This window comes from Staphylococcus sp. GW821-FHT11H10, assembly GCF_058807855.1.
In genome coordinates, this window is the sequence record NZ_JBXARC010000003.1 from 1 (window position 1) to 115,343 (window position 115,343).

109 protein-coding genes, 2 pseudogenes and 1 riboswitch (1 of these 112 running past the window's edge) are annotated in these 115,343 nt (G+C 34.2%); of the genes and pseudogenes, 47 read left to right on the top strand and 64 right to left on the bottom strand.

All coding sequences use genetic code 11. The features are described 5' to 3' along the window. On the bottom strand, nt 1-625 hold a 625-nt coding region (locus tag AC1RRU_RS02535), incomplete at its 3' end, for a hypothetical protein (protein WP_493196433.1). Nucleotides 626-639: 14 nt separating this feature from the next. Here AC1RRU_RS02535 and AC1RRU_RS02540 point away from each other — a divergent pair. After that, nucleotides 640-846 (top strand): hypothetical protein, encoded by a 207-nt coding sequence (locus AC1RRU_RS02540; RefSeq protein ID WP_080363996.1) that lies wholly within the window; start codon nt 640-642, stop codon nt 844-846. Nucleotides 847-1,667: 821 nt separating this feature from the next. Here AC1RRU_RS02540 and AC1RRU_RS02545 read toward each other — a convergent pair. Next, a complete protein-coding gene (locus AC1RRU_RS02545; protein ID WP_493196434.1) occupies nt 1,668-2,165 on the bottom strand; it encodes a KxYKxGKxW signal peptide domain-containing protein in 498 nt (165 codons plus the stop codon). Nucleotides 2,166-2,819: 654 nt separating this feature from the next. Beyond that, nucleotides 2,820-3,302: a GNAT family N-acetyltransferase gene (locus tag AC1RRU_RS02550; RefSeq protein WP_011274653.1), complete on the bottom strand. Its 483-nt coding sequence runs from the start codon at nt 3,300-3,302 to the stop codon at nt 2,820-2,822. Between the two features lie 208 nt (nt 3,303-3,510). Here AC1RRU_RS02550 and AC1RRU_RS02555 point away from each other — a divergent pair, with 208 nt between their 5' ends. Further along, complete coding sequence (locus tag AC1RRU_RS02555) at nt 3,511-4,554, top strand: hypothetical protein (protein WP_370591088.1); 1,044 nt, start codon at nt 3,511-3,513, stop codon at nt 4,552-4,554. A gap of 129 nt (nt 4,555-4,683) precedes the next feature. Here AC1RRU_RS02555 and AC1RRU_RS02560 read toward each other — a convergent pair whose 3' ends face one another. From AC1RRU_RS02560 to AC1RRU_RS02580, 5 genes are all read right to left on the bottom strand, one after another. Further along, nucleotides 4,684-5,061, bottom strand: a complete 378-nt coding sequence (locus tag AC1RRU_RS02560; RefSeq protein WP_011274651.1) for a hypothetical protein — start codon at nt 5,059-5,061, stop codon at nt 4,684-4,686. Nucleotides 5,062-5,517: 456 nt separating this feature from the next. Further along, complete coding sequence (gene phnE, locus AC1RRU_RS02565; protein WP_016930613.1) at nt 5,518-6,345, bottom strand: phosphonate ABC transporter, permease protein PhnE; 828 nt, start codon at nt 6,343-6,345, stop codon at nt 5,518-5,520. Continuing rightward, complete coding sequence (phnE, locus tag AC1RRU_RS02570) at nt 6,342-7,142, bottom strand: phosphonate ABC transporter, permease protein PhnE (protein WP_011274649.1); 801 nt, start codon at nt 7,140-7,142, stop codon at nt 6,342-6,344. The genes phnE (AC1RRU_RS02565) and phnE (AC1RRU_RS02570) overlap by 4 nt, the downstream gene beginning before the upstream one ends. A gap of 1 nt (nt 7,143) precedes the next feature. Continuing rightward, nucleotides 7,144-7,917: a phosphonate ABC transporter ATP-binding protein gene (phnC, locus tag AC1RRU_RS02575; RefSeq protein WP_011274648.1), complete on the bottom strand. Its 774-nt coding sequence runs from the start codon at nt 7,915-7,917 to the stop codon at nt 7,144-7,146. A 276-nt stretch (nt 7,918-8,193) separates the two neighbouring features. Beyond that, entirely contained in the window at nt 8,194-9,153 is a 960-nt protein-coding gene (locus AC1RRU_RS02580) for a phosphate/phosphite/phosphonate ABC transporter substrate-binding protein (protein WP_011274647.1), read from the bottom strand. Between the two features lie 309 nt (nt 9,154-9,462). On the opposite strand from AC1RRU_RS02580, the gene AC1RRU_RS02585 reads away from it, so the two are divergent. Together AC1RRU_RS02585 and AC1RRU_RS02590 are read left to right on the top strand one after the other, a co-directional pair. Then, a complete protein-coding gene (locus AC1RRU_RS02585; protein ID WP_053023257.1) occupies nt 9,463-11,004 on the top strand; it encodes a bifunctional metallophosphatase/5'-nucleotidase in 1,542 nt (513 codons plus the stop codon). A 73-nt stretch (nt 11,005-11,077) separates the two neighbouring features. Then, nucleotides 11,078-11,641 (top strand): hypothetical protein, encoded by a 564-nt coding sequence (locus AC1RRU_RS02590; protein ID WP_011274645.1) that lies wholly within the window; start codon nt 11,078-11,080, stop codon nt 11,639-11,641. A 70-nt stretch (nt 11,642-11,711) separates the two neighbouring features. Here the strand turns inward: AC1RRU_RS02590 and AC1RRU_RS02595 are convergent, their stop codons facing one another. Together AC1RRU_RS02595 and AC1RRU_RS02600 are read right to left on the bottom strand one after the other, a co-directional pair. Further along, nucleotides 11,712-12,881: an MFS transporter gene (locus tag AC1RRU_RS02595; RefSeq protein WP_011274644.1), complete on the bottom strand. Its 1,170-nt coding sequence runs from the start codon at nt 12,879-12,881 to the stop codon at nt 11,712-11,714. A 361-nt stretch (nt 12,882-13,242) separates the two neighbouring features. Continuing rightward, nucleotides 13,243-14,163: a DMT family transporter gene (locus AC1RRU_RS02600; RefSeq protein ID WP_037558224.1), complete on the bottom strand. Its 921-nt coding sequence runs from the start codon at nt 14,161-14,163 to the stop codon at nt 13,243-13,245. A gap of 155 nt (nt 14,164-14,318) precedes the next feature. Here AC1RRU_RS02600 and AC1RRU_RS02605 point away from each other — a divergent pair, with 155 nt between their 5' ends. The 7 genes from AC1RRU_RS02605 to AC1RRU_RS02635 all read left to right on the top strand — a co-directional run bounded on the left by AC1RRU_RS02605 (nt 14,319) and on the right by AC1RRU_RS02635 (nt 20,688). Beyond that, nucleotides 14,319-14,801, top strand: a complete 483-nt coding sequence (locus tag AC1RRU_RS02605) for an RrF2 family transcriptional regulator (RefSeq protein WP_011274641.1) — start codon at nt 14,319-14,321, stop codon at nt 14,799-14,801. A 144-nt stretch (nt 14,802-14,945) separates the two neighbouring features. Continuing rightward, on the top strand, nt 14,946-15,149 hold the full coding sequence (locus AC1RRU_RS02610; RefSeq protein WP_011274640.1) for a helix-turn-helix transcriptional regulator: 204 nt from the start codon (nt 14,946-14,948) through the stop codon (nt 15,147-15,149). Then, on the top strand, nt 15,146-15,862 hold the full coding sequence (locus AC1RRU_RS02615) for a DUF3169 family protein (RefSeq protein WP_011274639.1): 717 nt from the start codon (nt 15,146-15,148) through the stop codon (nt 15,860-15,862). The genes AC1RRU_RS02610 and AC1RRU_RS02615 overlap by 4 nt, the downstream gene beginning before the upstream one ends. A 90-nt stretch (nt 15,863-15,952) precedes the next feature. Then, entirely contained in the window at nt 15,953-16,798 is an 846-nt protein-coding gene (locus AC1RRU_RS02620; RefSeq protein ID WP_011274638.1) for an ABC transporter ATP-binding protein, read from the top strand. Then, the gene (locus AC1RRU_RS02625; protein ID WP_011274637.1) at nt 16,798-17,433 is read left to right on the top strand and encodes an ABC-2 transporter permease; all 636 of its coding nucleotides are present in this window, start codon (nt 16,798-16,800) and stop codon (nt 17,431-17,433) included. The genes AC1RRU_RS02620 and AC1RRU_RS02625 overlap by 1 nt, the downstream gene beginning before the upstream one ends. Nucleotides 17,434-17,599: 166 nt before the next feature. After that, on the top strand, nt 17,600-18,385 hold the full coding sequence (locus tag AC1RRU_RS02630) for an arylamine N-acetyltransferase family protein (protein WP_011274636.1): 786 nt from the start codon (nt 17,600-17,602) through the stop codon (nt 18,383-18,385). A 44-nt stretch (nt 18,386-18,429) separates the two neighbouring features. Next, nucleotides 18,430-20,688, top strand: a complete 2,259-nt coding sequence (locus AC1RRU_RS02635; RefSeq protein WP_011274635.1) for an ATP-binding cassette domain-containing protein — start codon at nt 18,430-18,432, stop codon at nt 20,686-20,688. Nucleotides 20,689-20,749: 61 nt separating this feature from the next. On the opposite strand, the gene AC1RRU_RS02640 is transcribed toward AC1RRU_RS02635, so the two are convergent. Continuing rightward, a complete protein-coding gene (locus AC1RRU_RS02640; protein ID WP_046464869.1) occupies nt 20,750-22,525 on the bottom strand; it encodes an oleate hydratase in 1,776 nt (591 codons plus the stop codon). Nucleotides 22,526-22,721: 196 nt separating this feature from the next. Here AC1RRU_RS02640 and AC1RRU_RS02645 point away from each other — a divergent pair, with 196 nt between their 5' ends. Continuing rightward, nucleotides 22,722-23,309, top strand: coding sequence for a TetR/AcrR family transcriptional regulator (locus AC1RRU_RS02645; protein ID WP_011274633.1), 588 nt, complete (start codon nt 22,722-22,724; stop codon nt 23,307-23,309). A gap of 86 nt (nt 23,310-23,395) precedes the next feature. Here the strand turns inward: AC1RRU_RS02645 and pbp4 are convergent, their stop codons facing one another. The 4 genes from pbp4 to AC1RRU_RS02665 all read right to left on the bottom strand — a co-directional run bounded on the left by pbp4 (nt 23,396) and on the right by AC1RRU_RS02665 (nt 29,187). Further along, entirely contained in the window at nt 23,396-24,547 is a 1,152-nt protein-coding gene (gene pbp4 / locus AC1RRU_RS02650) for a penicillin-binding protein PBP4 (protein ID WP_046464868.1), read from the bottom strand. 213 nt (nt 24,548-24,760) lie between these two features. Then, on the bottom strand, nt 24,761-25,900 hold the full coding sequence (locus AC1RRU_RS02655; protein WP_046464867.1) for a polysaccharide deacetylase family protein: 1,140 nt from the start codon (nt 25,898-25,900) through the stop codon (nt 24,761-24,763). A gap of 404 nt (nt 25,901-26,304) precedes the next feature. After that, nucleotides 26,305-27,951, bottom strand: coding sequence for a phospho-sugar mutase (locus AC1RRU_RS02660; protein ID WP_046464866.1), 1,647 nt, complete (start codon nt 27,949-27,951; stop codon nt 26,305-26,307). Between the two features lie 258 nt (nt 27,952-28,209). After that, entirely contained in the window at nt 28,210-29,187 is a 978-nt protein-coding gene (locus AC1RRU_RS02665) for an SMP-30/gluconolactonase/LRE family protein (protein WP_033079784.1), read from the bottom strand. Nucleotides 29,188-29,463: 276 nt separating this feature from the next. On the opposite strand from AC1RRU_RS02665, the gene trhO reads away from it, so the two are divergent. The 3 genes from trhO to AC1RRU_RS02680 all read left to right on the top strand — a co-directional run bounded on the left by trhO (nt 29,464) and on the right by AC1RRU_RS02680 (nt 32,766). Further along, nucleotides 29,464-30,426 carry an oxygen-dependent tRNA uridine(34) hydroxylase TrhO gene (gene trhO / locus AC1RRU_RS02670; RefSeq protein ID WP_011274628.1) on the top strand — a complete coding sequence of 321 codons (963 nt, stop codon included), beginning with the start codon at nt 29,464-29,466 and terminating at the stop codon, nt 30,424-30,426. A 110-nt stretch (nt 30,427-30,536) separates the two neighbouring features. Next, the gene (locus AC1RRU_RS02675) at nt 30,537-31,739 is read left to right on the top strand and encodes an MFS transporter (protein WP_033079785.1); all 1,203 of its coding nucleotides are present in this window, start codon (nt 30,537-30,539) and stop codon (nt 31,737-31,739) included. Between the two features lie 52 nt (nt 31,740-31,791). Continuing rightward, nucleotides 31,792-32,766 carry a choloylglycine hydrolase family protein gene (locus AC1RRU_RS02680; protein ID WP_037537551.1) on the top strand — a complete coding sequence of 325 codons (975 nt, stop codon included), beginning with the start codon at nt 31,792-31,794 and terminating at the stop codon, nt 32,764-32,766. Nucleotides 32,767-32,817: 51 nt separating this feature from the next. Here AC1RRU_RS02680 and AC1RRU_RS02685 read toward each other — a convergent pair whose 3' ends face one another. Further along, complete coding sequence (locus AC1RRU_RS02685) at nt 32,818-34,194, bottom strand: MFS transporter (protein WP_037537549.1); 1,377 nt, start codon at nt 34,192-34,194, stop codon at nt 32,818-32,820. A gap of 351 nt (nt 34,195-34,545) precedes the next feature. Here AC1RRU_RS02685 and AC1RRU_RS02690 point away from each other — a divergent pair, with 351 nt between their 5' ends. The 8 genes and pseudogenes from AC1RRU_RS02690 (at nt 34,546) to AC1RRU_RS02725 (ending at nt 41,607) form a co-directional block, all read left to right on the top strand. Then, nucleotides 34,546-35,250 carry a DUF969 domain-containing protein gene (locus AC1RRU_RS02690; protein ID WP_011274624.1) on the top strand — a complete coding sequence of 235 codons (705 nt, stop codon included), beginning with the start codon at nt 34,546-34,548 and terminating at the stop codon, nt 35,248-35,250. Then, a complete protein-coding gene (locus tag AC1RRU_RS02695) occupies nt 35,243-36,169 on the top strand; it encodes a DUF979 domain-containing protein (RefSeq protein WP_011274623.1) in 927 nt (308 codons plus the stop codon). The genes AC1RRU_RS02690 and AC1RRU_RS02695 overlap by 8 nt, the downstream gene beginning before the upstream one ends. A gap of 24 nt (nt 36,170-36,193) precedes the next feature. Continuing rightward, a complete protein-coding gene (gene pcp / locus AC1RRU_RS02700) occupies nt 36,194-36,832 on the top strand; it encodes a pyroglutamyl-peptidase I (protein WP_011274622.1) in 639 nt (212 codons plus the stop codon). 193 nt (nt 36,833-37,025) lie between these two features. After that, nucleotides 37,026-38,539, top strand: a pseudogene (locus tag AC1RRU_RS02705) (ABC transporter substrate-binding protein). Then, on the top strand, nt 38,532-39,491 hold the full coding sequence (locus AC1RRU_RS02710) for an ABC transporter permease (RefSeq protein ID WP_033079789.1): 960 nt from the start codon (nt 38,532-38,534) through the stop codon (nt 39,489-39,491). Before AC1RRU_RS02705 ends, AC1RRU_RS02710 begins: the two are co-directional and overlap by 8 nt. Next, complete coding sequence (locus AC1RRU_RS02715; RefSeq protein ID WP_046464861.1) at nt 39,481-40,248, top strand: ABC transporter permease; 768 nt, start codon at nt 39,481-39,483, stop codon at nt 40,246-40,248. Before AC1RRU_RS02710 ends, AC1RRU_RS02715 begins: the two co-directional genes overlap by 11 nt. Beyond that, complete coding sequence (locus AC1RRU_RS02720) at nt 40,215-40,988, top strand: ATP-binding cassette domain-containing protein (protein ID WP_046464860.1); 774 nt, start codon at nt 40,215-40,217, stop codon at nt 40,986-40,988. The genes AC1RRU_RS02715 and AC1RRU_RS02720 overlap by 34 nt, the downstream gene beginning before the upstream one ends. Further along, complete coding sequence (locus AC1RRU_RS02725; protein WP_046464859.1) at nt 40,975-41,607, top strand: ATP-binding cassette domain-containing protein; 633 nt, start codon at nt 40,975-40,977, stop codon at nt 41,605-41,607. The genes AC1RRU_RS02720 and AC1RRU_RS02725 overlap by 14 nt, the downstream gene beginning before the upstream one ends. Before the next feature lie 72 nt (nt 41,608-41,679). Here AC1RRU_RS02725 and AC1RRU_RS02730 read toward each other — a convergent pair whose 3' ends face one another. Continuing rightward, nucleotides 41,680-42,342 carry a CPBP family intramembrane glutamic endopeptidase gene (locus AC1RRU_RS02730; protein ID WP_011274616.1) on the bottom strand — a complete coding sequence of 221 codons (663 nt, stop codon included), beginning with the start codon at nt 42,340-42,342 and terminating at the stop codon, nt 41,680-41,682. A gap of 155 nt (nt 42,343-42,497) precedes the next feature. On the opposite strand from AC1RRU_RS02730, the gene AC1RRU_RS02735 reads away from it, so the two are divergent. Continuing rightward, nucleotides 42,498-43,316, top strand: a complete 819-nt coding sequence (locus AC1RRU_RS02735; protein WP_080366776.1) for a CPBP family intramembrane glutamic endopeptidase — start codon at nt 42,498-42,500, stop codon at nt 43,314-43,316. A 130-nt stretch (nt 43,317-43,446) separates the two neighbouring features. Here the strand turns inward: AC1RRU_RS02735 and AC1RRU_RS02740 are convergent, their stop codons facing one another. From AC1RRU_RS02740 to AC1RRU_RS02755, 4 genes are all read right to left on the bottom strand, one after another. Further along, complete coding sequence (locus tag AC1RRU_RS02740) at nt 43,447-44,055, bottom strand: NDxxF motif lipoprotein (protein WP_011274614.1); 609 nt, start codon at nt 44,053-44,055, stop codon at nt 43,447-43,449. A 164-nt stretch (nt 44,056-44,219) separates the two neighbouring features. Further along, nucleotides 44,220-45,038, bottom strand: a complete 819-nt coding sequence (locus tag AC1RRU_RS02745) for a CPBP family intramembrane glutamic endopeptidase (protein ID WP_011274613.1) — start codon at nt 45,036-45,038, stop codon at nt 44,220-44,222. A gap of 104 nt (nt 45,039-45,142) precedes the next feature. Continuing rightward, the gene (locus AC1RRU_RS02750) at nt 45,143-46,675 is read right to left on the bottom strand and encodes a sodium:solute symporter family protein (protein ID WP_070663154.1); all 1,533 of its coding nucleotides are present in this window, start codon (nt 46,673-46,675) and stop codon (nt 45,143-45,145) included. Between the two features lie 51 nt (nt 46,676-46,726). Next, nucleotides 46,727-47,608, bottom strand: coding sequence for an N-acetylneuraminate lyase (locus tag AC1RRU_RS02755; RefSeq protein WP_053021973.1), 882 nt, complete (start codon nt 47,606-47,608; stop codon nt 46,727-46,729). 242 nt (nt 47,609-47,850) lie between these two features. Between AC1RRU_RS02755 and AC1RRU_RS02760 the strand changes: the two genes are divergently transcribed. Continuing rightward, nucleotides 47,851-48,714 (top strand): ROK family protein, encoded by an 864-nt coding sequence (locus AC1RRU_RS02760; protein ID WP_037550754.1) that lies wholly within the window; start codon nt 47,851-47,853, stop codon nt 48,712-48,714. Nucleotides 48,715-48,775: 61 nt separating this feature from the next. Here AC1RRU_RS02760 and AC1RRU_RS02765 read toward each other — a convergent pair whose 3' ends face one another. Next, the gene (locus AC1RRU_RS02765; RefSeq protein ID WP_016930583.1) at nt 48,776-49,582 is read right to left on the bottom strand and encodes a MurR/RpiR family transcriptional regulator; all 807 of its coding nucleotides are present in this window, start codon (nt 49,580-49,582) and stop codon (nt 48,776-48,778) included. A 172-nt stretch (nt 49,583-49,754) separates the two neighbouring features. On the opposite strand from AC1RRU_RS02765, the gene AC1RRU_RS02770 reads away from it, so the two are divergent. Both AC1RRU_RS02770 and nagB read left to right on the top strand, forming a co-directional pair. Then, nucleotides 49,755-50,426 carry an N-acetylmannosamine-6-phosphate 2-epimerase gene (locus tag AC1RRU_RS02770; RefSeq protein WP_016930582.1) on the top strand — a complete coding sequence of 224 codons (672 nt, stop codon included), beginning with the start codon at nt 49,755-49,757 and terminating at the stop codon, nt 50,424-50,426. A gap of 24 nt (nt 50,427-50,450) precedes the next feature. After that, nucleotides 50,451-51,179 carry a glucosamine-6-phosphate deaminase gene (gene nagB / locus AC1RRU_RS02775; protein ID WP_011274607.1) on the top strand — a complete coding sequence of 243 codons (729 nt, stop codon included), beginning with the start codon at nt 50,451-50,453 and terminating at the stop codon, nt 51,177-51,179. A 68-nt stretch (nt 51,180-51,247) separates the two neighbouring features. Here nagB and AC1RRU_RS02780 read toward each other — a convergent pair whose 3' ends face one another. Both AC1RRU_RS02780 and nagA read right to left on the bottom strand, forming a co-directional pair. After that, nucleotides 51,248-51,496, bottom strand: coding sequence for a hypothetical protein (locus tag AC1RRU_RS02780; protein WP_011274606.1), 249 nt, complete (start codon nt 51,494-51,496; stop codon nt 51,248-51,250). 129 nt (nt 51,497-51,625) lie between these two features. After that, the gene (gene nagA / locus AC1RRU_RS02785) at nt 51,626-52,783 is read right to left on the bottom strand and encodes an N-acetylglucosamine-6-phosphate deacetylase (protein WP_011274605.1); all 1,158 of its coding nucleotides are present in this window, start codon (nt 52,781-52,783) and stop codon (nt 51,626-51,628) included. Between the two features lie 218 nt (nt 52,784-53,001). Between nagA and AC1RRU_RS02790 the strand changes: the two genes are divergently transcribed. Continuing rightward, nucleotides 53,002-54,624, top strand: a complete 1,623-nt coding sequence (locus AC1RRU_RS02790) for a BCCT family transporter (RefSeq protein WP_493196436.1) — start codon at nt 53,002-53,004, stop codon at nt 54,622-54,624. Nucleotides 54,625-54,898: 274 nt separating this feature from the next. Beyond that, the gene (locus tag AC1RRU_RS02795; protein ID WP_011274603.1) at nt 54,899-55,684 is read left to right on the top strand and encodes a putative hydro-lyase; all 786 of its coding nucleotides are present in this window, start codon (nt 54,899-54,901) and stop codon (nt 55,682-55,684) included. A gap of 66 nt (nt 55,685-55,750) precedes the next feature. On the opposite strand, the gene AC1RRU_RS02800 is transcribed toward AC1RRU_RS02795, so the two are convergent. Beyond that, nucleotides 55,751-56,950: a DUF819 family protein gene (locus AC1RRU_RS02800; protein WP_011274602.1), complete on the bottom strand. Its 1,200-nt coding sequence runs from the start codon at nt 56,948-56,950 to the stop codon at nt 55,751-55,753. A gap of 191 nt (nt 56,951-57,141) precedes the next feature. On the opposite strand from AC1RRU_RS02800, the gene AC1RRU_RS02805 reads away from it, so the two are divergent. The 3 genes from AC1RRU_RS02805 (at nt 57,142) to AC1RRU_RS02815 (ending at nt 59,469) form a co-directional block, all read left to right on the top strand. Then, on the top strand, nt 57,142-58,560 hold the full coding sequence (locus tag AC1RRU_RS02805) for an anion permease (RefSeq protein ID WP_011274601.1): 1,419 nt from the start codon (nt 57,142-57,144) through the stop codon (nt 58,558-58,560). A 194-nt stretch (nt 58,561-58,754) separates the two neighbouring features. After that, a complete protein-coding gene (locus AC1RRU_RS02810) occupies nt 58,755-58,922 on the top strand; it encodes a hypothetical protein (RefSeq protein ID WP_011274600.1) in 168 nt (55 codons plus the stop codon). Then, entirely contained in the window at nt 58,894-59,469 is a 576-nt protein-coding gene (locus AC1RRU_RS02815) for a hypothetical protein (protein WP_016930581.1), read from the top strand. Before AC1RRU_RS02810 ends, AC1RRU_RS02815 begins: the two co-directional genes overlap by 29 nt. A 103-nt stretch (nt 59,470-59,572) precedes the next feature. Here AC1RRU_RS02815 and bioB read toward each other — a convergent pair whose 3' ends face one another. Further along, nucleotides 59,573-60,538, bottom strand: coding sequence for a biotin synthase BioB (gene bioB / locus AC1RRU_RS02820; protein WP_046464853.1), 966 nt, complete (start codon nt 60,536-60,538; stop codon nt 59,573-59,575). Nucleotides 60,539-60,775: 237 nt separating this feature from the next. After that, entirely contained in the window at nt 60,776-61,969 is a 1,194-nt protein-coding gene (locus AC1RRU_RS02825) for an NADH-dependent flavin oxidoreductase (protein ID WP_011274597.1), read from the bottom strand. A gap of 240 nt (nt 61,970-62,209) precedes the next feature. Between AC1RRU_RS02825 and AC1RRU_RS02830 the strand changes: the two genes are divergently transcribed. The 8 genes from AC1RRU_RS02830 (at nt 62,210) to AC1RRU_RS02865 (ending at nt 67,275) form a co-directional block, all read left to right on the top strand. Continuing rightward, entirely contained in the window at nt 62,210-63,211 is a 1,002-nt protein-coding gene (locus tag AC1RRU_RS02830; RefSeq protein ID WP_011274596.1) for an LLM class flavin-dependent oxidoreductase, read from the top strand. A 21-nt stretch (nt 63,212-63,232) separates the two neighbouring features. After that, nucleotides 63,233-63,574, top strand: coding sequence for a glycine cleavage system H family protein (locus AC1RRU_RS02835; protein ID WP_011274595.1), 342 nt, complete (start codon nt 63,233-63,235; stop codon nt 63,572-63,574). After that, nucleotides 63,575-64,372 (top strand): protein-ADP-ribose hydrolase, encoded by a 798-nt coding sequence (locus AC1RRU_RS02840; RefSeq protein ID WP_011274594.1) that lies wholly within the window; start codon nt 63,575-63,577, stop codon nt 64,370-64,372. It begins immediately after the preceding gene. Next, a complete protein-coding gene (locus tag AC1RRU_RS02845) occupies nt 64,356-65,270 on the top strand; it encodes an SIR2 family NAD-dependent protein deacylase (RefSeq protein WP_011274593.1) in 915 nt (304 codons plus the stop codon). Before AC1RRU_RS02840 ends, AC1RRU_RS02845 begins: the two co-directional genes overlap by 17 nt. Before the next feature lie 11 nt (nt 65,271-65,281). Next, nucleotides 65,282-66,304, top strand: coding sequence for a lipoate--protein ligase (gene lplA / locus AC1RRU_RS02850; RefSeq protein WP_037537516.1), 1,023 nt, complete (start codon nt 65,282-65,284; stop codon nt 66,302-66,304). Between the two features lie 191 nt (nt 66,305-66,495). Next, entirely contained in the window at nt 66,496-66,837 is a 342-nt protein-coding gene (locus AC1RRU_RS02855) for a hypothetical protein (RefSeq protein WP_011274591.1), read from the top strand. 11 nt (nt 66,838-66,848) lie between these two features. Then, a complete protein-coding gene (locus AC1RRU_RS02860) occupies nt 66,849-67,037 on the top strand; it encodes a helix-turn-helix transcriptional regulator (RefSeq protein WP_016930575.1) in 189 nt (62 codons plus the stop codon). A gap of 22 nt (nt 67,038-67,059) precedes the next feature. After that, complete coding sequence (locus AC1RRU_RS02865) at nt 67,060-67,275, top strand: hypothetical protein (protein ID WP_011274589.1); 216 nt, start codon at nt 67,060-67,062, stop codon at nt 67,273-67,275. 270 nt (nt 67,276-67,545) lie between these two features. On the opposite strand, the gene arcC is transcribed toward AC1RRU_RS02865, so the two are convergent. The 3 genes from arcC to AC1RRU_RS02880 all read right to left on the bottom strand — a co-directional run bounded on the left by arcC (nt 67,546) and on the right by AC1RRU_RS02880 (nt 70,799). After that, nucleotides 67,546-68,475 (bottom strand): carbamate kinase, encoded by a 930-nt coding sequence (gene arcC, locus AC1RRU_RS02870; protein WP_016930574.1) that lies wholly within the window; start codon nt 68,473-68,475, stop codon nt 67,546-67,548. A gap of 18 nt (nt 68,476-68,493) precedes the next feature. After that, the gene (gene argF, locus AC1RRU_RS02875) at nt 68,494-69,492 is read right to left on the bottom strand and encodes an ornithine carbamoyltransferase (protein WP_011274587.1); all 999 of its coding nucleotides are present in this window, start codon (nt 69,490-69,492) and stop codon (nt 68,494-68,496) included. A gap of 305 nt (nt 69,493-69,797) precedes the next feature. After that, on the bottom strand, nt 69,798-70,799 hold the full coding sequence (locus AC1RRU_RS02880) for a PTS sugar transporter subunit IIC (protein WP_370739595.1): 1,002 nt from the start codon (nt 70,797-70,799) through the stop codon (nt 69,798-69,800). Here AC1RRU_RS02880 and AC1RRU_RS02885 point away from each other — a divergent pair. Beyond that, nucleotides 70,738-70,875, top strand: a complete 138-nt coding sequence (locus AC1RRU_RS02885; protein ID WP_370444498.1) for a hypothetical protein — start codon at nt 70,738-70,740, stop codon at nt 70,873-70,875. The two genes, AC1RRU_RS02880 and AC1RRU_RS02885, sit on opposite strands and share 62 nt — an antisense overlap. 648 nt (nt 70,876-71,523) lie before the next feature. On the opposite strand, the gene AC1RRU_RS02890 is transcribed toward AC1RRU_RS02885, so the two are convergent. From AC1RRU_RS02890 to AC1RRU_RS02925, 8 genes are all read right to left on the bottom strand, one after another. Next, the gene (locus AC1RRU_RS02890) at nt 71,524-71,928 is read right to left on the bottom strand and encodes an NINE protein (RefSeq protein WP_083320445.1); all 405 of its coding nucleotides are present in this window, start codon (nt 71,926-71,928) and stop codon (nt 71,524-71,526) included. Between the two features lie 152 nt (nt 71,929-72,080). Continuing rightward, nucleotides 72,081-72,383 (bottom strand): CPBP family glutamic-type intramembrane protease, encoded by a 303-nt coding sequence (locus AC1RRU_RS02895; RefSeq protein WP_136745082.1) that lies wholly within the window; start codon nt 72,381-72,383, stop codon nt 72,081-72,083. After that, nucleotides 72,373-72,936 (bottom strand): hypothetical protein, encoded by a 564-nt coding sequence (locus AC1RRU_RS02900; protein WP_011274583.1) that lies wholly within the window; start codon nt 72,934-72,936, stop codon nt 72,373-72,375. Before AC1RRU_RS02900 ends, AC1RRU_RS02895 begins: the two co-directional genes overlap by 11 nt. A 416-nt stretch (nt 72,937-73,352) precedes the next feature. After that, on the bottom strand, nt 73,353-73,550 hold the full coding sequence (locus AC1RRU_RS02905) for a hypothetical protein (RefSeq protein ID WP_011274581.1): 198 nt from the start codon (nt 73,548-73,550) through the stop codon (nt 73,353-73,355). 354 nt (nt 73,551-73,904) lie between these two features. Further along, entirely contained in the window at nt 73,905-74,459 is a 555-nt protein-coding gene (locus AC1RRU_RS02910) for an NAD(P)H-dependent oxidoreductase (RefSeq protein ID WP_011274579.1), read from the bottom strand. Next, nucleotides 74,452-74,862 (bottom strand): MerR family transcriptional regulator, encoded by a 411-nt coding sequence (locus tag AC1RRU_RS02915; RefSeq protein WP_011274578.1) that lies wholly within the window; start codon nt 74,860-74,862, stop codon nt 74,452-74,454. The genes AC1RRU_RS02910 and AC1RRU_RS02915 overlap by 8 nt, the downstream gene beginning before the upstream one ends. A gap of 76 nt (nt 74,863-74,938) precedes the next feature. After that, on the bottom strand, nt 74,939-75,775 hold the full coding sequence (locus AC1RRU_RS02920; RefSeq protein ID WP_070816652.1) for a CPBP family intramembrane glutamic endopeptidase: 837 nt from the start codon (nt 75,773-75,775) through the stop codon (nt 74,939-74,941). A gap of 37 nt (nt 75,776-75,812) precedes the next feature. Beyond that, nucleotides 75,813-76,151 (bottom strand): helix-turn-helix domain-containing protein, encoded by a 339-nt coding sequence (locus tag AC1RRU_RS02925; protein ID WP_011274576.1) that lies wholly within the window; start codon nt 76,149-76,151, stop codon nt 75,813-75,815. Nucleotides 76,152-76,330: 179 nt separating this feature from the next. Further along, nucleotides 76,331-76,434: riboswitch (TPP riboswitch) on the top strand. A gap of 58 nt (nt 76,435-76,492) precedes the next feature. Between AC1RRU_RS02925 and AC1RRU_RS02930 the strand changes: the two genes are divergently transcribed. Beyond that, nucleotides 76,493-77,404 (top strand): ABC transporter substrate-binding protein, encoded by a 912-nt coding sequence (locus AC1RRU_RS02930; protein ID WP_046464852.1) that lies wholly within the window; start codon nt 76,493-76,495, stop codon nt 77,402-77,404. A gap of 51 nt (nt 77,405-77,455) precedes the next feature. On the opposite strand, the gene AC1RRU_RS02935 is transcribed toward AC1RRU_RS02930, so the two are convergent. The 8 genes from AC1RRU_RS02935 to AC1RRU_RS02970 all read right to left on the bottom strand — a co-directional run bounded on the left by AC1RRU_RS02935 (nt 77,456) and on the right by AC1RRU_RS02970 (nt 90,846). After that, nucleotides 77,456-80,659, bottom strand: coding sequence for a choice-of-anchor I family protein (locus AC1RRU_RS02935; RefSeq protein ID WP_053021975.1), 3,204 nt, complete (start codon nt 80,657-80,659; stop codon nt 77,456-77,458). A 101-nt stretch (nt 80,660-80,760) separates the two neighbouring features. Further along, nucleotides 80,761-82,401 (bottom strand): hypothetical protein, encoded by a 1,641-nt coding sequence (locus AC1RRU_RS02940; RefSeq protein ID WP_037558246.1) that lies wholly within the window; start codon nt 82,399-82,401, stop codon nt 80,761-80,763. Beyond that, nucleotides 82,394-83,872 carry a zinc ribbon domain-containing protein gene (locus AC1RRU_RS02945; RefSeq protein WP_227486354.1) on the bottom strand — a complete coding sequence of 493 codons (1,479 nt, stop codon included), beginning with the start codon at nt 83,870-83,872 and terminating at the stop codon, nt 82,394-82,396. The genes AC1RRU_RS02940 and AC1RRU_RS02945 overlap by 8 nt, the downstream gene beginning before the upstream one ends. A 60-nt stretch (nt 83,873-83,932) precedes the next feature. Continuing rightward, the gene (locus tag AC1RRU_RS02950) at nt 83,933-84,121 is read right to left on the bottom strand and encodes a hypothetical protein (RefSeq protein ID WP_037537500.1); all 189 of its coding nucleotides are present in this window, start codon (nt 84,119-84,121) and stop codon (nt 83,933-83,935) included. Nucleotides 84,122-84,458: 337 nt separating this feature from the next. Then, complete coding sequence (locus AC1RRU_RS02955) at nt 84,459-84,797, bottom strand: nucleotide pyrophosphohydrolase (protein WP_011274571.1); 339 nt, start codon at nt 84,795-84,797, stop codon at nt 84,459-84,461. After that, complete coding sequence (locus AC1RRU_RS02960) at nt 84,790-86,520, bottom strand: DUF2075 domain-containing protein (RefSeq protein WP_037537497.1); 1,731 nt, start codon at nt 86,518-86,520, stop codon at nt 84,790-84,792. The genes AC1RRU_RS02955 and AC1RRU_RS02960 overlap by 8 nt, the downstream gene beginning before the upstream one ends. A gap of 228 nt (nt 86,521-86,748) precedes the next feature. Next, nucleotides 86,749-87,354 carry a stage II sporulation protein M gene (locus AC1RRU_RS02965; protein ID WP_016930564.1) on the bottom strand — a complete coding sequence of 202 codons (606 nt, stop codon included), beginning with the start codon at nt 87,352-87,354 and terminating at the stop codon, nt 86,749-86,751. A 285-nt stretch (nt 87,355-87,639) separates the two neighbouring features. Then, nucleotides 87,640-90,846 carry a CDP-glycerol glycerophosphotransferase family protein gene (locus AC1RRU_RS02970; protein WP_053016467.1) on the bottom strand — a complete coding sequence of 1,069 codons (3,207 nt, stop codon included), beginning with the start codon at nt 90,844-90,846 and terminating at the stop codon, nt 87,640-87,642. Nucleotides 90,847-91,091: 245 nt separating this feature from the next. Between AC1RRU_RS02970 and AC1RRU_RS02975 the strand changes: the two genes are divergently transcribed. Beyond that, complete coding sequence (locus tag AC1RRU_RS02975) at nt 91,092-91,280, top strand: hypothetical protein (protein WP_016930562.1); 189 nt, start codon at nt 91,092-91,094, stop codon at nt 91,278-91,280. 287 nt (nt 91,281-91,567) lie between these two features. Here the strand turns inward: AC1RRU_RS02975 and rarD are convergent, their stop codons facing one another. Further along, nucleotides 91,568-92,473 carry an EamA family transporter RarD gene (gene rarD, locus AC1RRU_RS02980; protein ID WP_016930561.1) on the bottom strand — a complete coding sequence of 302 codons (906 nt, stop codon included), beginning with the start codon at nt 92,471-92,473 and terminating at the stop codon, nt 91,568-91,570. Nucleotides 92,474-92,720: 247 nt separating this feature from the next. Next, the gene (locus AC1RRU_RS02985; RefSeq protein WP_037537490.1) at nt 92,721-92,936 is read right to left on the bottom strand and encodes a zinc ribbon domain-containing protein; all 216 of its coding nucleotides are present in this window, start codon (nt 92,934-92,936) and stop codon (nt 92,721-92,723) included. Nucleotides 92,937-93,270: 334 nt separating this feature from the next. Between AC1RRU_RS02985 and mtlA the strand changes: the two are divergent. Beyond that, nucleotides 93,271-94,305, top strand: a pseudogene (gene mtlA, locus AC1RRU_RS02990) (mannitol-specific PTS transporter subunit IIC); the annotation flags it as partial. Nucleotides 94,306-94,914: 609 nt separating this feature from the next. On the opposite strand, the gene AC1RRU_RS02995 reads toward mtlA, so the two are convergent. From AC1RRU_RS02995 to AC1RRU_RS03040, 10 genes are all read right to left on the bottom strand, one after another. Then, nucleotides 94,915-95,688 carry a membrane protein gene (locus AC1RRU_RS02995; RefSeq protein WP_037537486.1) on the bottom strand — a complete coding sequence of 258 codons (774 nt, stop codon included), beginning with the start codon at nt 95,686-95,688 and terminating at the stop codon, nt 94,915-94,917. Then, nucleotides 95,678-96,016, bottom strand: a complete 339-nt coding sequence (locus AC1RRU_RS03000) for a PadR family transcriptional regulator (RefSeq protein WP_016930553.1) — start codon at nt 96,014-96,016, stop codon at nt 95,678-95,680. Before AC1RRU_RS03000 ends, AC1RRU_RS02995 begins: the two co-directional genes overlap by 11 nt. A gap of 301 nt (nt 96,017-96,317) precedes the next feature. Then, nucleotides 96,318-97,679 carry a dihydrolipoyl dehydrogenase gene (lpdA, locus tag AC1RRU_RS03005; RefSeq protein WP_053020130.1) on the bottom strand — a complete coding sequence of 454 codons (1,362 nt, stop codon included), beginning with the start codon at nt 97,677-97,679 and terminating at the stop codon, nt 96,318-96,320. Between the two features lie 280 nt (nt 97,680-97,959). Further along, nucleotides 97,960-99,258 carry a dihydrolipoamide acetyltransferase family protein gene (locus AC1RRU_RS03010; RefSeq protein WP_011274555.1) on the bottom strand — a complete coding sequence of 433 codons (1,299 nt, stop codon included), beginning with the start codon at nt 99,256-99,258 and terminating at the stop codon, nt 97,960-97,962. An 18-nt stretch (nt 99,259-99,276) separates the two neighbouring features. Further along, nucleotides 99,277-100,317: an alpha-ketoacid dehydrogenase subunit beta gene (locus AC1RRU_RS03015; protein WP_011274554.1), complete on the bottom strand. Its 1,041-nt coding sequence runs from the start codon at nt 100,315-100,317 to the stop codon at nt 99,277-99,279. A gap of 15 nt (nt 100,318-100,332) precedes the next feature. Next, on the bottom strand, nt 100,333-101,280 hold the full coding sequence (locus AC1RRU_RS03020; protein ID WP_011274553.1) for a thiamine pyrophosphate-dependent dehydrogenase E1 component subunit alpha: 948 nt from the start codon (nt 101,278-101,280) through the stop codon (nt 100,333-100,335). A gap of 38 nt (nt 101,281-101,318) precedes the next feature. Continuing rightward, nucleotides 101,319-102,671, bottom strand: a complete 1,353-nt coding sequence (gene lpdA, locus AC1RRU_RS03025) for a dihydrolipoyl dehydrogenase (protein ID WP_053016184.1) — start codon at nt 102,669-102,671, stop codon at nt 101,319-101,321. 274 nt (nt 102,672-102,945) lie between these two features. Then, nucleotides 102,946-103,353 carry a carboxymuconolactone decarboxylase family protein gene (locus AC1RRU_RS03030; protein ID WP_011274551.1) on the bottom strand — a complete coding sequence of 136 codons (408 nt, stop codon included), beginning with the start codon at nt 103,351-103,353 and terminating at the stop codon, nt 102,946-102,948. Between the two features lie 14 nt (nt 103,354-103,367). Then, a complete protein-coding gene (locus AC1RRU_RS03035; RefSeq protein WP_049426612.1) occupies nt 103,368-104,564 on the bottom strand; it encodes a 3M3SH-releasing C-S lyase in 1,197 nt (398 codons plus the stop codon). Nucleotides 104,565-104,717: 153 nt separating this feature from the next. Further along, entirely contained in the window at nt 104,718-105,230 is a 513-nt protein-coding gene (locus AC1RRU_RS03040) for a DUF308 domain-containing protein (RefSeq protein ID WP_049394793.1), read from the bottom strand. A 186-nt stretch (nt 105,231-105,416) separates the two neighbouring features. Here AC1RRU_RS03040 and AC1RRU_RS03045 point away from each other — a divergent pair, with 186 nt between their 5' ends. Further along, complete coding sequence (locus tag AC1RRU_RS03045) at nt 105,417-106,103, top strand: type 1 glutamine amidotransferase domain-containing protein (protein WP_493196437.1); 687 nt, start codon at nt 105,417-105,419, stop codon at nt 106,101-106,103. Nucleotides 106,104-106,208: 105 nt separating this feature from the next. Here the strand turns inward: AC1RRU_RS03045 and AC1RRU_RS03050 are convergent, their stop codons facing one another. The 4 genes from AC1RRU_RS03050 to AC1RRU_RS03065 form a co-directional block, all read right to left on the bottom strand. Beyond that, the gene (locus AC1RRU_RS03050) at nt 106,209-107,552 is read right to left on the bottom strand and encodes a dihydrolipoyl dehydrogenase family protein (RefSeq protein WP_049426611.1); all 1,344 of its coding nucleotides are present in this window, start codon (nt 107,550-107,552) and stop codon (nt 106,209-106,211) included. A gap of 16 nt (nt 107,553-107,568) precedes the next feature. After that, the gene (locus tag AC1RRU_RS03055) at nt 107,569-108,009 is read right to left on the bottom strand and encodes a MarR family winged helix-turn-helix transcriptional regulator (RefSeq protein WP_011274545.1); all 441 of its coding nucleotides are present in this window, start codon (nt 108,007-108,009) and stop codon (nt 107,569-107,571) included. A 179-nt stretch (nt 108,010-108,188) separates the two neighbouring features. Next, a complete protein-coding gene (locus AC1RRU_RS03060; RefSeq protein WP_070855341.1) occupies nt 108,189-109,262 on the bottom strand; it encodes an NAD(P)-dependent alcohol dehydrogenase in 1,074 nt (357 codons plus the stop codon). Nucleotides 109,263-109,431: 169 nt separating this feature from the next. After that, the gene (locus AC1RRU_RS03065; protein WP_011274543.1) at nt 109,432-110,814 is read right to left on the bottom strand and encodes an NAD-dependent succinate-semialdehyde dehydrogenase; all 1,383 of its coding nucleotides are present in this window, start codon (nt 110,812-110,814) and stop codon (nt 109,432-109,434) included. A 161-nt stretch (nt 110,815-110,975) separates the two neighbouring features. Between AC1RRU_RS03065 and AC1RRU_RS03070 the strand changes: the two genes are divergently transcribed. After that, entirely contained in the window at nt 110,976-112,634 is a 1,659-nt protein-coding gene (locus AC1RRU_RS03070) for an FAD-binding dehydrogenase (protein WP_493196438.1), read from the top strand. Nucleotides 112,635-112,784: 150 nt separating this feature from the next. Beyond that, entirely contained in the window at nt 112,785-113,180 is a 396-nt protein-coding gene (locus AC1RRU_RS03075) for a hypothetical protein (protein ID WP_049426106.1), read from the top strand. A gap of 52 nt (nt 113,181-113,232) precedes the next feature. Here AC1RRU_RS03075 and AC1RRU_RS03080 read toward each other — a convergent pair whose 3' ends face one another. Then, nucleotides 113,233-114,936 carry an ABC-ATPase domain-containing protein gene (locus AC1RRU_RS03080; RefSeq protein ID WP_053021978.1) on the bottom strand — a complete coding sequence of 568 codons (1,704 nt, stop codon included), beginning with the start codon at nt 114,934-114,936 and terminating at the stop codon, nt 113,233-113,235. A gap of 229 nt (nt 114,937-115,165) precedes the next feature. After that, on the bottom strand, nt 115,166-115,343 hold the final stretch of the coding sequence (locus AC1RRU_RS03085; protein WP_016930546.1) for a glucose 1-dehydrogenase. It continues 605 nt past the right edge of the window; the window shows 178 of its 783 coding nt (coding positions 606-783); the start codon falls outside the window, past its right edge; the stop codon is at nt 115,166-115,168.

Genomic DNA, 115,343 nt, shown 5'->3' on the forward strand with positions numbered 1-115,343 from the left:
CTGTTCGCTGTGCTTGTTGACGTACTTGTTGATGTGCTTTGACTGTTCGCTGTGCTTGTTGACGTACTTGTTGATGCGCTTTGGCTGTTCGCTGTGCTTGTTGACGTACTTGTTGATGCGCTTTGACTGTTTGCTGTGCTTGTTGACGTACTTGTTGATGTGCTTTGGCTGTTCGCAGTACTCGTTGACGTACTTGTTGATGTGCTTTGGCTGTTCGCTGTGCTTGTTGACGTACTTGTTGATGCGCTTTGACTGTTCGCTGTGCTTGTTGACGTACTTGTTGATGTGCTTTGACTGTTCGCTGTGCTTGTTGACTTACTTGTTGATGCGCTTTGGCTGTTCGCTGTGCTTGTTGACGTACTTGTTGATGCGCTTTGACTGTTTGCTGTGCTTGTTGACGTACTTGTTGATGTGCTTTGACTGTTCGCTGTGCTTGTTGACGTACTTGTTGATGCGCTTTGGCTGTTCGCTGTGCTTGTTGACGTACTTGTTGATGCGCTTTGACTGTTTGCTGTGCTTGTTGACGTACTTGTTGATGCGCTTTGACTGTTCGCTGTGCTTGTTGACGTACTCGTTGATGCGCTTTGACTGTTCGCTGTGCTTGTTGACTTACTTGTTGATGCACTTTGACTGTTCGCTGTGCTTGTTGACGCGCTTTGTGAGTTAGCTGTACTTGTTGGATCAGTTACAGTAACTTTTTTACCATTAAAGAAGTTTGTCCCACCTGTCACAGATGTAGAGTATGGGTTAAATGTAAAAGAAGTGTCTCCACTAGAATTGATAGGAACTGTCCAAGTTGTGGTTAAACCATATCCTTGTTTAGCTTGGGCTCCATTCATTTGGTAGCCGTTTGCCCAAGTATATCCACTACCCTGTTTGTTTATATTAGTTGTGTTTGCTCTTGGATTACTAACTTGAGCACCTGTTGAATCGGTAATATAACTTGTCGCTGTTGAAGGTGTTCCATATGCACTACCTAGTGTAAACATCGTTTGATTAGTTGTTCCTGTGTTGTATATTGCGTAACTATTAGACAATGCTGTAGGTCTTTCAACCGTCGTAGTAGCAGGATTATCATAAGTAACTGTATACGTAAAAGTCATAGACGTTCCATTATTTACAGTTGTTAATTTATAATAAATTGGAATATTATAATTTGTATCAGTCCCTGCACCTGTATAAGTATTTGTAGTTGAAGTTGCTGCTGCTGCTGCGAATGTTGTTGTTGCCAATCTACTAAATGTTCTAAGTTTTAGTGGTGCTGTACTTGTAGATGTACTTGTTGAATCGCTCACTAATAATGTAGAACCTAAATCTGTATTTATCTGACTTTCTGAAGTACTCGTTAACTGTGACGTCGTTGAATTAGTAGAAACTGTTGAACCACTATTACTGTCTGATGTAGAATTTGATGCCGTTATACTATTTGATTCTGTTGAATTTTTTCTTATTTGATTATCTTTTGTACTTGTTGACGTAATACTATTATCATTGGTTGAAGTACTACCTTTTTGACTATCAGTAGATGTCGTGTTGGCTTGACTATTAGTATCTTTCTCTGAAGTGGTGCTATTATTACTTGTTGAATTATCAGTAGTTGATGAACTTGAAGCTTTAGTATCAGAATTTGACATCGAGCTATCTTGCTTTTCAGAATTTGATGTAGATTAATCTGACGTTGAATCTGTACTTGTTTGACTATCTGTTGTAGATGATGAAGTACTTTTTTCTGTTGAATTTGTACTAGATGTAGCATCTTGGGAGGTACTTGTTTGACTTGAAATATACTCAGTTGTTGAGGTTTCAGACTTTGTAACTGTGGTTGAGTTTTGATTTGCAACTGTTTCACTATTAGATGCAATTTCTGAAGTCATTGGTGTTTCAGAAGCTGCGTATGCGTGATGATCATTCAACATTGCAAATGTAAAGGCGCCTCCTGCTAAACCTGTCGCCTTCATCGCTTGGTTTTTAAAATTTTTATCTTTATTAGTATCTAAATTATTAATTTGTTCAACATCTTTATTTAAAAAGGGTAGACCTAACACTTTAAGTAATTGAACTTCTCTAATCCCAGCTTTAACCCATTGTTTACCAGATTTATAAAGTTTGACCCTAGCTTTTTCTTGACCAAAGAACCGTTTAAAATTTCTCTCTTTTCTCGACATAATACTCTCCTTTATTCTCACACTTACTTCCCAATTGACTAATTGACCACAATTAATTTGAATTTACACCATTATAGTCCCTTTTACATGTAAATTGCAACAGAATTAGAACATCTATATATATAGTTTTTCTAGATTTGATTGTACAAAGCTTAAAAATATACATAGTGCTATTCAATATAGCTTTTGATGTTTCTCTTTCAATATGTATTTAAAGGCTTATCTTATAAGGTAATATGACAAATTAATCAATCATAATTAATATAACGAGAGTATTGTTTACGTTTTAAATTCAGTACATTGCATGTAAATACATTCCATTAAACTATATAACAATTTTGTAACTGTCCCAATTTTATCCATCGTATTAAAAAAAGAATAAATTGAATAATTATTGTTGAATATAGAATATTTAAGTTATAAATGAACTAATTTCTTCCTATTAAAATATAGTTTTCTTATACTTTTTAAAATTGAAAAATAAAAATTAATCAAAAAACATTAGAAAGAAAGTCTTATTTAATTTCTGAAGTGAATATCCAAAGGGGGAAATATCTATTTAAAATGGGAGAATAAAAAATGTTAGAACACTCAAGTAATAAATTAAACATAAAATAGATACAAGGTTGAAACGTATTCGTCTCAACCTTATCCTTACACTTCTTTAACCATGTTATACCACTTTATACCAGCATGTTGTGAGGTTGACTCTCCCTCATTGTTGTAGCCATAACGTTCATACAATGACACTAAAGCCTCTCGACATGTGAGTGTCACACCGCATCTTAATTGGCGCTTCGCCAGTTTCTCAAATTGCTCTAACAGTTTGCCCGCAATCCCTTGTCCTTGATAATCTTTGTTAACGACTAGACCTAATACACTAAGATAACCACCACTGTTAGGGTTGGATTGAATCTCTTCAAATAAGTCGTCGGTTATATATCGTTGATTAATTACAGGTCCATTAATATATCCGATTATGCGTCCTTCCTTTTCAGCGATAATAAATGTATCAGGTATTTTATTGATTCTCTGTTTCAAAGTTTTTGGCATTGCCGCTTCATCTGGCGTAAAACCCTCATTTTCAAGTTTAATAAGTGAGAACAAGTCTTCTTCTGTAACTTTGCGTAATTGCATTAAAACACCCTCTCTTATTTTCAAAAAGTTGATTATATAATAGCATACGCTTGCCTTAAATAAATATATGACAAAACTGTCATTCAGTTGATAGAAGATATTAAGGTTTAAATTAAATTATTATGTTAAGTTAAAAATATACATATTTATGATATTTTTAATTATTAAATAATCATCTTTATGTATGAAGAATGCTTTTTACTAAGGAGTGAATAAATTGATTAAAAGACGTTTTAAATATGCTTTTGGAACAACATTGATAACATCATCACTATTACTTATGTCACACGGCCATGCTTTTGCAGCAACAAGTAACATTGACCAAGAGTTCAACCATGATAACAATGGTCAACCAATTACATCCCAAGATAGTAACAACAATGTAGATTCAGGTTTCAACCATGATGTTGATGACAATAACGATACTGATCCTGGTTTCAACCATGATGTAATTAACAATAATGACCCTACTAAACACCAAGCTGAAGATAACGACATGGGTTTCAATGGCTATGCCGAACAAAACGGTCTAGTTAAACAAACATCTAAGTCTAACTCTCAACAAGACTCTGCTAAACACCAAGCTGAAGATAATGACATGGGATTCAATGGCTATGCCGAGCAAAACGGTCTAGTTAAACAAACATCTAAGTCTAATTCTCAACAAGATTCTACTAAACACCAAGCTGAAGATAATGACATGGGATTCAATGGCTATGTCGAACAAAACGGTCTAGTTAAACAAACATCTAAGTCTAATTCTCAACAAGATTCTACTAAACACCAAGCTGAAGATAATGACATGGGATTCAATGGCTATGTCGAACAAAACGGTCTAGTTAAACAAACATCTAAGTCTAACTCTCAACAATACCCTACTAAACACCAAGCTGAAGATAATGACATGGGATTCAATGGCTATGCTGAGCAAAATGGTCTAGTTAAACAAACATCTAAGTCTAATTCTCAACAAGACCCTGCTAAACACCAAGCTGAAGATAATGACATGGGATTCAATGGCTATGCTGAAAAGCATCATTTAGTTAAACAACAAGATCAATCACCAAAATCACAAATGAATTCGACACTTAGTAAACAAGCAACTCGTTCTCAAGAAACGAGTCAAACTTCATTACATCACGAATTACCTATGACAGGTGAACGCGCCTCAACGACAACGTTTGTTTACAGTTTTATAGCTTTCATATTAGGCGTAGGTGTCATTAGCCTCAGACGTAAATTTTCGAAATAAGCAATAACTATATTTTTCTAATTATCTGTTACTTTTATTACTAGAGCATTTCTTTTATGCATATGAAAATGAAGAGGCTATCATTAAAGGTGTATTAACCTATAAGCGATAGCCTCTTTTTTATAACTTCTAAACTAATAATAATTTAATGCCTCTAATAATATTTTTAATGAACAAATAAACGCCTACTACCACCAATACAACTGCAATTGTCCATGAGCCAAATACAATCCAGCTTTCTGTATTAGTTGATGCATTGCCCATAACACTAGCAGATAGCATCAATGCTAATGGCGCTAATGTAAAGCAAACCCAAGTAAGTATATGGTTAAATAATGCTTTACGAGCATGAATTGATACAGGTTTGTCAGCGATAATCCACATTACAATAGGTAATAGTACCGGTGCAAAAAACACACTTAAATAACTTATAGATGATGCAATATTTTCATTTCTACTACCATAGAATTCATCGTTTCTATATTTATTACTATTTACATTTTCCATATTTACTCACCTCACTTATATATAAACATATAAAATAGGATATTTTTAGAGAGAAAGCCCAAAATTACAACTCTGTAAGTTTCGGATAGTTTATAACTTTGTAGAAATGTGAGACATAACTATGGCAAATAAATTAGTAAATGAATGGTTAAAATTTATATCTTAATGCAATAACATTTCAATGCAGTTAGAACACAATGTTGTAATTCATCGACAAGGTTATAATGCTGACAAACGTGATGCCTATGCTGCGATGTCAAAAAGGTTCGTCATCCCTACAATGAAGTCAAAATCATTTTTAAAAACACATTACATAGGGTTTTTAAAACATAAAAAATAAACCATGGTAATGGGACGCCACTCATATCAATTGCTTTGACCCATCTCCATGGTATATTTAAACATTGAAAAACCGAGCCGGTTAAACATACTTTAAAATTTATTCGACTCTCTCATCTATACAATTCGCTTACGTATTGCGCCTGAAATTAAGTCAACAATTGCGACCATAATAACTAATCCGATTAATATGATACCTACTCTGTCCCAAGATCGTGTTTGAAGTGCGAAAATTAATGGTGTACCAATTCCTCCTGCACCGATAAGTCCTAAAATCGAGGCAGAACGTAAATTCAATTCAAAACGATATAACACAAGCGATAAAAATGATGGTAATATCTGTGGTATAACTGCAAAGATCAAAGTTTTCGTCTTGTTAGCACCACTTGCTTTCAATGCTTCGACTGACGTGAAATCTAACCTTTCAATATCTTCAACGAATAATTTTCCTAGCATCCCTACTGAATGTATACCTAAAGCTAGTACACCTGAAAATGACCCCGGACCAACCGCTTTAATGAAAATTAGAGCCATAACAATCTCTGGAAATACACGTATCACACTTAATATAAATTTAGTGATACCGGTTACTGGACGAATTTTGATTAAATTCTGTGCACCTAGAAAGGCAAATGGAATACAGATAATAGCTGCAATAAACGTACCAATCACCGCAATCGCAAACGTTTCAAGTAATCCACGTAATAAATCTTCACCAGCAGGAATATATACATAACCCCAATCTGGATGAAAAAGTCCGTGAAAAATAGATTTTAAAATTTCAATGGATTTGGATTTTAATTCTAATGCGGGCATTCCTACAAAACCCCATGCAATAATAGCCAAAACAACAATTGCAATAATCCAATTTTTAATTATTTTTTGCTTATGCTTTTTTGATTTAATAGGAAACTTTTGTTCTAAATTATCTTTATTTTGTGTCATGCGAGTTGTTCCCTCACTTTCGAGCTTACATAGTCAATTATGACAACAATAACTAATGTAAATAGAATAATCATCGCAGTTTTAGGATATTGGAATAAGCCTAAAGTAGAATCATAGAACAATCCAATACCGCCAGCGCCTACAAGACCAAGTACCGCTGAAGCACGAATGTTAATTTCAAAAGCGAACAACACATATGAGAAGAAAGTTGATAATATTTGTGGCACAACTCCGAAGACAATCCATTTCGTTTTATTTGCCCCAACTGCCGTCATGGCTTCCATTGGGCCTGGATCTATGGTTTCAAGTGCTTCATAGAGTAACTTTGCAATAACACAAATAGTTAAGATAAATAGTGCTAATACACCTGGAATTTGACCAATACCGAAGACAGCTACAAATATAGCTGCTAGTAATAAATCTGGTATCGTACGCACAATATTTAAAATAAAACGAGCCGGAATTGAAATCCATTTCGTTTTAACAATATTACTTGCACAGATTAAAGCAATTGGGATAGATACAATCGCACCTAGAAATGTCCCAACAATAGCCATGCGAATGGTATCTAACATAGGTTTCAATATTGTATGTATATATGCCCAGTCTGGTGGTACCATTTGTCCAAAGAATGAACCAATCTGAGGTAAACCTACCATTAAATCGGCAAAACTAAAGCCAGTATATAAGAAACTCCATATTATTAAAGCTAATACTAGAAAAATAGTAAAACTCGTTTTAAGCGAAAACTTCTTATTCAAATATTCATCATATTTACTCGTTGTAGGTGTCGTCATATTATTCAACCCCTAGCTTCTCATCATCTTTAAGTTTACGACCGTAAATATCATTAAACACTTCTTCGGTTGCCTCACTTGCAGGGCCATCGAATACAAGTTCACCAGCACGAAGCCCTATAATACGCGTACCGTATTCAAGTGCTAGATCTACAAAGTGCAAGTTAATAAGAATTGTAATACCTAATTCTTCATTTATCTTCTTTAAATCATCCATCACTTGTTTTGTTGTTAGAGGATCCAAAGACGCTACAGGTTCATCAGCTAAAATAATTGCTGGTTCTTGTGCTAATGCACGAGCGATTGAAATACGTTGTTGTTGACCACCAGACAATTCATCAGAACGTTGGTCGTATTTATCCAGAATATTCACTCGCTCTAAAGCATCCATGGCCTTTACTTTATCTTCTTTTGGAAAAAGACCTAACACCATCTTCCAAGTTGGATGATAGCCTACTCGTCCACTTAACACATTGCGTAATACAGATGATCGTTTTACAAGATTAAAATGTTGGAAGATCATCCCAATATTACGGCGCATCATTAGTAGATCATTACCTTTAGCTTTCGTAATCGATTTACCTTCAATAAGAATATCACCAGATGTTATATCATGAAGTCGATTAACTGATCTTAATAGCGTTGATTTCCCTGCACCTGACAAGCCTACGATAACTGCGAAATCTCCCTTTTCAATATTCAAATTGATGTCTTTTAGTCCTACATGCCCATTTGGATAAACTTTATTGACATCTTTAAATTCAATTTGACTCATTTAAATAGCACCCTTTATTTTTGCAAAGAAAGACGTGAGACAGAATTGTTAACGAATTCGTTTTCTTACCCCCGCAAGGAACACAAGAACTGAGAAAGCTAGATTTAAGAGCTATCTCAGTTCAGTCAGCTACTGCGAATTTGTTGAGTAGCCTCAAAAATATTATTTTCGACCTTGCTCCTCTTTGCTTTTATTAATCTACAATGTTCATTAGTCTAAGTTTAGATATATTGTGATAATATTAAAACTTCAATTTCGTTTAATGATGTTCTAATATTATTTCATATCTTGAACTTGTTTTTCATATTTTCTTACAATATCAAAGTCTGAATCTTTGGCATCTGTGTATCCTTCATGAGAGTATACTTCACTGATGATTTTATGACCTTCTTTTGTTTTTGCAATATCTTTAAATGCTTTTTTAAGTTTATCTTGGAATGCTTTATCCATATCTGGACGAACTGAAATTGTGTCATTTGGAATAGGTTCTGTTAATTTAATAATCTTAGTATCTTTAAATACATTTGGTTGGTCCTTTTTAACGATTGTACGTGCGTCTTGGAATACTGCTGCCGCATCAACATCACCGTTAAGTAATGAAATGACTGCTTGGTCGTGTCCTTTAACATTAACAATCTTCATATCTTTCGTTGCATCAATTCCCGCTTCTTCTTTAAGTGTTGAGATAGGGAATGTGTATCCTGCTGTAGACGTTACATCTTGTAATGCAATCTTTTTCCCTTTTAAGTCTTTTAAGCTATTGATGCCAGAATCTTTTTTAACTAATATTTCTGATTTATAGTCATCTACTAATTTTTTTGAATTAGAACCATCTTCATTAACGCCATAACGTTGTGCTTTTAACAATAAGTCTGCTGCTTTTTGATCATGTGCTAATGTATAAGCTGTTGGTGGTAAGAAACCTACATCCACTTTTTTAGATTTCATCGCTTCAACGATTGTATTATAGTTTGTTGATACAGAAACTTTTACTGGGATGTCTAATTTTTTAGATAATAATTTTTCAAGTGGCTTCGCTTTTGCTTCAAGTGTGTCAGCATTTTGAGATGGCACGAATTGCACTGTTAATTCTTTAGGTTTGTAACCATCTTTACCAGAATCAGAACCGCTGTCAGAACTTTTGTTGTTGCTATCTAACGAGCTATTATTTCCACATGCTGCCGCAAAAATAATAACTGTTAAAGCTAGCACTAAAAGATACTTCATTTGCTTCATAACTGTATTGCCCCCGTTCGATATGTATAAAATCGTGTAATTTGTCAATTTATATGACAATATAAGATTATCACAATATTAATTCAAATAATATTTAATTAATGTGAAATTTATATAAAATCTATTTATATCATTAAGATATTGTAAATAATTCCTAAAAATTCTTTTTAAATCTATTCTGTGTAGCTTTTATACTATAATTTTGCTATATAAAGATATAATTATTTTGAAAACGAATAATGATTGATTAACATGCATACCTTATAATTATAAATATTAATCACTGTCATTAATGAAAGGATGGTACTTATGACTCAACTTAGCTTTTATATCGTTAGTGATGTTCACGGCTACATATTCCCAACTGATTTTTCAAAGACGAATCAACAGTTACCTATGGGTTTATTATATGCTAATCTACTTATCGAACAATCAAGCAAAAACGACGATATTTATTTCAAAATCGACAACGGCGATTTCCTACAAGGGGCACCTTTATGCAACTATTTAGTATCAGAGTTACGCTCTAGCAAACCGTTAACAACGATATATAACCGCTTAAATTTTGATTTGGGAACGATTGGTAATCATGAATTTAACTATGGCTTACCATACCTTATAGACACACTACAAAACCTTAACCATCCAGTGCTTTGTGCTAATATTTTAGATTCGAAACAACAACCTTTTACAGGTGAAGGCGTACATTATTTTGAAAAAGAAGGACTAACAATAGGCGTCATCGGTTTGACTACACAAAATATCCCTAACTGGGAACAACCACATCATATCGAAGGCTTAATTTTCAAGAGTGCGATTGAAACACTTACCCAACTATTACCTAATGTCCGTGAAAAAGCTGACATCGTCGTCGTTTCATATCACGGCGGATTCGAACGTGATATAGATACAGAGGAACCAACTGAAGATTTAACTGGTGAGAATGAGGCTTCCGAAATTCTACATCGTTTCCATGAAAGCATCGATGTATTGATTACAGGTCACCAACATCGAGATATCGCGACAGTTAAATATGAAACTGCCGTTATTCAACCTGGTACACGTGCAACACAAATAGGTAAAGTAACGCTAACGATTGGCGACAATAATCAGATTATTGATACGCAAAGCGAATTGTTACCTGTAGTGGGAGACTCAGAATACAGTCTATTACCGGAAGATTCTAAGCTATTAACACATCTAGAAGACTGGCTAGATACTGAAATCACGACCTTACCTGAACCGATGTTAGTAGAAGATCAATTTGAGGCACGAATGAAACCTCATCCACTTATTAATTTAATAAATGTTATGTTATTGGAGAAAAGTGGTGCTGATATTGCAAGTACGGCACTCTTCGACTCAGCAGCAGGATTTAATAAACGTATTACTATGCGTGATATTATTAATAATTATCCTTTTCCCAATACATTCCAAGTTTTAAAACTTACTGGTGCAGGCATTAAAGACGCTTTAGAAAAATCAGCAAGCTACTTCACGCTTAACGATAAAAATGAAATAACAATCAACGATGAATTTTTATATCCGAAACCACAGCATTTTAACTATGACATGTATGGCGGTATCACTTATACCATTCATGTAAGAGAACCTATTGGTCAACGCGTAACTGATATTAAGGTTGGCAATGAACCACTTATCAGTGATAAAACTTATACCATTTGTGTCAACAACTATCGTGCTGTAGGCGGTGGTAATTATGACATGTTCGCTGAAGCACCTGTAGTTAAAGATATACAAGAAGAAGGTGCACAACTTTTAATTGATTTCATTACCAATAACGATATATCTAACATACCTCAAGTTCTTAACTTCAAAGTCGAACTATAATTTTCCTCTTACATCATTTAAATAGTGTACAATATAAATGTAAATATTCTCACTAGAAAAGGAGTTCATTATTATGAGTGAATTTTTAGCTGCCATTGTCGGAGGTATCTTTGCGCTAATTGGGACATTTTGGGGGATTAAATATCAAATCACTAAAGAGAAAGAAGAAAAACGTGAAGATTATAAAAATGATATTTTGAGTATGATAGATTTAACTGCTTATAAAGCATCTAAAATAAGTAAAATTCATTTAAGTGAAACCAATGCTCTAATAAACAAGCCGCAAACGTTAGAAAAATGCGATGATGTGGAGGGACTTTTTGTAAAATTAGACGATCAAATTCAAGAATTATTGGGTACTATGAGTCACCATGAAGAAGAATCTAATAAACCTATTCGTGATTTACTAAATTGCTATGAATCACTGGAGAATTATATCTCAAAATTTTCTATAGCTGCAAGAATCTATAATGATAAATACGAAACAAACTCTGACGATAAGCGCGTTATCATCGTGAGAACCAAAGAGAAATTAGATCGTAACATAGATACGTTTATAAATGATTTACGTCAATTTTCTAAACATCACTTCAATCACGATATGTACGAACCAACTTTAAAATTCGAATCTGAATAACTATAATAGAACACCTCTAATATCAGTACGATGACACACTGACACTAGAGGTGTTTCTTCAACTCAACTTTCATTTTTCAAATTGGAAATGTTTCTTTTCATAAAAATAATTAACTGCATTAATTAAAATACCTAGAATAATAATCCCCCCTGATACAAAGGTAATCATTAAATAAGGTAAACCGATTGATAATAAAATTGAACCAATAATGGCACCTAAGAAATTTGCCACATTAAAAATAGACGCCGCTAATGTACTCGCAAGTAATGGTGCTTCTTTGGCACTTAATATAATCTTACTATTTAATAATGGTGTCGTACCAAATGTTCCAAATCCAAATAAGAAACATATAATAATTGCTAAAATCGCATTATGCACAAAAGTGACAAATAGTACGATAGTTAAAAATAATAATAAAAACGTATAGAATAGATATTTAGTTAGTTTAGGTTCTGGCACATTTCCTGTAATTAAGTTACCTAACACACCACCTAAACCAAACATAAATAGACAAATAGTTAACCCTACTATTTTAAAAGGTGCGAAGTCATGTATCATTGGCTCCATAAACGTGTATGTTGTGAATACGCCAGAATAACCAAAGACGATAATAGACATCACGATTAAAATGTGTGGGTTTTTAAATACTTTTAATTCATTTTTTACATTAGATTCTGTACTTAGAGATACATCTGGTACAAACTTCAACATACCTAGCATTGTAATAATCGCTAAACCAATCATAACGCCAAATACAGCTCTCCAATTCGCAAAGCCACCTAAGAATGATCCGAATGGCACACCAATCATAACCGCAATTGTTAATCCTGCTTGGACTAATGCGATGGCTTGCGGTTGTTTACCACGAGGTGCAACGGCTGCAGCCACACTCATACACACGCCAAAGAATGGTGCGTGCATTGAAGCTGACAACAATCTTGATAACAGCAATACTTGAAAATTGGGTGCCAACATCCCTACCACATTACTACCTATAAATATGGCAACCAAAATGGGTAATAAGCGTTTGGCACGTACATTCATTGTAAATATACGCATGAATGGTCCAATTAATGCAACACTCACAGCATACACACTAATTAATAAACCTGCACTTGAAATAGACACTTTCATATCACTTGCGATTTGAGTTAATAATCCTGTAACAACATATTCTGCCATACCGACTGTAAATGTACCTAACATGAATATGAAAAACATCATTCTGTTACCTTTCATCATTGCTACCTCCTTTTTTGTTGCTCTCAAAAATAATACGAGTGCTATATTACAAAAAATTAGATACCATGTGAAGAGATTTGTTCAGATTTTTTATTTTCTTAAGTCAGTGTTCGCAAGTTTTCATATATTTTCATTGTATTAAAATTAAGACAATTTCAAGTATGAAGTATTTCGAAAACCATTCCATATATGCAACATTTTCAATCAAAATGTCACTATGTTAATCTAACTAGCATAGGAGTGATACGATGTCTGAATCTAAAAAAGATAAATCCAAACAACCACTTTGGGAACTCATAATTAATATTATCCTAGAACTATTTAGTGCGATCATTCGATTTTCCAAACATTTAATACCTTAATTACTTAAGTGATGTGGTGAATAATTAATTGCAATCAATGCGACCACAACACATAATCCGCCTATCATAATGTGCAATGTGAAAGGTTCACCTAACCCTATAATTGAAAAAATGGTTGAAAGTAAGGGCACTAAAAATAGAAAACTGCTCGAAATCGTAGCACCTCGTAAATTTAAACTGCTAAACCATAATCCAAATGATCCAATAGACGCAGGAAACACAAGCCACCAAAACCATACCCATCCCCAACCATTCAATTGTCCAATGTGATAGCGCTCTCCTAACAATTGGCTAATCAAGAACATGATGATGCCACCAAATAATAGCTGCCATCCCGTTAATACCCAGGCGCCTTTATCAAACTTAAATTGCTTAGTCACGACAGTATTACATGACCAACATAGTGAACCAAGTAATGCGACACACGCGCCCCACCCTAGCAATGAACGGTCTAACCCTAGACATATCGTAACCCCAATCACACCAATCACGAGTGCAACCACTTTAATCATTGTTAAACGCTCTTTCAGTATAAAATGCGCAAGAACAGCTAACCATAATGGATTGGTAAACAGTAAAACGGCAGACATTGAAGAGGATACACCCAATGACATTGCTATATATAATAATCCCATTGTTCCAGCCGTTTGTAATAAACCGATTGTAGCGACAAATATAAAGCCTTTATAACTATTATGATCAATTGATGGTAATACATATTTAACGCCCCTTTTCAAAAATAAAACCAATAAGATAATGAATCCCGCGATGGTAAAACGCCATCCGCCTAGTAACATAGGTGGTACGTGTTCAATTGAGATGAGGTACTTCCCAGTTGGAAAAGAAGAGCCCATACATATGGTCGTCAAAATGATACATATATAGAAATATAAGTACGAACGTTGATGTAAATTCATAGATGTCATCTCCAGGTCATATATTAAAGATAATTAAGATATTCTTTATCTTTAATTAGTATTATAATGCACCCTTTCTATTTTTCAATCCTAATATATAAAAATTTTATATTATATTTTATAATAAAAGAAACGTTTATCATTGGAGGACTGTTATGAAATTATCTATAGGATGGGAACAAGCCGTCTATGTTCTCTTAATGCTGAATCTACTATCAGAACATAGCGTGATGACCTCTACTGCTTTAAGTGATCGTTTAAATGTTTCAGATTCTTATTTAAAGAAGATTATTAAAGCTCTTGTTAAAGAAGGTCTCGTTAATTCTTCTACGGGCAAAAATGGTGGCTTTTCTTTAAATAAGCCTTTAAATCAAATCACATTTTATGATGTTTTTCTAGCAATTGAAGGTCGAGACGCGATCTTTTCTAGTCAGCAATTATTGAAACCCTTCTTAGGTGAAAATGAAGGTCAAAAAGCAGAAATGTGTGTAGTTAGTCATGCATTAAATACAATTCAACATACACTTATCTCCACTTTATCTTCGATTACATTGGATGAAGTAAATCAAAACATCGTCACAAAATATCGTCTAAACGATTTAAACCAATGGGTTTTAACAAATAGCAAAACACTGTAATACAAGCCTTCAGGATGTCTTACTCCAGACAACCCGAAGGCTACTTTTTATATCTATTTTGACAAAAATACAAGTCTTTTTGACTAATATACTTGTCAAATTGACAAAGATAATGTAACGTAAAAACCAAGGAGTTGATGAATATTGCGAAATCGTCTTAAAGAATTACGTGCTCGCGATGGCTTCAATCAAACACAACTCGCTAAACAAGCCGGTATATCTCGGCAAACAGTTTCTTTGATTGAACGTAATGATTTTATGCCGTCCATTTTAACAGCGGTTAAAATTGCGCGTATATTCAATGAACCAGTTGAAAATGTCTTTATATTTGAGGAGGGAGATTTATGAAAGTAAAACGCTATCTTATATTACTAGTACTTGGTGGCATTATTGGTGGTTTTGTGGGTTCTTCAATGGGAAGTATTAGTAATTTTCTATCAAATGTTAATTTTGCACATACCCATTTTGGGTTAATCATTTGTATCATTGCATCGCTAATTATCATTGGTCTTACATTTTATTTGTGGAAAGTTCAAAAAGATGCGCTTAAATTTAAAAATCAAAGTCTCAATTCTATTGAAGATGATGATGCTGATTTATTCGAAATGAAATCCAACTTAAACTTCAATAAATCTAGTATTATCATCTATATTCAATTAATCATAAGTTTTGTTGCGCTTTTATTAATCGTCTTTGGCCATGGTTCAAATAGTGATGTATTGTACGCTATCATCCCTTATATGTTGACCATCATACCTTCAATAATGCTAGGCTTTTTCAATCGTCGTTTCGATTCACGTTATCCTAAAATAGGAGAAAAAAATTATACTGAAAAAACCTTAGCACTTTTGGATGAAGGTGAACGTCATATCGCTATAGTAAGTATGTATAAAAACTACGGAGTAAACTTAGTACTATTAATGATCGCAATTATATTTTTAAGTATCTTCTCTATTGATACTGGCTCAAATCAAACACTAGGGATACTATTCTTAATAATTATTTTCGCCTATAACAGTTTAGGTTATATGTTAAAAGTACGTAAATTTTACAAATCCTAGTTATTTATTAATTAATCTATATTATGATAAAAGCAACTAATCTTTAATTGAATTAAATCTAATACTAATCAACAGAAAGAGTGGTTTATTATGGAACATCTATTGCAAGTGCAAGATCTCAACAAGTCGTACAAGAAATCCAATTTCCATTTGAAAGATATTTCTTTAACACTTCAACCTGGCGAAATTATTGGTTTAATTGGTAAGAATGGTTCAGGTAAATCAACATTGATTAATACATTAGTTGGTAACCGTTTTAAAGATTCTGGAGAGATTTCATTTTTTGATCAAGTTATCTCTGATAAGGATCATGCATACAAAGAGCATATTGGCGTTGTATTCGATGACTTACGTGTGCCTGATAAACTCGAAATTAAAGATATGGATAAAGTTTTTGCGGATATTTTCAAAACGTGGAACAGTGATCGTTTCTTTGAAGTCATTCAGCGTTTCGAATTACCAACTAACGTTCAAATTAAAACATTCTCAAGAGGAATGCGTATGAAAGCAGCCTTAGCCATGGCTCTAGCGCATGATACAAAATTACTCATACTGGACGAAGCAACTGCTGGTATGGACGTATCAGGACGTGAAGAAGTCATTGAAATGTTGGAAGACTATATTTCAGAGGGTAATGGCATACTCATTTCATCTCATATTTCCGAAGATATAGAACATTTAGCTACAAAATTAATCTTTATGCGTGATGGTGAAATTGTACTTCAAGAAAGCAAGGAAGAATTGTTAAATCAATACGGTATTGTCGAAGTTGATGAGCATGATGATTTAGATATTCCACAAGACATCATCATTGCATCAAGAGTGAGACAAGGTCAACGCCAAACCTTAGTCAAGGATTGGTCTAGTGTGACAAACGCTAACCCACTTAACACTATTGATGACGCAACAAAATTAATTATGAGAGGTGATAAATAATGAAAGGTCTAATTTTAAGTAGTTTCTATGCATCTAAAAAATCACTTATCACATATTTAATTGTAGCTATTGTAGCAAGTTTCTTATTCGCTTTTATAAATCCAGCAATGGCATGTTTCTTACCAATGATTTTCTTATTGTCACCAGTGACGGATAACTTAAAGCGAGAAAAAGATTCTAAATGGATGTATTATATTTCAACATTGCCAACACATCGAAGTGCTTACATTAAAAGTTATTTCGCATTTTATGGCATACTCATCTTTATCGGATTAATTATTGGATTAATTGCAGTATTAGCGATACATCAGAATTTAATGTTAACACTTATTTCAGGTTTAGTAGGTATTGGTGCGGCAGGCACATATGCTATCATGTTCCCGTTAACATTTAAATTTGGTCCTGAAAATTCAAATGTCATCATGATTTCAACATCGGTTATCGTTCTTATTTTATTCTTTATTACTTACTTTGGTGTTATTATGTCTGCCATTGTACGTTCAGGTTCATTCTCTGATTTAGGAACAAATCCTACAGATATCTTTTTTATTAGTTTATATGCAATACTTGGTTTGATTTGTTTAGTGGCTTCTTATTTCATTTCAATAGCCATTTTCAACAAACAAGAACTGTAATTTTTTGAATAATAACATAGTTTAATATATTAATACTGGTTCTAAACACGAGGCATCAACTGCTATCAAGTGTTTGGAACCTTTTTCGTCTCTATTCTTACATGCGTCATTCCATCATTATAGGGTATGGATTACTAAAAGCTTTTAACAAAGGAGTCCTCATCTAATGGATATTCAAACTATCGAACACTATTTAAATATTGATTCATCAAAATATCATGAACCTTCACTTGAAGCACTCAATTATTATATTAAACGCTATATGTTGGCCGTTCCTTTTGAAAATATCAATGTCCAAAATGGCATGCCTGTTTCTGTAGAAATTAATGATTTGTATGATAAATTGATCAATCAGCATCGTGGTGGATTCTGTTACGAAATGAATCATTTCTTTGGGACTTACCTTGAAGAAAAAGGTTTCACCGTATATCGTATGTCTGCAACTGTTGAACAACCTAATGGCAATCGTAGTCCAGAAGGTTCACACATGTCACTTGTAGTTCCAATTAATGACGTATATTATGTCGCAGATGTAGGCTTTGGTGACTTACCTTTACAAGCCTTGCCTATTACAAATATAGATCCTACTCACCCCGTTACAGATATTACCGGTGAATTCCGAGCAATTTCAGAGCATGAAGGAACTTATAGCATTCAGAAACTCGAAGATGATAGTTGGATCACACGTTACGAGGCTCGTTTCCAACCTAAGCAAATAGAAGATTTTGAAGATATGATTCAATATAATTCACAACATCCAGATTCTATTTTTGTACAACAACTTATCGTTACTCAACCACAATCATTTGGACGTGCAACGATGTCCTCACACCATCTAACGCTAAGTAAACAAGATGGCAAAGATAAATATGATGTAACTTCAGATAACTACCGAAATATTTTAAAAGAATACTTTAATCTTGATGTTAAAATCAAACCATTAGAAGCATAATTTAATATGACCAGCAAGTTAATCTAGATTTAAGAGGTGTAATTATGACTAATATAGACATTATTGGTGCCAAACAAAATAACTTAAAAAATATAAATGTATCAATTCCGAAGCACCAATTAACAGTTTTTACAGGGCGTTCAGGTTCGGGTAAGTCTTCCCTCGTGTTCAATACTGTAGCTGCAGAATCTGAAAGATTGTTAAATGAAACATATTCAAGTTATGTGCAACATCAACTAACACAATATGAGAAACCAGACGTCGATCAAATTAAACATCTTCCTGTCGCAATGATTATTAATCAGAAACGACTTGGAGGTAACTCTCGTTCAACTGTAGGTACAATTTCTGATATTTACGCGTCTGTCCGACTGCTATGGTCACGTATCGGCAAACCATTTGTCGGTTATTCAGATATCTTTTCTTTCAATAACCCTAAAGGTATGTGCGAAACATGTTCAGGACTAGGTTATGTTGAGGATATTGATTTAAATGAATTACTTGATTATGATAAATCACTTAATGAGGATGCGATTAAATTCCCTTCATTTAGACCTGATAGTTGGCGAGGTAAACGTTATTTATATACAGGTTTATTTGATAATGATAAGAAATTAAAGGATTATACGAAAGAAGAAATGGATACGCTTTTATACACCGAACCAACTAAATTAAAGAATCCACCATCAAATTGGCCTAGAACTGCCAAATTTGAAGGATTAATTCATCGATTCCGCCGTTCATTTTTACTCAATGATAATTTTGAAAAGAAACGTTTTAAAGAAGATATTGACCGAGTGGTATCGAAACATGATTGTCCTGATTGTCATGGTCAACGTCTTAATGACACTGTATTAAGCTGTGAAATCAATGGCTTAAATATTGCAGAATTCACAAACCTACAAATTGATGAGGCGTTAGCCTTTTTAAAAAAAATAAAATCAGGCAAAGCACGTGTGATTATAGAGCCACTTAAGAAACAACTAGAAGCATTAAGTTATATTGGGTTGAATTATTTAACACTAGCGCGAGAAACAACTTCGCTATCTGGTGGTGAGTCACAACGTATTAAGCTCATTCGTCACCTTAATAGTCCTTTAAGCGACTTAATCTATATTATTGATGAACCAAGTGTCGGACTACATCCAGAGGATATTCAGCGTATCAACGATATCATTCAATCCTTAAAAGATAAGGGCAACACAGTCCTCGTTGTAGAACATGATCCAGATGTTATAAAGACCGCTGATCATATTATTGATTTAGGACCTTTAGCAGGCAAAAATGGTGGTGAAATTACATTTACTGGCTCTTATAATGAATTACTCAGTTCGGACACAAGTACTGGTCAAGCGTTGAACCGACAGCATCAACTTAAAAAAACGCCACGTAAATCGAAAGACATGCTTCAAATTGCTAATATTAGTCGCAATAACTTACAAAATGTCTCAACTAAACTACCTAAGCATGCAATGACTGTTGTTACAGGTGTTGCAGGTTCAGGTAAAAGTTCACTCATCACTGCAGGATTTGAACGTGAACAAGAGGCTATCTTTATTGACCAGAAACCTGTCCATGCATCAAATCGTTCTAATCTACTTACTTATCTAGATATCTTTGATGATGTACGTAGTTTCTTTAGTCAACATACTGGTCTTAAGAAGAGTATGTTCAGCTATAATTCAGAAGGTGCCTGTCCGGAATGTCATGGTAAAGGTGTTTTAAAAACGGAACTTGCATTTATGCCAGACTTTTCACAAGTATGTGAATTATGTGGTGGTACAAGATATCGTCCAGAAGTGTTAGAAGCTAAAGTAGAAGGTTATTCTATTGCGGATATTTTAGCATTAACCGTGGATGAAGCCATTGAAAAATTTAGCGACAGTCCAGGTATTATACGACCGCTTCAAGCATTAGCGGATACAGGATTAAACTATATGACTCTCGGACAATCATTAGATACCCTTTCAGGTGGTGAAATTCAACGTGTGAAACTAAGCCGTTACCTGACACAAGATGTGACCGATAAGATCTTTATCTTTGATGAGCCAACAACTGGGCTACATGAAGATGATTTGCCAATTCTAATCGATTGCTTTAACCATCTTATTGAAGAAGGCAATACGGTTATCTTGATTGAACATAATTTAACGATGATGACTCAGGCGGATTGGTTAATTGATATTGGGCCTTATGCTGGAGATAAAGGTGGCCAATTACTTTACGCGGGTGAACCTGAAGGCATCTTTGACATCGACAATTCCATAACCGCTAAACATTTAAAACGATATATTGGCCAATAAATAAACTAAACAAATATCCCCACATGCTAATTCGTCATGTGGGGGTGAATTTTATCTACACTTATAGTAACTTGTGTTGGTGCAACAATTCTTCGATATAGGTACCTTTTATTTTCTTCAAGAAAGCGTTAAGAGCGAGTTTCTGTATTTTGTTATGTTCTGAGAGTTCTGATAGATTTTTACCATCATTAAGTTCATATAAGGCATCCATCAATATACGAAGGTCGAATTCTGTTGCAACCACTTCAGGGACACCTCTATCTATGTCCAATAATTGGTATACTGCTTCCATAGCAGTCCTTACCGAATATTCAGTGGTAAATACAGTATCTCTTTCTGTTTCTGCAAAATTACCAATAAAGGCTATGTTGCGAGCATTTTCAGGCACGACAAGTGGTCTGTCTCCAATGGATCTAGGCATAAAATAAGAACAGATATATGGCATATAGACTGGTATCGTATTACATTGCGTTTTAGCGAGGTCTTCAATTTGATTGATAGGAACGCCCATATGATATAACCATTCTTGGCAAATTTCATTTCCACTGCATTCAGTGATAGGTTTATGGATGTAATCCCCGTTTATGTTTGAGTATAATGCATAGATCCAAACGCTCACCTCGTCTTCGGGTTGGCTTTTAAATTGTTGTTGACGATTAACAGTAAAACTCATTTGCCATTTAGAATCATTAACAGTAACAATACCACCTGTCACTGTCTTGCCGGCTAGAGGGTCTCGTTTACAAATTTGCTCGATTGTATTAATAATTGTCATGTTATTTGTCGTCGCGGTTGCTGATACAAACCAACTTTTGTCTGGTAAACGATGATAGAACTTTTCGGGACAACCAAACTCAGGGCTCTGTTTGGCAAGATTACGCCATAACGTCCAACTACCACCGATTTCTTTTGTAGGGGGTGCGGGTGTGTTGTTATCTCCATAAGTTGAACTTTCAGTGATACTACCATTTGTAACAAATACTAAATCATCTGGCGTTAGTGGAATGATATCATCTTTACCTGAACGCTTAAGTTGTATTTCACGCGCAACCTTCTCTTTTGTTGTGATATCTACTTTTATATTCAACACTTGAACATCATATTGAAATTGCACACCGTGGGACTCTAAGTAAGCAATCATCGGAAGAACTAGTGATTCATATTGATTATATTTGGTGAACTTAAGGGCACTGAAATCTGCTAATCCTCCAATATGATGTACAAAGCGCATTAAATATCGACGCATCTCCATTGCAGAATGCCATGGCTCAAATGCGAACATCGTTTTCCAATAGATCCAGAAATTCGAATGCAAAAAGTCATTTGAGAAGACATCCGTAATCTTCACGTCGTTTAATGTCTCTTCTTTCATTAAACATAAATGAATGATTTCTTTAATGGCTTGTGGCGTCAAAGTAAAATCACCATCAGTAGATAACTGATGCCCCCTTTTCTCAATAACACGACAACGTGAGTAATTAGGATCTTCTTTATTTAACCAATAAAACTCATCTAGAACGGAAGCATTATCCATTTCAAGTGACGGGATGGAGCGAAATAAATCCCACAAACATTCGAAATGGTTCTCCATTTCTCTTCCACCTCTCACAACATAGCCTTTCAAAGGAAGTTCATCTCCATCTAAACTTCCACCAGGTTTAGATAATTCTTCTAAAACATGGATTTTTGACCCATCCATTTGTCCGTCTCTAATCAAGAAACATGCAGCAGCTAGAGATGCTAATCCGGAACCAATAAGATAAGCTGATTTAACCTCTACATTTTCTGGTTTTTTAGGACGTGCAAATGCTTCATAATTTCCATTACTATAGTACATACGTATCACTTCCCAAGTTTTCATAGTTTTTAATTTTTAGATTGAAAAGTAGTAAACTATAAGTAATCTTAAAGAAATTAATCTACCCTTCGATAGTATTATAAAATGACGAGGGGCAAGAATTGTGCGTCACTTATGTGTGTTTGTAACATAAGCGACATTTTATTCAAACTGTCCGATATGAGGAGTGATTAAGTTGAACAAACAAGATTTACGCGTCCAAAAAACACATCAAGCCCTAATTACTTCATTTTCTGATTTACTACAAACTAAATCTTTTGAACAAATAACGGTTCAAGACTTATGTGCAAAAGCAAATGTACGACGATCAACCTTTTATCGTCATTTTAATGATAAGTATGACTTGTTAAATCATGTTGTCGGCACGTTGATTGATCATTTTAGAGAGCTATATTTACCCGACATTAATCCCGACAACCCACGACAATTTTTTGAGAAATTGATGAGAGATGTTTTGACATTTATTCACGATAATAAAGACATTGTCCGTAGCGTTATAACACTCAATTTTTACGGCGAAGTTTATACTATTTTTTATGAACAAATCTATAAAGCAGTTCAAAAGCAAATTGAATTTGATCGACAGAGTGGTCAATTTTATGTAGATGTAACAATATATGGAGAATTTTTAACTGGAGGTATTTTGAGCGTCATCACGAATTGGATTCAACATGGACAACAGCAATCGATTGATAAAGTGACTAAAGAAATTGTTAATATGATATGTGGCGCAAGAGAAGTACATTTGAAGAAACTGAGCTAAAACGCCTTTATTAAAGATATTCATTATTTGAAAAATATCGCCAAGATGAAAACTTAGCGACATTTTTTCTAATTTAATTTATTGATTTAGAACCATTTCCATTTTTTATCAGCAGCTACACGTGGATAATGACTGCCTGGTAAGAAGTCCCTATAATAATGAACATAAACTTTGCCTTTACTATTGATAGCCAGATGCCATTTAGATTTATCTTTAGGTACTACATCATATAAATCTTTTTTTACATGATATTTGTTGCCATCTATCTCATGGTCTCCTTCAGTTAACACTTTCTTATATTCATATTTTTGACGATATTGTTTAATGATTTGATTACCTATTCTATTTCTATTGTACTTCGCATTTACATCACCAAAGGGTTTCACATTCATTATTGTTTCATTTAGACGTAATTGATCTTGCTTATTTGTCAGTGCAATATTATAGCCTTTATTACTTGTACCTGTCTTTAAGCCATCTGTACCAGGTAAATATAGTGGTTGTCCTTTTAAAGATAGATTCGTACTTTTAAAAGTATTTCCTCTTTGAGTATCCCGTGGCAACTTAGATATTTGTAATATCTGAGGATACTTCTTAATTAACGCTTGCATTAGAAGGTTCATATCTTTAGCGGTACTTTTAGGGAAATCTTGTTTTTTAAATTTTGAAGGTGCATATTGATCTAACAAACTATTTTGCGCACCTGCTGGATTGACAAAGTTTGTATTAGTCATATTAAACGATTTAGCTTGTTGATTCATTTTATTAGTAAATGTATTATTATCGCCACTTACTTTCTCACCTAATATCATTGCTGCGGCATTACTTGATGCTAAAGTGGTTTGTTTAATTAATTCTTCAATAGTATACGTTTGACCTTGTTTCAATGATACTGATGATAGGTTTGGTAGGTTGGACATGGTAGCATACTTATTTGTAATTTTCACTTTGTCATTGAGCTTTAACTTCCCATTCTCAATCGCTTCATAAGTTAAATATAAGGTCATCATTTTAGACATAGAAGCAGGGTCAACCTGATTATTTCCCCGGTAATTATATAGAATTTGCCCTTGATCAGTAGTAAGCATGACACCACTAGGCTGATATTTCGTACTAATACTACTATTCTTTTCTTTATTAGCAATAGTTACTGGCGATTCACTCGCATCACTTATCGAAGTATGTAATAACGAAATCGTAGTGATAATACCTATTCCTTTTACAAATTTACCAAACAAAATATCCCCTACTTTTTTTAATATTAATAATATTGCACAATACTTTTTATAACAATATTATAGGAATAATACAACTACATTCAAAATCATAACCACTTAAATATATTGTTGTTACTTACTATACATTTTTGATATCAATCAAACTTTGCCTGCTTTTAATGAAAAATTGAAACTCTGAGAACTACCATAATGCAATTCTCAGAGTTCGACTAATTATTTATAAACTTTCTCACCTTTAAAATAACTACGATCTTCTTTGCTATAAACTTTGTCTGGATCTACAAATGGTTTCAACTTGTATTTAAAGTCATATAGATTCAAACCATCGATAGCAACACGGTCTTGATAAACGCTATCTTCACCAATATCAGTAAAATTATTCGGACCTACCCCAGCTAAGAATTTAAATCCTGCTTTATTCTCTAGGTACTGATAGCCTGCTGAACCTCTATCTTGCGCACCATGAGGGAAAATAAATAAATCCGTTTTGCCAATAATTGGCGTTACTTCTTTCTTCCAACGTTCTGTATCCTTCACAATACGATCATATGAACTATTTGCAAAATCAATGTGCCCCCAAGAATGACTTGCGAATGTCCAACCATCGCGTTTCATTGCATTTGCAACTTTTATCGCTTGTTCTTTACGCTTAGAGTAGTCTTTACTATCCAACTCATTCGTGCGATATCCGAGTACCCCATTGTATCCAGTTAAACCAACTACACCTTTTTGTCCATTCAATGAAAAATCTGGATGTTCTTTTACGAAACGATTTAGAATCGGAACAATATCATTCGATTCACTTTGAGTAAACTTACCATCTTTGCCTTTCGTTTGAGATACAACATGATTATATTTGTCTAATACTAAACGATCTGCATAACCATTTCCTCTCATATATTCATAATAATTCATATCATCTATTGATAAGATTAACGGTTTCTTTCCTTTAGGCAACTTAAGTGATTTCTTTTTAATAGGTTTAGAATTGAAATCATATGCATCATGTGGATCAATCAATATGTAATGATGCTTATATAATTCATCAAGTGAGCGTTTAAATTCTTCAACGGTAATCATCCAATCATTATTGCCTTTGGCTTGATTCGCTTCACCAGTAAACGCCACTTTAGGATCCGTAATTAAAGGATGGAAGAAGATATGTGCTACATCACCCTTATATTCAACCCAATCATTTTGACCAGAACTACGCTTTTTCGCATAAATATTCTCTTCTTTATTATGCGTTTCTTCTTTAGCTTTTTTCTCATGCGTTTGCGATGTCGATTGACAAGCACATAAAACAATGGCTATTAAAACAGTGAATACACTCAACAAATATTTTTTAATCATGTATTGGCTCCTTTATGTAAGAAAGTAATTTTATGCCGATCACTAAATATTATATAACATTTTTATACTATGCATAACACATCATTTCTAACTTAACGGAATTTTTACATGAAATTAATTTTATTCAGTATTAAATTATTTGTTTCTTCTTTTCGCGAGAAATTTCATACTTACATTAACTACAATCGCTAAAACGAATAAGCTTTTCAATATTAATTCATAATAAGTTATATAATCGACAAATAGACTTTTTAAGAAAATATTAATTAAGAAAACAGCTTATGGTGCACTTTGTGATGTGTACTATAAGCTGTTTTATATTATTCTTTAATTTTGAAAATGAACGATTGAGATGTGATTATATTTAATACTACTTACTTGCATATAAATGCTTTTTCATCATGCTATTCGGTATCGCCAAATATATAATTATATATGTCTTGTGATACTTGTTCGAAGTTATCGACGTTGAGTGACAGATAGAATTTCAGTTTAGGCTCTGTGCCTGATGGTCTTAAGGCAATAAACCCTTCTTTAAAGAGTATTCGAATCACATTCGCTTGTGGTAATGATATTGCTTCTTCCGTGTTGTCTTCTTTATAATTGCGTTTCAATGTCTCGTAATCTTCTACTGCAATGACTTTTAATCCTGCAATGACATCAGGAATATTACGTCTTAATTTATCCATTAAAGCGTTTATTTGCTGTTGTCCTTCTCTACCTTCAAAGACTTTAGACATCGGTTTATCCCGATATTGTCCTACTTCTCTATGAATCTCTTTTAATGCGTCGTGCAGTGTTTTTCCTTCATTTTTCAAAATAGAAGTATACTTAATGATTAATGGAACGATTTGAATGGCATCTTTGTCTCGCACGAAGTCGTCAGCTAAGTAACCATAGCTTTCTTCATAGGCAAATAAAAATGATTCTGTATCATCTAACTCACGAATGGCTTTAGCAATGTGTTTAAAGCCGATTAAGACTTCCTTCACCGTCACACCATATTGTTGTGCAAGTCGTTTACCTAACTCGCCACTTACAATAGATTGAATGACAACCGAATGATTCGGCACATTCGTGTATTCGAGCAGATATTTAATGAGTAATGCGCCGATTTCACTGCCACCAAAGTAGTATATTTGACCATCTTCATTTCGTTCTACAAATCCCATGCGATCGACGTCAGGATCTGTTGCAATAATTAAATTAGCGTCGATATCGTGTGCCTGTTGAATTGCTAAATCAAAGGCTTCTCGCTCTTCGGGGTTCGCACTTTTAACGGAACTGAAATTTGGATCTAGCTCACATTGCGATTTGACTAAACTTACATTCTGAAAATTAAGATGCTTTAAAACATCAGGAATAATCGGCACACCAGTACCATGCAAACTTGTATATACGACCTTCAAATCAGATTGTGGAATATCACCTGTAAGATTTGTAAGTTCATTTATGTAACTATCATAAACCGCTTCTGGTAAATCAAAGGTGTTCTTCTCAATAAGTTCTTGATTTAAGTTAATATTCAACTTAAGTGGATTACCTAAGTTATTGATATATTGAGCAACTTCTAATGAAGTACCCTCATCTAATTGCGCACCATCTGCACCATAAACTTTAATGCCGTTATAATCTTTAGGGTTATGACTTGCTGTAATCATGATACCGGCAGATGTTTGCAAGTATCGGACAGCAAAAGATAGTTGTGGCGTTGTTTTATATACATCTGCCAGATAAACTTTGATGCCATTCGAAGTCAAAATTTGCGTAATAATATGCGCGAATTCTGAAGATAAATGACGAATATCATAGTGAATGACAATTGAAGGATTATCTTCTTTATCTTTTAAGTAATTAGCAATTCCTAATGCCAGACGTTGTATGGTATAGCGATTTAAACGACCTGGACCAAGTCCAAACTGGCCACGAATACCTGCAGTACCAAATGCTAATTCAGTTTCAAATCCTTGTTCTTGAAACGTCGTGGTCTGGCTATCATAGAATGATGCTACAAGACTGTCATCTTTATATTTCATCCAATTGTCTTTCATCATATACTCCTTTCATACTTATGCGGATGTCTTATTATTCTATTACAGTATACTGGATATTCGAAAAAGTTTCATTGGATTAGAAAATAAGCATTACTTAGTAATCATTTATGCTAGACGAATTAAACTTGCAATAAGTTACTAATAGTGATATAATACATTCATAAATTAATTCCATTGGCAACACCAAACCCCTCACTAGGTGGATAGTGAGGGGTTTTATGGTGTGTTAGACGATGTCGCTTATTTCTTTATTACTTACTGAAATTGATAGCTTTCATGACCTTTCGCAAAAGCTTCAACGGTATAAATCATTGAACCACCTTCTGAGCCATTCTCAATGTCATTGGTACAAATGAGCAATTGATTTGTTCCAGGAATAAATTGTGGATGTGTTGAACGTAACATTTTACCTTCATCACGCCCTGGCATTAAGATTTGACCAATAGGATAGCCACGTTTGTTGAAAACTAGAACACGCCCTTGTCCATACATTGCTACGTATAAATTATCATCGCTATCAATACATACTGAGTCTGGTCCTTCATGGCCAGTAAAGTAATATGGAATCGTTGCGCCAAACGGTGCAATTGTCACGCCATCGTCCTCTAATTGAATACGATGAAGTCGGTTTGTCGTCGTTTCTGTAACCCATAGTACTTTTTCATCCGTACTTAAAGCTACACCATTCGCTACTGAAATATTCTGAATGACTGGGGTCACTGTCTTGAAGTCAGGCGAAACATAGTAGACGCCACCTTTAGGATTTGTAGAATAACCTCTGAAATCAGTGAAATAGAAACCACCTTTACTATCAAAGACCATGTCATCAATACAATATTCAGTGTTGAGTTCCGAAATGATTTCTTCAAATTGTTCACCATGTTCATTTGTGGCGAAGATACCACCTGTTGACTCGAAATCGCCTAAATAACAAGTGAATAAACGTCCATCTTTATGTATTTTAACTGCAGCTGGATTTTGTTTTGTTGATTGAAACGCTGTTGAGACCTCTTTTGTGTCTATGTCGACTTTAAAGATTTTACCACCAAACACTTCACATAAAAATAAATTATGATCTCTATCAAAGATAAGACCTTCAAGTTGAAGTCCTTCATCTGAAATTTTTAACCAAGGTTCTGCCGTTACCGTTTGTAATTCGCTTTCAGAAATAATAGGTACTGCACTTTTTGATGCCCCAGTATATGTTAATTTTGGTAAAGATTGATTTGTCATAATTAACAATTCCTCCCTTTTCGAAAAGTATAATCTTAATTCATTATAATCCTTTACTTCACTTTCTACTTATCGTACTACATGTAATCGTTTTCAAAAAGTAATTGTACTTCTAACATAGGTCTGTTGCCCTATTTTCAAAACCGAAATATTGAAAGTTATTGTAAATTTGGTAAAATAATATAATGTTGATTTTTATAAAAAGATAAATTAATGAATAACTAAATGATACGGCTTGCCTTTACGATAAATAAATTTTTAGAGGAGAATTAGAAAATGGATTATAGAGTGTTATTATATTACAAATACACAACAATTGATGACCCTGAAACATTTGCAGCTGAGCACTTAGAATTCTGCAAATCAAACAATTTAAAAGGTAGAATTTTAGTTTCTACAGAAGGTATCAATGGTACATTATCAGGTACGAAAGAAGATACTGATAAATATATCGAACATATGCATTCAGATGAGCGTTTCGCAGATATGACGTTCAAAATTGATGAAGCTGAAGGCCATGCCTTCAAAAAAATGCACGTACGTCCAAGAAATGAAATCGTTGCTTTAGGTTTAGAAGACGATGTTGATCCACGTGTTACAACTGGTAAATATTATTCACCTAGCGAATTTAAAGAAGCACTAGAAGATGAAGATACTGTCATCTTAGATGCTCGTAATGACTATGAATTTGATTTAGGTCACTTTCGTGGTGCCATTCGCCCTGATATCACACGTTTCAGAGACTTACCAGACTGGATTCGTGAGAACAAAGATCAATTAGATGGTAAAAACATCGTAACTTATTGTACAGGTGGTATTCGTTGCGAAAAATTCTCTGGTTGGTTAGTTAAAGAAGGCTTCGAAAATGTAGGACAACTACACGGTGGTATCGCAACTTACGGTAAAGACCCTGAAACTAAAGGTCAATATTGGGACGGTAAAATGTACGTCTTCGATGAACGTATTAGCGTTGACGTTAACCAAGTTGAGAAAACAGTTATCGGTAAAGAACACTTTGACGGTACACCTTGCGAACGATATATTAACTGTTCAAATCCTGAATGTAACAAGCAAATTCTTGTTTCAGAAGAAAATGAAGACAAATATCTTGGTGCTTGTTCATATGACTGTGCCAAACATGAACGTAACCGTTATGTAGCTAAAAACAACATTAGCGATGAAGAATGGAATCGTCGTTTAGAAAACTTTAAAGACGTTCCAGAACATGCACATGCTTAATATCTAAATCATATCCCTTATGAGATTTAATTAGCTCATAAGGGATATTTTTTATGACTACCTAATGCTATAATAGTGTAAAATCACAAGTTTTATTGAGGTGTGGCAATATGAGAAAACATAGTAAAGACTACTTTCATCTGTTTTATAGTCAATTGTTTGCTAACACTGGTGATATTTTAACAATTGTTGGTCTTATTGCTATTGTTTTTAATATCACATCTAAAACGACCGCTGCCTCGATGATTCCCATTATCTTTACATCTGGCATTTTTATGAGTAGTTTTATTTCCAATTATATTTATCAATATTTTACGCAAAAGCAAGTCTTATCTATATTTCAAGGTCTTAAATTAGTAAGTTTAGCAAGTATCGCTGGTTTATTAATATTTGGCATATCTCCCATTTTTATTTTTGTTTTACTTTTTCTTAATGCTATTTTTGATGGTTTTACAAACCCAATTAAGAACTCAATGATTCCTTTTATTGAGAATAAAGATGCGATTACATCTGCTAACGCTTTAATGAATATGATGAGTAGTGTTGTTCAACTTTCTACGTGGGCATTAGGCGGCATTTTAATGAGTCTTATAGGTGCGAAATACTTATTTTTATTTGCGCTAGTACTTGAAATGATAAGTTATTTTTTTATTTTACGCCTTTCAGAACGTCAAATTTACAAAAATGAGAAGGCAAATATTTTTAGTAGTTTTAAAGCTGTTATTCGTGATAATTATCGTGATAAATTGAGTTTGTATTTAAACATTTCTATTATTTTTGAATCTTTCGCAACGACCATATGGATAGCAGCTATCATTCTTACTTATACAAGAACCTATTTACATGTCCCTGATTATTGGTTTGGACTAATCAATGCCCTTTTCTTTAGTGGCACAATTATTGCAGGACTATGGATAAACCATAAGGATCGTTTCTTCACACAAATAAACTATCCAATAATTATTTACGTTCCTTTGCTTTTAGCATTTATTAATTTAAGTTTTATTCTTCACCATTCAATAATGATCGCATTGTTATTTTCATTATTTATGGGCATTTTCGAAGACATGCGTTATATTTCACTAAATTCAATGATTCAGCGCAACACACCAAAAGAAATTCTAACTTCTACATACATATTAAACAATTTATTTAACAGCATTTTCTTCGCTTTAGGAACTTTTATTATTTCGATAATCGTTGATTATTACGGTATTACTTGGGCCTATATTATTTGTTTTAGTATGTATATAGTAACTTTTATTTTAGGACTCTTTTTCCGAAAAACTTTAAAAATTGAAATGCATAATTAGAAATCTTATAATTGATAATAATTCTCACTTTAAATACTGGAGGTTTCTACATATGTGTACAGGTTTTACGTTTCAAGCTAAAAACGGTGACGTTATTTTAGGACGTACGATGGACTATGACTATCCATTAACTGGACATCCTGCTGTGCAACCACGTCACTACTATTGGGAATCTCGTGTAGATTATAAAGGTACAACGACGTATGGTTTTACTGGTGCCGGTTCTGATATGGAAGGCTTTATTTTCGGAGACGGTGTAAATGAGCATGGCCTCGCAATATCTAATCAATATGACCGTGGTTATGCCTCATACGCTAATAAAATACACGATGGATACATCAATATTTCACAAACTGAAGTATTAACATGGGTACTTGGTTACAACAAAACGATTGAGGAACTTATTGAACAAGCAGACCAAGTTAATGTCGTTGCACATACATTGAATGATATTAATGAAGCGCCGCCATTACATTATCATGTATCGGACGCGACAGGCCGAACTGCAGAGATTACGTTTGTAGAAGGTCGCATTGTCCTTCATGATAATCCAGTCGGTGTACTAACAAATAGCCCTGATTTAAATTGGCATTACGAGAACTTGAAGAATTATGCGAATGTGACGCCTTACAAACCACAATATAAACGCTATAAAAATTTATATATCGGCAATGAAAGTGGTACCTCTGGACTACCAGGTGGTTATACGTCAGCAGAACGTTATGTAAGAGCAGCTTATCTTGTAAGTAATATGTTGCCTGACGATGGTGATGATGCAGTATTAGATGCGTTTAGAATTCTTGATAGTGTAAGCATTCCTAAAGGTGCAGTTCGACCTTCTGAAGATGAATTCCACTATACGCTGTACCAAACTGTATTCAACTTAACATCGCGCACATTGTATGTGAAATACTATAATTCTAATCGTATTGCTGAATTACAATTAACTGAGGAGTTATTAAATAGCGACGATTTAGTTATATTTGATCCGATTACGCAAGGATTGTCTACCGATAAAGTAAATTAATTATATATAAACAAACAAGCGTGACTGATTAAAAAGCCACGCTTGTTTTTATTATGCTTTAACATTTTTAGGAATCAGAATAAATGCTGATATAAGTCCAAGTATCATAATAATTGCCCCGACTAAGAATGAAATCATTGCTGACATTTCTACTGAATAGAATTGTTGGCATACTGTAAATACGGTCGTATTTAACGCGATACCAAAGGCTCCTCCGAGTGTAGCGCCCATCTTATATAAACCTGTCGCAAAGCTCACTTTCTCTTCTGGCATGTTGAATACTGCAATCGTTAAGCCAGGTGTAGCAACTAACCCATTACCAATCGCACATACAACAAATGCGAAAGTTACAATACCTACATACCAACTTGGCGATAAGAAAGTGAAGCTAATTAGAATGATACCAATTGCTGGAAATAGTGGCCCTGCAATTAACATACTTTTACCGCCATATTTTTGAATTGCTTTTTCACCTAAGCGTATCATCGCTATCGCCATGAAGACATACGGCACTGTAACCAAACCAGTTTGTGCTTCGCTCATACCAAATTGTTTTTGAGCGTAACCATTGAAGACGACTGTGGTACCTACCCCAGTGTTAAGCACAAAATTATTGATTGTTGAGCCCAGAAATGCTCGATTTTTTACAATTGAAAAATCAATAAATGGTGTGGGTCTGCCTTTTTCAAAAATATAAAATACAACTAAAGCAATGAGACCAACGATTGCAACAGTTAACGTGAATCGACTTGTCAAACCATATGTAAAACCTTGAGTCATCAATAGCATTAAGCAAGCGATAATTACGCCAAAAATCACCATGCCTACATAATCGAAGGGCTGGTGATCACGTTCTTGACGTGGCACTTCTTTTCTACGACTTAAAATAAAAATCGCAATAATTGATAAAGCGATAGAAATAACAAAAATAAATTGCCAACTTAAAAAGCTAGAAATAAGACCACCGACATAGGAAGAAAATCCTATTCCGCCAACTGTCGCAATCATCATAAAACTATAAGCTTTACGGAGTGATTGACCTTTAAAGTTATCTGATACTAAGCCAATTGTAGAAGGTAGTAATACGGCAGCTGATAGGCCTTGAAAAATGCGCCCAATAACTAAGAATGGCGTGACAGGAACAATAATAAGACTAAGGCAACCAATAATACTAAAGACGAGACCTATTATTGTCATCTTGAGGTTTCCAACTTTATCTGCAATATCTCCTGCACCCACCATGAAAATACCTGTAACGAATGATACAAGGCTGATAGATAGGTTAAGTGTAGAATCTGCAGCACCAAATGTCTTTTGTAGACTAGAACCAATATTTATAAATGATTGCGCAAACAACCAATATGTTAACACTGCAAAACTAGCTGCAATGATTAATTTACCGTCGAACCTACTTTGATGTGAACTCACATCTGACACTTCCTTTACTGATATAATAAAATAGCCATTGAGAATTATTCTCATCTGACCTAAGATATTATATCATGCCCGCAAACAATGTATATAGGATAATACCATTTTCTTTAAATGTTTAATTACTCCATTAAATTTTTCAAACTATACAATTTCAAAATATTATTCAATTTATTTTAAATTCACTTTAATAGCAATTTTCGTTGTGTTAATATTAAGAAAATTACATCTGTTATTCACTTATCTTTTACATATTAATTAGATATGGTTACAGACATTAACTATATCTCTGAATCGCATCAATTAAATATTAAAGGTTAATTTGAATAACTGTTAAGGAGTGCTTTTATGGAATGGATTAAATTGATTGGTATTTTAATCATAATCATCGGCTTCATTCTTAAGTTTGACACTATCGCAATTATTTTAATTGCAGCAGTAGTCACTGGTTTAGTTGCCGGTATGGATATCGTTGAAGTACTTTCAACACTTGGAAAAGCCTTTGTAGATCAACGTCTTGTAACTTTATTTATGCTTACACTTCCTATGGTCGGTTTAATTGAACGTTTTGGTTTGAAGCAACAAGCTTCTAAACTAATTAGTAACGTTAAGAAAATAACAACCGGTCGCCTTCTTACTTTATATTTAATTATTCGTGAAATCGCTGGCGTAGCATCAATACGTATCGGTGGTCATCCTCAATTTGTTCGACCTTTAATTAACCCTATGGTTCAAGGTGCACTTCGAACACGTTACAATCTTACTGATAAAGACATCGATGAGAAAGATATTGAAAAACTAAAAGCCGAAGCATCTGCCATGGAAAATTATGGTAATTTCTTTGGACAAAACTTATTTGTTGGTGCTGCTGGTGTGTTATTGATGGTTGGGACTTTCCAATCTTTAGACATCAAAGTGAATGCAATGAGTTTAGTGCTCGCTTCAATTCCTGTTGCTATCATCACACTTATTTTAGTTTGGATTAAAAATATTTTACTCGATCGTTACTTCAATAAAAAATATGGAAATAATGAGGTGAAAAATCATGAGTGAAGCAACTTTAAACCATATTTTAGAAATATTTTACATACTGATTGGACTTCAATTTTTATATACAGCTTATCGCGCTTTACGTTCACAAGATAAATCTAAAAGTTTAGGTACAGCAGCATTTTGGACCATTTTAGCTATTTTATTTATAGGAGGTCCTTACATACCAGATGCAATTAATGGTCTTCTAGTTTTAGCAATGGGTGCGTTAACACTTTTCAGACAAGTGAAAATAAAAAATATTATCGATGTTAATGATAAAGAAGTTGAAAAAGGTTCTGCTAAATATGGAAATAAACTTTTCATTCCTGCAATTGTCTTAGCTGTGGTAGCAGTAGTTGTTTCAAACTGGACTCCACTTGGCGGTGCCATCGGTTTAGGTATTTCATCAATTGTGGGATTAATCGCAGCACTACTAATTATCAAGCCAAAATTATCTTACACATTGTATGACAGTGACCGATTAACGCAACAAGTTGGAACGACTGGTATATTACCACAATTCTTAGCTGCACTTGGCGTACTCTTTACTGCAAGTGGTGTGGGTCAAGTCATTTCAAAAGGTATCTCTTCATTTTTACCTGAAGGCAACCATTTAATAGGCGCAATTGCTTATATATTAGGGATGGTTCTTTTTACAATGCTTATGGGAAATGCTTTCGCAGCATTTACTGTTATAACAGCAAGTATTGGTATTCCATTCGTTATTGCACAAGGTGGCGATCCAATCGTTGCAGGTGCGCTTGCCATGACTGGTGGATTCTGTGGTACATTACTTACACCTATGGCAGCAAATTTCAACACATTACCAGTTGCACTACTTGAGATGAAACAAGAATTTGGCGTTATTAAAGCACAAGCACCTATAGCATTAGCACTTATAGTAATTCACATCGCTCTAATGTATTTCTGGGCATTTTAAATAATTCTAAGGAGGAAATGAATAATGAAAATTTTAGTTACAGCATTTGATCCATTTGGCGGTGAAAAGATAAATCCTGCATTAGAGGCAGTAAAGCAATTGGAGAATACGATTGGCGAACATACCATTTCAAAGTTAGAAATTCCAACCGTCTTTCATGAATCTAAAGACGTCATTGATAAAGAGTTAGCAAATGGCAATTACGATGTGGTCTTGTCTATTGGTCAAGCTGGAGGTCGTTATGACCTTACTCCTGAGCGTGTAGGTATCAATATCGACGATGCACGTATTCCTGACAACAAAGGTAATCAGCCTATTGATGTGGCCATTCAAGAAGATGGCGCACCTGCTTACTTCTCAAACTTACCTGTTAAAACGATGACGGAAGCGATTAAAGCAGCAGGCGTCCCTGCAAGCTTATCGAATACAGCAGGCACATTTGTTTGTAACCATGTCTTATACCAATTAGGTTATCTCGCTGACAAGTCTTATCCAGGGTTATTATTCGGTTTTATTCATGTACCATTTATCCCTGAACAAGTGACAGATAAGCCTGAGAAACCGTCGATGTCTATTGAAACAATTGCGAAAGGTTTAACAGCCGCTATTAAAGCCATTTCTAAAGAAGACGACGCCAAAGTTGCACTAGGAGAAACACATTAAAAAGAGGGTCCCCACCCTCTTTTTTTATTTTCAAAATTGGAAAACCTCTACATATCTATTCACAAATTTATCATTTCAAAGAATTTGTATAGGGTGTATCATATAATAATGTCTATTGATGGAAAAATAATTTCCAATAACTAAACTCTATTATAAAAAATAATGATGAATACAATGGAAAGAAGGTAAAACATTGAAAAAGCGCATATTCTATTCACTTTCTATGTGCGCGATGCTTATGTTAAGTGGCTGTGCTCAGCATCATAATGACAACAAAGAGGTTAAAGTCTCACTACCTCGTGAATTTAATACAAATCAACTAGATGCACAAGGCTTTGATGCGCCTATGCCTGTGTACAATGCTATCTATCAACCGCTTGTAACTTATGGTAAAAATGGCAAGATTGAACCAGGTCTTGTTACATCTTGGGAAGCTTCAGAAGACGGTAAACACTACCTATTTCATTTAAAGAAGAATGTAAAATTCAATGATGGGTCTGATTTTGATGCATCGGCTGTTAAATTCTCAATTGAACGTGCGAAGGCAACGGATACAACTGACCCTATGGAAACGTTAGATAAATTAAAATCAATCACAATAAAAGATAAACACACTGTTGAGATTGAGTTAAAATCACCGTCAAACCAAGTATTAAATGAATTATCTCAAGTTAGACCGCTTCGCATTATGAGTCCACACGCTGTTAAAGGTGGCAATACAACTGGTAAATTTGAAAAAGCAATTGGCACAGGTCCATTCAAAGTAGCAGATTCAACAAATGAAACTGTGAGTTTTCAACCTAATACATATTATCGCAATGGACATCCACTTAATTACAATCTAACTTTCCAATCTATAGAAGATAGTGATTCAAGACACTTAGCGATCGAGAGTCACTCTATTGATATTACAGGTGGTTCATTAGGTCAGATGACACCACAACAAGTGAAAGAATCTCATAGAAACAAAGCACTTTCTGTACATACGTCGCCAAGTACAGAAACGCAATTTATGGGATTTAATCCACAGCATAAAATCTTACAAGATAAGACAATGCGAGAGGCGATTAGTAAAGCGATTAACACAGACGACCTATCGTCAGATAAGAAACTGAAGGGTCTATTTCAACAGAATGTTCAATACGTTAATGCTCACAATCAACCTGACCATGTTTACTCGCCTTCGACTTCTAAATCGTTAATCCGCTCTTTAGGTTATAAGATGAATAATGATGGTTATTTCGAAAAGGATGGTCACATACTTTCACTTAAACTCGCACTCCAAACGGATGAATTTCCAGAATGGAAGACGAAAGCTGAAATCATGCAGCAAGGCCTTAAAAAAGTAGGAATTAAACTCGATATTAATATTTTAGATTCACAAACGTACTATGAAACTTTAACGGTGCGTAAAGATTTTGATCTCATTTATTATCGTACATATACAAATGCGCTAATGCCATACAATTTCTTGAATGCACGTTTTAAACAAGATGGCTCACGCCCTGGCGTATTCGCAAACGATACAACCTTAACATCTATGATTAAGCAATTTCCGACGATGATCAACATGCATGACCGACAACGCGCATTTAATAAACTAATGAGACCTTTGTGACAAGTCCTAAAATCAGACAATTCGAGTTCTCAGGACAAACTGATGCACCAATAAATTACGATAAGTTGAAGGTGTCTAAAAATGACTAACATTGTAAAACATTTCATCAGACTACTCATCTATTTAATCATTATTTCATTTGTATTATTTCTACTTTTAGAAAATACAACTGGCAACCCTGCCGTCCAATACTTACAAGAACATGGTGTTGCACAAATCACGCCTGAACGTATTAAAATGGCTCAAGATAAACTTGGTTTAAGTCAGGCATTGCCAGTTCGATATGTCCAATGGTTAGGCAATGTCTTTACAGGCGATCTTGGTACGAGTTTTAGTAATGGTGAACCCGTAACTGAACGTATTTCCCAGGCAATTGTCCCAACCATTAAATTAATATTCGGTTCAGCTATCATACTGTTTCCTATAAGTTACGTAATTGGTTATTTATGTGGCAATCATTCACGAAAAAAGTGGTCAGTCGTAATAACTCGTATTGCCCAAGTAGTTACATCATTACCAGAATATTGGCTAGCAATTATTTTCATTTATTACTTTGGTGTGAAATGGCATCTATTCCCTTTCGTAGGAAGTAATAGTTGGCAATATTTTGTTCTTCCAATTGTCATACTCGTCCTTGTAGAAGGTAGTCATATGTTGTTGTTAAGCAGTCATCTTTTTGAAAGTACATTACAAGGCCAACCTTTCCAATTAGCTCAATTACGACAATTTAAATTAAAAGATCGTATCTATTTACAAGTAAAAGAAATTTTGGCACCACTCATGACAATCACCATTAATAATTTTATACATTTATTTAGCCGAGTGATTATCTTAGAAGTCATTTTTAGTATTTCTGGATTAGGTAAGTTATTAATCAATAGTATTAATTTACGTGACTACCCTGTTATTTTAGGCATTTTAATGATGATTATTACCTTCATAATGGTGCTCAATTTCTTCGGTGATGTTTTACTTGAGAAAAGTGATCCACGTCTAAGAATGTCAAAAAAGTCAGGAGGCCGAATAGCTTATGAAGATTAAACATTGGATATGGCCTATTATTGCAATCATATTCGTTATACTTGCTTTTCTGCTTTATGACAAAGCAAACATGATTCATCAATCGGAAGCACTTTTACCTCCAAGCCTTCATCATCTATTAGGCACTGACCATTTAGGACGTGACTTCTTCACTCGCCTATTTGTTGGTAGCATGGTTACACTTGGTTTAACGACGCTCATTATAGTTGGGACCGTAATATTGGGACTAATATTAGGGCTAGCAGCTGCACTAATTGGTCGTTGGTTAGATGCACTATTGATGGCATTTGCTGATATGTTAATTGCTTTACCATCTATTATTATCGCACTTGTCGTATTAGGCTTTATTAATAACTCAATTGTAGGTTTATGTTTGGCCTTGATGATTGGGTGGTTAGGACGCTATTTACGTTATTTCAGAAATTTGGCTCGTGATGTACAAACGCAACCTTTCGTTAAATTTGCATCATTAAGTGGTTTAACAAGGACACAAACGACAGTACATCATATTATTCCACATCTTATGCGTAACGTGACTGCACTCATTACTGCCGATTTTGGAAAATTAATGCTTAGTATTTCAGGATTAGCTTTTATTGGATTAGGAATAAAACCACCATTGCCTGAATTAGGTGCCATACTCTACGACGGTAAGAGCTACTTTTACTCAGCACCTTGGTTATTCTTCTTTCCAGGAATATTGTTAGGAGGGTTCGCGCTCATATGTCAAATACTCAATCGTCGATTCACTCAATAAATGCTTTACTACATTTGAAGAATGTCTCCGTTTATGACGGAAATCATGCATTGTTGAATCAAGTAGATTTAACTGTTACAGAGAGTAGCTTTCATTGTTTAGTTGGAGAGAGTGGCAGTGGTAAATCTTTATTAGCACGTACAGTTTTGAATATGCGTCATCCTCATCTAAAGTATCAAGGTCAAATTGCTATTGATTTAAATAATACCGATGCCATGTTCCAAGATACTAATAGTAATTTCTTCCAAAATGTACGTATTCGAAAACATTTTGATGCACTGTTTGATGCATTAAATACGCAATTGTCTCGACAACAGCAACACGAATTTGTTCTACGTCAATTTAGACATTTAGGATTAAAGAATCCTGAAGATTTATTTAATGACTACCCTTTTCAATTGAGTGGTGGTATGGCTCAACGAATTGCCTTAGTAATGTCAATTGTTAGAGAAGCTAAATTATTGATCGTGGACGAACCGACAAGTGCACTTGATTTTGACAATCGAAATCAACTAATGAAATTATTAAATCATGTTGTTCAAGAACATAATATGACATTACTATTTATCACGCATGACCTAAGTTTAGCTATGGATTACGCAACACATATTAGTGTGATGCGTAATGGCCAAATGATTGAAAGTGGCGAAGCAAACGATATTTTAGTGCGTCCCGAGCACGCTTACTCACAGCAATTAATTGAATTAGCGCATAGGAGATACCGTTATGTTGCAGATTAAATCCTTAAATAAATCATTTTCTGAAAAGCAGATATTTAAAAACTTTAATTTAGAACTTGAAGGTACTGATAATTTAATTATTAGTGGGTCTAGTGGGAGCGGTAAGTCTACGCTTGCACAAATCATTGCAGGTTTAGATGATCATTACGAAGGTATCGTAAGCTATAAAGATATGATGCTTGGACACGTATCTCATCAAGATTGGATTAAACATATTCAATACGTGCCTCAATATAATGCCAATACATTAGATCCTAAAAAAACAGTGTCTTGGATTTTAAAACAACCTTTAAAACACTTTAATATTCCTAAAAATCAACATGACGATAAGATGTTAAGCGTCATAGAACAGTGTAAACTCGACAAATCTTTATTACCTAAAAAAGTGAGCACCTTAAGTGGCGGACAATTCCAACGTTTATGGATTGCGAAGGCATTATTAGTTGAACCTGAAGTATTAATTCTAGACGAGGCTACAACGAATCTTGATGTGATAAATGAAGAAATCATACTCCAAATGTTACGAAATATGGATAAGTTACAGCTAATTATTATTACACATGATCCTTATTTATTAGACAGCCTTCCCGGTAAACATTTAAAAAATGAGCATATTTAAGTTAAAAAACAATGCCTATCAAAACTTAGGCATTGCTTTTTATTGCGTATATACTATGTAATTAAAGTATTTCTACCAAAAATAATTTTGAAATGTAGCTAATATATTACCAAGCATGTGTATGATAATAGGTATTTCGAGCCGTTTTGTTGTTAAATATGCAATAACGAAAATGAAACCTGAAAAGCCGTAAATAAACCATTCACCTATGTTGCTTGGGCCATGAGCGCCAGCGAATAAAATAACAGATACTATGCCACCAACTATAGGCGCACCTCTAAAGATACCTTTAATTAACAATCCTCTAAATATAATTTCTTCTATGATAGGACCTAAAATACCTATCGCAATGAGTTGTAAATACAATGGTACATTGCGGTAACTTTCCTCTAACTCCTTTTCATTCCCTGTTGTAGGCATGAATTCAAAATAAATATAATCTGCACCATTGGCAAGAATGAATCCAATGATAATGATTAGCCATTGCTTTTTAGTTATTCGACTAAATTGAAATAGCTTCAACTTACTTAATTTTAAAATTAGAAATGCGATAATGACCCCTACAATAGCAATCCAAAAGTACTTTGGCTTCTCTACTAAAAATATAACCATTGATTCGGCAACAAATAAAATACAAATTAAAAATAGAGATTGTAATAGCAACTTCCAATAAGGTTTTTGAGAAATTTGGAAATCTCCTGTTATATGGTCATGTGACATTTCATCTTTAGACATAGTTAACCTCCTAAACATATAATTGAAATGTTGATTTTTAGTTAAGATAACGCATTTTTATGAAGTGACCTACAATAAATGTCAAATATATGTTACATTCATATAGAGGTATTCATTTTCAAGATTTTATATTTCTAGACAAAGGTGGGTTTATTATGATGAATCATCAGAATATGGATACAATTTCTAATACTACATCTTCTTCAAATGAAGATAATTCAACTAAAGACCACATACATACTGAAAAACGTCGTCCAACTGGTAATAAGTTTGTACGTGCCCTTATTTTTATAGGCTGGATGCTACTAATTCAAATTCCTATTGTGAGTAGTATGTTTATCTATAGTTTTTCTATTTATATGGATACATTAACTTGCACATTAGTGACCATCATTTATTTCATACTAGCTGCTGTAATAATATGGCTAGTTAGAGGCTATTACAAACGTCATACCTATGAAAAGCCTAAAAAATTTACAGGTAAGGATATTGCAGTAAATGTTGGTTGGGCCGTACTTCTTAGATTAATCGTTATTGGTATGTCATATTTAATGTTATTTGCGACAGGTTCAATGCAAACACAAAATGACAAAATGTTATTAGGTGATATGAACGCTACCAAACCAACGCCGGATCAATTGGGCCAAGTCTTCCCGCTAATTGTCTTCGTACTGACGATTACATTTGTAGCACCTTATTTAGAAGAACTTGTTTATCGTGGCATTTTCAAAGAAATATTATTTAAACGTACACGATTCTGGTTGCCATTCATCCTATCATCACTTATCTTTGCTTCTCAGCATGGTATTTCAAATTGGGTAGCAATTCTAATGTATACAATGATGGGAATGATATTCTATCTTGCTTACCATCGTCGTAAAAATGTTCGCGACAGCATGATGGTTCATATGATCCATAATGGTGTGAGTGGCATCATGGTTCTAGTAAGTTACTTTATGGTATTTTTTAGTTAAACATTGAACTCTTAAACTAGTTCTAACATAACAAATATTGTCGCAATTTAATCTTAAATATTTCTTAATTTAGAAATGATTATTTACACAGTAAAAGCAGGACTTCATTCCGTCGAAGTCCTGCTTATTTTTATTTATCAAATGCAATGGTTTGGATATTTTTCTCTTTTAAAAATTTCTCAATTTTTGCTTGTTCTCGACCATTCGCAATATTTTTGTCTTTATTGACGTCGAGAATATCTTTTAATGATGCATCTTCATCTAAATTTAACGCACGTTGATTGGTTTGATATATTGCTATCATATAATTGCTTATCTTTTTAGTGTATTGTTCATATTCTTTGTTAGGCATTTGATTATTATTTATGTAATTGGCAAAGTTTTTTAAATTTCGTTCTTGTAAGTCAACAATGTGATTGAATTTTTGTTCTTTCTTTTTAGATAACTTTTCGTCAGAGTCTAACTTGTCCTCGTATGGCTCTCTAGCATCTGTTAGTTTTCTATCGGTATCTAAATAGGTTTTAATATCTTTTTTTATCGTACTCTCAGAAATCTTCTGATTTTTTGTTGTTTTATCAAAAATATGTTTCGGTATCTTGTGATTATGTTTAGAACTATTTTGTGACTGCTTGTTATCATTAGATGTGTCTTTAGAATTTTTTTCTTCTGACGATGACGAACATCCAACTAATGTAAAAGTAAGAATAATTACAGGAATAACTAATAGATATTTCTTCATATTAATGCTCCTTTATAATGTAAGTAATTCTTTCCTTATTTTAGTATAAACAACTATATAAATAATTTAAATAATCCATGTAATATAACAACTACTTTTAAAGTAATATGTTTACTATGCCTAATTTCACGAGAGAATATCACTCTTTAGAAATCTGAACCCTTCTATTGAATATCTCTATGCTTAATCATTAGTAAAATAAGAATAACGCCTATGTATCCTGCGATAGATATAATGGATGCTTCATAACCAAATTGATTGCCTGTGATGGCTATGTTGTTCGTATGTACGACATATTGCCAAATACTATACTGACTTTCCTTTTCAGTGATAAGTAAAAGTTGGGATAAATTCCAACAAAAATGTAGTGTAATGCTTGCCCAAATGGTATTGAATTTATAGGTTGCTAAACCAAACATAATACCTACTAATGAACCGCTAATTAATAATAAGAAGAAACTAGTTACATTTAGTCCACCGTTTAATAAATGAATGGCACCAAAAAAGATTGCCGTGGAAATAATGGCAATATTGATGTTCGTCTTCTTCTCAATATATCCCATCAATAAACCTCTGCATACCATTTCTTCAACGACTGCGCCACCAATGGCTGTTACAAAGATAGCCCAGAAAAACGTGTGCAATATATCATTTAAAGTACTAAAATGATGTACGATGAAATCACCTGGAACAAAGATGACATATACCGCATAAACTGCTACCGGTAAACCTATACCTAATACAACATAGATGACACTAAATTTAGGTTTCGTGATGCGATATGCGTTCAAGCGATCTTTTAATACATGTTTAATGAACAATCGAACGACTAAAAAAGCAAAAATGATATATAAAATCCCTTGTAAAATAGCGCCCATACCTAGAAATGGAATTAAATCACTAAAGATGGATGCAATGCCTTGTGTAACGACCATGATAAGTAGTGCTAATAAGAACATACCTGCAATTTTTAATATTTTCATGATGATACCTCTATTTGTTTTATAGTTCATTTTTATCTTAGCATAACTCTAGAGACATAAAATGCGAGTCGAACAAAAACTTGTGTTCAACTCGCAACAAAATATTATTTTTTCTCTACTACTTTAGAAATATATGTTGATGGTTTATCTTTATCGAAGATCGTTAATCCAGTAATATCTTTTGCATTTTTAGATGGTACGACAAGACTTACTAAATAACCAAAGATGAAAGCAACAACGAATGAAATGATTGATACGTAGAATGGTGCGTTACCGCCACCGACGCCATTTAATACGTAAGCAATGATTACACCTGCTACTAATCCTACTAAGACACCAAATGTATTGGCACGTTTCGTAAAGATACCTACTGCAAAGATACCAGCTAATGGTACACCAAATAATCCAGTGATTAATAAGAATAAATCCCATAAATTGTTTGAATCGGCAGCAATTAAGTAAATTGAGATTCCATAGCTTAATAAGCCTGCCACAACAATGACTAATCGTGCAAAGTTAACTTCTGATTTATCTGCCCCTTTTCCGAAGAAACGATGTTTAATATCTTCAGAAATACAAGCAGAGATAGAGTTCAAACTAGATGAAATCGTTGACTGTGCAGCAGCAAATATAGCTGCAATAAGTAATCCGCCCACGAATGGTGGCATTTCAGTTAGAATGAAGTAAGGCACGATAGATGATGTATTGAATCCCTTAGGCAATACCTGTTCATGTTGATAGAAAGAATACATCATAGTTCCCATTCCATAGAAAATAGGTGCAGAGATTAACGCTAAAACACCATTTGTCCACAATGATTTCTTCGTTTCATCCATAGAATCCGACGCTTGATAACGTTGAACAACATCTTGACTCGCAGTATATTGATGCAAGTTGTTAAAGATATTTCCTAAGAAGATAATAGGGATTGCAGCAGCAGCGCCATTTAATTTCCAGTTATCTGCACTAATAATCTTCTTATTGGCAATTGCATCACTGACAATTGTGCCGAATCCTCCTTTGATTTCAAAAGCACCGATGACAATTATCATTAATGCGCCACCAAGTAAAATAACCCCCTGAATGAAATCGCTCCATACAACGCCTTCGAATCCGCCTAAGAAAGTATAAAGAATACATAAAATTCCTACTAAACTAGCTACGATAAATGGATTCATATCTGATACCGCTGTGATTGCTAATGTTGGTAAGTAAATCACAATTGCTATGCGTCCTAAGTGGAAAATGACGAATAGTAATGAACCAATGACACGAATACTTGGGCCAAAACGCGCTTCTAAATATTCGTACGCTGATGTTACGTGTAACTTTTTAAAGAATGGTACATAAAATGCAATTAAAATTGGAATAATTGCGACAATCGCAATATTACCAGCGATGTATGCCCAATCTGTTAGAAATGCCTTTTCTGGTGTAGACATAAAAGTAATCGCACTTAAAGTCGTCGCATAAATCGAGAACCCAATGGCCCACGAAGGCAAACGACCACTTGCCGTGAAGAAACTATCCGTATCTTTACCAGCCCTTTTAGTAAAGTACGCTCCAATTAATAACATAATGACAAGATAACCAATAACAGCTACCCAATTCCATGCCCCAAAACCGACTTGATGCATAATCAACACCCCTTGTGTTACATATTCTGTTGTTAAATATTCTCAGTTTGTCTATAAATCGTATTTCTTAATTAATGTGTCCAATGCATCACGATGTCTTTCATCAAATGGTCGGAATGGACGTTTAGGCAATCCGCCATCGATACCACGCGCTTTTAATATTTCTTTTAATGTTGGGTAAATGCCCATACTTAATACCGTTTCGATGATGTCATTCGTATCATGTTGAATTTGGTATGCTTCAGCAATTTTTCCTTCTCGTGCTAAATCAAATATTTGTCGTGCACGGCGACCATTCACATTGTATGTTGAACCAATTGCCCCATCGACACCTGAAATTGTCGCTTGCACTAGCATTTCATCAAATCCAGATAATATGAGTTTATTAGGAAATGCCTTACGGATACGTTCTAATAAGAAGAAGTTCGGTGCAGTGTATTTCACGCCTACAACTTTTTCATGATTAAATAACTCGCCAAATTGTTCGATGCTAATATTGACACCTGTTAAGTCAGGAATCGCATAAATAATCATATTGTTTTGTGTTGCTTCGATAATGTCGAAATAATATTGCTTAATTTCTTCAAAAGAGAATGGATAATAGAATGGTGTCACTGCTGATAGCGCATCATAACCTAATTCTGTTGCATATTTCCCAAGTTCAATCGCTTCATTTAAATCTAATGATCCAATTTGCGCAATTAAGTTCACATCGTCTCCAACAGTTTCTTTCACTACTCTAAAAATTTGTTTCTTTTGTTCTTTACTAATTAAGAAGTTCTCCCCAGAACTACCATTCACATATAAGCCATCAAGTTTCTCAGTCTCAATCGCATTTTTAGCAATTTGCTTTAATCCTTCTTCTTTTATTTGTCCATGTTCATCAAACGGTACAAGTAATGCGGCGTATAATCCTTTTAATTTATCTTCCATGTCATGTTCCTCCAAATCAATTTTTATTCAAATTCATTTTTATAAAATTTGAGATAAATTCAATTACAATAAATTTCTATTTACACTTAGAATTGTAAACGCTATCATTTTCTTAAACAACAACTTTTGAAAAGATTTAACAAAATGTTGCTAATTTAATGAAAATATTTTTCAAAAAGAATGATGACGATTACTTTAATTTGAAGTGTCGTTATAATAAAGACGACTAAGGAGGTATCTCAATGTATAAAATCGCTATAGATATAGGTGGAACAAATATTAAAGTGGCAGTTATTAATGATGACTTAGAAATGATTGATTATAAAAAGATTAAAACGCCAGATAATATTAATGTGCAAATTGTAGATGAAACATATCAATTAGTAGCAGCATTTATGAAACAATATCAACTTAAAAATCCATTTATTGGTATTTCAAGTGCTGGTGTCGTCGATTCAGATTTAGGTCAAATTATTTATACGGGGCCAACCATTCCTAATTATGACGGTACACAATTCTTCGAAGTCTTCAAAGATTTATCGTCTGATATCGCTGTTTATAATGATGTGGATGCGGCATTGTTAGGGGAACTTAAACTCCATCATTATGAAGAAGATAATATATTCTGTTTAACTTTGGGGACAGGTATTGGTGGTGCATTTTACAGTGAAGCTTCTGGCATTTATCAAGGTTCGCGTCACCGTGCCAATGAAATTGGTTACTTACTTTATCGTGAAGAAGATGGTAAAACATTTGAACAACGTGCCTCAACATCAGCTCTTAAAGATTTAATGACTAAACATCAATTTGAACATGGTACGGATGTACCTAGATTATTTAATCTAGCAGAAGATGGTAATGAAGAAGCACTTAATATTCTCAATGAATGGAGTAATTATGTTGCAGAAGGTATTGCTCAAATTCAAATTATTTATGATCCAAGCTTGATTCTTATTGGAGGCGGTATTTCATCTCAAGGTGAAACACTTCTCAAATATATAGAACCTAAAATTCATCATTATTTACCCTCTGACTATGGCATTGCTAAGATTCAAACAACTCAAACAGAGAATCATGCTGCTTTATTCGGCGCAATCACTAAATAACAGCTGGATCTAGATAGACGTGGGACACTGAATTCATAACGAATTCTGTCCCACTCCTCACTCATTCTTTCTCATTTCCTAAAATGACGTCTCGTGTTTGTTGATATACTTGGTGCATATGTGTGTCATTCAATAATAAATAACTCACGATATCTAATAAAAATAGTGTTGCGATTTGTGAGTTGATGAATTTTGAATCATTGTTACTTGATTGAGCCGTCGTGATTAATACTAAATCTGCATTCTTAGTAAGCGCACTACCTTCGAAATTTGTTATGACGACTACATACGCCCCTTGATTGCGAGCAATCTTCGCAGCTTCAATTAATTCTAAGGTTTCCCCACTATTTGAAATAGCGACAAACATATCTCGTGATGAAAGTAGCGACGCCGATATCTTCATTTGGTGCGCATCTGTTGATACAGAACCTTTGGTACCCATACGCATTGTGCGATAGTAAAATTCACTTGCCGTTAATCCCGAACTTCCTAATCCTGCGAAATTGACTTGTCTACACGTTTTTAAATTGTGTGCTAGACGCTTAATCTTTTCCTCGGAAATAAATTCACCCGTTTGTTGGATAATGTTTTGATGATAACGATGAATAAGCTGAACAAGCGGTGCATTTTCTACTACTTTTTCTGATTTTTCGTGTTGCAAATTAAACTTCATATCTTGAAAGTTGGCATAATTTAATTTCCCACTAAATCGTGTAATGGTAGCAGGTGATGTCCCAATAGCATAAGCTAAGGAATTAATTGTTGAGAAATTTTCATCAAGTTCATGTGTTTGTATATATTCAATAATTTTTTTATCCATTTTCGTTAATACATGACGACTTCGTTGAATACGATTTTCAAATTTCATGACAGCACCTCGTAACTAAGTTAGTTAAACTGTATTATATTTGAAAATATTTTTCAATTCTCGATTATAAATTGATAAATATTTTCTTAATGTTATGATATGAATGAATAAACGAATCAATTACAATACTATTTCTATTTACAATTTTGAAAAAGACGGAGCGTGTTTAAAAATGTTATCAAATGGATTAATCGTGTCATGTCAGGCGTTACCTGACGAACCATTACACTCATCATTTATTATGTCAAAGATGGCTCTAGCAGCTTATCAAGGCGGTGCGGTTGGTATACGTGCGAATACTAAAGAAGATATATTAGCGATTCGAGAAGAAGTATCTCTACCGGTTATCGGAATTGTAAAACGAGATTATGAAGGTTCTAATGTATTTATTACAGCAACTTCTAAAGAGGTGGATGAACTAATAGAAAGTGGATGTGAAGTAATTGCTTTAGACGCGACAACGCAAACACGTCCTAAGGAGTCCCTTGAAGAATTAGTACATTACATTCGAGAGAAAGCACCCCATGTTGAAATCATGGCGGATATTTCAACTGTTGAAGAAGCCATCAATGCAGATCATTTAAACTTTGATTACATTGGCACAACATTACGTGGGTATACGTCTTATACAAAGGGACACATTCTCTTTGAAAATGATTTTGAATTTTTAAAAGAAGTATTAGAAAAGGTCAACGCGAAAGTTATCGCAGAAGGTAATGTCATTACACCTGAGATGTATAAAAAGGTAAGCGACTTAGGCGTACATTGTACGGTTGTCGGTGGCGCAATTACACGTCCTAAACAAATCACTGAACGTTTTATAGAAGCTGTCCAACAAAAATAATTGCTTAATTTGGAGGCGTAAATCATGAAGATAACGAACTTAGTAGATAAAAAATTGGCGAGTGATTATGTTGCAATTGAACTATTGAAGTTAATTAAAGATAAGCCTGATGCTATATTAGGACTTGCTACTGGTGGCACGATGACGGATGTCTATCCCCGCTTTTCAGAATTGCTATCAGCCAATCACGTTGATTTAGCAAATGTTCAAACATTCAATTTAGATGAATATGTAGGGTTAGAACCTGAACATGCTCAAAGTTATCATACGTATATGCATCAATTATTATTTGATCATAATGCTAGTTGGAATGCCGATAACATTCATATTCCTCAAGGCCATGTTGATGATTTAGAGCGTGAGGCACGTCGTTATGAGAATCAATTGAAACAAATTGGTCAACCCGACATTCAATTATTGGGTATTGGTGAAAATGGACACATCGGATTCAATGAGCCTGGCACATCTTTTGAAAGTGAAACGCGTGTGGTTGATTTAACTGAATCAACGATTAATGCTAACAGTGTTCATTTTGATCATATTGATGATGTACCTAAACAAGCCGTTTCTATGGGATTGAATTCTATTATGCGTGCGAAACGAATTATCTTATTAGCATTTGGAGAACGTAAACGTGATGCAATTCATCAACTCTTGAATGGTGAAACAAATGAATCATTGCCTGCATCTATCTTGCATCAACATCCTAATGTAGAAATCATTGTTGATGACACTATTTTCAATCGTTTATAGTATCCTACCCAGCATAAAACAAAAACAGAAAGTGGATTGATAACCAATCCGCTTTCTGTTTTTTCATTTTATGAATGTTTAAATAGTTTTAAAATTAAATACATAATAATACTAATAACCGCAATAACTGAGAAAGTAATTAAGAATATTAATTCTGTTTGGTGGAATTCAAATGCTAACGTAAAGTTATTAAAACTTTTGAATGTGCTATAAACGATTAAATTAAGTATGATTAATGCGATTAAAGCAATGATGGATAACCACGCTAACCAACTAAAGAAATGCTTAGCGTTAGGAAACCTGAAATCATTATTCATGTGTGGACACCTCTCTTCCGTCGCAATTGTTTCGAATCAAAACATTTACTACATATATACACTAGAATGTATATCTTTAAACGCGAATAGAGGCTACATAGCATTTATAATCATACATCATCCAATTCTTTAATATTGATGTACAACCCCTGATTTGATTGTTTTATCAACACGAATCGTATCATCTACTACTACGATATCAGCATCTTTACCGATGGCTAAACTACCTTTATGGTCATCAATTTTTAATGCGATGGCTTGATTCAAACTCGTTACACGCCATAAATTCTCTAATGAATCATGTGTATATTCAATTAAATTATACAAACCGTCATTCATTTTCAAGATGCTACCTGCTAAAGCGCCACTTGCTAGGCGAGCCTCTTTTCCTTTAACGATGACATTCTGTCCGCCTAAATCATATTCACCGTCTTCCATTCCTTTCGCACGCATCGCATCAGTGATGAGATACATGTGTTCATTTCCTTTTTGCTTATAAGCAATATGTACAGAAGCAGGATGTGAATGAATACCATCAACTATAATTTCCGTATTTAATTGTTCATTCGTCCACGCCGCACCAAAGACACCTGGATCGCGATGTTCAAATGGTGTAGCTGCATTATATAGATGTGTTACATGTTTTGCACCATGGTCCACCGCTTCATTCGCTTCATCAAACGTTGCCACAGTATGCCCCATTGAGAAGATAATATCTTCATGCAATTGATTAAGTGTATCATGTGCGCCTTCAACTTCAGGCGCAAAGGTAATAATTTTGATTTGCTGATTCGCAACTTCTTGGAAATGTTGAATCTTAGACGCAGATGGACGTTGCACATATTTAGGATTTTGCGCGCCAACTTTATGCTCTGAAATAAATGGTCCTTCTAAATGAACACCACCTACTTCAGCCGCTTCTCCTCGTTGTTGATCAGCTTGATATGCCACAATGTTTTTCAATGCCTTTTCAATATTAGCGTCCGATTGCGTCATCGTCGTTGCTAAGAATGTTGTTGTTCCCTCTGATAATAATTGTTCAGCCAAATGTTTTAACCCGTCATAAGAAGCATCCATTGCGTCCTCACCATAGCCACCATGAATGTGAATATCTATGAAACCTGGTAATACATTTTGACCTTTCACGTCGATTTGTTCTAATTCTCCAGTATACGTTCCTTGTTGAATATCACTTATTTTGCCATCTTCTACTACAAGATATCCATTTTCAATAACTTGCTTTTCCGTATAAATTTTACCATTTGTAATGACATAGTTTGTTGACATGATATACCTTCTTTTCTATTTAATTCTTCAATTTTTCATCTCAATTATAGCATTTCATTAGCTCGTATTTTGCCAATTTTCACTTTTGGAAAAAGTTTTCAAAACAGAGCGCTATTACTTAGAAATCATGATATTTCAAAAAAAATGAATTTTGAAAACATTTACTATTATAGGTATACTCAAACTAAATAAAATATAAAGGATGACGTAATTGAACAATGAATGACAAGCGGAAGAAAAATAATTATTTAGTATATGGGATATCCGTAGCCATCATTATACTTATTACTGCAATGGCCGGGATCTTTCCTAAAGCATTTGGCGCTAATGCACAACATATTTATAATTTTATTTCTAATTCATTTGGTTGGCTGTTCTTACTTATTATATTTATTTTAGATATCTTTTTAATCTCTTTAGCAATTTCTCGTTACGGTCGTTTCAAATTAGGCAGTGATGATGAAGAACCAGAGTTTTCATTTTTATCATGGCTAGGGATGTTATTTTCAGCAGGACTAGGTGTCGGTATTGTATTCTGGGGTGTTGCTGAACCACTCACACATTATCTTCATTCACCTTTTCCAAAAGATGTGCCAAATCAATCAGCCGAATCAGCACGTGTAGCCATGGGCTATACCTTCTTTCATTGGGGGATATCACAATGGTCAATCTTCGCTATGGCTGGACTTATCGTGGCATATTTCCAATTTAGAAAGAAGCGAGATGGTTTAATTTCTACAGCAATGGAACCTGTCTTTGGTCAAGCTTACAAACGTCCATTTCGAAATGTGATTGATATTTTAGCAATTATAGCTACAGTCATGGGTATTGCCACTTCTATAGGTCTTGGCATCATGCAAATTAGTGGTGGATTGAATCATGTCTTCCATGTACCAAATAATAACGTTACAAAAATTGCTATTACGGTACTCATGGTTTGTATTTTCTTAGGTTCTGCAATAACTGGTTTAAATCGAGGCGTTAAATGGCTAAGTAACATCAATATTATTTTAGGCGCTGTTTTACTACTATTCATGCTTATCTTTGGAGACTTAAAATTCATCTTCGAATCTTATACTTTAGCAATCGGAGACTATATCAGACATTTTGTTGAATATAGCTTACATATTAATCCATATTCTGGCAATAATGCTTGGATACAACAGTGGACTGTCTTTTATTGGGCATGGGTAATCTCATGGTCACCGTTCATAGGAGGTTTCGTCGCTCGCGTATCTCGTGGACGTACAATTCGTGAATTTATCATGTGTGTATTAATCGTACCTCCACTCATTTCATTCGTATGGATTGCAGGATTTGGTGGTATGGCCGTTAAAGTTGCTATGGGTGGCGATAACATCGCTAAATTAGTAGATAAAGATTACACAGTAGCTTTATTTGAATTACTATCAAAATTTCCATTAGCTGATATTACGAGCATATTAGCAGTCGTCTTAATATTCTTACTCATAGTGACAAGTGCAGACTCAACAACACATATTGTTGCTGGCATGGCAACAGGAGGTAGCGAGAATCCAAAGGTGAAACATAAAGTGATTTGGGGATTGCTGATCGGTGCCATTTCAGTTGCAATGACAATTGCAGGTGGTTTGACGAGTTTACAAACTGCATCCGTTGTAACAGGATTACCATTCTCTATTATTCTATTACTAATGACACTTTCTATTATGCGCGCGCTTCGCAGAGAACATACGAAGCACTTCCAAATGTCTTATATTGATGATGACAAAGATTATTCCATTCCATTAGAACAACGAGAAGATCATAATAAATCTAATGAAAAAGAACAAGGTAAGGAACAGAACAATGAAGAAGAATAACAATATGAATCTGTACTTTAATTTACTGCCTTTAATTGGACTAATCATAAGTATATTTTTATTCATACTATATTTTGTCATTTATCATGTAGATGATAATTGGGTTATTGTAAGTTTATATTGTTTATTACCAATATTTGTGAATAGTTCGATCACTTTAGCATACAAGCTTTTTAATAAATAGCGCATATACCGCTCTTGTCATATGTGTAATTTTAAAATATTGTAGTAATAAGCACTTTTTATCATTAAGGGGAAACAAGGGGGATTTATAATGAATTACAAACAGTCATCACCTGAAGTCTTACGTCAATTAATTCGAGATGGAGAACTTGTCGGTCACACAAGCGGTATGGCTGAAGGTTATATACAAGCTAATGTGGTTATATTGCCATCGAAATATGCTTATGATTTCTTAAAGTTCTGTTTTAGAAATCCAAAGACTTGCCCACTCTTAGATGTATCAGAAGTTGGCGCACATTCTTTTCCATATTATGGGCCATATGCGGATATACGCACTGATGTTCCGAAGTATCGCATTTATGAACATGGGCAATTGATTAAGGAAGTTGACGATATCACTGATCTTTATACTGAAGATATGGTTAGCTTTCTAATTGGTTGTAGTTTCACTTTTGAACATGCATTGTTGGAAGCTGGCTTACCTGTACGTCATATTGAAGAGGGTCATAATGTACCTATGTATCGTACTAACATCCCTGCCGAATCAAGTGGCTATTTTAAAGGTAACATTACAGTTAGTATGCGTCCGATGACTATGACTCAAGCGATTAAGGCAACAGAAATTACTTCACATTTTAAGAATGTTCATGGCACGCCGATTCATATTGGTACACCAGAAGAACTGGGAATCACTGATATCGATAAGCCTGATTATGGAGAAGCTGTCACAATCAAACCTAACGAAATGCCTGTCTTCTGGGGATGTGGCGTGACACCACAATCTGTTGCACTTGATGCCAAACCTGAGTTAATGATTACACACTCACCCGGACACATGTTTATTACAGATATTAAAGATAGCGAATTAAATGATTAATTTTTTTGAAAAAGGGAGATACGCAGCTAAAAATTATGCTGAGATATCTCCCTTTATGTATTTATATTATCCAATGTGTATTAAAAGTTGATAAATAAGTGTGCCCGCATAGTTCCCTATGACATAACCTAATGTACCTATAATTAGTATTGGTCCAACAAGACCTTGCCATCCTTTACTAATAGCTAAAGCTGCTGCCGTTGTAGGACCACCAGCAGTAGCATTACTTGCCAACAGTATTTCTTCAATCTTAAAGTTAAATAACTTTCCTAGTATTAAACTTAAACCTAGATTGAAAATTAAAATAATCATCACAAAGACAAATAATAGTGGTGCTGTTTTTATAATCGTCATAAATGAAGCAGGTGTTCCTATCACTACAAAGAATATGTAAATAATAAATGTTCCAATTTCTGAAGAACCGGCTAATTTATCAAAGAAATCTCCCCAAATAGCCACTGCCAATAATGTAAGTGTTGTAAGTAACAAGTATTGATCGCCAAAGAAAGAAACCAGTATCGTAAGTAGGACATTAGACTGCGGTATCACATGTTGAATGATCTCAGATAATTTAAAACTGATTGCTACTAATGCCACTGCAATCGCTATTGAAAGTGCAATATCTAATAATTGAATTTGCTTCGGTTGCCAATAAGATTGTTGCGTTTCTGGTGTTGACTCAGTTTGATAATCTGTCTTAAACCACCTTTTTATAATAGGTAAAGACGGTATTACAATCAACAACATAAAGTACAATGCCATAACACTATTATCTGCAACGACTGTTGATGAAATCATGTCGCTCGGCGTTTTAAACTTTGTGCTTAAAGCTGCAAAGTTCACGCCACCTCCTATATAGCTTCCTGTCATCATCGCACCAATTTTTGCTAAATATGGAATCCACTGATGAAGTAAAATAAATCCTACCGTTGTCCCCATCAATGTTCCAACTGATGCAATTAAGAAGATATATAATAATCGACGACTTTCCTTCCAAATCTTTAAAATATTAGAACTGAACAATAATAAAGGAATTGATATTGGTACCGCGTAATCCCATACTGTATCATAAACCGGCGATTCAGTCGGGATAATCTTAAAATTAGATAATAACATAGCCCCTACTAATGCAATGATGGCACCTGAAATGGTACTTGCCCATTGATATTTCTGTTCCAAGAAGATACTGACTGTCGCCCAAACTATAATTATGGCCCATAATATCCACGTATCATCTTTTGCGATTAATGTCCCTATTGTAAACATCATCCCATCCCCTTTCTCGAGTAACATTTTATACTATTCATAATTTAATTTCGATAGTCTATGCCGTTTTTATAACGTTATAATCTACTGATAATAATTCTCAATAAAATGTAAAAATGCTCTGTACATTGCTTAAAAATAGGACTGTTCTATGTATGAAAATGTTCGAAATTTGGAAAGAAGGTTTCTAGATGAATAACTCTGTTAAATATAAAAAATTTATATTACCTCTAGTCATAGGCATACTTATAGCTGTGCTTGCACCTTTCAGACCTGAATCATTAAGTCTGGATGCATGGCTAATGTTTGCTATATTCGTAGGTACCATTATCGGCTGTATCACACAACCTATGCCGATTGGTGCCGTATCGATCATAGGGTTCACGCTAACCGTGTTAGTTGGCGTTATCGATACAAAGACTGCCGTACAAGGTTTCGGTAATCCTAGTATTTGGTTGATTGCAATGGCATTCTTTATCTCTAGAGGCTTCGTTAAAACTGGACTCGGTCGTCGTATCGCACTTCAGTTCGTAAGATTATTTGGGAAGAAGACACTCGGTCTAGCATACTCACTTGTCGGTGTAGATTTGATTTTAGCACCAGCAACACCTAGTAATACTGCTCGCGCAGGTGGAATTATGTTTCCAATCATTCAATCGCTCTCTAAATCATTTGATTCTGATCCGAAACAAGGCACCGAGCGTAAGGTGGGGTCATTTTTAATCTTTACTGAATTCCACGGCAACCTTATTACTGCCGCGATGTTCTTAACTGCAATGGCCGGTAACCTGCTTGCTCAGAACTTAGCTGAGAAGACTGCACATGTTCACGTTACTTGGATGAACTGGTTCTTAGCAGCCATCGTCCCTGGTATTGTGTCACTTATCGTCATACCATTTATTATTTATAAAATGTATCCGCCAACAGTTAAAGAGACACCTGATGCGAAAGATTGGGCTGAAAATGAATTAGCTGATATGGGTTCAATTGCTAAAGCTGAAAAATTCATGATTGGTGTATTTATTATCGCATTACTACTTTGGGTAGTCGGTAGCTTTATTGGTGTAGACGCAACATTAACTGCTTTTATCGCATTATCTTTATTACTTATTACAGGCGTGTTAGATTGGAAAGATATTTTAAATGAAACCGGCGCTTGGAATACATTAGTTTGGTTCTCAGTGCTAGTTATGATGGCAGATCAACTGAATCAATTAGGCTTTATTCCATGGTTAAGCCATACTATCGCAAACAGTTTAGGCGGTCTAAGTTGGCCAGTCGTCCTTGTGATACTAATAATCTTCTATTTCTATTCACATTATTTATTTGCTAGCTCAACTGCTCACGTCAGTGCTATGTATGCAGCATTACTCGGTGTAGCCGTTGTTGCAGGTGCACCACCGTTATTTAGTGCATTAATGCTTGGTTTCTTTGGTAACTTAATGGCCTCTACAACACACTATAGTAGTGGTCCTGCACCTATTCTTTACGCAGCCGGTTACGTCACTCAGAAACGTTGGTGGCTGATGAACCTAGCCTTAGGCGTTGTGTACTTTGTAATCTGGCTCGGTTTAGGTTCCTTATGGATGAAATTGATAGGTTTGATGTAATTATATTAAGGAGAGAAACAGTGAATTCTGTTTCCCTCCTTTTTTGTTCTTTATTCCTTTATATTTATCTCTTCCTTAGTCAATACTATTGAACAAATAAAGACTTTTACTTACATATCTTTTCTGTTGCCAAATATTTTAATACGCATTATAATTTATAAAAATATTATATTATAACAAATGGAGATGATACTATGATTCCAGAAGAAAGAAATTCATATACTTTAACTGAAGAAGAAGCTATCATATTTGCAACTGCAAAGTTTAAGCCTTTTCATAACCGACTTGAAGAAGATACACCACAACCAAATCCATTTAAAAAACTAGTAGAAAATGAAAAAGATAAACCATCAACTTTGTAATATCTTTGAACTTACTAACTATGAGATGGAAGATGAATTTCTTCTCAAACTTATCCGACGAAATATAAGTAAATTTAAAACTTCTTCAAACCCTTCTATTGCATCTTACTTGCAAGACAAAGCTCTTTCTTTAAATAAACAAAATTCAATCCGCACGTATTTATTAATTGATTCCGATACTTCAGAACTCATCGGATATTTTTGTTTAAAAATAGTCATCATAAAATTTGAAATTAATGTAAGTAAAAATATTAAAAAGAAAATTTCTTCTGATGCTATGAAAAACAATGAATTTCCATCTTTATTAATTACGAAACTCGCTAGAGACGACCAATATAAAGGTTTAGTTTCAGGGAAAACAATTTTAGAATATGCATTCTCAATAGCTTATGATATTTATAAAAAAACTGCATTGAAACATGTTTGCGTTGACTGGTACGATCATTTCAAACTAGAAAAATTTTATTGTGAAGATTGCGGCTTTAAAATATTTCAATATAGAAATACAGATAAGGGTAAAATTGTTTCTGCATTTTATAAATTTTAGTAATTGTAAGTTTCCCCCATTTTATATCAAACCAATAAAATATTTTCATTCTCTTCCAAATATTATTCTCTTTTATCGTATCAAATATCAAAGTCTTCCTAAATTACCCATCAATCTCAAACCCTAAATCTTCAACCATTTGATAATCGAGTTCATTCGGTTGCCCACCTGTAATCAGATAATCACCTACAAAGATGGAATTGGCTGCTTTTAATGCGATGGCTTGTAAAGAACGTAAATTGACTTCACGCCCACCTGCAATACGAATTTCTTTAGATGGGTTAATCAATCGAAACATCGCAATAATTCTTAAACATTTCATTGGTGACAATAAATCGAGTCCCCCGAATTTTGTCCCTTTAATTGGATGTAAGAAATTAATTGGAATACTATCAGCATCAATTTCTCTCAACGCAAATGCCATATCGATGATATCCTCGTTCGTCTCACCCATGCCACAAATAACTCCAGAACATGGCGAGATATGATTCGCTTTCATAATTTCAACCGTACGCACACGATCTTCATATGTATGTGTTGTAACGACTTCATTATGATACCTTTCGCTTGTATTCAAATTATGATTATAGCGATCCACACCCGCTTCTTTTAACTTCTCCGCTTGTTCTTCATTTGTTAAACCTAAACATGCGCAAATTTTAAGTTGTGGATGCAACACTTTAATATCATGAACCGTCTCACAGATATGATCAACCTCTCTATTTGTAGGCCCACGTCCACTCATGACAATACAATATGTACCAATATGATTCTCCGTCGCTACCTGTGCACCAGCTTTAATTTTGTCAGGTTCAACTAACGCATAGCGTTGTTTTTCTTTCATTTTCACCGATTGACCGCAATAACCACAGTCTTCTGAACAAATTCCACTTTTCGCATTTAATATCATATTGAGTTTCACTTTTTTCCCGAAAAAGTGTTTCCGAATGATATATGCTTCATTTAATAATTCAAATGTATCAATCGTTTCATCTTCAAATAATGCTAACGCCTCATCCTTACTTAATACGTCTTGATTTAAGATACGTTCTGCTAAATTAAATCTCATGTTATTAAACCCCTTACTTTAAAAAATCCCGTAAAAATTCTAAATGTAAACTTTATATATAAATAAGTTTACATTAACGGCGTGAAAAATTAAATATTTAGCCGGAAATTAAACAAAACAATAGACTAGAATATCTTAAAATATCCCAGCCTTAATCAACATATTCACCGTTATAGTCTTCATTGCAAGGGCAAGGCAACGAAATCTTTTTAACACACTCGATTTCTGCCTTACTCTCTATTCCTCATCATAATTTTTCTCTAATTTACGCAATTCATCGCGTGTTTTCTTCTGCAGACCTTCACCGTAATCCATCATTTGAACAATGTCTTTAAAGGCAGCATGTGGAATGGCCAGCTCATCTAACTCATCTGGATGTACATGTAAATCAATGTCGTCTTCACGTCCTTCTGCCAATTTATGAACGAAGTCAGGTTCTGTAACAAATGGTGACGACATGCCGACCATATCAGCGTTATTTAAAGCATCTAGTGCCGTTTCAGGTGTATTAATACCACCACTCGCAATCAATGGCACACGTCCATTTAAATACTCATATACGACTTGATTGACGCGGCGTCCATAATTGTCGCCTGGTGTACGCGTCTTATTCTGGTAAATATTGCGTCCCCAACTTGCGATAGCCACATAATGAATATTTGCGACTTCCATGACCCAATCTAAATGTTGATTAAATTCATCAACTGTATAGCCTAAATCACTACCTCTTGTCTCTTCAGGTGTCGCTCTGTAACCGAATATGAAATCACTAGGCGCCTCTTCATCGATGACTTTTTGTACTGCCTGCATGACTTCTAAGCCAAAGCGTGCTCGGTTCTCTAACGAATCAACGCCATATTGATCATGTCGTTGATTTGAGAACGTAGAGAAGAAAGTTTGAATGAGTAAACGTTGTGCAACGGAGATTTCAACGCCATCAAATCCAGCTTGAATTGCTCTAGATGTTGCATCGGCATATTGTTGTATGACGTTATGAATTTTCTCCACCGACATTTCTAAAACGTCATGTTTAATTGGAGAGTGTAACGTCATTGGACTTGGGCCATAGACTTCCCTATAATTCATAATTGCAGTATTTGAGAATCTTCCAGCATGTGCAAGTTGAATAATCGCTTTATTCCCCTCTTGTTTCATAGCTTGCGCCACTTTTCTTAAACCAGGAATACAAGCATCATCAGAAATATTAAACCCATATTCAAATAACTGACCATATGGCTCGATATAAGCTGCGCCAGTTACTTGTAATCCTGCTGAATTGGCACGACGTTTCGCATAACGTATGTCTTCCTCTGTTATATGCCCTTCTTTAGTAGACGAGTTCGTCGTCATGGGCGAAAGAACAAATCGATTAGCTAATGTAATGCCATTAGATAGTGTAATAGGTTCTAGCAGTGGTACGAATTTCGACATTTTATGACATCCTCTTTCGTTCATTTTTGTATTATTTTCAAAGTATCATGCTTTATGACAATACTCAATCGACTTGTTTGTGAACTGTTTTAGCACCCCTTTTCAGAAAAAGAAGAAAACCACTAGAACATTTGTGTGAAGTATAAACTAAATTCCTACAAAATTTCACTAAACACGTTAAAATGGTGGTGGGTATTATAATTAAGGGACTAAACAATTAACTTTGGAGATGAGCGCCAAGTGGATTTCAATATATTAGATTATGCCATGATTGATGAAGGCAAGGATGCGACGCAAGCTTTACAAGATACCACAAGACTTGCGAAACTCGCTGATGACTTAGGCTACAAGCGTTTCTGGTTAACAGAACATCATGATGTTCCAGCGTTTGCGAGTGGTAGTCCTGAATTATTAATGATGCATTTGTTAGGGGAAACGAAGCGCATTAAGTTAGGGTCTGGTGGCGTCATGTTGCCTCACTATAGCCCGTTTAAAGTGGCCGAAAATTTTAAAATGTTAGAGGCACTCCATCCTGGTCGGGTTGACTTGGGTATCGGCAATAATCCAGGTACAGCGGTGGTCAAACGTGCAATGGATGAGGACAAGCGTGACTATCTTGATTATGCACAAAGCATTGAGGATATTCGTCATTATTTGACGCAAGCACCAGAGGAACAACGTGTAGGACAAGTGATTAGTCAACCTCACCTATCACGTCATCCAGAAATGTGGCTCTTAAGTGCAAGCCAACGCTCAGCTAAATTAGCTGCTACACAAGGCATGGGCTACACATTAGGAACATTCTTATTACCTAGCCAAGATAAGATTGATGCAGCTAAAGCGTCAGTAGAGACGTATCGTGAACACTTTCAACAAACTGCGTTAAACATGTCACCCACAGTCATGTTAACAACGTTTGCGATTGTAACGGACACTGAAGAAGAAGCGCAAGACTTACTACACGCACTTGACGTGTGGCTACTAGGCAAACGTCAATTTGCCGAGTTCGACCGCTTCCCATCCATCGAAACAGCACGACAATATAACTTAAGTGACCGTGATAAACGCGTTATCGCTCAGCATCGTGCACGCATCTTAGCTGGCACAATCGAGCAAGTGAAACCCCGCTTGGACGCAATGATCCAAGAATTTAAGGCGGATGAAGTCTTAGTCGTACCGCTATTACCCGGCATCGACCAACGATGTCGTACAATTGAACGCATCGCACAAGCGTATTTATAAATAAAGAAAGGATGATATGAAATGGCTAAATTAGCTAATTATTTATATGTTGAAAAGGTAGGAAACCAATATATTTATCGTATGACACCTGAATTACAAGATGACGTAGGTACAGTAGGTTATGTAGAATTTATGGGACCAGATGACGTTAACGTCAATGATGAAATCGTGAGTATCGAAGCATCTAAAACTGTATTAGATGTGCAATCTCCACTTGCAGGTAAAATTGTCGAACGTAATACGAAAGCTGAAGATGAGCCAGCTATTTTAAATTCTGAAAAGCCAGAAGAAAATTGGTTAGTTAAATTAGAAAATGTAGATGAAGCAGCATACGACGCATTACCAGATCCAGATGAGGACTAAATGTCAGTGAACCAACAAGAACGTTTAGCTTATCTTATTGAAACGATGTGGAAGGAACAATATGGTGACAAACCTTTAGACCTCCCTCACACTGACACAGAACAGTGGGAATTGTATCGTGGTTTGGCCAATGTTCGTCCACCTGAGCCTGTCAGTTCTGAGTACTTAGATATTCAAGATGCCTATTTATCTACATTAAACAACCAACAAGACATTACACATATTGATGATTTAACACCTGTTTCAGATGAGCCATTATATTTATGGCTAGGTGACATCACAACACTTGATATTGACGGTATCGTCAACGCAGCGAATAGCCGATTCTTAGGATGTATGCAAGCGAATCACGACTGCATAGATAACATCATTCATACCAAGGCTGGTGTACAGTTACGTCTAGATTGCGCTCATATAATTGAGCAACAAGGACGTAAAGAAGGTGTTGGTAAAGCAAAGGTTACCTCTGCTTATAATTTACCAGCCAAATATGTCATTCATACGGTTGGCCCGCAAATTCGTAAACAACCTGTATCTCAGATGAATAGAGATTTGCTTGCACGTTGTTATCGTAGCTGTCTAGCGCTTGCCGATGAAAAGGGGTTAAGACACTTAGCATTCTGTTGTATTTCAACAGGTGTCTTTGGATTCCCACAAGACGAGGCAAGTCGTATAGCGATTGAAACGACACGTCAATATTTACATGAAACTGGCTCAGAGTTGAAAGTACTCTTTAACGTATTTACAGATAGAGATTTAGAACTATATAAGGAGGCTTTCAATGACAACAACAGATAACCCAACGCATAACGAGAATTGGATAGCGCTTGATAAGGCGCAACAACAAGACGCCACTCAAACGGATATCTTGGCACAAGCCATTGATGAAGCTGATGCCATCGTTGTCGGCATAGGCGCTGGTATGTCTGCTTCAGACGGTTTCACTTATATTGGTGAACGTTTTACGCAGAACTTTCCCGACTTTATCGAGAAATATAATTTCTTCGATATGTTGCAAGCGAGTTTGCACCCGTTTGATAGTTGGCAGGAATATTGGGCATTTGAAAGTCGTTTCGTGAAGTTGAACTACTTAGACCAACCTGTCGGCCCTTCTTACGTTGCACTTAAAAAGATGCTTGAACACAAGGATTATCATATTATTACGACCAATGCAGATAATGCCTTTTTAGTGGCAGATTATGATTTAAATAAAGTATTTCATATACAAGGAGAATACATTCTTTGGCAATGTAGCCAACACTGTCATGCACAAACATATCGTGATGATGATGCCATTCGCGAAATGGTAGCCAAACAAGAAGACATGAAAATCCCATATGAGTTGATTCCACATTGCCCAAAATGTGATGCCCCTATGGAGATTAACAAACGTAAAGCACAAGTCGGCATGGTTGAAGATGCAGATTTCCATGCACAATTAGATCGCTACAATCATTTTCTAGATACTCATAAGAATGGCAAAGTGTTATATCTTGAAATTGGTATTGGTTATACGACACCACAATTTGTGAAACATCCTTTCCAACGTATGACGCGTCACAATCCCAATGCCGTGTTTATGACGTTAAACAAGAAAGCGTATCGTATCCCTAAATCAATCCAAGATAGAACCATTCATCTCACTGAAGATATAGCATCATTAATCATTAACGCACAAAGACAATTAACAACTTAGGAGACAAAAACATGTATTTAATAGAACCTATTCGTAATGGTAAATATATCGATGATGGCGCCGTAAACTTGGCGATGCAAGTATATATTAATAACAATATCTTTCTGGACGAAGATATATTACTTCCATATTATTGCCAACCTAAAGTAGAAATCGGTCGTTTCCAGAATACAGCGGTTGAAATCAATCAAGACTACGTCGATGAGAACAACATTAAAGTCGTACGTCGCGATACAGGCGGTGGCGCAGTTTACGTCGATGATGGTGCTGTCAACGTATGTTGTATTTTAGAACAAGATACATCCATTTATGGTGATTTTCAACGCTTCTACCGCCCTGCTATTCAAGCGTTGCATAATTTAGGCGCAACTGACGTCATTCAAAGTGGTCGTAATGATCTCGCTTTAAATGAGAAGAAAATTTCAGGTGCTGCGATGACATTATTGAATAACCGTATTTATGGTGGTTATTCATTACTATTAGATGTCGATTACGACGCCATGGTCAACGTATTGAAACCAAACCGTAAGAAGATTGAATCTAAAGGCATCAAATCAGTCCGTGCCCGCGTCGGTCAAATCCGAGACGCTTTAGACCCTAAATATCAAGATATCACCATTCATGAATTCAAAGATCTCATGATTAGGCAAATTATGGGAATAGATGACATTAAAGATGCCAAACGCTATGAATTAACAGACGAAGATTGGGCTGGCATTGATCAATTAGTCGCTGAAAAGTATGATAATTGGGAATGGAACTATGGCCGTTCACCACGATATGAATACAATCGAAATGAGCGCTTTAGTTGTGGCACAATTGATATTTCCCTATCAATTGAACATAACCGTATTGCCGCTTGTCGTATTTATGGAGATTTCTTTGGTCAAGGTAACATTCACGATGTTGAAGAACATTTAATTGGTACGCGCATGGTCAAAGCTGACTTGATTGAACGTTTGAATGACATTGATTTGACGTTCTACTTTGGCAATCTTAGCGTAGAAGAATTTGTGTCATTTATATTGAGTTAATTGCAGAGATAGACGTATTTTAGAATGGATAACTAAAAGAATTCATTTCAAGCCTATGATTGACTATTTTACAATCATAGGTTTTTTTATATTCATAGAGAATTCTCATAAATGTAAAAAGAATTTGACATTATCTCTCATGATGCTATGCTATAAATGTAAAATACTTTTGACATTTAGAGGTGAAATATATGTTTTATATCTTACTTTTCATTAGCGTACTAATTTTTGGTATCATTTGGACAATTATTACAAATAAGTATCTCCCAAGCGAAACGCTAGATACTAAAAATACTGATAGAACTGGTTACGATGAGAGACAACGCACAATGTTTTTAGAAATATTTTCTAAAACTTTTGTAGGTTTAGTTTATACCTTTTTCATCGGTATGATTTTAAAAATATTCGCTTTATACCAAGGACATCATACGGTTTATCCGTTTAATCAATTCCCAGAATTGGCTTATATATTAATAGTAGCTTTACTATTAGTAATGAATTACTTTATAGTGAAAAAGAAATACACGCCATAGGACTGATTAAAATGAAAAACAAAATAAGAGAATACCGGAAACAAATGGGTATGTCTCAAGACACATTAAGTAAAAATGTGAACGTTTCCCGTCAGACAGTTAATGCAATCGAGAACAATAAATACGATCCAACCTTGCAACTTGCATTTAAATTAGCAAAGCAATTCAATACAACTGTGGACGACCTATTTAATCCTTAAAAATTATAAGTAGGTGATAATAATGTTAAAAAGACAAGATGAAATGGAAAAACAACATTTTAGTATAGCTAGTAAATGGACTACAGTTTACTTTTTTATCGTATTAGCGGTTTATAATTTCTATATTAAATTTACTGAGGGAGATTTTAATATAGTCTGGTTGATTTTACTCATCGGTTTAGTTATCTATTGGGGCATTGCAACGTACTTAAAATATAAGACGCGAATCAAAGATTAGCTTGTCAGAAATTTAAATGGTTCATCCATTACTTAAAATACATTTTTACACTTTCGGATATTAAAATGCTTTAACAAGTTTTATAATACATTTAGTAAACACCAGTCCCCTCACCACGCCAACTAGTGAGGGGTTTTTTGATACCCAAACGACCACTAAAAAAACCTGAGCTTACGTATGTAAATCACATACATTAAGCCCAGGTTCAACTTATTTATTAAAATGTATTGAGTGTTATTGTATAACCATGTCAAAAGTCAATCACGTTTATTATTTTTTAATTAATGTACCAATCTTACCATCTAGGGCATCTCCTAAATCTTCAAGAGATGTGATTAATACACTACCTTCTGGATTTTTCTCGATAAATTGTAATGCTGCTTCTACTTTAGGTAACATACTACCTTTTGCGAATTGACCGTCAGCAATATGTTGATTCATTTCATCTACTGTTACTTCACCTAAAGCTTCTTGATTATCTTTACCGTAATTAATATAAACATAATCTACTGCTGTTAAGATGATTAATTGATCTGATTTTAAGTGTGCTGCTAGTAAAGCACTTGTTTTATCTTTATCGATAACAGCATCGACGCCTTTATAGTTACCTTCTTCTTTGACAACTGGGATACCGCCACCACCAGCTGCAATAACTAATGTACCGTGTTTAATTAATGTTTCAATACTATCTAGTTCTACAATGTTGATTGGCATTGGAGAAGGTACAACACGACGATAACCTCGTCCAGAGTCTTCTACAAATTTATAACCTTTTTCTTCCATTGTTTGTTCCGCTTGTTCTTTTGTATAGAATAAGCCAATTGGTTTCGTAGGATTATTGAATGCTTGGTCATCACCAGCTACTTCAACTTGAGTCACTAATGTAACCACTTGTTTATCAATATTTAAAGCATGAAGTTCATTTAATAAGCTTTCTTGTAGTTGATAACCAATGTAAGCTTGACTCATTGCGCCACATTCTGGGAATGGGAACGCTGGTCCTTGACCATTTTCAGCTGCATAATTTAATCCTAAATTAATACTGCCGACTTGTGGTCCATTACCATGGCTGATTACAACTTCATAACCTTTTTGGATTAAGCTAACTAATGATTTAGCTGTTCCTTTAACTAATTCTAATTGCTCTTCAGGTGATTGTCCTAAAGCGTTACCACCTAAAGCCACTACGATTTTAGACATAGGTAGGTCTCCCTTCAATTATTCTCCTAAAGTTGCAACCATTACAGCTTTAATAGTGTGTGCTCTGTTTTCAGCTTCTTGGAAGACAACAGATTGTTCACTTTCAAAGACTTCGTCAGCAACTTCCATTTCAGTTAAGCCATATTTTTCTTGGATTTCTTTACCAATTTTAGTTTCAGTATCGTGGAATGATGGTAAGCAGTGTTCAAAGATGGCACGTGGGTTACCAGTTTTTTCCATCATTTCTTTAGTTACACGATATGGTTCTAATAATTTGATACGTTTTTCCCAAACTTCGTCAGGTTCACCCATTGATACCCAAACGTCTGTGTAGATAACGTCTGAACCTTTAACACCTTCATCGATGTCATCAGTCACTAAGATTTCGCCACCATTTTTAGCTGCGATTTCTTTACAACGGTTTAATAACTCATCTGTTGGATTTAATTCTTTAGGGCAAACTAAGTGGAAAGTCATTCCCATGATAGCTGCACCTTGCATTAATGCATTTGCTACATTGTTACGTCCATCTCCAACATATGTGAAGTTGATTTCGTGGTATGGTTTTTTCAATACTTCTTTTGCTGTTAAGAAGTCAGCAAGTACTTGAGTTGGATGATCTTCATCTGTTAAGCCGTTCCACACAGGCACACCTGAATATTTCGCTAATTCTTCAACAGTACGTTGTGAGAAGCCACGGTATTCGATTCCATCATACATACCACCTAATACACGAGCAGTATCTTTCGCAGATTCTTTTTTACCCATTTGGCTTCCAGTTGGTCCAAGATATGTCACGTGAGCGCCTTGATCATATGCTGCAGTTTCAAACGCACAACGTGTACGAGTAGAATCTTTTTCAAAAATTAATGCGATGTTTTTACCTTTAAGTTTTTGCTGTTCTATACCGGCGTATTTCGCGCGTTTTAAATCCTCTGATAGATTTAGTAAAAACTCAACCTCTTTTTGTGAAAAGTCTAATAGTGTTAAAAAACTTCTGTTTCTTAAATTTTGCATCTTGTACAACTCCTTTGTGATATCTTTCACATGTATTGTAAGCGATTGCGAAATATAATACAACACTTTTCAAATAACTTTATAAATTATTTATGTATAATTGACAAAATGTTTACAATGACATGTTTTTTGATATATTTACAATTTTTAGCGCTATAATGAAAGTGACTACTATGATTTTTATGATTTTATTATTACACATAAAATAGCATTATTAAACTTATTTAGTAAATACTTTCTTTTAGGAATTTATATACCAAAAAACCTTCTTTGTAATGTCGATACAAAGAAGGTTTATTTTAGTGCTATGCGTCTTTAGCGCCTCGATCAATCATATCTTGTTTAGTAACAATAGGATATTTCTTAAATACAAGTGAACCAATCCAACCTGCAAGTCCACCAACGATAGCCATGACAACGCCATAAATAACGACTGTCATTGGATTATTAAAACCAAACATTACAAGGAATCCAGCAATTGGTGTTGCTGTACCTGTCGCATCATTGATCATGCCTGATAATGCGATTATTAAACCTGCAGCTGCTCCACCAAAGAAATTCGTTATGTAAATCGGAATTGGGTTAGCTGACACTATATCTGCTTGAGACAAAGGTTCAATACTTACTGAAATCGTTGACTTGCGATCACCTAATTTTAAACGGTGGAATAATGTACCGTTCATAAAAGCTGAACTAAATGCTGCCATTGCCCCGATTGCCATAGGTATACCTGTTAGTCCTAATAAAGCTGTCAATGCCATTGAACTTAATGGCGCAGTACCAACAACTGTAATGATACCGCCGAGAACAATCCCCATAAATATTGGATTCGTGTCTGTACTACTTTGAATAATGTCACCAATTTTTAAAAGTGTGTTATTAACGACTGGCGTTAAACCTGCTGCAATCAATCTTGCAAGTGGCGCAAGTAGAACTACTGAACCAATCAAATCAACGCCATCTGGAACATATTTCTCTGTATACTTCATAACGTAACCGATAAGATAACCTGCGAAGAAACCTGGTAAGAGATCCATACCACCACAGGCAGCACCAATAACTAGTGCGTAGACTGGAGATACACCAATCGCAAGCGCAGTTAAGCCGGCTGCAGCAACACCGCCAAGACCTCCCGCAGCATCCCCTAACTCCTCTAGAAATTTGATTCCGAATACTTCTCCACCAACATACTTGTTGAATGCTTCGACTAAGAATGTCGCAATAGCCGCGTTTGCCAGTGCTCCCATCGCACGCATTCCGTTAGGCGCTTTATACGTAAATAATGTAAAAATAATAAGAACTAAAATTAAGAATAAAGTACCAATTAGTAAATCCATAAAATTTTCCCATCCCCTTGTAGATAATAAAAAAATGAGAATATAAGTTAACTGTTTTAGACGCCTAAAGTTATCTTTTATCCTCATTTAGTGACTATTTTACTAAAAAAACAAATTATATTCCACGGAATTTATTATTTTTTATGTAAAAAGCAAAATTCATACTATGCAAAAGAATATATACGAATTTCGCATTTAATATTATTATTTGGTAAATGGAATGACTTTTTATTTATTATTAACGTAGCGCAATTTTAAGTAGATTACTTTTGATTTCAATAAAGTTAATATTTTTATTCTTTTTGTTTGTAAAAATAGTTTTATTTTAATTTGAATGGGTATTTATTAAAAGTAGATACATAATTGATGTATTTGTTTTGGAATAATCATTGCATTAGTAATTTCTTACGTGTTGAATTACATGCTCTTTTCTTTTCAATTTAGATTGAATTACTCACACTTCCTTAAATTATAGAGTACATTTATGAATCACTAATGATCCCATGCCGATAAAATGTATCCTTACTATACATTTTATTAAAACCCAATAATTGTATTTTCCCAAAACGCCAATATGGCCGTTAAAGCACTTATAGTTCTCCCAATGCTATAAGTACTTTTGCTATGTATAAAACAAGGGAATGAAACTGAATTCAAGTTAAATTCTGTCTCACTCCCTACCCCATATTATGTCTTAAATATTACCTTGGGCATCTGCAGTTTTTATAAATGCTATAACTCCCTCTATCATTCCAATAACACCAGGAATACCTGTCCAACAAAATAATATATATAATAGTGCTTTACCATATTGTTTTCTATAAAATCTGTGTGCCCCCAAGCCACCTAAGAAAAATGCTAACGCTGCATAAACATATTTATTCACTATAAGTTCGTCTCCTTTAACCAAATGATTTAAAGAAACGCCAAAAAGTTCTGTCATCTCCAATAATGCATGTATGTCTGGAGAACTGACATCCCTTTCCCAATTTGAAATAGAATGTCGAGAAACATTTAGTTTTTCTGCCAACTTCTCTTGAGACATCTTTTTAGACTTCCTTAAGTTTCTAATACGTTCCCCTACACTCTTGGTTTTCAAATTGATCCGCTCCTTTACGTTGCCATCATATGGTTAAAATCTTGTTTATTCTAGCGAAAATTATGAACAAATACGTTATTTTTGTAGAAATTTAGTGATTTGAAGCAATTTTTTTAATTTAAGACCTTCCGGAATAGAGGGTCAGTCTAAAATTAAAAATTATAAATATGGTTTGATTTCTTGATAGTTTTAATTAAAAATAAAGCAATTAAACTAAAAATCACTATTCCAACAAGTCCTGTTGAACCATAAAGTAATGGATTGAATTGTGATTCTTTTATAGAGAAAGTAGTTACAGTACTTGAAAATTGATTTAAAATTCCGTGCATTATCGCTGGCACAAAGATATTTCCAGATTTGATATATGAATAAAATAGAATAATGCCAAACGGAATACACATTAATATCATCATTATATTTCCTAGAATTGGATGATTAGGATAATTATGCCCCATTAAGATAAGAGGGAGATGCCATAATCCCTATAAAGCCGCCTAAAATTAATCCTTTTGTTACTCCAATATTAGTCAATTTAGGGTACATGAAAGCTCGCCAACCTAACTCTTCACCTAGATAAGCAATCATGCTAAATAGTATACCTATTGATAGATTAAGTATTATTGGAATCAATAAGTTGATAAATAGCGGTACATCTGGTAAGAAAATAAAAATTTCTTTCATTCTATCTTGTTGTTCTGTGCTATTTAGAAATTGATTGGGATTCAACATATAAGAAACTAAGTAAATAATTATCAAAGCCAATAGCATCATCAATGGATGTATAAACCAATATTTAATTTTTCCTAATCTAAGTCCGAAGAACTTCCAAAACTTTTTGTCACGATAATAAATTGCCCATACAATGATTGCCGTAATAGCAGGAAACAACATCGTTAAACTCGCAATTATTGAGAAAGCTTGAAGTCCGCCGATTAAATAAACAAGACCTTCAATACTATAGGTTAAAACGAACACTAAAATAATATATGTAAGTAATGAACGACGCATCGTTGATTTGGTACCTCCTTATGATTGATTTAATTTTTGGGCTTTCTTTTTCTAAGCCAAAGTAAAATGCTCAAAATAATTGCACTTCCTATATATAATCCAAGAAATAATCCTATTATGCCAAAAACGCCTTGTTGTGTTTCATGGAATTTAATGATAGATTGGCTTGAACTCATAAAGACAAATCTAACGGTTTCTAGACAGACTAAATGAAACAACATATTTGCCCATAAGGAACCAGCAAATTCTCTGTATAATTGTAACGTGATGCCAAATATATAAAACTGAATCATTAAACCTACAACTGACAATAGTTCTGGATTACCTAAATGTATTAAGTTTGAAATAATATGCGCTACCCCACCAATAATTGCAAATAATAATGCTTGGATAAATAATGATGGAATAAATTTGAACTATTTTCGTAACTCATTTAATATCAATCCACGAATCAACACTTCTTCTGGAAAAGCCTCATATAATACTGCGAAAAGACAATTAAATAAAAACATTGCCCAAATATGTATATCCGTACTTACGCTCACATTTTGCATTAAACCTGTACTAATACCTATTACTAATACGATAAATGTAATTAAAAATGGTAGTGCCAATGCTATGATTAAATCTCACTTATTACTATACCCTTTTAATTTAATTTCTTTTAAAATGTCTGGGTTCTTTGAGTGAATGTACTTTAATGTTATCAATGTCCCAACGGTAAATATAACTCCACTTATCAGTTGACCAATAGGTTACGCTAGACCATGATTCATAGCGAGCCCACCTAATTCTCCTGCAACTTCCAATATAGCAATTGTGAGAATCATATAAGTTAAAATCTTATAAATACTAAATTGCCTTACCTTCATAAATCATTATCTCCTTCAAGTTAAATTTTTATGAGTGCAATTTAAGGCTAACATACTAAAGCACAAAGCTTAATAACTGCTTTGTGCTTAGTTTATTTATATGGATTTCATTACCTTTTCTACAAGACTATTCACTTTTTTATTTACAGATTGCTTATTACTTCGGTTGAGTTGATCAATATAAAATTTTTTTATATTAGAAATACCAACTAAATTTAGTGGATACTTCAATACTCTATAACCTAGATTCAAATTTAATAAATTAAACCATTCACTTCCACCAATTGTATATATAACTATTGCTTTTTTATCTTTCCATAAACCGTTTTTATAATATTGTTTATTTTTGAAACTAAAAGCCTCATTAGGCCAAAATGTCATATCAATAAATCCTTTAAGCAACATTGGCATGTTTAACCAATATAGAGGATAAATGAATATTAATGTATCACTTTGATTAATAATATTTATAAATTTATTTTGCTTATCTGTTAATTCATGTTTATATCCTTTTTCTAAAATAAGTATGTCTTCTTTAATAAGTTGTAGATTGAAAATATACTTCTCTTTATTTTCCAATTTTTGAGTTAATAATTTAAAAATTCCATAACATGTCCCTGATTGATTTCCAGCGTATATAATACTAATCATACTCTTTAACTCCTGCTAACATATTCAAAATTTCTGTTTTATTTTCCTCAAATTTCATGTCTTGTGAGAGCTCCTTAACTTGTTCCAATCTATTCAATATATTAATTTGTTCATTAATACTTCTTTTATAATCCTTAATAATTCGATCTAAGTACTTAGTAGATTGGATGTTACACTCTTTTGAAGTAGGCTTGTTAAATAAATTTACAATATACTTTATTTCTTCTAGGCTTAAGTTTAATCGTTTCAAATCTTTGATAAGTTTCAATGTTGTATAGACAGTCTGATTAAATTCCCTATAATTATTTTGATTTCTAGAAATGTTAATCAAGCCTTTTTCTTCATAATAACGAATCATTGATTTAGATATATTAAGCTTTTTGGAAACTTCATCTATTTGCATTTTCTCATCCCCTTCCTATGTTATTTAAAAGTTATCATTAAACTATACTTGAAGGTCAATAAAAAAAGAGACTAAATTAGTCTCTCAAATTAATTCTCTGCACACTTTTCATTGCAACTAAAATTATTGCTATTACGAATAATACTATTGCTATGAGTGAAGATGTATTACCGTATGCGCCACCGGTTAGGAGTATGTTTTTAACTTTAATAATATACTGAATTACGCCGTAGTCATCATTATGCGTTGTGATGTGGACAAAGTCTGACAGATTCCAACACATATGCATAAAAACACTTGGCCAAATTGAGTTAAATTTATACGCCGTCATACCGTACAATATACCAGCGACCGTGCCACTTACGACTAATAATATTAGACTAACACCAGACATCCCGCCATTAAACAAATGGACTAAAGCGAATAATACTGATGTAACAATGATGGCAAAGGTAATATTCGCTTTCTTTTCAATGTAGCCCATTAATAAGCCTCGTACTGTTAATTCTTCAGCTATAGGTGCACATACTCCACCTAAAACAATAATTTCAAATAACATTTCTAAATATTCTATTACAGTATCAGCTTTCGTTATTTCAAAATGACCTGGAATAATGACACAATAAATGATGATATTTATAATCGGAATCAGTAAGCCAACTGATAGATAACTTAGACTAAACTTAAGTGTGTTAATACGATAGTCACTTAATTTCTCTTTAAATCCTTTATTAATTAAAAGTTTAATGAATAAAAAGGTAAGTCCCACATAGGTGATACCATGTAAGATTGTTTCAAATGATTTCAAATCTAACAAATGCCATAGTAAAGCAATATTTTGCGCAATGACTGTTAATACAAACGTCAAAATAATGACACCAATCATCTTCAAATACTTAATTATTAAATGCATCATGTACCTCCTAAGTTGAAGTAGGAGACCGATACTATTAACTTGTAAAGATTTGTGTTATTGTACCGCACACGATAACTACCAAAATTAATACGAACCACCACTTTTGAGATAAGAAATCCCAAAAATTTAAATGTTCAGGATATGATTGTGATTCTTCTCTTTTATAAGGATGAGACGTTTGCCCTGTTAATAATTCGTCTGTGGAAATGTCAAAACGTTGCGCTAATTGCACAATCATTTGCACATTCGGTTCAATCGTACCCTGTTCCCATTTGGAAACGGTTTGGCGTGTCGTGTGTAATTCAGTAGCTAATTGATCTTGAGTTAGATTATTCTCTTTACGATGTTTCCTAATCTGTTCAGCAAGTTTCATAGTTATGGTCACCTCTCTTCTAACTTAGCAAGTTCATTTGTCACTTTCCGCATACAAAATGGCGCGTTCCCTTTAATTTCGCTAACATTTTGTTTCCAAAACTTAGCTTATCATGTTAACTATATTTTTATCAGTCAATTTTCTACTATACAAATTTATGCTATGTTATTAATAGATAAAAAAATCACTAGGGGTGCATTTAATATGCTGAGAGAAAGTAAAAAACTTTCAACCCTTGAACCTGTTGGTTAGTACCAGCGTAGGAAAGTGAAATACATATACTGCTATTTCTTTCAAATTCACTTTTTTACGAAAAAATTGTCTGTTGGAGGAATTTTTTTATGGAAAAATTAATTGTTGGTTTAGAATGGTTTTTAAACCCTGATCACTTACCTTTAATTTTAGGTATTGAAAAGGGCTGGTTTAAAGAAGAAGCGTTAGAAATTGAAATGATTGAACCAGAAAAACACTTCGATGCATTGGAAGAAATCGAAAATAATTCAATGGATATTGCAATTACTGAACCTATTCATTTAGTTGAAGATAAAGCAACTAATCAAAATGTGGTAGGTTTTGCCAGATATCTACACACTAATGGCGGTGTTATGTATAACAAAGATAAAGGAATAAAGACACCTAAAGATTTAGTTGGCAAACGTCTTCAATATCCTGGAGCCCCTGGCCTAGGAGGTATTGCTATTGCTAAAACTATGATTGAAGCTGATGGTGTAACATACAAAGAAGGAGATATAACACCAGTTAATAATAGTTTTTATCATACTGACGCACTATTAAATGATAAAGCAGATGCTGCCACACTTATATTTGAAAACTTTGAGATTCTCGAAGCAAAAAGTAAAGGTTTAAATGTAGATTATTTTGCATTAAAAGATTATAACGTGCCAGACTTTTGCCAGTTAATTTTTATTACAACTCCTAATAAATTAAAAGAGGATAAAGGAAAAATAAAAAAATTCCTTAAAGTCATTAAAAAAGCAATTCAATTTATTAATACTCATCTCGAAGAAGCAGTCGATGTTTATGCTAAATATACTCAAACGGATGTAAGTAATCAATTAAATAAAGACACAATCATTGCAACTACCAAATGTTTTACTAATGATTTATCTATGAGCCCAGAATTTTATGATGACTTACAATTATGGCTTAAGGAAAATGGCAAAATTGAAACAACTATAGATGCTAAAGAATACTTTAATAACCATTTATTATTTAACAGAACCTCTAAATAATAATGATAAGAGCACACTAAATTTCAGATTAGCGTGCTCTTAATTTATATATTATTTCTCAGATTTCGAAGCTTTGCGTTTTCTAATAAATGCTAACCCTAAACCACCAAGTAACACTGACCATAACGTTGTATTTGTTTCAGTTTGACCTGATTTTGGTAGTTCACTAGTTTCTTTGTTATTAGAAGTATTTAAATGGTTTGCCTCCTCAGACACTACACTTCCATAGTTAGTTGCCCCTACGTGATGACTTGAAGATTTTGTGCTTACCACACTCAAGTTATGAGTGTTAGAATTTACTGTTAGCTTATCACGGCTTTCTTCTTGATGATTTGCATGGGCACTATGATTAATATTGTGTGAAGCACCTTTACTCTCTACTTCTTCATGTGATTGTGCACTTGTATCATTGTTATCTTCTTTATCTGAGATAACCTCGTCGCTATCATCTTCAAAAATGTCACCGTCGACTTCATAAGGTGGTTCTAAGCCCTCATCATTTCCATTAGTGTCATCAGAAGAATGGTTGTCTTCATCATTACTTGAAGTATCGTCACCATTATCAGGTTGTTCTCCATTATCTACATCATGTTCTGTATTTGAACCATCATTTTCAGAAGGTGGGTTAGGCGTTGTATCGTCATCATTAGACTCCCCGTTGGTATTTCCCTGGTTATCACTATCTTCTCCATCATCACTTTCTTGATCACCTGTTAAATCTTCTAATTCCCAAGCAGATGTTGTGCCAGACAATTCGAATGACGTGATTAACATTGGTTTACCGTTAGGACTCTCTTCAGCACTTTCAAAAGTAATGCCCTCAGGTGAAATATCTTTATTATCTGGGTCGTATAAATATTTCACAAAATACGGTTCATTAGGATTTGTAATATCATAAATCATAATACCACCAACACGTTCTAGACCGACAAATGCATATGAATGACTACCTACTTTACCAACGACCACATTTTCAGCTTCAGGACCTTTATCATCACTACGGTCATCTACTTTAATGTCATCAGCCGCTTCATAATTAGCATTAAAGCGTTCAGGTAATAAATCTAAGACGCGTTGCTCAATATCGCTACCACTGTCATAAATCATTTCTAAATCGGAAGCTCTTAAGATAGAGAATGAACGACCACCATAAGATACAAGCGCATTGTATTTACCATCTGCATCTTTAAACGCATGCGATGTCGTAACTTTCAAACGACCCAATTGTTCGTCATCAAATAAGCCATTTTCCACCATATCATCTAGTTCTGCTTGCGTGTAGCCTTGATAATAACGTGCATCCAATTGAATATCATCTTTCAATTTCTTCACACGTTTTTCTTCAGAATAACCCTCATAATCTTGAGAATCTCCTTCGTTCGCAATCAATAAATAGGTTTCGCCATTGTAGTCATACGTATCGATGCCATCTGGTTGTAACAGTCCTAATACTGGCACACGGCGCAACTCAGATTTACCATCTTCATCTGATACATCCATTGCATTTTGTGCTAGCGAATGATCTTTGTAAGGCAACCCTTTCACTTGGACAATTTGTCCTTTCGCGATATCGACCTTCGCAATGGCACTGACTTCCTGTAATGTTACATAGGCATATTTACTTTGACTATCTACCGCAATATATTCTGGTTCAATATTTAAGTAAGCATCTTCCGCATTAGGACCTAACGCACGAATACCTTCTTGATGTTCTTTCGTGAACATTGCTGTACGGACATTATTGGCAGTCACATTAGCTGGGCCACCCGTGACATCAATGACTGACACAGATCCTGGTGGGTTAACTGTGTAATCGTCGCTCGGTTCTCCCTCGTTAGCTACTAATAAATATTTACCATCTTTAGAAAAAGTGACCATATCAGGAAGACTGCCAACCGTCACATTATTGATGTAATCACCATTTGAACCGTAGAATACAACATGTCCTGGCTTCGTCTTATCCACTGCTGGCGCAGACACAGCTACATAATCTCCGCTCGGATGTACCGTTACACTCGTTAAATCACCCACTTCAATTCCATTATCTTGTAGATAAATACGCTTTACTAAATTAATTGCGCCATCCTTTCCAGGATGTTTCACATCAATAATATCCAACGCTTCTTTATCACCATTCACTGAATACGCATAGCCATTCTTCGGATTGTACTTCACAATTTCTGTGCCACCATTCCCGAAATCTGCGCCACTTGTATAACGACCTTTATGCGTAATATTCAACTGATCTTGACCAGTTCGAGACGCATTCTTTGTACGTTGTGCTGACGTCCATTCAGGTATTGTAGATAGAATCGCTTTCGGTTGTTGGTCTTGCGTGTTCGCATCACGTTGCAATGTATTGAAGAGCACTTGTTTTTGTTTCGTAGACATGTACTTCATTTGTGTTTGAGGTACGTCCGAAACTGCTACATCACTCTCTTCTGTAACCGTTACTTTATTCATTTCTTCTTTTGAAAAAGGTTGTGTGCGAGTACGCGTTTCATTAGTATTTGTTACTTCTTCAGTTGACGTTACATTGGATTGAGATACCTCAGAATTTGCTTTTTGGTTAGTTTGTTGTGTCGTATTACTTTTTTCTGATTGTTTGTTTTCAGTAGTTGGTTGTGTTGGTTTTTTAGTTTCTTTTGTAGGTGCTTCTTGCGTGTTGCTTTGTGAAGATGTTTCTTTAGTTTCATGTTGAGGCTGTTCTTCAGTTTGTGATTGTTCGTTTTTAGGTTGAACTTCTGTAGTTGATGTCTCTTGTGTCGTTACTTCTTGTTTAGAAGTGGATTGTGTCTTTTCCTGTGTAGGTTGCTCAGTTGAAGTCACTTCTTGTGTCGTAACATCATCAGATGCTTTATTTTGTTGTGTTTTTGGTTCGGCTGTAGATTGTTCTGATGTTTCATTACTTTGAGTATCATTATGTATAACTTCGTTTGACTCAGTATCCGCCTCGTTTGATTGAGTTTCCTCAGAAGAAGCATCTTCATTAGTCTTTGTTTCTTGTGTTGCTATCGCTTTGTTTTGTGGTTGTTCAACACTATGCGTTGAGATTTCATGACTCGGTTGTTCTTCAGTTGATTGCGCTTGTTCCGTTGAAACCTTTTCAGAAGTGTTAGTCTCATTACTTTCGGCAGCAGACGCTTGGCCTCCACCTAAGAATAATAAACTCCCAACTAAGATAGACGCCGCTCCAATAGAGTATTTACGAATCGAATACGCCTCACGCTTATTCCCTAACTGCTTCTTATCCATAAAAAATCCCCCTGTAAGATAAAAGTGTATACACCACCATCTTACAAGAGGAATATTTATGGATTATTTGGAGTGAGTAAAGAAATGGTAAAGTGCAAATGTTACTCAAATACACCTCTAGAAGACATCACTCTCTTATACTCTACTACAATGTCTTCGTCTATAATTTTATTAACATGTTTTTTATGTTTAAGTTCTAGCCGGGCATTTTGAAAACTTCTAAATCCTAAATCAACAAGACCAGGTTTATTTACAGTCATTACAAACGTTCCAATATCAACGCCATGCCCACCAGTTTTTATTACCCCTTTAATAGTTGCATGTGTAGTATCAATTGAAGTAAAAGTTGCATTACCAACCAGTAATAAGCGAGATAACTCACGACTATTTGCTATAGGTAGGCTCTCTTTAAATGATTTGCCATAATAGAATTTTTGTTTATAAAACCAATAGCATCTAATTAAAGTTTCAAATATGATAACAGGAATTAGTTCGGCAACAAAAGCCCTTGTATCATAGCCATTTTGAAACATCCAATCTGTTAACTGTCCAATAGATAATTCTTTATTATTAGAAAGTTTAACTTTACCGAAATTTAATTTTTGCAAATAGGACCAAAAAGGTGCGGGTAAGCCTTGCCCTCTACCTTTTGAGCCACTACTACCAACAATATCACTCATGCAATGACCAAACCAATTGTTAGTGGCTCCAATAATTTTCTGTATAATATTTCCTTGTAATTCTGTATTTTTATTGTTTGTTGCAATTCTTGATATTTCCCCGGTCTTAGCAGAAATAAAAGTTGATTTCCCAGTTAACTGGTCCATAATACCAACTAATAAACCTAAAGGTGAAAAATCATGTGCTAAAGAAGCATTATGATGATTATTGACATACATTCCAGCTATAGACTTATCATGTACCGCATCATATTTAACTCTGTATGTCTTTTCTAAATAACCAACCATATCTTTTCTTGATTGAGTTCCATTTTCAATGGCTTTAATTTTATTTTCTAACTTTTTAATATATTCTGAACTAACATCTTTCCTAGATTGAACTTTTTCGAATTTCGCTTTCAACTCTGGTAATTCTCTGTTATTAGAGTATTTCTGTACAATTGAATAAAATTTTTCATCCACTTTTTTCTGTAATACACTTGGATTATTATGAGATATCGTACCTACAAGCGCACAATCTACAATCCCTGCAATTAACGCTGCACATGCTGCGAATCCATAGTCTTCTTTTTCAAGCTCTAGTAAGTCGAATTTTTCTATCATTTTACGAGCCACTTCAACCTGCTCATGTTTACTATATAAATTTAAAAATGGACTTGTTAAATCTATATTATTTTCTAATGCGAATTGTCTATTATATTCGTAAGAATTAAAATCATCTCTATCAATATCTATTGTTTTAACACTATTAGTTTCTACCAAATCAATAGATTTTGAAGCATATATTTGGCCATCTCTTAGTTTATTTTTTAACACTTCATCATTAAATTTTGTGAGATTAGAATCTTGTAATTGCGTGTTATTTAATCTTCGATTTCTTAATTCATTTAATAAATCTTTTTTCATATTAATTTGATTGTCGATATTCTCTCTCATCACATCAATATTATGCAAAGACTTATCAAGGTTATCATTAGCTTGATTACGTAATTCATAATCTACCAATAGATTTTCCGCTAAACCTTTAAGTTCTTTTTTATCTTTTCTACTCTGTCTACTCATCTTTTTCTCCACTAAACAGTGATTTTTTCAAACCTGAAAATCCTTTTTTAGCAAGTGATTTACTTTGAGCAATACTTGATGCTTTTGTATCAAAGTAACCGATATCTTCAAGAACAGTATGTGCTGCTTTTAATTCATCCAATTCAATACTCTCTCTTAAAGTAACATCATTAACTTCAGACTGATTATCTAAATCACCATTTATTGAATAGACATTTTTAATCACTTCATCCGCGTAAACTTTATTAATATTTTTAGCTAATAACTCATTATATTTTCCTATATCTAAACTTTCAAGAATCGTAGTTAATAACAATTCACGTTCAGAATAAGACTCATCATCTTCAATCAAGCTGCCTGCATCAGCTAATGATTGGTTTTGATTTATAATTAATTCTAATTCTTTATACAACTCAGAACTAAGTTCGTTTGATTCACGTAATTTTAAAGCAAAATCTATCATTTTTTGACTTAACCAGTTGATGTCTTCAATAATGTAGGCGTTAGCAATTCGAAGTTGGCTAATTCGATCATTAAGTGTTTGAATTCTAATACCGAACTTCTCTGCTTCTCCTGTACCAGAAAAGTATTTAATTCCTCTGTAAACGCCAAAACCAGCTATAATACCTAAGTAAACAGTCCCTCCACTTGTTAATAGTCCTAGAGCTACTAATCCGGCTCCACTTGCTACTGCAGCAAGTTCCTTATTTACTTCTTTGATTTCACTATCAGTCATTCTACTTTCGATAATTTCTTTATCTGCTTTAATTTTTCTCACAATAAATTTTAATTGTTTATCTGATATATTTAATCTATTAAGCATTCTAACTAATACTTCGTCATCTTTAATAGTGTCTAATTTATCACTATTCATTCCTATAATATCCATAGCCAAAGTTTGTTCTACTGCAGCTTCTGAAAAATTATCTTTATTAGTTTGATTTTTAAGTTGATCTATTAATTCTTCAATAGTTAAATCTTCTTTATCTTCAAAACGATACTTTCTTAAATCATTGGCCAATTGTTTGCTAACTTTTATTTTTGTCATTAAACTGATTAATTCTTTATACTCCCGACTGTCAATAATGCCATCATCATCTTTTAAATATGCAATGACAATTCTAAAATATAATTCCAATATTTCTGAACTCATTTGACTAATTTGTACTACTTGGTTTTTAGAAGAAATATTATCTACGCGTTTATTAAAATCATTTAACAATTTTGCAATAAGTTTATAAGGCAAATCACTATCAAATTGTTCGGAACTAAATTCTATATCTTCACCATTTCCATAAGATACGATGACTCGATGATATTCAATTACTTTTCTTTTATTATTGATTGTTCTGTCAGAATCATACTCGGCTGATTTTATATTTTCAAAAGGAATTTTCTTAACACTATCAAAAGTAGTTTTTAAGTACATTTCCGCGCCAGTAAAAACCACTCCCGATTTACCGTTACTCATTAAACTAGTATCTATTAATGCAATTATTGTATTTGGATCAATACCTTCAGCTATACTTACTTATGCATTTATGAGAACTTTTTCAGGAATATCAGGTGTAATCATGATATCTGTTAGATTTGTTTCATTTAGTAATGACTTAATATACACATCTGAACTTACCTTCTCTACTACATCCACTTCTTCGATTTTTTGAATATTATTGTTTATACTTGCAATTTTAAATCCGCATTCCGGACAAAATTTCATCTCAATAATCCCCTTAAAACATGTATTTTCGAATTTAGTTTAGCACAATAATGATAAAATTAGTTAAAGATAATTATTACTTTTATAAATATTTTTATATCTATTATAAATCAAAAATTAATATACTGTTTTCTGTATGATGTAATGAGTTATTTATATAGATTTGCGTTTGTAAATAATTCATCAAAAATATCAAAACTGTAAATTAATAGCTATAAATCATTCAAATTAGTGAATAAAATTGTAATCATAATTGAGAAAATACCCTTGCAAGTATAAAAGTTTATCGACTTTTATCTTACAAGGGTATTAATTTCAATATTGATTATTAACTCTTTTATAACTCATCGTATTTACTATTGTTATTTTTACTTTTTTCAACAGGATATTTCTCAGCATTTTTTACTAGTTTTTTTCGAATAATGTCATTAATATCAAAATCTAAGTTATCAGCTAACATATAGCTGTATATCAATACATCTGCTAATTCTTCAGCTAGCCTTTCTTGTTTTTTTTGTACTACTTCTTCTGGTGTTTTCCATTGAAATAATTCTAATAATTCAGCAGCTTCTAAACTAATAGATAAGGATAAATCTTTTTCATTATGAAATTGTCTCCAATTACGTTCATCTCTAAATTGATTTATTTCTTTTAATACTTCATGTGTTTCATTCATCATTCTCACCTCGTGAAGCTTTTTTAAGTGCCTCTCTCAATTGGTCGTCTACAGCATAAATATATAGTCCATTTACCCCTCGAGTTAATAGAACGTTTAATTCATTTCTCAAAAGCATATCTGAATAATATTCTTTCGAACCGTCTTGCAATGTTCTTCTTTGAGTTACTTTCTTATTAGCACTGCAAGATTTGTCAAATACAATTTGTCCATCCCTATATTTAACTGAAGGACCAATAATAACTCCTGCATAATTCAAATCCAATCCTTGAATAGAGAAAGTTGAACCTATTTCATCTATTGTCTGTTCCTGCTCAACCCAAGGTAAATCTTTAACTTTTCTTTTAGGCTTTATTTGATAGTTCCAAGGCATTGACCAATTATCAACTTTTACTCTCCAATAATCTTCATCTTTAGGCGGATTATTATTATATTTCCAATCAAATGTAGCAAGCATTCTTGATATACCACTATCTGTACTTTGAGCTTTATCTTTTATCGCAACCTCTAACTCATTAGGTGAATCAAATACTTTAATTTCATAGCCTTTACTGTCTTTTGGAAGTTTGTTTATAGTTTGATTATCAATTAAATTTCTTATCCAATTGAAAGTAGTTTCATCACTATTGATACGCATTTGATTTCTTAATATAACTCGTTTATTTATATTTTCCGATTGATTATAGTATTTTTCTAACTGTTCTTCTTCCCATATTTGTCCGGTTGTTAATACTTGCTTTAAATCTAATACAATAACTACCACTTTAGCTCTTTGTAATAAATCATCTAAATGATTTTTTCCTTGATAACTCTGCTGTCCTTGCGTTAGTAGCAAATGTGCTTCATCAACTATTACTACATCTACTTTATTCTCTGGATCATGGCTATTGATAAAGCTAGTTGGTTTTCGTACTATTTTATTAGATTTACTAGAAATCCCTAGTTTTTTAGCTATTTGATCATAAATAGTTACATGTTCATTGTGATTTACTAAAAGATTTATATCTAAATTCTGATTTAAATCTAAGTTATACTTACCTAGTTCGTATAATAATGTACTCATTAGTACAGTTTTACCTGACCCTGCTTCACCTTCAACAATTATCAACTGACTCTCTTCATTTGATAAAATTGCTGCTTTGATTTTATTTAATATCTCTTCTTTTGCATTTATTTGTTCTTGAGTTAATTTGTGAAATGGAGAAGCTTTAAATATAGCAGAATCTTTTATTATACTTTCAATTGGGAATAAAGCCCCATTCTTTTTATGTAGTGATTGCCAAATATTTGAGAAAATTTCATCTAATTTTTCAGAAGTATAATATTCATTTTGTTGATTAGTCCTACTGTTATGCACCATTGAAATATTATCTACACTGAGCAAATATTGCATGAGTCTATTTTCAATATCTAGCGTTAATGACTTATTAAATAATTCATGTCCAATGACATACATTGAAGAATTATCTGATTCTGAAAATTCTTCCCAAAATGCTTTGACTTTTGTATCCGCATTGAGGTGCTGTCTTGTCCTACTTTTAATATCTCCAGTCTCACCAACATAAACTTCAAAATCATTTTTCTCTTTTTTATCATTTATTATGTAAACTGTTGGATATCTTAGTAAAAACTTTCCATCTTTAGATGTTTCCCATTTTTGCACTGATTCATTTAGTTTGTCTATTGAATATTTTATATTTTCAATTTTTAATAATTGTCCCATCTCATCACCTATATAGCATATCGTCTGATAATCCCATTTTATCAATTTTCGGACTAATTTTATCAACTTTTTACCAAATTTTATATATACAAACCGAAATTCAAAAGAAAAAGAGATTTCTACACTAAGTAAAAATCTCATCTACTATTCAATTAAGTTTAATGAACTTAACATTATATTTTAAATGATACTGAAAGCGTGAGCTTCATTTAGCTCTTTGTATGAGAATCAACTCAAAATATTAAATATGAAGTTTGATACATAAGTTTCTAGAAATGCTGCGATGATGATTAAGGGTAATGCGATCAATACATAAAATTTGATTACGTTGATTAGGTTATCTTTTATTGCATAGTTTTCTTTTTTACTTTTCCTAAAGAGATTGGTAAACCGACGTGTGATGGCTTTGTTTAACATATACAGCGCACTTGCTAAAATGCAAAAGCCCATGATTTCAAATGTATAGTGTGGGATAAATGCCATACTCCCTATCAACCCTTTATGTAAATCAAAGCTCAGAAGAAAGCCTAATAGAATTCCGGGCATAATAATGGTAACTACTAGATTAATCAAATACAGATAAGGTATAGGTAGTAAGGCTAAGATAAACATTTGTAGCGGAACTCGGAAACCGTTATTAACGATATACTTCCAAACTTTTTCAAGTCCTTTAGTGTTGCCAATTTCTTCACTCGCATTCCCCATATTTTTCAATTCATTGAAAGATGGATGAACAAAGTAACAGAATATCGTGGTAATGACTAAACAAATGGTAGCAACTACAAAGATTTTTACAGCACGTTTAATAATGTCCAAATCGAATGATTTTAGCATAAGCGACCTCTCTTTCATCTCTTATACTAACAAACATAACATGAGCCTGGGACATAAATAATATGATGATGCTATTTTGCAAATTCGCAGTAGCTGACTGAACTGAAAAGGCGCTTAAATCAAGCTTTTTCCAGTACTAGTCATCCTTGTGGGCGGGGCCCCAACAAAGAGAATTTCACTAAGAAATTCTACAAGCAAAGCAAGTTGGGAGTGGGACGACGAATTTAAAAAGAATTCTGTCCCACTCCCCCTTCAACTATTTCTATCAAAGGAGTCAAAATATGTTTAGCAGTCTTGTTTAAAGAATTTGTCTACTATCGTTTTAGAAGCGATGCCTTTTTCAAAGGTGCAGAAACGATTGTAAAAGACTTGATATTTATCATCATACTCTTCTTGTACGTTAGTAATATTTTTTATTGCTTCGATTAAGCCATCATTTGTTTTAATTAATGGACCTGGTGCTTCTTTTTCAAAGTCGAAATAAAAGCCACGTAATTTGTTTTTATAAAATTCTAAGTCATAGGTGAAGAATAATAATGGTTTCTTTGTATTTGCAAAATCAAACATGACTGACGAATAGTCTGTGATGCATATATCTGTAATTAAATACAGATCACTGATTTCTGGATATTTAGTACCATCGACGACAAAATCATTTAGTGATTCACTTAAATTTAACGCGTTACTAATAATAATATGTGGGCGTAAAATGAGAATATATTCATCTCCAATACTTTCCTTCAACCTTGGTAAGTCAAGTTTCAGATTGATGATGTGTTTTTTGGCTTTATTAATTTCGTCATCTCTAAAAGTCGGTGCGTATAAAATGATTTTTTTATTACTTTCAATACCTAGTTTTTGTTTGATTAATTTTTTCTTCTCTGTCATGTCAGTGTTTTCCACATTATAAAAGACATCATTTCTTGGGTAACCTATCTCAAGAATTTCATTTTTGAAATCGAATGCTGTTTTAAAGCACGCGCTTGCATAAGGACTTGGAGAAATTAAATAATCCCAATTTTTAATGGCTTGATTCACTCTATTTTTATAATTTGCATCTCGTCCTTGGAATGTTTCAACATCATTTAACATTTTTTTCAACGGTGTTCCATGCCAAGTTTGTATATAAATCGTATCTTTATGTTTTCTTAGATAGTGTGGGAAGTTTTGATTGTTTATCCAATATTTCGCTCTAGATAAGTAATAGAAATATTCCGGTGACAATCTCTTAACTGTTTTCACATTCGGATCATTGAATGGATAAAGCGTATTAGTAGCCCAAACGATTTGATATTTCTTATTATATTTCTTTAATTCGTCATATATAAATTTCGGACTATCGCCTACTAATTTTCCTACATTACTTTCAAACACAATTAGATCTTTCTTCACAGGTAATAAGCGTGTTAATCCCGTGTTAAATTTTTCCATAACTTTAAAGTATTTTTTATCTTTTCTAAAACGATTAACTACATGTTGCGAAAGAATATCATACTTAATTTTACTTTTCACTTTACTCGTCTCTCTAAAGTTAGTAATTGCATCAAATATTCGCTCACAATTGTTTCGATCTTTATACGCAATAAATCGATCAATACGTTTCTCTAATGCCTCATCGATTTTAAATTGTTTCTTTTGTATATTATCCAGTTCTCTTTCTAATTTATCTTGAGCATTAACAATGATTCCCGGTAATTCTTTTTCTATATCAATATGAGACGCTTCTTTTCCTAAAAATTCATTTCTATCAAATTGATAATAGATGACTGGTTTATTTAAAAAACTAAAATCAAAGGCAACACTTGAATAATCCGTAATCATTAATTTACTTTCTTTTATCAATTTCTGAACATCTATATCCCCTTGCTTAATACTCGTAACATAGCTTGGCACATCAAAATAATCAATAAAAGGTTGCATATTAGGGTGTAAACAAAAAATAATGTCCGTACCTTTGTTAGCTATTTCTTTTAATTTCTGACTATGAAGCAAATCGTTCATTCGTTTTAAATATTCCGATGTTTGTAATCGATCAATACTCATTAACCAATCTCTCCATGTTGGAATAATTAAGATTTGATTTTTAACTTCTACATTAGGATTAAACAATTCATCAAATCTTGCTAATCCTGTAACAGCAACTTGATTACTGAAGAAATTCAAATCTCTTACAACGATTTCTTTCTCTCTGCTAGAACTCGTGATAAATAAATCAACATTAAAATCTTTTAACTGGTTACCATTGATGTTGCTTAAGTTTTTTGTACCTAAAACCCCGTGCTGTAAAAATACTTTAACGGCTTTTATTTTACGTGTATAAATGTCACTCGTTGTAGGATAAATTAATTCCGGATGATGCGTAGTACAAATGTAATCTGCTTTAATCATAATTTTGAAATGTTCCGCTGAATTATAGAATATGACATTTCCGAAAGGCAAAACATTTTCAGCTTCTTTAGAGTCTTTTTCAATAATATAATAAACAGGTTTATCTGGGTGATATGTTCTCATATATTTAAAGAAGTGATAACCATTGTCCTGAGCTTTATATGATTTTTCACCAATTACCCAAATCTTTTGATTTTCCTTTTTTAAGAAGTTGGGACGTTTTGGTCTTTTTAACTCATCCACATATGTTAAGTAACTATCGATGTCATACGTATTAATTCTAAAAGATAAATTACGACCTTTCATCGTGAAATAAGGTGTAAGTGACACTATATTACCGTTAAACTCAGTGATTATTTCACCCTTTAATAGCTTTTCCGCCATTATTCTAGGATTTCCGATTTTTATTCTTAAATTCTCCGATGATTCTAGTACTTTAATACTTAAGTAAATATCTATAATATCTTCATTTTTATATTCATACTTCATGAATTCTATCAAATCTTTGTAGATATCTACCGAAAAATTATAAGTCGATGCATTTTTCGTCTTTCCAATTTCTTCAAGATTAATATTTACGAACTTTTCTCTGTCAGTTAATCTCGTTTTTATTAGTAGTTGCACATCTTTTAATGTCGAATTTAGCGTTGCAAACTGGCCTTCTATAATCGCTTCGCTATTGTTTATTTTAAGCGTATCAATATGTCTTCTTGAAAAATATGTTTTATTTAAATCCACATCATCCAATGATAAATGTAAATAACCATTTCGAGTGATATAGGGTTGTATTTTGATGTTCTCACTGTCATCAATGAGCACTTCAGTCAAACCTGAAACTTCAGATTGGCTATTTGTAACTTTCAAGTTACTTTGAGTTGTCAAAATTGGCGTTGACTCTTCCACTATTATGTATATTTTCTTATTTTCATACTGAATAAATTGCTTAGCAACTTCTACTAAGTCTATTTTAAAATGTAAATCCCCATTAGTCTTCTCTAGCGTGAGTGAATTAAATTCATTCTTTATGTAAAGTTTTTCAATCTTATTAATAGGATTCTCAAAATAGATATGTAGTATGGATCCATCTTGTTTAATAATTTGCAATTAAACCCCTTCTTTCAACTAAAGTCAAATTATCATAATATTACTATGAGTTTCTATTATTTTTTTAATTATTGTAAAATATATCTACTTTTGAACAGTTATATGCGTTACAATACAAATGTTATATTGAATAGTAACTATAATATATAAATCATTCATTATTATACCATAATATATGTAATTACTTTCGTTATTTTTATAAATATAAATTTTTATATTTACTACAATTTAAAGGGGTTAATAAAGTGAAAAAGTTAATTTTAGTTTTCAACAGTGTCTTATGTTTAATATTTTTCTTTAAATATAGACAACTTAAGAAAGATCACCATTTTTACTTAACAAACATTGAATCTGAAGATGATAAATTGAATGAAATGGGCATGTATAAAGATAAAGATGGAAATATTTATCCAATAGAAGAGGCAATTGAATGAATCAAACAGTTTAATTAATCTCACTTATACATAACTAAGTTTTGAAGATTATTAATTTTTATTCAGAAAAAAGGGAGCTGAACAGAATTCATATTGAATTCGTCGTCCACTCCCAGCTTGCTTTGCTTGTAGAATTTCTTGATGAAATTCTCTTTGCTGGGGCCCCGCCCGCAAGGATGACTAGAACTGAGAAAAGCTTAATTTAGGCGCCTTCTCAGTTCAGTCAGCTACTGCGAATTTGCAAAATAGCATCATTATATTATTTATGTCCCAAGCCTTATTGTAAATTATTCAGGTCTAGGGTTACGTTTCATTTTCACGTATTGAGAAATACTGTACAATACGATACCGAACCAAATGAGAGCGAATGTAACCAATTGTTGCGCATCAAAATGTTCTTTAAATGCGAAGATGCCTAAAAAGAACATGATTGTTGGACCAACGTATTGAATGAATCCTGTTAGAGATAACGGAATACGTTTGGCACCGGCTGAGAATAAGATTAATGGAATGGCAGTTACTGCACCTGAGAACATCAACCAGAATGTGTCCATATTCAAACCTACTGATGATGTTCCAGTGTTCCATAAATAAATCATATATATTAATCCGGCTGGCGCTGTAACGATACATTCAATCGCGATACTGCTTATGGCTTCAATTTTAACAATCTTCTTCAACAAGCCATAAATACCGAATGAGAATGCTAACATTAATGAGATGACTGGGAATTCTCCAACGCGAATCGTCATATACAGAACTCCGATTGTCGCAAAGATGATTGCTAACGTTTCAAATTTATTGAATCTTTCTTTTAGGAAGATGAACGCTAATAATATACTTACTAATGGGTTAATATAATAACCTAAACTAGATTGAAGTACGTGTCCATTTGACACAGCCCAGATGAACGTTCCCCAGTTAATTGTGATCACATAACCAGCAATAATAATGACGATTAGTTCAATTGGATGTGAGAATAAATGTTTTAAATCACGTTTGAACGTTTGTGATTTCTTTAAAACTACGATCATTAGTATCATAAAGATCATAGATAATACAATGCGGTAAGCTAAGATTTCAAATGCACTAACGCCACCAATTAATTTCCAATAAATTGGCAAGATACCCCATAATACATAAGCACCTAACGCATATAGAATCCCTTTTTTAAATTCAGTATTGGAATTCATCCTAACCCTCCTAACGATATAACCCTGGAAATATGTTTTAATTAATAAAACTATGGTACCAATAGTTAAGAAAGTTAGGTATATAAACTGCTCAAATTATTCAAATTCTTAGTAATTTAGGTTGAATTTATTTGAATTTAGACATCCGCACCTCTAACATCACACAACCCGAAGTCTCCCTTTTACCAAACAAAAAAGAACCAGCGCCTAGAAAGTCGCTGATTCTGACATAAATATTGATATTCAATTATCCACCAAAGAATAAATCGACAATATCACTCGTTCTATTATTATTTGTTTTATAAAATTCTGTATAGCCACAATTTTTACAAGTTATTGTTTTAAAGTTGTTATGCTGCACATCAAACATCTTAGATAGTCCAGATCCTGTTGCTGATAATGTTCCCTCTTCCACTTCCGTATGTCCACATTTCACACATCCGTTTCCTGTATTTCCAGTCATAAACAACACTCCTTATATTGTTTCTTACTTGTTCTATAACCTGTTTCCTATCATTTAATCTTTAAATAAGTAATAACTTATTGCGCATTTAAAATATAACTAATGACATTTTTTCATTGCCATATTCAAACATTTTCAATGGAATTTCTCACATAATTATCATAAGTAGAAGGTTCTTACATTGGACTTTGATATAGTTCCGCGACTCTCTCCATGACCTTGTCACACCGTTGTCACAATTACTGTGACAAAGTCGCATTTTCTTTGTGTTGTAGACGCTTTCTTGTGCCATTACAATTGAATTATCAAATCAGAATAAAAAAAAGGTGTAGTTATGGCTCAAACAGAGACACAAGAGAAAAAAGGTCTCGGCCGTAAAGTTCAAGCGTTTGGTTCATTCCTTAGTAGTATGATTATGCCAAACATCGGTGCTTTTATCGCATGGGGCTTTATTGCTGCGATTTTCATTGATAATGGTTGGTATCCTAACAAAGAATTATCTCAATTAGCAGGACCAATAATCACGTACTTAATTCCATTACTTATCGCATTTAGTGGTGGTCGTTTAATTCACGACTTACGTGGTGGTATCGTTGCAGCGACAGCAACTATGGGGGTTATTGTTGCATTACCAGATACACCAATGTTACTTGGTGCAATGATTATGGGACCACTTGTTGGTTGGTTAATGAAGAAAGTTGACCAATTCTTACAACCTAGAACACCACAAGGCTTTGAAATGTTATTCAACAACTTCTCAGCAGGTATTCTAGCATTCATTATGACAATCCTTGGCTTCAAACTATTGGCGCCAATTATGCAATTCATCATGCACATCTTATCTGTAGCAGTTGAATTCTTAGTACACTTACACTTATTACCAATCGTAAGTATCATCGTAGAACCAGCTAAAATTTTATTCCTTAACAACGCGATTAACCATGGTGTATTCACACCTCTTGGTACTGACCAAGCAGCAAGTGCAGGTCAATCAATTTTATTCGCAATCGAATCAAACCCTGGACCAGGTATCGGTATCTTATTAGCGTACATGATCTTCGGTAAAGGCACAGCGAAAGCAACTTCATATGGTGCAGGTATCATCCACTTCTTCGGTGGTATTCATGAAATTTACTTCCCATATGTATTAATGCGTCCATTATTATTCATCGCTGTTATTTTAGGTGGTATGACTGGCGTAGCAACTTACCAAGCAACTGGTTTCGGATTCAAGAGTCCAGCTTCACCAGGTTCATTCATCGTGTATTGTTTAAATGCACCTAAAGGTGAATTCTTACACATGGTATTAGGCGTATTCTTAGCAGCACTTATTTCATTCGTAGTTGCAACATTAATTATGAAATTAACTTATGTAATTTTTAAAATTTGAATTGTATTCTTTGTCTAATTCTAAATTACTCAATTTTATTATGTGGTTATTTATATTTTCTTGGCTGCTACTCAATCTATTAATGTTTAATATCTTTAATTCTTCTATATTGCTAAGCAATAATACTTTTTCTCTAATAAACTTATTTTCTTCTTTTAATATACATATTAATGTATTAACTTTTTCTTTTTAATCAGTCATATTATAATCCTCTATTAGATATTAAATTAGTAACATAATATAATTATACATGGATTTATAATAAAATATGTCATAAAAATATGTGATTTTAATTTAACTTCAAAAATTCAAATTGTAGAAACGTATATATTTTAATTGAAAGAAAGGTATAAGTTTTTTGCTATCTAACTTTAAATTAGTATATATTAAGTTTACATAATGTTTTATATTGTTTTGGTTCCATCTCCTAACTATTTTTTAGCTAATTGATTTTCAATAAAAAGTTAAATCTCATTCAAAGTTTCAGTAAGACGTGATTTAGCTCTTAGTTAATATTTATATTAAAGGTTATATTATTTCTATTTTCGTTTCGTAATATAATAGTTCGTATTTTAAACTTTCCTCTAACTAACGCTTTTTCTTTTTTCGATTTGTATAATAAGCATGACCGAAGAATGCGATGTTCATTCCAATAATCAACACGATGTAAAGTACAAGTGATATTGTTAAAAATTGCTCGTTAGAATGGCTATGTGCTTTAAAGATTTGTCCTATTATATTAGGTAAGCAAACGATAAATAATACAAGTGCAAATAGTTTTTGTTTAACTATGAAACATAGTAACATGACGATTGCTAATAATATGAGCCCAGTAATGATGCTTTGGGTTTGATTTAGTGTCACAAGTGTATATATTGGATATCTTTTAGCAATAAACGTACTTAAAACCATCAGTGAGAAAAGAACTACTCCCCCTATGAATGCATAGACATACACACGTTTAGCATCGCCATATTTCATAATAGCTTTTTTTATTAAAAATAATGGCACGACAACACTTATTACGAAGATAAAGATTGTATTTAAAATATATCCTAATGTGATCGTAAATTCATTTTCAAAGAAATCTGGAATTGTGAATATCGCAAACATAAAGAGTACGAAGTACGTTAAATATTTAGGTAACCCTTTGGTAAAACTCATTTCTTTAGAAAAGTTGTCGGCATAATCTTTAACTGGTGTGTTTAAAATATTACTAACATCATCACCATTCGCTTCTGCCATTTCAAAGTGATCTTGCAATTCATCTCCAATAGCGTGTACTTCATCTTCATCCTTACCTCTAAACATTAATTCTGCCTTTAATTTAAATATATAGTCCTCTTGTTCTTTAGTCATCATATTCATCACTCCCGAATAAGTTATTCATTCCTGAGTTAAGATAACTCCATTTCTCTTTGAATCGTTCTAACTCTTCTTGTCCACTTTCAGAAATCGTATAATACTTCCGCTTAGGTCCACCGTTATCCGATTTGCGCGTGGTTGTGTGAACATAGCCTTTCTTGCTTAACCTAAGCAATACAGGATAAATACTACCATCGCTAATTTCAGGAAATTGGTTTTCTTTTAATTTCTCTAAAATTTCATAGCCATACGTCTCGCCCTTAGCTATAAGTCCAAGTATTGCACCATCTAAAAGCCCCTTCATCATTTGATTAGATACTGACATGTCATCACCTTTTATTAACTATCTTATAATATAAGATAGTGTATTTTAATAAATAAGTCAACTATCTTACTATAAAAGATAGTAGTTACTTAATGGTTTAATCGCTACGTTAATTAACGAGTTACATAAATGACACATTAAAACCCCCAGCAACTTTGACGCGCCTGGGGGATTTTTCATGCTAGTAACTTATATATTATAATTCGTTTTGTATAATTTATAATCAAATCGCTAATGTGTTAAAAGGTATAGATTATCAATGTATTTTACTAAGACTTTAAAAGATCATAATCGATCTTACTTATTGATATATTGCTTTTCCAAAAGATGCATCTGCACTTTCACCAATCACTTCCGATAGAGAAGGATGTGGTTGTATAATTTGAGAAATATCGTTTAATGTACCGCCCGAAACCTTAATGCCTAAGATTTCACTAATTAAATCTGTCGCATGAGGTCCAACGACAAACCCACCTAAAATCTTACCATCTTGCTTATTCGCTACTATTTTAACCATTCCTTGTGTTTCACCTTTTAAGATTGCTTTAGGATTCTTCTGAAAAGGTGCAGTCGTCACTTCAACCTCATAACCCGCTTCTTGTGCTTGTAATTCTGATAAACCTACTGACGCAGATTCCAATCTTGTATAAATACATCTTGGTATATCCTCTTGATTAATCGTCTCTGATTGTTTGCCTGCAATATATTCTGCCACATATTTACCGTGTGCACTTGCAGTATGTGCTAACTGATAGCCTGGCACTAAATCACCAATCGCATAGACGTGTGCGTAACTAGTTTCATAATGTTCATTAACTTGTAAACATTTGCCATTTTGTTCTAAATTAAGTGCCTTAGCTACATGAACATTAGGTTGTCGTCCTGTCGCAAAGAGTAATGTCTCGTATGGTATTTCCTTAGGACCATCTTTTCCATCAATTTCCAAAGTCTTGGCATTTACTTTCTTAGTTTCTGAATTGGTGATGATGTTAACACCTTGTTGTTTCAAATAGGTTGATAGATGGTCACGTATTTCTTTAATTTCACTAGATAGGATGCTATCGCCCTTTTCCAAAATCGTAACATCTACGTCTAAATCAGCCATTGATGAGGCTATTTCCGAGGCAATAACGCCACCGCCAATAATCACAAGTTGTTTCGGCAGCTGTTCCATGTCGAAAAATGTATCAGCTATTTCAAAGTGCGCTTTGTCTAGCCCTTCGATTGGTGGTACGAATGGCTTTGTTCCTGTCGCTAAAATAATATCTTTCGCCGTATAGATGGCCTGATCAACTTGAACTTTCAATCCTTCAAGAACTTCTGCTTCCCCTTCAATAAAATCAACGTTGTGTTGTCTTAATGCGTCTCGAACATCATCAGTCACTGTCTTAACCACTTGATCTTTACGTTTTACGAGACTAGTTACATCAATGTCTATGTGATTCGTTTTAATTCCCCAATTGTTTGCAGAATTAATATCTCTCATTTTAGCACCATATTCTAAAAATATCTTCGACGGTATACAACCTACATTGAGGCATACACCACCAACGTGCTGTTTCTCAACAATCGCTACATTTTTGCCTAGTTGTGCTGCTCGAATTGCTGCGACATAACCTCCAGGTCCTGCTCCAATAACGATCAAATCATACGATTTAGACATCATTTGTACCCCTTTCACCTTTGAAGTTGTTTTCATCCCTTGATAACGTTTGTTATGAACATAATCACTCGTTTTTTGTAAGCGCTTTTATACCCTTTCAATTTTATATTAGAGTTATATTTTTATAATTTCAAATAAACGTAAGTGACAGAATTTTCACTTTTTCAATAAAGCGACTTTGTGTTGTGCGACATGATTGGAAATGTAGTTTGAAGCATGAAAAGACCCCCAGCACTGTTTAGTGTACTGAGGGCCTTAATCAAATTAAATATATTTGTTATTAAAGAATTAAGAGATATGGATTTTCAATATATTTAGCTAATACTTTTAAGAAATCGGCAGCGCTCGCACCATCAAGAATTTGATGATCAAACGTTAAGCTTAACGGTATACGTGATACTTGTTTAACACTATCTCCTTCAAGTACAACTTCTTTAGAAAGTGCACCTACACCTAGTATTCCTGTTTCACTCAGGTTAAGAATTGGTGTGAAATATTCGATGCCACTCGTACCCATGTTGGTGATTGTGAATGTAGCACCTGACAGTTTAACATCATTTGTATTACCATCACGTACCGCTTCTGCTGAAGATTTAATCTCTTTAGCTAAAGCACCAATACTTTTAGTGTCTGCATTATTTATAACTGGTACCATTAACCCTTCGTCGAGTGACGTTGCCACACCTAAATGAACATCATCATATTCTGTAAGTTGACCATTTTCATATCGAGCATTCATTGCACCATAATCTTTAAGTGCTAAGACGATGGCTTTAGCTAGCAATGCTGTGACAGTCAATTTAGTATCTTGATTTGCATTCTCAAGTTCAGCTGATAGTTTGTTTTTGAAATCTAACAAACGGTCAGCATCCACTTTACGATGTAATGTGAGTTGTGCTGTTTCGCCCAAGCTTTGACGCATATTCTGTGCTATACGCTTACGCATTGGATTTAGTCCTTCACCGACATTAGCACTGTTAAATTTAGTGTTCTTATCCTCTTTAGATTGCATATCCTCATTTTTTGCTTCAATATCATATCCTTGCTCTTCTACACGTTGAATATCTAATTTTGTTATACGATTATTACCACCTGTACCTTGAATTCTAGTGATATCAAAGTTTTTATCCTCCGCCATCTTGCGTGCAAGTGGTGATATAAAGATACGTTTACCATTTTGGGGTTCAACATTATTAGACTTATTTGTATCTTCATCATGATTACTATCATCTTCATTTACAGAAGTTGTATCGCTCGTTTGTTGTTCTTCATTTTCTGAATGTGAGTTATTTTGTTCTTCGTTTTCAGATTCAGTCGTACTACTTGATTCAGTACTTTCGCCTTCGTCTCCAATAATACCAAGTACAGATTTAACTTCAGTTTCTTCTCCGGCTTGAACTTTAATTTCGAGTAATGTACCACTAGCTGGCGCTTCAACGTCTTGAGTCAATTTCTCAGAACTAATCGTACATATACTTTCACCTTGTTCAACCACATCTCCCTCTGCTTTAAACCACTCTTCGACTGTTCCTTCTTTCATTGTCATACCGAGTTTTGGCATAATAATATTTTCGCTCATCGTTCAACACCTCCTTGCCTATGAATTAACTTGTTTCAGGTCTTCAATTAGTTCAGATGCGACATCTAATACTTTATCTACGTTTGGTATATAGGCTTGTTCAAGGTTTGCTGCGAATGGAACTGGTGTATCCGGTGCAGTGACTTTCTTGATTGGTCCATCTAAATAATCAAAACCGATATCACCAATAACAGATGCAACATCTCCTGCTACATTACATTGTGGATTTGATTCATCAATTACAATTAAACGACCTGTCTTCTTCACTGATTCTAGAACTGTCTCTTCATCCCATGGTGACACAGAGCGTAAATCAATGACTTCAACTGAAACGTTATCTTCTTCTAATTTGTCTGCTGTTTCTTCAGCTACTGCCACCATTTTACCGATTGCTACAATTGTTAAATCATCACCTTCACGCGTCACTTTCGCTTTTCCAATTTCTATTGTATAGGGTTCTTCAGGTACATCACCTTTTTGTCCTAATAACGTTTTATCTTCTGAAAAGACTACTAAGTTATCATCTTGTACTGCTGCCATTAATAAACCTTTAGCATCGTAAGGATTAGAAGGAACGACTACTTTTACACCAGGTATTGCTGCAAACATGTTATACAATGATTGAGAATGTTGTGCCGCTGCGCCTGCACCAGCGCCATGAACTGTACGTACAACTAATGGAATTTTAGCTTTACCACCAAACATGTAACGCATTTTTGCACCTTGGTTCAAAATAGGATCTAAACCGAATCCAATAAAGTCATTGAACATTAATTCTGCAATAGGACGCATACCGGTAGCTGCTGCACCTACAGCAGAGCTGAGTGTAATATGCTCTGCGATTGGTGTGTCAATAACACGATCTCGACTATATTTTTTCGCAAGTCCTTTAGTTACACCAAAAACGCCACCAAATGTATCGTCATCTTTAATATGTTCTACACCTGCACCACCTGAAACGTCCGTACCAATGAGAATAACATTATCATCTTGTTCCATTGATTGATCGATTGCTTCGTTAATTGCACCCATAAATGTTAACTTGCGTTCTTCACTCATAGTTATGACCTCCTTTTAGGCAAATACATCTTCGTGTAATGAATCTACATCTGGTAATTCACTTTCATCTGCATATTTTACTGCATCTTCTACTGCTTGTTCAGCTGCTCGTTCAATTTCATTTAATTCTTCTTCTGTTAACCAACCTTCTTCAAGTGCTTGACGTTTAAAGTCTTCTGTTGCGTTTTTGTCCGCATTACGATCATTTGGTGATTTAACTTTTTGTTCGTCCCCTTCAAAATGACCATATTTACGATACGTGTCACACTCAATTAGCGTAGGGCCTTCACCATTTTTTGCTCGTTCTACAGCTTCTTGCGCTGCTTTATAAACTTCAACGACATCCATGCCATCCACTCTGACACCTGGCATGTTATAAGCTGAAGCACGCTCTGCAATTGTTTCTGAAGCACTGGCATAATCATGTGTTGTACCTTCACCGAATTGGTTGTTTTCACAAACAAAGATAACTGGAAGGTTTAAGATTGAGGCAAAGTTAAGGCCCTCATGGAAATTACCTTCATTGGCTGCACCATCACCAAAGAAACATACAGCAACATTCTTTTTACCTTGATTTCGAATAGAAATACCTGCACCAGTAGCAAGTCCGAAGCCACCACTTACGATACCATTAGCACCGAGCATTCCTTTATCTATTTCTGCAACGTGCATGGAACCACCTTTACCATGACCAAGTCCATCACGTTTACCCATTATCTCCGCCATCATGCCATTAAGGTCACATCCTTTGGCAATTGCATGTCCGTGTCCGCGGTGTGTACTTGTAATATAGTCGTCGTCTTCAAGTTGTGACATTACACCAGTTGCTACAGCTTCTTCGCCTACGTATAAGTGAACAAAACCAGGAATCTTACCGTCACTAAAGATTTTATGCACCTTTTCTTCAAAATATCGAATTTCATTCATCGTTTTATAAATCCAACGTGCTTGTTCTTTTTCCATCGTTAGTTCCTCCTATCATTCATTGATTTGTTCTGTTATCACATATGAATGGCTTTTCCAAAGTATGCATCCGCGCTCTCGCCAATTGCTTCGGATAGAGAAGGATGTGGTTGAATGATGTTAGATAACTCATTCATTGTACCTTCTGAAGCTTTGACACCTAATATTTCACTGATTAAATCTGTAGCATGTGGACCAACAATAAAAGCACCCAAAACCTCTCCATATGCTTTATCAGTCACAATTTTAATAAAGCCTTGTGCTTCTCCTTTTACGAGTGCCTTTGCATTTCCTTGAAAAGAAGATTGTGTAACAGATACGTCATAACCCGCTTCTTTAGCTTGAGACTCAGATAAACCAACTGATGCTGCTTCAAGACGAGTATAAATACAACGTGTAATATTGTTTGGAGATACTGGCGTTGGTTTTAATCCAGCCAAAGTTTCAACAACATGTAATCCATGTGCACTCGCTGAATGTGCAAGTTGATAACCCTTAACAAGGTCTCCAATAGCATATACATGATTAATTGTTGTTTGATAATGTTCATCGACTTGTACAAATTTACCATCCATATCGATATCTAGATCTTCAGCTACCTTGATGTTCGGTTGTCGACCAGTTGCCACTAATAAAGTATCAAATGACACATCTTCATGATTATCCAAAATCACTTTAGAGGTTGTTACTTTAGATATCTTTGCGCCTGTTAAAATTCTTATACTTTGATTCTTCAAATGGTCCTTTAACAGTTCACGTACTTCTTCAATCTCGGTGAGAAGAATATCTTCATTAACTTCAATCATTGTAACCTCGACTCCTAAGTCAGCCATTGAGGATGCTAACTCAGTAGCGATAACACCGCCACCAATAATTGCGAGTTGTTTAGGCAACGTTTCTATATCAAAAAATGTGTCTGTCGTTTCATACTTTATGTCATTTAATCCCTCAATAGGTGGAATAAAAGGTTTACTACCAGTTGCTAGAATAATATCTTTCGCTTGATATGTTTGATTATTAACTTTAACTTCTAAATCTTTTGTTACAGTAGCTTCACCCTTAATGAAAGTAACTTTGTTTTTCTTTAATAATTGCTTCACACCACCTGTGAGCGTGCTAACAATGTGTTGTTTACGTTGCACTAATTTAGAGAAATTCACTTTCATCGCTTGTGTCTCAATTCCCCAATCATTAGCCTTACGTATATCATGTGCTTTCGTTCCATGTTCGAGTAGTGTTTTAGAAGGTATGCAACCTACGTTTAAACAAGTCCCCCCTGCGTTTGTTTTCTCTACAATTCCAACCTTTTGACCTAATTGTGCAGCGCGAATAGCGGCAACATATCCACCAGGTCCTGCACCAACCACAATCAAATCATATGAGTCCGTCATCACTATCACCCACTTCCGTAAGATCATATCGTTGTGCATCCCAAAACATACTGTAAAAACATAGAAATGAGATATGCTATATTCTTAATGTAAGCGTTTTCTCATTTCTTTAAGTACATTTTATACTCATGAGTTTGAATTTTCAAATAATTGTAAAATTAAATTTTTATATACTTATTTCTATTATTTCATATAAGTTTTATAAGATTTGGAAGATTATCTTGCTACTCACTCAAATAAAAAACCCTCTAACCAAGTTGGCTAGAGGGTTGTATTACGGTTGTAATTTCATTATTGCGCCAAAGTTTTGTTGTGCGTTTGTGAATGTAATAAATGCAATGAGTTCAACAATTTCTTCTGTTGTTAAACTGTCTTTAAGTACGTTAATAATATTGTCCGGAATTTGGTCACCCATCTTAATAAACACTTCTGTAAATCCTATGCAAACGGACGATTTTTCATCTTTAAGACTGCCGGTAGGTTGCCCTTTAGCTTTACAGTACTGACAACCGTTCTTTTGCGCTAACATTCTTCTTAACTCTTCTTTTAATTCTTTGTTAAGTGCGCCGTCATTTTCTAACACATCACTTAGCTGTGTCCATGATTGCATTAATTCTTCTTGATGACCTAATAATTTTTGAAAAGGTGTATTACCATTGTTCGAAGACTCTATAATCGACATTTGTTATCTCCTTTTTAAACTAATGCGTCTTTAATCTTTTGCAGTCCTTTTATCATGATTTCACGTGGAACAGCGATGTTTATTCTGATATGTCCTTCTGCGTTATGAACGAATTGTTCTTGTCCTTCAATGATAACGCCGGCGTGTTTGATGAAATATTTAGCGATTGGTTCATCTATGTGTTTTGCTTTAATGTAATAGCTTAGATCAACCCATGCGAGGTAGGTTGCTTCTGGAATTTTAAATTCTGCATGTGGCAGTTCTTGTTCTAAAAATTGTGCTAGGTATTTAAAGTTATCGTCTAGATAATCATTCATAGCAGCTAACCAGTCTTCGCCCTTTTCATAAGCTGCCTGTGTCGCAACGATACTTAATGGATTCTCAGAACTAAAGTGATGTAACTTCCATGTCTTTAATAATCTTCTATTCGGAATAATAAGGTTAGAGAACATTAAGCCTGCTATATTAAATACCTTACTTTGAGACATTGCGGTAACAATCTTATCGTAATCTGGCACTGCTTTAGCAAAAGGTACATGTGTTTGACCGTCACGTTTAATGTCGCAGTGAATTTCATCTGAGATGATCCATACGTCATTATCGACCATAATTTGTCCCAATTGCTTTAATTCATCTTCTGACCATACACGACCTGTTGGATTATGTGGATTAGCAAAGATACATACTTTAATATTTTCTGTTTCCACTTTTTGACGGACATCTTCAAAGTCGATTTCATAGTATCCATTATGATTAATCATAGGAGAATATACCGTCTTAATATTATTTTTATCACAAGCCATTTTAAAAGGACCGTAGCTTGGTGTAAAAATCAACGCTTTATCATCATCGTCACAAATATAGCTTACAAGTTCAATTAACCCTGCAACAATCCCATGAGAAAATACAAGGTGTTCTTGCGGAAATGTATAACCAAATCGTCGTTCTGTCCATGACATAAAAGCCTCATAATAATCTGTGCCAAATATGTTGGTATAACCTAGAATCTTTTTATCGAGTCTGTCTCTTATCGCATCTAACACAACTTCAGGTGTCGCGAAATCCATATCAGCTACCCACATGCGAATCAGTTCATCATGTTCTTCTAAATCTGAAGTATCTGCGTCTCCAAATAAATAGCCTTTATAACCTTCTACATTCATCGCATTAGTAGAACGACGATCTATGATCTCATCAAAATTGTACGTCACATGAATGCCTCCTAGAATCATTGTTTAATAAGTCTTATTGTAATACTTCCCATTTATGAATTCACTTTTTAAGATTTCCACTTCTAAATATAAAAAGTGGGAGAAAGACAAAGAATTCATATAAAATTCTGCCTCTCTCCCTATTCTAAAAATTTACGCAAGTCCATCAATAACGTAAGTCACACCTAGAATTGCAAATGTGATGGCTATCATCGTTGATACTAAAATCATCCCCATCATAGGGTTAAATAGTAAAATAATTCCTAATAGTAAGCCTAAAACGTTAACAATGATAGATAGTCCCTTCAAACGGCTTTGTTTTGAAATGGTCATTAGTCCAATAACTGAACTTACAATAAACCATGCGGCAAACATAAATATGAAGAAGGTTGAACTTGCCCCAACGTTAAATATCACAAGTAGTCCGAATATAATATCAATAATTCCTATGACAACAATTAAGCCTGAACCGCTACCGGCAAGCGCTCTCGCAGCACGGCGGAATAATAGTTGAATCACACCATTAATAAGAATAAACAAGCCAATAAGCCAAGTCAGTGTGTAGAAATTTTTAACAGGATAACTGAAAATGATAACTGCAACAATTAATAGTAACGTTCCCATAATTAAGCTTGACCATTTTAATTTTCCACTGTCTTGTGCCATTAAAATTCCTCCTCTCATTAAAAAATAGTCATTATATCAAGTATATTGAAGTTGCGTTGGACTAACAACGAATACATCTTACATCGTTTTACATGAAACATATTATACTTAATTCACGACCTCTTCAGTTTCTTACTTTTCCGAAAAGGGTAAACTGAACGTAGTATAAAATTAGGAGGCGTATCAATGAATACAAAAAGAGCATTAGTTGTAGTAACAAGTGTAACGAAATATCCTGATATGAATCGTCCAACTGGATTATGGTTTGGTGAGGTTGTTCATTTCGCGGATGTCTTATATAAAAATGGTTATAAAGTACATTATATTAGTCCAGAAGGTGGATATACTGCCATTGACCCTCAAAGTTTACAAGAAGATATGATGACAGATTTAGATTGGAAATATTATCAGAATAAAGACTTTATGACACGTCTTGGTCATACAGTTACACCTGACGCAGTTAAAGCTGAAAATTATGATGTCATTTATTTCGCTGGCGGTCACGGTACAATTTGGGACTTCAAAGATAATGAAGATTTACAAAAGCTAACTCAAGAAATTTATGAAAATAACGATGTTGTTGCTTCTGTTTGCCACGGTGCAATTGGCCTATTAAATGTAAAAGATGCTGAAGGTAAACATATTATCGATGGCAAAACGGTTACTGGCTTCTCAAATAGTGAAGAACAAGCAGCGGGCTTAGCCGACGTTGTTCCTTACCTTACTGAAGATGAACTTAAAAATCGTGGTGCAAACTATGAACAAGGTGATAACTGGACTGAGTTTGCAGTCGCTGATGGTCGCATTATTACTGGCCAAAATCCACAATCTGGTAAAGCCGTAACAGAAAAATTCTTAGAATCACAAAAGTAAAATCATAGACTACCCGCATAGTAAAATTTACAAAGATGCCTACATGATTTGGAACAATAATGCTTTGATTCCAATATGTAGGTATCTTTATTTATCTATATTAAATTACAGCATATTCACTTTTAACATATCAATGACACCGCTAGACGCACCAGGGAAAGCAAAGATTAATTGATTTAAATCTTGTGCTGTCATGCGTTGATTAATAATAAATACGAGTAAATTTATTAAATCAGCTGCATCGACGCCATAAATATCTGCGCCAACAAGTCGTTTCTCTTCATCTAATACGGCATACATTTCTGCATCCGTTTCATTTTTATATTCAAATACCATTTGTTTACCAAACGGAATATGTTTAACTGTGTAACGTTCACTTTGCTCAGCTTCTTGAACACTAACACCAATTTGAGAAAGACGTGGTAACGAGTACAATACTGAAGGAATCGCTGGGTATTGTATTTCATCTTGCGTCATTCCTAAAATGTGAGCCGCTATATAATTTGATTCAAATGTCGCTGTTGGCGTTAATTTAGGTATAGCTTTATCTAAGACATCGCCACTTGCATAAATGTTGCTCACATTTGTTCTTAAATGATCATCTACTGAAATACCTTTCTTACTATATTCTATACCTATTTGTTCTAATCCAATACCTTCTACATTTGGATTTCTACCTGTAGCATCTAAGACATAATCTGTTTCAATCGTTAAGCCAGATTCAGTTGTAACTTTGTATCCATCGCCTGCTGTTTCTACTTTTTGCGTCTCTTCATTAAAGTTGAAATGTACGCCTTCGTCTTCTAATTTTTTAATAAGTTGTGTTACGTGCGTTTGATTAAAACCTTTAAGTGGTTTATCAGAGTGGTGAATCATAGTCACTTCTACGCCTGATTTGATCATTATTGATGCAAATTCCACACTTATTATACCGACACCTATAAATGTCATACGTTTTGGAAGTTCATCCATAGATAAGAAGTCACGACTATCATGAGTTAATTCTTTACCTTCAATATCCAATTTATTACTATGTTGACCTGTCGCAATGACGATATTTTCAGTTTGTAATTCCTCATCGTTCACTGTCACTGTGTGCTCATCTTTAATTACACCAGCCCCCATATAAACATCGATACCTTGTTGCTCAAACATGCCTTTTAACATACCATTCATTGGATTAATCACTTGCTTTTTATAATCCATTAAATTTTCCCAGTTCACATGCAAGTCTTGAGATTGAATAATACCGTTATATTGTGCTGATTCTTCTAACACTTCGTAAGGTCCTTCAAGTAAGATTTTAGCGTTACAACCATAATTTGTACATGTACCTGCAATCGTATCTTTTTCAATAATGGCAACATCTTTACCTGCATGTTTAAGTGTTAGTGCTGCATGCCATGCTGCGTGTCCGCTTCCTATAAATACAACATCGTATTGTTTCATTTAACTCATCCTTTTTTTATTTATTCGTGAGTGCTTTTAAGGACTGTTCTAAATTGCTTAAGACTGCTTTCGTTTCGTTATATTGAGTTTCATCAAATTTTGGAGGTAAACATTGTGCGACTGCCTCAAAGACTGCTTCTTGTTGCTCATGCCCCTTTTGCGTTAAAGAGACGACTAATTGACGTTTATCTGCCTCTGAACGTTGTCGTTTAACCCACCCTGACTGCTCTAATCTCTTTAAAAGTGGGGTCAATGTATTACTTGATAAATCTAACTGTTTACCTACTTCATGTAAGGGTTGATTATCGTGTTCCCATAAAGCGAGTAAAACCAAATACTGAGAATACGTTAATCCAAATGGTTTCAATTGTTGTTCATAAAATTTCGCGAATAAACGACTCACATTATAAGCAGAAAAACAAAGTTGATTTGCGAGTTTCATATCTTCGTTATTCATGGCATCACCTCTTTTCAATCGTGTACGATTAATTAAAGCTTAAACAATCGCGCACGATTAATCAAACAATCTGTTTAAACAGACATAAAATAACCTCCATACCTTTAAATGGTAGGAGGCTATGGGGTAATACATATTTATCTTAACTTTAAGCTATAATAAAGCATATTTTAAATTTATTATTTATCTAAGAAACCGTTTGGGTACACCATTACTTTCAAGGCATCACCTTTACTTGTACGTGTTAATTCCATGGCTTCTTTCGTATCATTTAATTCGAATTGATGTGTGAATAATGAATCAATATCAGCATCTGTTGTACTTAAAATTTGAATGCCTTGTGGGTACGTATTCGCGTATCTGAAGACACCCACAATATTAATTTCATGGTTCGCAATAAATGGCACATTGATTTCGTTCATATCTTCTTGAGGTAAACCAACAATAGCTAAAGTACCGCCATCTTTTAATGAATTTAATGCGCTTCTTAAGGCGATCGGGTTACCTGCTGTTTCGATTGCATAGTTAACACCTTGACCGTCTGTTAATTCTTTAATGCGTTCAACGACGTCTTCATTTTTAATATTTATTGCTGTTGTTGCCCCTAAACGTTTAGCCGCTTCTAAACGATTATCTTCTAAGTCTGAAACGATAATGTTTGTTGCGCCATAGGCTTTAGCAGCTACAACTGCCATTAAACCAACTGGACCCATACCCATAATCACAACAGTTGATCCTGGTTTAATATCCGCACGCTTACATGCTTGTAAACCTACTGAGAATGGTTCAACAAGGGTTGCTTGTTCATAAGTCACTGAGTCTGGTAAATGATAAAGGAAGTCTGCCGGATGGCTTATGTATTCACAGAACGCACCATCGTATGGTGGTGTCGCCATAAATTCCATATGTGGACATAAATTATATTGTCCAGATTTACAATATTCACATTCACGGCAAGGTTCACCTGGTTCGATAGCAACACGATCTCCTACTTTAAAGTCTGTTACTTCATCCCCAACTTGTGCTACCATACCAGCACATTCATGTCCTAATACGATTGGTTTTTCGACTACGAATTCACCAACACGACCATGTGCATAATAGTGAACGTCAGAACCACAAACACCTACTACCATCATCTTGATTAAGACATCTTTAGGTCCTACTTTTGGCATATCTCTTTCGACAATTTCAATATCATAAGGTTCATGCATTAATGCAACGTTCATTTTCTCCGGAATAGTTTCACTCATAAATAACATCCTCCTAAGTTTATGTATCTTTTATTATTCTTTCACTGAAAAAGATGTATGTAAACGATTTCATAAAATTTATATAGTAATTTTAAACAAAAATAATGAATTCACAAGAATTTTTCGATAAAAAATACGCTTCCCTAAAAAGAGAAGCGCACATCATCTACTACATATTACCTATTGATAAATATTTCGTTTCTAAGTATGGTTCGATGCCTTCTGTACCACCTTCACGACCATAACCACTTTCTTTCATACCGCCAAATGGTGCGTGAGCTGCTGATGGACCGCCATCATTCCAACCAATGACACCATAATCAAGTGAGTTATATAGATGGAAGCCAGTACGATAATCATTTGTGAAGAAGTAAGCAGCTAAACCAAATTGTGTATCATTCGCCATTTGAATGGCATCTTCTAGATCTGAGTATGTTGCAATCGGTACGATAGGTCCAAATGTTTCTTCTTGCATTGCAAGCATATCTTGATTCGCATTTGAAACGACGACAGGTTTTAAGAAATTGCCGCCCATTTCTTGTGCTTCGTCTAATGAGCGTGATAATTTAGCGCCCTTAGATTCTGCATCTTTCAATTGATTAACCACTTTCTTCACGCCATCTTCGTTAATCAATGGTCCAATAGTCACGTCTTCATCCATACCATTTCCGACTTTTAATTCATGGACTTTTTGCGTTAATTGTTGAACAAATTCTGCTTCAACCGCTTCGTGAACGTAAACTCGGTTCGCACAAATACAAGTTTGTCCTGCATTACGGAATTTTGAGGCAATTGTTTGATCTACGGCATATTCAATATCCGCATCTTCGTGAACGATTAATGGCGCTAGCCCACCTAGTTCCATTGTGACATTTTCAACTGATTCAGCAGCTTGTGCGATAAGTTTCTTGCCGACATTTGTTGAACCAGTAAATGTAACTTTCTGCATTACAGGATGTTTTGTGAATAATTCACCTGCATCTTTACCAGGCATAATGACATATTGAACGGCATCTTCTGGGATTCCCGCTTCATGCGCCAATTCAATGAGACGAATAGTAGTTAATGGTGTTTGCGTCGCAGGTTTACATACAATCGTACAACCTGCAGCTAATGCTGGCGCAATCTTACGCGTAATCATTGCGGCTGGGAAGTTCCATGGTGTTATTGCTCCCACTACGCCTACTGGGAATTTTTTCACAATAATATTTTTATTAGGTGTATTAGCTGGAATTGTACGTCCGTAAATACGTTTAGCTTCTTCGGCATACCAAGAAACATATGAATTCGCATAATCCACTTCACCTTGTGCCTCTTTTAAAGGTTTACCACCCTCTTTAGTAATCAGTTCTGCCAATTCATCTTTATGTTCATTAATTAAAGAGAACCATTTATACAACTTATCTGCACGTTCATGTGCATCTACTTCTCTCCAAGATTTAAACGCTTTATGCGCTTTCTCAATTTGTTGTTTGGCTGTTGTTTCACTTGTATATTCTAATGTTTCAATTACTTCGTTCGTCGCTGGATTTAAGACTTCTAATGATGCCATATTCATCCACCCCTTTTAGAATTATTGATATAAGTATATACCCGTAGAAATAGATTATCTATCAAACCGTTTTCTATCACTACTAGTTTCACTTTCCTGATATCTACTTTACTTGATAAAATATGTAGACTACATATAACAATTAATATGAGGAGTTTTTTATGAATAAAAAGATATTTGTCATAGGATCTGGTTTAAGTGGTTTAGTTGCATCGACAGAACTATTAAAGAAAGGCTATCACGTAACGATGTTAGATCAAGAACCTCGTCAAGCGATTGGTGGTCAAGCTTATTGGTCATTCGGCGGGCTATTTCTAGTTAACTCAAAGATTCAACAACGCCTAGGCGTTAAGGATTCATACGAACTTGCACTGAATGATTGGTTAGGATCTGCACAATTTGACCGTCCAGATGATGAGGACTATTGGGCGAAACAATGGGCTGAAGCGTACGTGCGATTTGCCACTTTTGAAAAGGAAAACTATCTAAAAGAGATGGGCGTTCGCTTAACACCTATCTTAGGTTGGGCTGAACGTGGTGGCGCATCAGCTTCTGGTCATGGCAACTCTGTACCACGTTTCCATATTACTTGGGGGACAGGTCCTGGATTAGTGGAACCCTTTAGTCGTTTCGTACTTGAAAAAGAACAAGAAGGTCAATTTAAATTCTTGCCACGTCACCAAGTGACTGACATTGGCATCGAACATAATCAAGTCACTCACATTTCTGGCATCATTTTAGAGCCAAGTGACGTTGAACGCGGAGAGAAATCATCTCGTACCGTAATAGATACGTTCCACTACGAGGTCGATGAATTGCTAATTACCTCTGGCGGCATTGGTGCCAACATGCCACTTATTCGAAAATATTGGCCTAAACGTTTAGGCAATCCTCCAAAGACAATGATACAAGGTGTGCCTGATTCAACTGACGGCCACTTGATTCAAGTTACAGAAGATGCCGGTGCCAATATCGTTAATAAAGATCGCATGTGGCATTATACTGAAGGCATTCAAAACCATAGTCCAATTTGGTCTAATCATGGTATTCGTATCATTCCTGGTCCATCATTAATGTGGTTCGATGCGACAGGTAAACGTATGGCTGCACCAGATTACCCTGGATTTGATACATTGCATACGCTAGAGACAATTATGAAGACAGGTTACGATTATTCATGGTTTATTTTAACCGAAGATATCATTAAGAAAGAATTTGTACTTTCTGGCTCTGAACAGAATCCAGATTTAACTGACAAAGATATCAAATTATTACTTCAAGAACGATTAGGTAGTAAGGCAACGTCTCCAGTAGAAGCCTTTATGGATAAGGGACCTGACTTCATACTTGCCGATGATTTAGGCATGCTAGTTCGAAAAATGAATGACTTGGCAGGTAATGACTTACTTAACTATGAAACAATCAAACATGAAATTAAAGCTCGCGACTTACAAATTGATAATCCATTTACTAAAGATCCACAAGTCGCATTTATCAATAATGCACGTCAATTCTTAGGTAATAAACTCGTTCGTACTGCTAAACCTCATAAAATATTAAGTGGAAGAAACGGACGTTTAATAGCCGTAAAATTAAATATTATTAGTCGTAAAACGCTCGGTGGTATTCAAACGAATCTCGATGGGCAAGCACTTAATCCAAGCATGCAACCGATTCAAGGACTATACGCCGCTGGAGAAGCATCTGGTTTTGGTGGTGGCGGTGTTCATGGATATCGTGCATTAGAAGGTACTTTCCTAGGTGGTTGTATCTTTAGTGGTATTCGTGCAGCTGAAGGCATCCACCATCATATACAGTGAATTTCATAAATATACACTTCTAAAATAAAGTATTTTCAAAATGTATATCCCACCACTTTTTATGCATTTTGTTGTAAAATTATATCAAATATTATTTTTTTCAAGTAATAGTTATCAATTTTACAATTTTTTGCAAAAGAAGGTGATGGTATGCCTCGCGATAGCTTGAAATCTTTGAAAAATAAAACTGTAACCGTCATAGGTCGAATTGAACATATTACTATAACACCTAAAGTGAAAATTCCAAACAAGCCTATTTTCTCAAAAATTTTATTAATAGATGTTAATATTGGCGGTCAGTATTTCGATCACGTTTGGGTTTATGCATCAAAGAGATACTTTCATAACCAAGAACCCTTTTTACAACAAGTTGTAAAGTTTAAGTCTAAAGTAACGCCTTATGTTAAACATGGCCAACGTGGTTACGTCGAAGATTATGGTATTGATTATGTCAAAAGCTTAAGCATACTGCCTAATACGTCAATGGAAGAATATGACGAAAGATATTATGATGATATTACTGTAGACTTTTTCTTAACGAATTAAAAGCACATTGCAAAGCTTGATTAACTATCAAGTGCAATGTGCTTTTGTTATTTTATTTTACTTTTAAACCACGATAACGGTTCAATGTTCCGATAAATTCTTGCTTACGAGGAAGCGCTAAATTACCAGGATGTCCATCAAAGTTAGATATCGCTTCGATGCCTTCTTCGTCAATTAAGTCGTACATTTGATTCGTTGCCTCAATAAGACTCTTATGATTATCTATAAGGTGATGTCTAAAGTAATTCATCATAACGGTCAACGCATTGGTTTGACTGTCATCTACTAATTGTTCTAAACCAGATATATCTATTGCATCTTTGCCGTACATCACTGTGTGCAGCCCTTTGGCTTTCATTCGATCGTCTTTTCCTTTTTTAGAGAATGAAGCATTTAAAGGCACACGAGATGGAATCGCACCAAATTGCGTATTTGCCTGTAGGTCACGCTGATATCCATCTGATTGTGCAATGTCTTTCGCCTCAGCAGTCACATCTTTCAAATGATACTCATCCATCATCATGACTTGATCAGCCACGTCAAAATAATCACCAGACCCACCAACAATTAGAATAGTTGAAACTTGATGCGCTTCAAAAAGTGGTCTCACTTTATTAGAAAATGGTGTTATAGGTTCTTTATCAGGCGCAATTAACTTTTGCATACGACCATCACGAATCATAAAGTTCGTCGCCGATGTATCTTCATCAATAAGTAGCGTTGACGTTTGTGCTTCTAATGCTTCCATGACATTAGCTGCTTGTGATGTGCTGCCACTCGCATTGTCAGTTGAAAAGTGCGTTGTATCTTTCTTGCCAGGTAAGTTATCTATAAATGGACTAATGTTAACATTTTGAATTCCACGTCCATCTTCAGCTCGTATCTTCATAGCGTCATGACGTGTAATAACAAATTCACGACCATCATTTGGAATATGATCATAGACACTACGTTCAAGCGCTTCTAATAGGGTCGATTTACCATGATAACCACCACCAACGATCAATGTTATGCCTTCAGGAATAGACATCCCTGTGACTGCCCGACCACTTGGTAAATTGAATGTTGTTTCGAAAGCTTGTGGGCTCGTAAATTGAATGGCACCTTTCATTGGCTCATCGGATACACCGCTTTTTCGTGGTAAAATGGCGTTGTTTGCGACAAAAGCGACTAAGTGTTGTTGTTCAAGTTGATTTCTAATATACGTTTGGTCTAATTTTAAGGTTACTTGATGTTGAAGTGCTTGTTGATCAATATTTTGATACATGATGGCTTGATCTACTATCTTTGGTAAGCCATTTATAAGTGTATGGGCCGCAGCTTTTCCAAGAATCTTACGTCCTGCTGCTGGCATACCAACTTCAATGCGCACTTCAATTTCTTTATCATTAATTACGACTGATGTACGTTCTAACATTTCTTGACCACAATGGTCGATGAAAATTTTACCGTTTTTACCTGAACTTTTAACAGTACGATTAAATGCCGTAGCTTGATGGCCAAATGCTCTAGTTAAGAAATCTGATACTGCAATACGTTTATCTTTCTCATCTAATAAATCACTTGGAATTTTAGCGACATCACGTTGAATGATTAGACGCATTTTTGAAGGTGGCGCAAAAGGATCCACCTGTACATGATCTATTGCTAAGTGAAATTGATCAAAAGCATATATACCTTTCGTTCGTTTATACGCTCCATATTTTTGCCCATCTAACGATTTTAATGTCTTTTCAAGATCTATTGAGCGCTTCATCATTATTCCTCCGTTCAGTATGTGTCTATTCACATTTTACCCAACCTAACCGGCACGCATAACTTCATTCAAGAAATTCTTGATTTGAATATAAAAAATGCATCTCAAACATTGGATTTTCATCCTACAGTTGAGATGCATATCATCGAATTATTAAAACTTCTAAAAAAATTCTTTTCACTAATAATGAAAAGTTGCAAAGACTCATCTTACACTTTTCCAAATATAATTATAATGCAGTGTAACCACCATCAATTGTAAATACGCTACCTTGTGCGAATGATGAAGCGTCAGATGCAAGGTATACAACAATGCCACCTAATTCTTCTGGTTCACCTGGACGACCCATTGGTGTCGCACCCATCCAATAATCGATCATTTCACCACCAGTATTAAACATTGGTTCA

Coding starts and splice junctions, on each gene's coding strand:
- AC1RRU_RS02545 (WP_493196434.1), bottom strand. CDS start 2,165: ATGTCGAGAAAAGAGAGAAATTTTAAACGGTTCTTTGGTCAAGAAAAA.
- AC1RRU_RS02550 (WP_011274653.1), bottom strand. CDS start 3,302: ATGCAATTACGCAAAGTTACAGAAGAAGACTTGTTCTCACTTATTAAA.
- AC1RRU_RS02560 (WP_011274651.1), bottom strand. CDS start 5,061: ATGGAAAATGTAAATAGTAATAAATATAGAAACGATGAATTCTATGGT.
- phnE (WP_016930613.1), bottom strand. CDS start 6,345: ATGACACAAAATAAAGATAATTTAGAACAAAAGTTTCCTATTAAATCA.
- phnE (WP_011274649.1), bottom strand. CDS start 7,142: ATGACGACACCTACAACGAGTAAATATGATGAATATTTGAATAAGAAG.
- phnC (WP_011274648.1), bottom strand. CDS start 7,917: ATGAGTCAAATTGAATTTAAAGATGTCAATAAAGTTTATCCAAATGGG.
- AC1RRU_RS02580 (WP_011274647.1), bottom strand. CDS start 9,153: ATGAAGCAAATGAAGTATCTTTTAGTGCTAGCTTTAACAGTTATTATT.
- AC1RRU_RS02585 (WP_053023257.1), top strand. CDS start 9,463: ATGACTCAACTTAGCTTTTATATCGTTAGTGATGTTCACGGCTACATA.
- AC1RRU_RS02590 (WP_011274645.1), top strand. CDS start 11,078: ATGAGTGAATTTTTAGCTGCCATTGTCGGAGGTATCTTTGCGCTAATT.
- AC1RRU_RS02595 (WP_011274644.1), bottom strand. CDS start 12,881: ATGAAAGGTAACAGAATGATGTTTTTCATATTCATGTTAGGTACATTT.
- AC1RRU_RS02600 (WP_037558224.1), bottom strand. CDS start 14,163: ATGAATTTACATCAACGTTCGTACTTATATTTCTATATATGTATCATT.
- AC1RRU_RS02605 (WP_011274641.1), top strand. CDS start 14,319: ATGAAATTATCTATAGGATGGGAACAAGCCGTCTATGTTCTCTTAATG.
- AC1RRU_RS02615 (WP_011274639.1), top strand. CDS start 15,146: ATGAAAGTAAAACGCTATCTTATATTACTAGTACTTGGTGGCATTATT.
- AC1RRU_RS02620 (WP_011274638.1), top strand. CDS start 15,953: ATGGAACATCTATTGCAAGTGCAAGATCTCAACAAGTCGTACAAGAAA.
- AC1RRU_RS02625 (WP_011274637.1), top strand. CDS start 16,798: ATGAAAGGTCTAATTTTAAGTAGTTTCTATGCATCTAAAAAATCACTT.
- AC1RRU_RS02630 (WP_011274636.1), top strand. CDS start 17,600: ATGGATATTCAAACTATCGAACACTATTTAAATATTGATTCATCAAAA.
- AC1RRU_RS02635 (WP_011274635.1), top strand. CDS start 18,430: ATGACTAATATAGACATTATTGGTGCCAAACAAAATAACTTAAAAAAT.
- AC1RRU_RS02640 (WP_046464869.1), bottom strand. CDS start 22,525: ATGTACTATAGTAATGGAAATTATGAAGCATTTGCACGTCCTAAAAAA.
- AC1RRU_RS02655 (WP_046464867.1), bottom strand. CDS start 25,900: ATGATTAAAAAATATTTGTTGAGTGTATTCACTGTTTTAATAGCCATT.
- AC1RRU_RS02660 (WP_046464866.1), bottom strand. CDS start 27,951: ATGAAAGACAATTGGATGAAATATAAAGATGACAGTCTTGTAGCATCA.
- AC1RRU_RS02665 (WP_033079784.1), bottom strand. CDS start 29,187: ATGACAAATCAATCTTTACCAAAATTAACATATACTGGGGCATCAAAA.
- trhO (WP_011274628.1), top strand. CDS start 29,464: ATGGATTATAGAGTGTTATTATATTACAAATACACAACAATTGATGAC.
- AC1RRU_RS02675 (WP_033079785.1), top strand. CDS start 30,537: ATGAGAAAACATAGTAAAGACTACTTTCATCTGTTTTATAGTCAATTG.
- AC1RRU_RS02680 (WP_037537551.1), top strand. CDS start 31,792: ATGTGTACAGGTTTTACGTTTCAAGCTAAAAACGGTGACGTTATTTTA.
- AC1RRU_RS02690 (WP_011274624.1), top strand. CDS start 34,546: ATGGAATGGATTAAATTGATTGGTATTTTAATCATAATCATCGGCTTC.
- AC1RRU_RS02695 (WP_011274623.1), top strand. CDS start 35,243: ATGAGTGAAGCAACTTTAAACCATATTTTAGAAATATTTTACATACTG.
- pcp (WP_011274622.1), top strand. CDS start 36,194: ATGAAAATTTTAGTTACAGCATTTGATCCATTTGGCGGTGAAAAGATA.
- AC1RRU_RS02710 (WP_033079789.1), top strand. CDS start 38,532: ATGACTAACATTGTAAAACATTTCATCAGACTACTCATCTATTTAATC.
- AC1RRU_RS02715 (WP_046464861.1), top strand. CDS start 39,481: ATGAAGATTAAACATTGGATATGGCCTATTATTGCAATCATATTCGTT.
- AC1RRU_RS02720 (WP_046464860.1), top strand. CDS start 40,215: ATGTCAAATACTCAATCGTCGATTCACTCAATAAATGCTTTACTACAT.
- AC1RRU_RS02725 (WP_046464859.1), top strand. CDS start 40,975: ATGTTGCAGATTAAATCCTTAAATAAATCATTTTCTGAAAAGCAGATA.
- AC1RRU_RS02730 (WP_011274616.1), bottom strand. CDS start 42,342: ATGTCTAAAGATGAAATGTCACATGACCATATAACAGGAGATTTCCAA.
- AC1RRU_RS02735 (WP_080366776.1), top strand. CDS start 42,498: ATGATGAATCATCAGAATATGGATACAATTTCTAATACTACATCTTCT.
- AC1RRU_RS02740 (WP_011274614.1), bottom strand. CDS start 44,055: ATGAAGAAATATCTATTAGTTATTCCTGTAATTATTCTTACTTTTACA.
- AC1RRU_RS02745 (WP_011274613.1), bottom strand. CDS start 45,038: ATGAAAATATTAAAAATTGCAGGTATGTTCTTATTAGCACTACTTATC.
- AC1RRU_RS02750 (WP_070663154.1), bottom strand. CDS start 46,675: ATGCATCAAGTCGGTTTTGGGGCATGGAATTGGGTAGCTGTTATTGGT.
- AC1RRU_RS02755 (WP_053021973.1), bottom strand. CDS start 47,608: ATGGAAGATAAATTAAAAGGATTATACGCCGCATTACTTGTACCGTTT.
- AC1RRU_RS02760 (WP_037550754.1), top strand. CDS start 47,851: ATGTATAAAATCGCTATAGATATAGGTGGAACAAATATTAAAGTGGCA.
- AC1RRU_RS02765 (WP_016930583.1), bottom strand. CDS start 49,582: ATGAAATTTGAAAATCGTATTCAACGAAGTCGTCATGTATTAACGAAA.
- AC1RRU_RS02770 (WP_016930582.1), top strand. CDS start 49,755: ATGTTATCAAATGGATTAATCGTGTCATGTCAGGCGTTACCTGACGAA.
- nagB (WP_011274607.1), top strand. CDS start 50,451: ATGAAGATAACGAACTTAGTAGATAAAAAATTGGCGAGTGATTATGTT.
- AC1RRU_RS02780 (WP_011274606.1), bottom strand. CDS start 51,496: ATGAATAATGATTTCAGGTTTCCTAACGCTAAGCATTTCTTTAGTTGG.
- nagA (WP_011274605.1), bottom strand. CDS start 52,783: ATGTCAACAAACTATGTCATTACAAATGGTAAAATTTATACGGAAAAG.
- AC1RRU_RS02790 (WP_493196436.1), top strand. CDS start 53,002: ATGAATGACAAGCGGAAGAAAAATAATTATTTAGTATATGGGATATCC.
- AC1RRU_RS02795 (WP_011274603.1), top strand. CDS start 54,899: ATGAATTACAAACAGTCATCACCTGAAGTCTTACGTCAATTAATTCGA.
- AC1RRU_RS02800 (WP_011274602.1), bottom strand. CDS start 56,950: ATGTTTACAATAGGGACATTAATCGCAAAAGATGATACGTGGATATTA.
- AC1RRU_RS02805 (WP_011274601.1), top strand. CDS start 57,142: ATGAATAACTCTGTTAAATATAAAAAATTTATATTACCTCTAGTCATA.
- AC1RRU_RS02810 (WP_011274600.1), top strand. CDS start 58,755: ATGATTCCAGAAGAAAGAAATTCATATACTTTAACTGAAGAAGAAGCT.
- AC1RRU_RS02815 (WP_016930581.1), top strand. CDS start 58,894: ATGAAAAAGATAAACCATCAACTTTGTAATATCTTTGAACTTACTAAC.
- bioB (WP_046464853.1), bottom strand. CDS start 60,538: ATGAGATTTAATTTAGCAGAACGTATCTTAAATCAAGACGTATTAAGT.
- AC1RRU_RS02825 (WP_011274597.1), bottom strand. CDS start 61,969: ATGTCGAAATTCGTACCACTGCTAGAACCTATTACACTATCTAATGGC.
- AC1RRU_RS02835 (WP_011274595.1), top strand. CDS start 63,233: ATGGCTAAATTAGCTAATTATTTATATGTTGAAAAGGTAGGAAACCAA.
- AC1RRU_RS02840 (WP_011274594.1), top strand. CDS start 63,575: ATGTCAGTGAACCAACAAGAACGTTTAGCTTATCTTATTGAAACGATG.
- AC1RRU_RS02845 (WP_011274593.1), top strand. CDS start 64,356: ATGACAACAACAGATAACCCAACGCATAACGAGAATTGGATAGCGCTT.
- lplA (WP_037537516.1), top strand. CDS start 65,282: ATGTATTTAATAGAACCTATTCGTAATGGTAAATATATCGATGATGGC.
- AC1RRU_RS02855 (WP_011274591.1), top strand. CDS start 66,496: ATGTTTTATATCTTACTTTTCATTAGCGTACTAATTTTTGGTATCATT.
- AC1RRU_RS02860 (WP_016930575.1), top strand. CDS start 66,849: ATGAAAAACAAAATAAGAGAATACCGGAAACAAATGGGTATGTCTCAA.
- AC1RRU_RS02865 (WP_011274589.1), top strand. CDS start 67,060: ATGTTAAAAAGACAAGATGAAATGGAAAAACAACATTTTAGTATAGCT.
- arcC (WP_016930574.1), bottom strand. CDS start 68,475: ATGTCTAAAATCGTAGTGGCTTTAGGTGGTAACGCTTTAGGACAATCA.
- argF (WP_011274587.1), bottom strand. CDS start 69,492: ATGCAAAATTTAAGAAACAGAAGTTTTTTAACACTATTAGACTTTTCA.
- AC1RRU_RS02895 (WP_136745082.1), bottom strand. CDS start 72,383: ATGGGGCATAATTATCCTAATCATCCAATTCTAGGAAATATAATGATG.
- AC1RRU_RS02900 (WP_011274583.1), bottom strand. CDS start 72,936: ATGCGTCGTTCATTACTTACATATATTATTTTAGTGTTCGTTTTAACC.
- AC1RRU_RS02910 (WP_011274579.1), bottom strand. CDS start 74,459: ATGATTAGTATTATATACGCTGGAAATCAATCAGGGACATGTTATGGA.
- AC1RRU_RS02915 (WP_011274578.1), bottom strand. CDS start 74,862: ATGCAAATAGATGAAGTTTCCAAAAAGCTTAATATATCTAAATCAATG.
- AC1RRU_RS02920 (WP_070816652.1), bottom strand. CDS start 75,775: ATGCATTTAATAATTAAGTATTTGAAGATGATTGGTGTCATTATTTTG.
- AC1RRU_RS02925 (WP_011274576.1), bottom strand. CDS start 76,151: ATGAAACTTGCTGAACAGATTAGGAAACATCGTAAAGAGAATAATCTA.
- AC1RRU_RS02930 (WP_046464852.1), top strand. CDS start 76,493: ATGGAAAAATTAATTGTTGGTTTAGAATGGTTTTTAAACCCTGATCAC.
- AC1RRU_RS02935 (WP_053021975.1), bottom strand. CDS start 80,659: ATGGATAAGAAGCAGTTAGGGAATAAGCGTGAGGCGTATTCGATTCGT.
- AC1RRU_RS02940 (WP_037558246.1), bottom strand. CDS start 82,401: ATGAGTAGACAGAGTAGAAAAGATAAAAAAGAACTTAAAGGTTTAGCG.
- AC1RRU_RS02945 (WP_227486354.1), bottom strand. CDS start 83,872: ATGAGTAACGGTAAATCGGGAGTGGTTTTTACTGGCGCGGAAATGTAC.
- AC1RRU_RS02950 (WP_037537500.1), bottom strand. CDS start 84,121: ATGAAATTTTGTCCGGAATGCGGATTTAAAATTGCAAGTATAAACAAT.
- AC1RRU_RS02955 (WP_011274571.1), bottom strand. CDS start 84,797: ATGAATGAAACACATGAAGTATTAAAAGAAATAAATCAATTTAGAGAT.
- AC1RRU_RS02960 (WP_037537497.1), bottom strand. CDS start 86,520: ATGGGACAATTATTAAAAATTGAAAATATAAAATATTCAATAGACAAA.
- AC1RRU_RS02965 (WP_016930564.1), bottom strand. CDS start 87,354: ATGCTAAAATCATTCGATTTGGACATTATTAAACGTGCTGTAAAAATC.
- rarD (WP_016930561.1), bottom strand. CDS start 92,473: ATGAATTCCAATACTGAATTTAAAAAAGGGATTCTATATGCGTTAGGT.
- AC1RRU_RS02985 (WP_037537490.1), bottom strand. CDS start 92,936: ATGACTGGAAATACAGGAAACGGATGTGTGAAATGTGGACATACGGAA.
- AC1RRU_RS02995 (WP_037537486.1), bottom strand. CDS start 95,688: ATGATGACTAAAGAACAAGAGGACTATATATTTAAATTAAAGGCAGAA.
- AC1RRU_RS03000 (WP_016930553.1), bottom strand. CDS start 96,016: ATGTCAGTATCTAATCAAATGATGAAGGGGCTTTTAGATGGTGCAATA.
- lpdA (WP_053020130.1), bottom strand. CDS start 97,679: ATGTCTAAATCGTATGATTTGATCGTTATTGGAGCAGGACCTGGAGGT.
- AC1RRU_RS03010 (WP_011274555.1), bottom strand. CDS start 99,258: ATGAGCGAAAATATTATTATGCCAAAACTCGGTATGACAATGAAAGAA.
- AC1RRU_RS03015 (WP_011274554.1), bottom strand. CDS start 100,317: ATGAGTGAAGAACGCAAGTTAACATTTATGGGTGCAATTAACGAAGCA.
- AC1RRU_RS03020 (WP_011274553.1), bottom strand. CDS start 101,280: ATGGAAAAAGAACAAGCACGTTGGATTTATAAAACGATGAATGAAATT.
- lpdA (WP_053016184.1), bottom strand. CDS start 102,671: ATGACGGACTCATATGATTTGATTGTGGTTGGTGCAGGACCTGGTGGA.
- AC1RRU_RS03030 (WP_011274551.1), bottom strand. CDS start 103,353: ATGTCGATTATAGAGTCTTCGAACAATGGTAATACACCTTTTCAAAAA.
- AC1RRU_RS03040 (WP_049394793.1), bottom strand. CDS start 105,230: ATGGCACAAGACAGTGGAAAATTAAAATGGTCAAGCTTAATTATGGGA.
- AC1RRU_RS03045 (WP_493196437.1), top strand. CDS start 105,417: ATGAATACAAAAAGAGCATTAGTTGTAGTAACAAGTGTAACGAAATAT.
- AC1RRU_RS03050 (WP_049426611.1), bottom strand. CDS start 107,552: ATGAAACAATACGATGTTGTATTTATAGGAAGCGGACACGCAGCATGG.
- AC1RRU_RS03055 (WP_011274545.1), bottom strand. CDS start 108,009: ATGAATAACGAAGATATGAAACTCGCAAATCAACTTTGTTTTTCTGCT.
- AC1RRU_RS03060 (WP_070855341.1), bottom strand. CDS start 109,262: ATGAGTGAAACTATTCCGGAGAAAATGAACGTTGCATTAATGCATGAA.
- AC1RRU_RS03065 (WP_011274543.1), bottom strand. CDS start 110,814: ATGGCATCATTAGAAGTCTTAAATCCAGCGACGAACGAAGTAATTGAA.
- AC1RRU_RS03070 (WP_493196438.1), top strand. CDS start 110,976: ATGAATAAAAAGATATTTGTCATAGGATCTGGTTTAAGTGGTTTAGTT.
- AC1RRU_RS03075 (WP_049426106.1), top strand. CDS start 112,785: ATGCCTCGCGATAGCTTGAAATCTTTGAAAAATAAAACTGTAACCGTC.
- AC1RRU_RS03080 (WP_053021978.1), bottom strand. CDS start 114,936: ATGAAGCGCTCAATAGATCTTGAAAAGACATTAAAATCGTTAGATGGG.